This window comes from Bacteroidota bacterium (genome assembly GCA_016713765.1).
Classification (GTDB): domain Bacteria; phylum Bacteroidota; class Bacteroidia; order AKYH767-A; family 2013-40CM-41-45; genus Pollutiaquabacter; species Pollutiaquabacter aromativorans.
This window is the reverse complement of sequence record JADJON010000001.1, coordinates 922,742-1,038,084: the sequence shown is the minus strand read 5'-3', so window position 1 is coordinate 1,038,084 and position 115,343 is coordinate 922,742. Positions and strand designations below refer to the sequence as shown.

Genomic DNA, 115,343 nt, shown 5'->3' with positions numbered 1-115,343 from the left:
CAACTGGTTGCCATGGAAAAGAAACGGGAACAGCAGGAAGCCATTGGCGAGATTGAAACCGAACACCCCGGTTACCTTGGAGCCCAGGACACGTATTATGTGGGCAATATCAAGGGTGTAGGCCGGATTTACCAGCAAACCTTCATCGACACCTACAGCAAAGTAGCCTTTGCCAAATTGTATGACCGTAAGAACGCCTTGACGGCAGCCGATATGCTCAACGACAAGGTGCTACCATTCTTTGAGGAGCATGGCTTGCCGCTGCTTCGGGTACTCACAGACCGGGGTACAGAGTACAACGGCAAGCGGGAGAGTCATGAGTACAGTCTTTATCTGACACTGGAGGATATCGATCATAGCCGTACCAAGGCCCGGCATCCTCAAACCAACGGCATCTGCGAACGCTTCCATCGGACAATCCAGAACGAGTTTTATGCGGTTGCCTTCCGAAAAAAGGTCTTTGGATCGCTGGAGGAATTACAGAAGGATCTGGATCAGTGGATAGAAGAGTACAACTGTGAAAGGACACACACCGGAAAATACTGCTTTGGTAAAACACCAATGGAGACATTCCTGGACAGCATACCCTTGGCGCAAAGTAAAATGCTCGATAAATTAGCAACCGGTTAAAAGTTATTCCGGGCGACGGATCCTTAAAAATCCGTCAGACCGGAAATAACTTTTAACCAACCCTGTCTGTCAGGTGAAGTTCTAACTATTACAAATTAACAACCAGTAACCTCTCCCAAACGATCCCGGTCCATGAAAAAAGGTTCGACCAGCACCATTCACTGTTCACTATTCACTATTCACTGCTCACTCTAGCCTACACCTTCCCGACATTTCCCGAACCGGTAATCCTGGTTTGCAGGTGTGCGGGCTCGGATACATAGTAAACGTTTCCGGAGCCGGTGATGTCCACCTTTAAGTTGTTGGCGACATCGACCTCAGTATTGCCACTGCCGGTGATGGAGATCGCGCTGGTGAACATTTTCAACTCGCGGGCATTGATGTTGCCCGAGCCGCTGATGCGGATATCGGATTCCGCGACGCTTCCGGAAAGTGACATCGTGCCGGAGCCGGCCAGGGCGGCCTTGAGCGACTTCGCTTCGAACCGGCCTTTGATATCACCCGAGCCCGACAGGCGCAGGTTCAGGAAATCACAACTGAAAGTGCCGGTAGCGGTGATGTTGCCGGAGCCTGTTAGTTCAACCAGGCAGAGCGCGGGCATTGTGATGTAGATGTTCACGCCACTCTTGGAACGAAAATCTCGGGTGAAATCAATCACCAGCTCGTCGTTCTTCACTTCTGTGGTGATCTTGGACAGCAGGTTGTCATCGGCTTCGATGCGGACATCCTGTTTGTCACCCTGCGCAACGATCACGTTAGCGCCGCAGCGCAGGTCGATACCGTTGAAGGCGGGCAAGTTTCGTTGTTCGGATTTCGGATGGCCCGAACCTTCCAGGTTACAGGCGGAGGCATTCAGGCTGATGAAGAATGCCAGGAGGGCGAGGATGGGTTTCATGGGGTGAGGAGTTATGGGGTTGGAGTGAGGGGTGGGTGGGTGGGTAGGTCGTAATTAGAAACTAGTAACTGGTAATTAGTAATTGGTGATTGGTGATTGGTGGTTGGTGGTTGGTGATTGGTCGTTGGTCGTTGATGAAATGACCTGAGGCGTTTCTACTATCCAAGAACTAATTACCAGTTACCAGTTACCAATCACCAACTTCGAATCACCATCCCGCGATCGTGATTCCGACATTCACCGGATAGAGCTCAGGACCTTTGTTGTCTTTGAAGAGCGAAGAGAAGTAGTAATCCGCGAAGAGGTTGAAGTTACCATAGCCCATCGCGAAGCGGGCGCCGTAGCGGAACGGGTTCAGGTAGAAGTTGTCGTAGGTCTTGGGTTTTTCGGTCTTGCCGTCGAGCTCATACTTCTGTTTGGTATGGGAACCGATACGGAGCCCAAGCATGGCGCCGGCAGTGAAGTGAAACGCCTTCTTCTTGTCCTTGCTGGTGAAGTACTCGAACAGTACGGGCACGGTCAGGTAACTGGCTGTGAGTTTCGACTTCTGGTATTTGATCTCACTGGTAGTGTCAACGACGGCAGAAACGCGTCCGTCTTTGTTGCTCAGGGAAACGTTGTTGGAGAAGCGGTAGTTATTCCAGGTAACGCCCAGTCCGGTGAGGAACCAGAAGTTACTCTTGCCGAGTTGCACGTCCTTCTGCAGCAGGTTGAGTCCGACCGAGATGGACTTCTCTTCGCGCAGCTCGAAACCGTTCCAGCCGGCAGGCAGACTGAAGGAGTTGTCGCGGGTCATGTAAGTATTCATGCCCAAATCAAGGCCCGCCCAGATCGGCTTCACGTCATGCTTCTTGCGCGCCTTGAGGCTGTCCTTTGCGGAGATGATGAGCACTTCCGAATCCCCAAAGGTCAGGTGTGTCGTATCGCGTTTGATGTTGAGCGACTCGTTGGTGACTACCCGCCCCAGGCCGGTGACGTTCTGCGAAATGTTCTTGGGAGCGTTCTTGTAGGCGACCGTACCGCTGCCGCTGATGTTCGTGTTCAGGTTATCGGTAACATCGATGCTGCACTTACCCAGGCCGGAAATGCTGGCATTGCAGTTGGTGGCTTTCAGATCGAGCGCTTCCACTTTACCGGAGCCGGAGATCTTGAGGTTGGCGTTGGTTACAGCGCCGCTGAGTATGATGGAACCCAGTCCGGAAATGTTCGCGCTCAGCGATTCGTATTGCACGTCGAGTGTGATCTTACCGTCGCCGCCGATATCGATCAGGAGGGCCTTTCCCGTAAAAGTCGATTGACCCATGATGCTGGCGCGACCGGAAACCTCAATACGCTCGAGGGAGGGCAGTGCGATGTAGATCGTCGAACCGGCGCCGTCGATGTTCAGGGTACCACCATCGACGCGGGTCTCAGTAGCTTCGCTACGGTCACCGCTGACGATCTTGACTTCCTGGGTTGCATCCTGACGGATGAAGACCTTGGCCACGGAGCGGATATCGATTCCGGTGAAGGGAGGCAACTCCCGGGTTTCCGTGGTCTGTGCGCTGGCACCCGTCATCCCGAGGATAGCCAGTGCGAAAGAGAGCATGAAGCGTTTCATATGTGTAGGATTTAGTTTGTTTTTCGCTTGTTTATGAATAGGACGGTTGAGTGGGGCGGTTGTTACAGGATGAGAAAAAAAAGTGCGAGACCGGGAGGGAGGGACGTGGGACGAGGGAGGTGGGACGAGGGACGAGGGACGTGGGACGAGGGACGAGGGGGTGGAAACTGGGAATTAGTAATTAGTAATTTGTAATTAGTAATTGGTTATTGGAGATTAGGGATCTTTATGAAGCCTGGTCACGGCTTGGTCAATCGATAAAAAGGGTTGCGACGGAAGATTCGTTGTCACAATCACTGAAAACACGAAACCCGCCTGCCTGCCTGCCTGCCTGCGCTAAAGCTTCGGCAGGCTAGCACGAAACTCAAAACACGGAACACGCCTGCCTGCCGAAGCTTTAGCGTAGGCAGGGAACTCGGAACATTTTCACCTCAGTCCCGTTGCTCGGACCTACTTACCGGCCGGAACGACGGATGGAGAACTTGCCGATAGCGAGTGCGTAGGTGTTGGATTGGGTGACGGGATCCGACTGATGGTCGACGGCTACGTCGGAGCCGGTCGCTTCTCCCAACTTCCGGGCGCCTTTTTCGACGATCTTCCAGAGTTGTCCGTCTTTGGTAGTCTGTTCACGCAGACCGAGCTCGGCGAGTTCCTGCTCGGAGAAAATATCGGCCAGGGATTCACTGCCGTTGACGACACCGGCCGGACGTAAGGGTTCGGATTTGGCGGGAGTTGGTTGCTGCGCGAACACCGGCTCCGGTAGTGGCGATTGCTCAGGCTGAATGCTCTGCTTTTGTTCCGGCGACTGCTCCCGGATCTGCTGCTTCGGTTGTTCGAAGATCGGACGCGGAGCCGGCGCTTTTTGCGCGTAAGACGAGCCCGGATCCGCTGCCACCGACTTCTGCTTCTCTTTGAGCTGACGAACAGGTGCCGATTCTTTGGAAGTGTCCACCGGCAAACCGGCGTACTGCGTCGAAGGTGGTACTTGCTTTTCCAGCGGCATGATCCGCTTTTCCGGATTGGAAGTATCGGAAGAATCTGCAGGAACGACGTGACGATCGGCCGTCATCGGTTGTTCTTCGGAACGGAAGTAGACATACGCCAGGAGTAAGATCACAATGGCAGCAGCGATGGAAAGCGACTGATATACCCGGGTCCGGAAGGCAATGACGCGTCCTCCCTTCTTTAGGCTATTGTGGTCAGGGAACACCACCGAATGATCGGGCTCGATGCGAAGGCGGGCGATCAACCCGGACTCCTTGCGAAGGGCCGGCTCCTGCTCGAAACGCTTTTGAAGTTGCTGCGCTTCAAGAAGGGACAAATCACCTTCGTGCAGCGCGATCAACTGCTCGGTATCGTGCTGGTCGACCGATGGTTTTTTCAGCAACAAAGATTTCTCCGAAAAAACGACCGGCTCCGGCTCCAACGTAATAGCAGCAAACTGCTCAAACTCTTCCCGCAGGTCCGGATTCTGATCCAGAAAAGCCAACACCTCCGCCTTCAGCGCATCGCTGAGGTTCCCCTCGTGGTAGTCGAGGAAGAAGGATTCGTAGTTGGATCGGGTTAACATGAGGGACGAGGGGCGAGGGGCGAGGGACGAGGGTTGGAGGTTTAGGGCTTCCTGCCTACGCTAAAGCTACGGCAGGCAAGCGGGTTCCGGGTTTCGAGTTTCGAGTTTCGAGTTTCGGGTTTCGAGTTGAAAAAGGACTATTTACTATTTACTGTTCACTATTCACTGTTCACTATTCACTGTTCACTGTTCACTCCTCAAACAACCACCTCCAACGACCCGATGTACTGCTTGAGGAACAATCGGGCGCGGTAGATGTAGACTTTGACTTGTGATTCGTTGAGGCCGGTGATCTGGCCGATTTCGGCGTAGCTGTAACCTTCGAAGTCGCGCAGCGTCAGCACGGCTTTTTGGATCTCCGGGAGTTTGTTGACCGCCTGGTGGAGGATCTGTTTGAGATCGGAATACTGTTGGGAATGCTGCAGACTTTCTTCGTGCGCTTCGGTGAGTTCGCTGGTGCGCGACTTTTTCCGGATGCGGTCGATCATGGTATGATAACCCGTGGTGAACAGGTAACTCTTGGCCTTGTTTCCGTCAATGTTATCCACGTTGCGCCACATTTTTTCGAAGGTATCCTGCACCACGTCACGTGCCTCGTCTTCATCCCGCATGTTCTTCAGGATGAAACGGTACAGACCGTCTGCGTGCCGCTCGACACAATCGTTGTATTCTTTTGTGGTCATGGTTCCCGGTGGGGGTCGGAAATCAGTGATCTAATTATGGGACGGGCTCCCGGGTCATTTGTTACAGGCCAGGGATTCAATTTATATTATTGATTATCATATACTTATCAATAATTTCAGGAATATGCCCGATGCCGTGACGAGGGCCCCGGGAAATGCACGGGAATTCGATAAATTCAACATCGCTGCCGACCGGCATTACACCGAAGCTATGAAAAAGAACTGCTACCTGATCCTGTTCCTCTTGTTTTTAACGCATCACAGCTTACGCGCTCAGCTCATCGTCAACAGCGGCGTGCTGAACCCGCAGCAACTGGTACAGACCCTGGTGGGTCCGGGCGTGACGATCAGCAATGTTTCGTTCACCGGCGTGCTCACGGCCACGGGCTCGTTCACCGACACTACCGGAAACCTGGGCATGAGCAACGGCATCGTACTCACGAGTGGTAGTCCGCTTCGCATCCCGGGACCGAACAACCTCGACAGCGCGCAGGTCGACAATCTGCAGCCGGGCGACCCCCAACTCGACACGGTGTACAACACGTTCACCTTCGACGCGACCATTTTGGAATTCGATTTCGTTCCGGCATCCGACACCTTCGCTTTCAACTACCGATTCGGTTCCGAAGAGTACAACGAATTCGTCAACCTCGGGGTGAGCGACATCTTCGCGTTCTTCGTCAGCGGTCCGGGTATCAACGGAGCGGAGAACGTAGCCCTGATCCCCGGCACCACCACGCCGGTGACGATTGACAGCGTCAACAACGGTTTCACGCCCGTCGGAACACTCTCAACCGGCCCGTGTGTGAATTGTCAATACTACATTGACAACCTAAACGGCACCTTTCTGCAGTACGATGGTTATACGACCATCCTCACGGCCGGCCGGAAAGTCTCGCCCTGTCTCACCTACCACCTGAAGATGGTCATCGCCGACGTAGGCGACGGCATCTATGATTCGGGCATTTTCCTGGAAGCCGGCAGTTTCAAGTCCACCGCCGATTTCCGCATCCAGTTCAACGGACAAAACGCTCCTTCTACCGTGCGTGTTTGTCCGGGTGATTGCGCCGTACTCACCGCCCCTACCCTGCCCAATTACTTGTGGAGCAACGGAGAAACGACCCAGTCGATCACCGTGTGCAGCGACGGGCAGTACAACGTGAGTACTTCCACCGGCACTTGTTCGGCACAAAGCAACAACGTCTTCGTACAAATCACCGCGGGCCCCGACACGCCGGTCGTAAGCATCGTGAACGATACGGCTTATGCCAGCGTGAGCGGTTCCTTCCTTTCCTACCAGTGGTACAGCGGCGGTGTTCCCGTGAGTGGAGCTACCGGCAGCAGCCTTGCGCTGCCGTTCCCCGGCTGCTTCCGCTGCGAAGTGACCGACCTCCTGGGCTGCACCGCCATCAGCGATTCGGTTTGCGATTTCGTGCTTGGACTCGGCGGCGCTCCTCAGCAGATCGCGTTGGGTATCCGGACCGGCCCCGACGGCTCGTACACCCTGCTCCGCGAACAGACCGGCAGCGCGCAAGTAACAGTACGCGACCTGATGGGACGCACCGTATCGGTCACCACCTGGGAAGCGGGTAGCCGCGAGCTGCGGTTGTCGATACCGGGCGAGCAGGCTGTTTACCTGGTCTCCTACTTCGACGGCGAGCACAGTGCAAGCCGAAGGATCCTGCGCTGATTGTTGGTTAAACAGTAAACCCCTTACCATCCATTGCATTCCCGGTGCTTACTTTTGAGCATCCGATCCAGCTATGACCGAACAGGAGCAGATTTCCGTTTTCGATATGTTCAAGGTGGGCATTGGTCCGAGCAGTTCGCATACGCTCGGTCCCTGGCGTGCCGCTCAGCGATTTCTCGAGTACCTCGAACGCGCTGGTGGTTGGCAGTCCGTGAGCAGGGTTCGGATCCAGCTCTACGGTTCACTGGCAAAGACCGGTAAAGGTCACGGAACCGACATCGCCCTGCAGCTCGGCTTGCTGGGCGCCGATCCGGTGACCTTCGACGTGAATGCCGTACAACCGACGATCGATCGTATCCGTGAAAAGCAGGAACTCCACCTCGGCGGCAAGCACCTGATCCGTTTCGTTCCCGAAACCGATCTCGTCTTCCGCATGAGCGAGTCGCTTCCCTTCCACCCCAACGCGCTGGTCGCCGAGGCTACGATGGCCGATGGCCGTGAAGTGTCGGCTACGTATTACTCGGTTGGCGGTGGCTTCGTGGTGACCGAAGGCGAGACCGAGCATGGCAACAGCGGCAAAGCCGCCTTCCGGTATCCGGTCAACAGCGCGAAGGAAGTACTGGCGTTCTGTGAAACCACCGGGCTGCCGGTATCGGAGATCGTGCTGGAGAATGAACGCTGCTGGCAGGACGAAAAAACGATCCGGGAAGGCGTACTCAACATCTGGCAGACGATGCTCACCTGTGTACACCGGGGATGTCATTCGACCGGAGAGTTGCCGGGCGGACTGAAAGTGACCCGCCGCGCCGCCGCGCTGAACGCCAAGTTGCTGAAAGGCGCAAACCCGGGAACGAGCGCCGCCTGGCTGCAGGCCATCCGCGAGGGCGGCAGCGGCTTTCAGTACACACTCGACTGGGTGAGCTGTTTTGCGTTGGCGGTGAACGAAGAGAACGCCTCGTTCGGACGCGTGGTCACGGCTCCTACCAACGGCGCAGCCGGTGTGATCCCGGCGGTGCTGCTTTATTACGTATTGTTCTGCGACGGAGCAGAAGACGACCGCATCGTACGGTTCCTGCTCACCGCATCGGAGATCGGCAGCATCTTTAAGAAAGGCGCGACGATATCGGCCGCGATGGGCGGTTGCCAGGCAGAGATCGGCGTATCATCCGCGATGGCGGCCGGCGCCCTGACCGAACGGCTGGGCGGCAATCCGCAGCAAGTGATGATGGCCGCCGAGATCGCGATGGAACACCACCTCGGACTCACCTGCGACCCGATCAAAGGCCTGGTGCAGATCCCCTGCATCGAACGCAACACCATGGGCGCGGTGAAAGCCATCACAGCCGCGCAGCTCGCGCTGCACAGCGATCCGAGCAAGGCGAAAGTCAGCCTCGACGACGTGGTCAAGACCATGTGGCATACCGCGCTCGACATGAACCACAAGTTCAAAGAAACCGCAGAAGGCGGATTGGCGGTGGCGGTTCCGTTGGGGTTGAGTGAGTGCTGAAGGGAGGAGCGAGATGCGAGGGGCGAGGGACGAGGGACGAGGGACGAGGGACGAGGGGCGAGGGACGAGGGGAGGGACGAGGGACGAGGGGCGAGGGACGGGGGACGGGGGACGAGGGACGAGTCGGGAGGTACATGTTGGGGGTTTTGATTTCACAGGCTCGCGTCACTGTACCTGAATTATTACCATTCTTCATTCAGGCGGCTTACGGAGCGACATTTCAACCGGGCTTTATGAACTTCAACGTTGCGCTCCTTCCATCCTGTGCTTCCAATTGCAGCAGGTATAGGCCCGGAACACACGCCTGCATTGGCAGAACACATTGACCCTGTCTTATTTCCCGGCGCATGATTCTCTTACCCTGCGCATCCCAAACGATGATGAACCCTTCGAGCAGTTGCGAACATTGAACGACTGCATTTCCGTTTACATATTCCACCTCACAACCCGGCTTAAGGTCATTTAGCTGCTCGTTTTTCAGAAGCAAATCGTAGCCAACATAACGAGCAACTATCGGCAGGGTGTCCCCGTTGATCACATTGAAGGCCCCGCCAATAAATAGATCCCCGCCAGCGAAGCAGAAATCCGAAATGCCCAAATCTGTCGTCATACCCGGGATTACTTCTGACCACTGGGTCCCATTCCATTTTGCGAACTGGTTTACAGGTATGCCACCCGCATTGGAAAACGCACCCAGCGCGTACAAATGATTCTTGTATACTTTTAGTTGAAAAGCCTGAGCATTCAAACCGCCTCCAACATCCCGTAGCGTCTGACCATCCCACCGCATGATGAAATCATCCGGCAACCCGTTACCAGCATGAAAAACGCCGCTGATAAAAAGTTCGTTCTGAAATACGGCCATTGATGCCACATAATCAATACCAGGCGACAACAAAGCAGATCCGAACGATTCGAACGCGCTACCGTTCCAACGCTCTAAATCGTGGATACCGGTCAAGGTATCATAGAAATTTCCCCCAGCGTACCAATGATTCTGATAATACGCAAGTGCCGTGACCAAGCCCCAATCCGTAGGTAGATCCAAACATTCCCACTGGGAGCCGTCCCATAGGGCGACACGCGAACAATGCTGATTCGAAATTGAATCAAACCCTCCGGATAGGCCCAGCACACCATTACTTAAGCTTGCGGCATTCACAGCCCCATTGAATGAACCCAATGTAGTATCCCAATTCGCTCCATTCCATGCATATAACCAGCGGTCTTTGCCATCCGGATACTTGCGCATAATTGCGCTGGAAAAAATTGCACCCTGGTATTGAAACAAATTATAAATCGGAGTCCCATACGGCGCACCACTATCCATCGGAGCCCAAGACGAAAAGTCCCAATTGATGATTTTATTAGCACTTATACCATTCATCTGACTGAACCACCCACCGACAATCAGGGATGTACTCAGGGAGTCATAATGTAAGACTCTACAATCCCCATTATATTGGAAAATCAACCTTTGCCATTGCGCGGTAGAAAGATGGTTTAGCAGACCAAAAAGCATCCAAACAAGGAATATCCTGCTCTTCATTTCACCACTTTCAGTTTAAATAATTCTCCATTTCGGCCTGCTACGCTTAATACATAGACGCCCGCTACCCATGCAGTTGTGCTAATCTCCACTGAGCTTGAATTTGAGACAGTAGTCCAAATTTCCTTACCTAACGTATTGCTTACACTCAATCTCCAATCTTGCTCCGTTTTATTTTATGCAAATATTTCTACCAGTAGATTCTCATTAAAAGGAACAGGGAAAGCAAGCAATGAACCTCTAGGAGTATCGACTTCAGTAATTCCAACAAATGGGCTTAACTTAAACATTGTAAGGTATGTATCCATATTACCCAGCAATTGTCCACTTTGCCAATAGTATCCTGAAACCATCTGCTGAGGAATTGACATGGGCAAACTAGACCTTGAATCACCATAAAGAACCAACTTTCTTCCAACCACCTCACATCCAAATCCCTGATCATTATCGCTACCTCCAAAATATGTAGACCACGAAAGGTTGTAAAAAGGATCCATCTCGAATACATAAGCATCAGTCATTCCCTGATGGAGTAAATTATAAGAAGTGGGTGTAGAACAATACGGAAACTCCCCCAAATTTGGGTTGCCACATGATCCAGCTGGGTTGGTAGAAGTTGTATTCCCTGTGATATACAAGAAATCGAATTCATCGAATGCTACGCCAATGGCTACGTCGCCCCCACCCCCTCCGATATATGATGAAAATTCTGGTGCCCTATTCTTAAATACTGAAATAAATCCATCACCTGTACCACCATAATCTTGGAAATAATTACTTCCATTATTAATAATTGGGAAGCTTGGGGGAGCTATTTGTGTGCTATTTGTGTAGCCAACTAAGGCAAACTTTCCACTAGTCACTTTTGAAAGAGACAACGGTTGCCAAGCTGAAGACCAATCATTACTTGCTCCTCCAAAATATGTTGACCAAACAAGATTATTCTGATTGTTAAACTCTCCAATAATGCAATCGTAATCACTTGACGATCCGCTATTAAATGAATTATCAAAGTAAGCACCACCTCCAGGATTACAATCTGGGAACTCTCCTTGACTATTTGCCATGCATGGCAAACCAACCGTTCCGGGATTGTGTGGCAACGTCGATCGAGTAGTTCCTGCAATGATTATATCACCCGAATTAGAGATTTTAACCCCATTTATTTGATCATCGCCATCACCACCGTAATAGCTTGACCAGACACAATTATTATTCTTGTCAAACTCCATAATGTATCCGTCGGACTTACCCAACGAACCCGCAAAGGCAGATTGATTGTAGGCGCCTGAATATACTGAAGGTACAATTGGGAAAAATGGCGGAGTGATTTGATCGGAATAAGTATACCCGGAAAGAAATACATTCTCACTATTATTATCAACCTCAATCCCTAATCCTCCGTCACAATTTGCTCCCCCAATATATGATGCATATAGCAAATTCGAGCCATCTTCTGAGAATCTGGCAATAAAAGCGTCAAATTTCTGAATACATAAATTGGTTGATTGCAAGGTGCTATAGAAGAAATTGCTCCCGGCACTTACAGTTGGCAATGGTAATAAGCCATTACCTGGACTATCAGTAGATCCTGTTACATAAATGTTTCCATTTACTTGGTTTACACTAACGCCTCGAGATATTTCAAGGCCGGATCCGCCGTAAAATGTAGTAAAATAACGATTACCATAAGGCCCAGCAATTGGTTGGCCGCTCCATGAAGTTACAACCAAGTCCGTCCCCCCACGAAAAATCATCTGATAAGCTCCTGATGTAATGATTGTGTTTGAGCTTCCATTTAGATGAGAGGTTGTGTAAAAATGTTCACCCGCGCCCTTACAGATTACGCCAGCCGACTCCCCAGAAAAGTCGCCAAAATATGAACTCCAATATAACGACCCAATTTGACTACTTGGCCATGTGGTACTTTTTGACAATTCGATAATCAAAGATTTATCAAGGTCATATGCCCCCCAATTACTAAATGACCCAACATCTGCAGTTGGGAGGCTCCAATTCAATTGCCACGGTAAATTAAAAATTGCATTCAAACTATCCAGCTGATAAACATGAGGCCGATCAAAAGAATATGCGCCAATTGGGCAAGCTACCTCTAAATCCCACCCTCCATTTATCATTAAACTTGTCTGTCCCGAAAACGCCAATCCAATATTACTAGGATCACTTCCCGGCTCACAAACAAAGAGGATCTTTACACCTGCATTGTTGCTGCTAAACAATACATCTATTCCAGACCACACTTTTTTAAAAAGCAAACTACCAATACCGTAGACATTAGTAATACCGTTAGGGCAATGGCCTAAAAAGTAATTGAGATACCCCGCCTCCTTCAATTCATCTATAGGCATTGCCTTAGAGTAATTGCCACTACCAAAGAAGGTGACATCTATCCTATGCAACGTGTCTGGTAATACTCCAGTAGGATCAAAAGCACTCCATACCATGTGCATTTTTCCCTTACCGAAATATAGTTTCGGACAACCGTTTGCAGTATAATAATCTACAGATTCATTCGGTTGCCAACTAGTGTCTGTTATTTGCCCATGGTTTGGATAATAAAGTCCCGCAACAGAAGGCGAATCCGCCTGCGGCATTTTGGTATAAAAATCCGATCGGTACTTAAGCGTTACGGTCTGTAAATTTCCGTTTATTGTTGCCTGGCCACTCACAAAGACGCTTCCGAAAGCATCTGCAGCAATGGAAGCGGCTTTATCCAACTCATGCGAATTTCCATCATAGAACTCACGCCACAATTCGTCTCCAATATCAGAAAATCCAATTGTTAGCATATCAAATTGCAAATCACGCACAGCATACCCTGTCACTACAATGTGCCCCCAGGCATCCAGGCATAACGAGACAGCTGCGTCATCCTTCTGCTCCAAATCAATTACTTTTTTCCATTGCTGAACCCCTCCAGATGAGTATTTTATCAGCACGAAATCAAAGCCGGTCGTAGCATCATTCGCCTGTCCGCACACATATACATTGCCGTTTGCGTCGACCGTCAGATCATTTCCAACATCATCATAGATCCCACCATAAGTTTTTACCCACAAAACTGCCCCGCTGGGTGCAATTTTTACAGTTTTAATCTCCTGCCCGACACCATTTTCGTAACTGCCTCCGGTAATATAAACATTGCCTAATGCATCAGTTTTTACGGCTTGCGCATGGTCAAATCCCGAAGAGGTACCGGTCACCCGGTTCACCCCCAACTGGATTCCCGCATCATTATAGAACACCGTTGCATAATCCCAATTAGTGAGCGAAGATTGACTTCCCCCCGTCACCACCAGCGTACTGCCTTCCCTGCCAAGATCAAAGGGAACATCGTTGAGTCCGGCATAGTCATATGTCTGCTGCCATACAATGGCACCATCCGAAGCAGAAAAAGAAAAAGTGTGGTAATTCAAGACTGTCGTAGAATCCGAAGAGGCTCCTGTTGCGAAAACTCCACCATTATCGGCCAGTATAGCTGTTGCGACATCAAACGTACCCGCAGGACCATCCCACGAATTCACCCAATCGATGATCCCATCGTCAGACACCCGCATGAACAACATGTCAAAGCTGTTATTCCCCAATGTTTGCGTAATGCCGGAAACATAAAGAAAGCCATTAAAGTAGGCCAAGTCGCTCACCTGATCACGTCCATTTCCGACGCTGCTCCAACTAGCTTCCCACTTTACACCTCCATCCGTGCCGTACTTTACAATCAATACGTCAGCACCTGTTATCGGATCAACCCGAAATGTCCCAACATACAAGTTACTGTCCTCATCGAGAATCACCGGGGTTTTAAATATGGAATCAGTTTCTCCCGCATAGGCCGCCCAATCACGGACAATGGCTGGAAGCTGCTGGGCATAAGTAAGAGTGTGAACTAAAAGCAGGAGACATAAGAAAATTCCTGAAACACAAACTGGAGATTCTTGGCTTTTGTTTTTCATGTTAATGTATATTAAAATTTTAGTATCAATGTGACAGCAGATTAATTAAAAGGGCCAAACAATGCTATCTGAGTATAAACGTAACGAATTTTTCAGAAACATGAAAATACTTATTATGAACAGTCTTCACTGGTTATTATCCCGGATCACAATGCTACAACACGAGTTGCCTAGCCCCGATTGAGTCTCGTCCTGGTTAGTCGGTGAGTAAAGGGAATATGCCGCGTGACGAGACGAAAGCGGGTACGCCGGTGAGTCGAAGTCGGAATGCTCCGCTCCTAATTTTTAAAATTTTGAGGATCAATTTGGGACTGACAATTTTACCGGGTACGAAAAAGGCATGATGCTTGACGTGAATGCTTCAAAATCCTGTCAAACGAGGGCTTTCCAGTAACGGGAATGTTATTTTCCGTGAACGCACTTGAGTCGTTTTGGAATATTCTCTTTGTTTGTCATCAGGAACGGACGGTTTCACACTTGAGAAAACTTCTTCTTTACGGCGTCGGGATTCTTTTCGCGCTTGCTTCCATCCCGACATCTGCACAATTCCAACGCAGCGGAACGGCTACCGCCGTTTCCTGCGACTGCTACCGGCTTACCCAGTCGACCGGCGCGCAGAACGGCTCGATCTGGAACCAGCAGCGCATCGACCTCGGCAATTCGTTCGACTACAACTTCACCGTCATGTTCGGCTGCAGCGACGCGGGCGCCGACGGGGTGGTGTTCGCGTTGCAAACGAACCCGCTCGCCTCCGGCGTGTCGGGTGGCGGCATCGGCTATCAGACGATCAGTCCGTCTTTGGCGGTGGAGTTCGATACCTACCAGAACGGATGGGATCCCACTTACGACCACATCGCGGTGATCTCGAACGGCGATGTGGACCATACCACCGCGAACAACCTGGCAGGACCCGTGGCCGCGCTTGCTTCCTCGGGTAACATCGAAGACTGCCTCTACCATGACGTGCGCATCCAGTGGACGAGCGCCACGAACACGCTCAACATCTGGCTCGACGGATCGCTTCGCCTGAGTTATACGGGCAATATCGTCGCGAACCTGTTCGGCGGCAACGCGCAGGTGTACTGGGGTTTTACCTCGAGTACCGGCGGCTCGGTGAATGAACATGTCGTCTGCATGAGCCGCTCTGCGGATTTCAGCGCCAGCGCGACCGACCTCTGCCTCGGGGAAGACCTGCAACTGATGGACCTGTCGGTGAGTTCACTGAACCGCATCACCTCGCGGAGTTGGGACTTCGGCGACGGCACCACTTCGATCGCCCTCAACCCGACGCACACTTATTCGACGGCCGGTAACTATACGGTAACGCTGACGATCTCCGATCCGAGCGGTTGCACCGCCACGGCGACACGGAACGTACAGGTACATGCCTTGCCTGTACTGAGCGTACCGGTCGACAGCACGATTTGCAGCGGGAGTACGCTGCGACTGAACGTGAGCGGCGCGCAGCAATACGATTGGACCCCTGCTGCAGGTCTGAGCGCCACCAGCGGCGCGAACGTGGACGCCACGCCTTCCGTCGCTACCACCTACACGATCACCGGAACGGATGCCAACGGTTGCAGCAGCAGCGGGACCGTGAACGTCGGGCTTGCGCCTGTACCCAACCTGCAGACCAGCGGCGATGCGGCCTATTGCGACGGCGGCAGCGCGCAACTGAGCGCCAGCGGCGCCAGCGTGTATGACTGGTCGCCGGTCACCGGGCTCGACGATCCGACGATCGCCACGCCACTGGCCAGTCCGCTTACGACGACCGTCTATACCGTCAACGCGAGCATCGGCTACTGCACCGCCACCGCCACCTTGACCGTCACGGTCGACCCGGTGCCGGTCGTGAGCGTGTCGGGCAACGCTATCCTCTGTCTCGGAGCTTCCTCCTCGCTGAACGCGAGCGGCGCGACCAGCTACAATTGGTCACCGGCCAATGGCCTGAGCGCGAGCAGCGGCGCAAGCGTGAACGCGACGCCCGTCAGCAGCATCGTCTATACGATCACCGGCTCTACCGCCGCGGGTTGCACGGACGACACCACCTTCAGCATCACCGTCCATCCGGTACCGGCGATCAGCGTACGGCCCGACACGACCGTTTGCGAAGGCGTCAGTCTGGAGCTGTGGGTAACCGGCACCGACACCTACCGCTGGACGCCGGGCACGGGTCTTTCTTCGGTAACCGATTCCGTAACCAATCTCAGCGCGACGGCCAGCACCGTTTATACCGTGAGCGGAACGAACACTTTTGGTTGCAGCACCACCGCTACTACCTCGATCTCGGTGAATCCGTTGCCCGTCCTGCAGACGATGGCGAACGTGACGATCTGCGAAGGTGATGTGACCGCTCTGAACACCGGCGGAGCGGCCACCTATTCCTGGTCGCCGCTGACAGGACTGAGTGCCGGCAGCGGCAGCAGTGTAAACGCCAGTCCTGCCTTGTCCACCCAATACACCGTTACCGGCAGCACGCTCGGCTGTACCGCTTCCACCACCGTGCAGGTGAACGTGAATCCCCTGCCGGTCCTGACCGTGACACCTCCGGTGATCATCTGCATCACCCAGAGCGCGACGCTGAACGCAAGCGGAGCCGCAAGTTACAGTTGGTCGCCCGTCGGCAGCCTGAACAGCGGTGTCGGCGCGAGCGTAGTCGCGACGCCGGCTTCCACAACCACCTATACGGTTACCGGCACCACGAACGGCTGCAGCAGCAGCGCGACCATTCCGGTCACGGTCGCTCCCGCGCTGAACGTGCAGATCACGCCGGCCAATCCGGTCATCTGCGCAGGCGAGTCGATCACGCTGAGCGCGCAGGGCGCCGCCAACTATACCTGGACGCCGGCGCCCGGCCTTGGTTCGGTGAGCGGCCCGGTGGTGACGGCACAACCCGCGGGTACCACCACCTATTCGGTCACCGGCAGCTCGGGCGTTTGTACCGACGATGCCGTCGTCACCGTACAGGTAACGCCCTTGCCGGTCGTGACGATTGATCCCGTGCTGCCCATTTGCACCGGACAAAGTGCGATGCTGCAAGCGCAGGGGGCCACGAGCTATCAATGGCTGCCCGATCCCGCGCTGGCCTCGACGAGCGGCGCGTCGGTGAACGCATCGCCGGCGACTACGCAGGTATTCACGGTGGTCGGAACCCAAAGCGGTTGCAACGACACTGCGCAAGCCACGATTGTGGTGCATGCGTTGCCGGTGGTGAGCGTTGCCGGCGAGGATTCCATCTGCAGTGGATTCTCCACGACCCTGCTTGCCAGTGGCGGCATCGCGTATCAATGGTCGCCTGTTGCCGGACTGGATACCGCACAGGGGATACAGGTCCAGGCAGGACCTTCGACCCTCACCGTGTACACCGTAACCGGCACCGACGCGAACGGCTGCAGCAATACGAGTACGCATACCGTGGACGTGTTGCCCTTGCCGGTCCTCAGCGTATCGCCCGGCACCACGATCTGCGCGGGCGACACCACGGTCTTGCAGGTAAGCGGAGCCTCGACGTATAGCTGGAGTCCGACCAACGGACTGAGCAGCTCGAACGGCAGTACGATCAATGCATCGCCGGCTGCGAGTACCGTATACACCGTCAGCGGCTACCTCACCGGTTGTCGTACCGACGCGACCGTCAGCGTGAACGTGACGCCCTTACCCGTGTTGGTGTTGCAAGCGGATACCACGATCTGCTATGGCGACGCGGCTACGCTGGTCGTGAGCGGCGCCACGAGTTATCAGTGGTCGCCGGCCATTGCCCTGAACACCACCAGCGGCGGCACGGTTGTAGCGAATCCTGTCGCCGATCAGGTGTACACCGTGACCGGCAGCGCGCAGGGTTGCAGCAGCACGGCCAGTACACAGGTACACGTCACACCGCTTCCGGTCATCACCGTGCAGCCCGTCACGGCCGTTTGCTCGGGCACCACCGTTACCTTGCAAGCGCAGGGCGCGACGACCTACACCTGGTCGCCGACCGCCGGGCTCCTGAACACCAGCGGTGCGAGCGTGCAGGCGCGGCCGGATGTTACCACCTACTACACCGTCACCGGCACCTCGCTGGGTTGCAGCAGTTCGGCCAGCATATTCCTGGAAGTATTTCCGACACCCGTCGTCAACTTCCTGCCGAATCCGGTCTCCGGTTGTGCCCCCTTGCAGGTCCGCTTTTTCGATCTGTCGACCGCGGAAGCCGGCTCGCACTATCAATGGACGTACAACGGCATCACCGATACCAGTCGTCATCCGGAGCTGTACTTCCCGGACGCGGGCACCTATTCCGTTCGGTTGGAGGTGACTACGCCGCACGGATGCAGTTCCTACTTTGAAGCGGAAGCGGTGACCGTTGATCCGCTGCCGGTAGCGGACTTCAACGTCAGCACCGAGGAGACCACGATCCTGACACCGGTGATCCGGCTCACGGACGCCAGCAGCGACGCGAGCGCCTGGGCCTGGGACTTCGGTGATGCGGCGGGAATTTCGTCAGACCAGGATCCCGTTTACACCTATGCCGACACCGGCACCTACGTGATCCGGTTGATCGCCTTGAGTCCGCACGGTTGCCGCGACACCGCCTACGCGCGCGTGCGCGTGAACGAAGACTACGCGTTGTACGTACCGAACACCTTCACGCCGAACGGCGACGGCAAGAACGAGCTGTTCTACGCGTATGGCATCGGCGTCCATGCCTTCGAGTTGCTGGTCTTTGATCGCTGGGGCAAGGTGATCTTCCGTTCCGATTCGCTGCAACAAGGCTGGAACGGCAACTACCAAGGCGGCGAAAGCCTGTGCCCGGAGGGTGTTTACGTGTACAAGATCCGCGCACAGGACCCGAAGGGCGAGTGGCGGGAAGCGAGCGGCAACGTGAACCTGATCCGCTGAGGCCGGCGATTGCGTACCTTTCGGTATGGATCGGATCCTTCACTTTTTCGAAACCCTGCAAGCCCATCCGCTGCAGCGCATGGGCATCCTGATCGGCGGGCTGCTGTTTTTCTGGATACTGGAAGGGGCGATCCCGTTGTTACCGCTTCGTTTCCGGAAAACGCGCGTCCGGCATGCCGGCGTCAATCTGTTCTTCACCTTCCTGCACCTGATCATACACGGGTTGCTCGCGTTCGTGATCATCCTCATCAGCGACTGGTGCAGGCAACATCAATTCGGACTCGTGTATTGGCTGGATGCGGGCATCGGCCTCACCGTGCTGGTGAGTTTCCTGACGCTCGACTTTTTCGTCGGCTGGCTGGTGCACATCACGCAACACAAGGTTCCCTTCCTCTGGCGGTTCCACATCATCCACCATGCCGATACGAACGTGGACGCCACCACCGGGCTCCGGCACCATCCGGCGGAGAGCCTGTTTCGGGGCTTGTTCTTCTTCGCCGGCGTATGGATCAGCGGCGCGCCGATCGTTGCCGTCATGTTCTATCAGACCGTCCTGGTTTTCGCCACCGCCTTTACGCATGCGAACATCCGCTTGCCCGACTGGCTGGATAACGCCATTGGCTATGTGCTGGTATCGCCCAACATGCACAAAGTGCATCACCACTGGAAGCAGCCCTACACCGACAGCAATTACGGTGCGGTTTTGTCGGTCTGGGACCGGCTGCTGGGCACCCTGACGGCACTCCAGCCTTCCGAGATCCGGTACGGGTTGGATCGTAACTTCCCGGGTGAACGGGACGAAGACCTGGGCACCTTATTGAAGGCGCCTTTCCGGAAGCTGCCAACCGACTGAAGACATTTCATTTGCTACTGCTCATTCATTCGTGCTGTTGGAGTGGGTGGATGGTGTAGGAAGCGAGTTCGTTGATTGATGTGGTGATTGGTAATTGGTGATTGGTGATTTGGAAGGGTTTTCTTCGGAAAGGAGTGTCTTCTATTTTACTATGTAATCACTAATAACAAATATCCAATCACACTTTTCCCATCACCCGATTCACGTTCGTTGAACCAACAGTCTTTCTTCACAACCCCGATGCTATCTAATTCCAACGTGGCGTCCATCAATAATTGGATTCCTGCATTATTCCGTTGTAGTGATCAATGACCTTGTACACATTTCGCGTTAACCGGTCCGTGTTTACGCTGAACATTGAGTGGCACGCTTACCTTTGCAGCAATCCCATATTTATGCAACGTCTGCTCCACCTTCTCTGCCTGCTGTATCCCTGTTTGCTGAATGCCCAACCCCTGATCGAACGTGAATTCGGCGGACCCGGGTATCAACGCGGGGAGGAATCCATCCTGTTATCCGACGGCGGGTACGCCGTAGCCGCTTCCGGCAACGACAGCACCACCGGCTTTCTTGACGCGATGATCATCCGCCTTGATTCGAACGCGAACGAACTATGGTCGAAGCAATACGGCGGCTTCTCTTCGGATTTCACCAGTTCCATTGCACCAACGGCGGATGGCGGATTCGTTGTCGCCGCCACCACCTATTCATTCAGCAGTGATCCCGGCACGACCAGCGACTGGTGGTTGTTGCGGCTGAATGACCAGGGTGACACCCTCTGGACACGCACCTTTCCCAAGCCGGGCAACGACCGGATGTACGACATCCACGTGAACCGCGACGGCAGCCTGTTGCTCACCGGCTGGATCTCGATCAGCGGTTACGCCCGCGGTACGATCATGAAAGTATCCGAACAGGGTGATTCGTTGTGGAGCTTCTCGTTGGGCTCCAGCGGAAATTCCTTCGCCCAGTTCAGCTCCGAGTTGAGCGACGGACGATACGTGATGGCGGGTGCTCGCTTGTTCGGGAACTGGCAGGCCTGGATCGGTTTGTTCGATACGTCGGGCACCCTGCTCAACTCCTATTCCTACGAAACGCCCGTCACCAACAGCTACGCACAACGAATCTTCGAACATCCGAATGGCGGATACCTGCTGGGCGGCAGAAGCGGCACTTCCCTGAACATGGCACCGTTCATCGCGCGGCTGAACGATCAGTTCGACACCTTGTGGACCCGGAACTACCGGAACACGGTCGATATCAATACCCAGGAAGATGACTTTCCGATCACCATGACCGCGGAAGGCGGCGCCGCGTTTGGCGGCGGCCGGCTGGTGGCCGGACTGCCGGTCGGTTCGATCTATAAGACCGATACTTCCGGCAACGTAGTGTGGGTGCGTGACTTTCCGGATCCGTACGACAAGAAATTCATTGACGCGTTCACCGCGCCCAACGGCGACTTCGTATTCACCGGTTACGCCAGGGGTTTCAGCAATGTAAGCTGCGAAGCGTACCTGATACGCTGCGACACCAGCGGTTCGACCGGTTCGACCACAGCGGTGACTGAGCTGGAAACGCCGCGCGTACTGGTCTATCCGAATCCGGTGCGTGACGAAGTAGTGTATCTCCAAGCGCCTTCTCCGGCTCCGCGTACGGTTCAACTGCTGGATGCAGCCGGGCGGATCGTCCTGACACGCGTATGGACGACCGAATCGCTCGCGCTCCCCTTGTCCAGTCTTTCAGCGGGCTGGTACATTGTGGAGATCCGGGAGGGAGATCACATGCAGCGCGAACGCATCCTCCGCTAAAAAGAACAGGTCGCAAGCCGGTGGGCCTGCGACCTGCAGCAAATCCTTTTTCGGTTTACCAGTTTTTCATGAATCGTCCGGTGCGGATCTCACCCTGAATATCGAGGACGACCTGGTACGCGCCGGCCGGGAGGTTGTCTGCTTCGCAACTGATCGTATTCTCCCCCGCAGCCAGGTTCACTTCGCGCGAACTCATGCAATAGCCGGAGGAGGAGAAGATGCGCAGTACCGCTTTGCCGTCGTTATCGACCGTGACCGGCACGTTGATCGTACGACCGGCGGGATTCGCGGAGGCCCGCAGCACGGACAATTGCTTTTTACCCTGAGCAGGCGAACCGACAATGGCTCGGAACGATTCCGAGCGGACATCGTACTCGCTCTGACGCATCTGATGGTAACGCCGACTGGCTACCGGTGTGGGATTATCCAATCCGGCCGTGAGGGTTGCGATGGAAGGATCCGACTCCTGCAGACTACCGGCGACCTCTTTTTTGATCACCGGAATGGCGGACCGATCGGATGCCGTTGCATCGCCGTTGCCGGCCAGGTTGAAGCCGAAGAAGGCCCAACTGGCCAATACGACCGAAGCGAAGGTGAAAACGAGCGCTGTATGAAAACGCAGCGCGACGCGGGGACGAAGTTGAAGACGTTGACGCATGGGAAGTGTTTAAAAGGCGGGGAGCGCCGCCGTAACGCTCAAATTAACCCTGTGCAGGCCGAAGGCGCGGCACTTCACCGCCAAACCTTACACTGAAAGAAAAGACCCGAATTATCGAATCAGCGAAAAGCGCGATTTGGTCAGCAAGCCTTCGGATTCCAGCATCAACACATAATTGCCGGCCGGGAGGTCGGCAGTCGTGCCATTCACGGTATTGGATCCGCGCTGTAAGTTGAGCAGCCGTTGTTGCACGCAGGCTCCCGTTGCATTGTAGATACGCAGTGTTGCCTGACAATCGGACTCAACCGTTACCGGCAACATGAACCGGTCGCGCACCGGATTCGGGTAGATGGCAATATCCCGGCTGCCCGACCTTGTCGCTTCGACCATGACCGAAGGGAAAGTCTCCGATCGCCCGTCGTAATCGGTCTGCCGTAAACGATAGTAACAAATCCCCGCAGGCGGCTGTGGATCAGTCCACCTGTACATACTAGTCTCGCTGGTCGTGCCCCGGCCCGCTACACGATTCAGGGCCTGGAACACCGAACCGTCGGTCGAGCGCTCGATGGTGAAAAAATCGTTGTTCACTTCAGAAGCCGTTACCCAGCTCGTAAGAACCTGCTGCCCGTTCCGTTTCGCTTCGAACGATACGAGCGACACCGGCAGCGGACTGAAGGTGATGTTGATGAATTGCGTATACAGGGAGACGCGGCCGCAGGCGTCGGTGACACGCAGCGTAACAACATCGGTCGTGTTCCCGCCAACCGTCGGCGCCGTGTAAGCGGTGGTGGCGGCGGAGCTGTTGGCAAACGTGCCTCCGAGCTGACTGGTCCATTGATATGAATACGGCGGCGTACCGGACGAAACGGTAGCCGAGGCGGTTCCTGAGGCACCGGAAGGAAGTGTAGCGGTAACCGTGGCGTTGATGTTGATCTTCTTCGCCGTCCCGGCGAGGAGGATGAAATTGAAATACGCGCGCTGCGCGGCAACACGATCCGTAGCACTGGATCCACCGGTGGAGAGATCGTGGCCTGCCTCGTACATCACCCAGCCGTTATTGCTGTCGCCATAAGCCGGACCGTACACCAGCAGCACCCCTTCCCGTGGACTCGCACCATTGGAAGTAACGACACCCCGTCGGGTAGCCGTGTTCCATTGACCGGTGGAAAGCGGCACATACCACTTTTCCGAACCGGCGCTGGAGGCACCGTGCATATTACCCATGAATTGCATCACGGGGTCTGTCGGATAATAATAAGTATAAGGCGAAGTGGAATTACCCGCATGCACTTCCGGGTTCGTACCGCATTTGCCGTTGTTGTAACACTGGAGTCCTCCGCTGGAAAGAAAATTAAGTTGACGGATCGGTGCCACGGAGCTTTTGCAATACTCCATCATACTCACGCTATGGCATTGCGCCCAGATCCAGGATTTTTGTATCGTCACAAAATCGTAGAGGTAATTATGCGTGTTCCAGGTCGGATCGCCGTGCGGGTTGGTCCACACATCAATGCATCCGGTCAGCTGTGCAGGCGAACCCACCGTATAGGCGGACGCAGGAATTCCCGCATTCGCGTAGTAGGCAGCGAGGATGGATTGATTTCCCGACAACGAATCGATCATCACGGTCGGCAGCGCTGTAAGTGTATGCGCCACCGGTACGCTGATCGCGCTCACCGTGTAGGCGCCCACGACTCCCTGCGTCTGCCAGTAGGCGATGCGGGCGGCAACCGTCGGCGTGATGAATTCCTTCTGGATGATGAACGGCCCGCCTTTGTAATTGACCGCGTTATGCGAAAAGTCGTTTGCATCCTTTGTCTTGGCCGGGTCGATGATCCACTTCACCGGCACACTGTAATTCCGGATGAGGTCGTAGATCATCCCGTACGGCTTCAAGCCGTTTCCGGTCGTTTGCGGCGTCACACCCATGTTGATGATGAACGAACCCGTCGTCATGGTTTCGTTGGCCGCGACTCCTGCCCGCGACTCTTCGGAATCACCGAACTGAAACACCAGCATGAGCGCCGAGGCGATCAGCACAAGCACGAAGGTCGTCGCGGCGAGCAGCCGGAACCGCAATCGGGTGCGGTTTTGTGGTTGAATCCTGTTACGCATGGGCAAAGACTGGAAAGTCCGGTACATTCCGGACATACCGTATATGCAGAAACCATCATGGAGTTTGCGGGAAATTGCACTCCGTCTTACAGTTTTGTCGCGTGCGCAGCACACGGGAGACGGCTTACCGTCCGACTGGAAAATTCTTTGGAGCACCACAACGGATTTCAGCTCACCTTTGGTCCCGTGTTCTCTCGTCAGATCAGCGGGGTGGTCTTGTTGAACTGCATTAGCCTGACGAGATCACCCGGGGCTAGCCTGCAACGCCGTTGACACAGTTCACCGTACGATCGAATGCCCGTCAACTGTGTGCGATGTAGTCCGCAGTTGTTACGCTCCTCCGGAGCTGAAAAGTGAGATTGATCGTTCGGGTCTATGATGTTCGGACCCTCCGGGGCCGGGAGGTTTTTGAACAAAAAAAATTTGTCAAATAGTACTTGAACGCACATCGGCGTTCAGATGCAGGAGTTTGGTTCCTATTTTCCTATTACTCTCTTTACACCAACTCCCAGTAGACGTTCGATCGAACGCCTTCTAGGAGTTGGTGTAAAGAGAGGGCGAGATGACACATACGCTCGATCGAACGCCTACCGGGAGTTGATGTCAGGTGAAGGTGATCGAACGCTTCTTGGAAATTGCTAAGCGGCGAGTGCGAGATTACACCTATGCTCGAACTAACGCCTGCCGGATGCAGGCGAGCGATCGAACAATGAAAGTAGTACAAGGGTTCAACCGAACGCCATCCGGGAAATGGTGCGCATGGCGGATACGAACATCCATTCGAACGGATCTTCGGATGAATCGACCCTTGCGGGACAAGGGTGACTCGAATGGAAAATAGACAAATGAGAACAGCGCGGAGTCTTTCGACTGTCCGCCGAAGGCTGTCGCTTAATCCAGCTTCAGCACCGCGAGGAATGCCTGTTGCGGGATCTCGACGTTACCGACCTGGCGCATGCGCTTCTTACCTTCCTTCTGCTTCTCGAGGAGCTTGCGTTTACGGGAGATGTCACCGCCGTAACACTTCGCGGTCACGTCCTTGCGCAGGGCTTTGACCGTTTCGCGCGCGATGATCTTGGCTCCGATGGAAGCCTGGATGATGATCTCGAACTGCTGGCGGGTGATGAGTTCCTTCAGTTTCTCGCACATCTTCTTGCCGAAGTCGTACGAATGGCTGCGGTGCACCAGCGCGGAAAGCGCGTCGACGGGTTCGCTGTTGAGGCGGATGTCGAGCTTGACGAGATCGGACTCGCGGTAGCCGATCGGATGATAATCAAACGACGCGTATCCTTTGGAGATCGACTTGAGCTTGTCGTAGAAATCGAAGACGATCTCCGCCAGCGGCATGTCGAACTGCAGTTCGACGCGGTCGGTGGTGAGGTAGTGCTGGTTGACGATCTGTCCGCGCTTACCGATACAGAGCGTCATGATCGAACCGATGAACTCCGACTTGGTGATGATCTGGGCCTTGATGTACGGCTCCTCGATTCGCGCGAGGTGGTTGGGGTCCGGCATCTCGCTCGGGTTGTGAATGTCGAGCACTTCACCGCTGGTGAGGTAGGCGGTATAGGATACGTTGGGAACCGTCGTGATGACGGTCATGTTGAATTCGCGTTCGAGGCGCTCCTGGATGATCTCCATGTGGAGCATGCCCAGAAAGCCGCAACGGAAGCCGAAGCCGAGGGCCGCGGAGCTTTCCGGCTGGAAGACAAGCGAAGCGTCGTTGAGCTGGAGCTTCTCCATAGAGTTACGCAGCTCCTCATACTCGTCGGTATCGACCGGGTAGATGCCGGCGAAGACCATGGGCTTCACGTCTTCGAAACCTTTCACCGCCTCACTGCAAGGTTGGTCGCGGTGGGTGATGGTATCCCCCACTTTCACTTCCGCGGCTTCTTTGATGCCGGAAATGATATAACCCACGTCGCCGGTCTTCACGACATCACGCGGGACCTTGTCGAGTTTCAGGATGCCGATCTCGTCGGCGATGTATTCTTTGCCGGTGGCGACGAACTTGACTTTATCGCCTTTACGGATCTCGCCGTCCATTACACGGAAGTAAGCAATGATTCCGCGGAACGAGTTGAAGACCGAATCGAAGATCAAGGCCTTCAGCGGAGCAGCCGGTTCGCCTTTGGGAGCGGGAATACGCTCCACGATCGCGGCGAGAATGTCTTCGATGCCCAGTCCGGTCTTGGCGGAAGCGGGAATGATATCTTCACGATTGCAACCGACCAGGTCGACGATCTGGTCCTTCACCACTTCCGGGTTGGCGGAAGGCAGATCGATCTTGTTGAGAACCGGAATGATCTCGAGTTCGTGCTCGAGCGCGAGGTAGAGATTCGAAATGGTTTGTGCCTGGATTCCCTGCGCAGCGTCTACGATGAGCAGAGCGCCCTCGCAAGCTGCGATGGCGCGTGATACTTCGTAGGAGAAGTCGACGTGTCCGGGCGTATCGATCAGGTTAAGCACATACTTCTCGCCCTTGAAGGCGAACTGCATCTGGATCGCGTGACTCTTGATCGTGATACCGCGCTCACGTTCCAGGTCCATGTCGTCGAGAACCTGCGCCTGCAAATCCTTTTTGGAGATGGTCTGGGTGAACTCCAAGAGTCGATCCGCCAGAGTGCTCTTACCGTGGTCGATATGGGCGATGATGCAAAAATTGCGGATGTTCTTCACGCGCGGTCAGATTCCGGACCCGAGGTCCATTTTGTTCATTATCAGCAATTTCGAACAATTTCGAAATTTCAGCCTCCCGAATCCCGGGCGGGTTGCAAAAGTAGGCAAATTAGGGGAGGCAGGGATGGGGGTTGGTGTTTTGGAATGGGTGATTGGTGATTGGTGATTCGTAATTAGTAATTAGTAATTGGTAATTAGTAATTGGTAATTAGTAATTGGTAATTGGTAATTGAAAACAGGCGGTTAAAATATTGATTGCTTTCTTTGAAGGATTTGAGTGCGCGTATTGATCGAGCTTTGGGGTGTATTAGCCCTATTTTTTGCTAAAATAAAGGCTTTTCATCCTTCGAATCTCAATACAGGATTGCGTAACACCTTCCAGAATTAGCGTAACACCGCCGGAAGTACTCAACTATCTGTAAATAAGCAACTTACGCAATATTGAGTGACTGCCATTTCTTATTTAATTTATTAATTTTCAATTATTTAAACGTCAGATCCTTTCGATCTGCATTCAACTATCAATTCGCACATTCCTGGGACAAATCACCAATATCGAATCTCAAATCACTAATCTCACTTCTCCAATAACCTGGTAACCGCCGCCTGCTGGTTCTCGTAAAGGATTAGCTTAAGCGTCAGGCCCTGAAAACCATCTTTTTAACGATTTTTTGGCTTCTTATCAGCCTACCCGCGTTTCGCGCTACCGCTACACACGTGGCTGGTGGCGAAATTGGGTACCGTTGCCTGGGGGCTAACCGGGTGGAGATTACCATCGGACTCTTCTCGGATTGCGGAGCAACCAGTCAGCAGGTTTACACGAGTGTGGATGTCAATTTCAGTTCGAATTCCTGCGGTTGGCTGGGCGTCCAAACCTTACCATTGATCAACGGCGGTGGTGTGGAAGTATCGACCGGGCCATACCCGGTTTGCGGCGTAAGCAGTTGCCAGGGTGGTACCGCCTATGGCATTCGGAAGTATGTGTACCAGGGCGTGCTGCAATTGCAGGGTGCCTGCACCGATTGGCTGGTGAGTTGCGAATTGCTCAACCGGAACACCGTGGTGACCTCGCTGGTGAGTCCGCAAGACTATTCGCTGCACCTGGAAGCCGGTTTTGACAACCAGAATTTTCCGAACGATTCGTCCACGGTGTTTGCCAACCCTGCCGTACTGCTTAGCTGTGTGAACGACGGGCTTTTCTACGATCCACTTTATACCGACGCAGCAGCCGATAGTGTTCGAGCCCTGTTGATCCCGTCGCAGGGTATACCGGGGCCGGGGCAACCGCTAACGAATGTTCCGTACGCGATCGGCTACTCCCCTTCTCTTCCGTTTCAGACAACTGCCGGATTCCAATTTGATCCGGTCAGCGGCATCTTCTCCGGTCAGCCGGCGATCCAGGAAGGCGCGACGGTCGCGTGCAGATTCGAACGCTACCGCAACGGCAGCCTCGCCGGCTTTGTGGTCAGGGAAGTACAGGTACTGATCGCATTGACGTGCAATCGACCGCCGGCCTTGTCGACCGCCACAATCGACGCGATGAATTGCGGAGACACCAGCCTGGTCCTGCACTTCGCGATGCCGCTCCGCTGCAACTCGGTCGCCACCGACGGCTCCGACTTCCGACTGCTGGGACCGGACGGGCAACCGCTGCCGATCACCGGTGCGACTGCGATGAATTGTTCCAACGGACTTTTCACCGATCTGGAATTGCAACTCTTCCAGCCCTTGATCACCAACGGAAATCTCCGGCTGTGGTGCAAGACCGGCAGCGACGCGAACACCCTGTTAAACAGTTGCGGCGATGCGCAGGGCGAAGGCGACACCTTATTCATCACACTTTCGGACTGTTTCACTGGCGTCCCCCGACTGCTGAATGTGAGCGTTACCGATCCGGAGGATGGTTGGCAGGCGGTTTGGGAAAAACCTGCCGGTCTCGACCATCAGCAGTTCAGTGCCTACACTGTTTACCGCAACGACGGCCCGGGAACGGATTATCAACCCATCGCTACGATCACGCAGCCCGACGATACGGTTTATCTCGATCCCGATCCGCGCGTTGCGGATCATCCGATACGGTACGCGGTGGACCTACGAACGAACACCGGATTCCAGTCGGCACGAACCGACAGCCTGCAAACGATCTTCCTCAACTGCACGGAACTGGCAGACTCGCTGCACATCGATCTCGAGTGGACAGCCTATCACGGTTGGCCGGCGACCTATGAAGTGGTACAAATCGACAGCAGCGGGGTGCCGTTCGTCATCGCCGGCAGTTCCACGACGGACACGGTCTATCGCTACGAAAAACCGGACCGTAACGGTACTTACCAGCTCAGGATCCGGACAGCCAACAGCGGTCAGCCGGTACTGGTAAGTTGGTCGAACAGTTGCCGATTTGAGGTCCGCAATACGGCGGTAGTGGTCAGCACCGTCATGACTCCGAACAACGACGGCAGGAATGACAACTTCTTCGTTCGCAACCTGGAGCAGTATCCCGGCAGCCGATTGCGGATATTCGATCGCTGGGGGAAAACCGTGTATGAAAGCGGGGACTATCGGAATGATTGGGATGGCGGTAAGCTGCAGGGAGATACGTACTTTTACATCCTTCAGGTCGCCGATAACCGGTCGACCGAAAAACGCGGCACCCTGACCCTGCTGCGTTGACTGAACGATTTATGAAAGTTACCGAACACATTGCCCGCGCCAACGGGAAAACCCTGTTTTCCGTCGAGATCCTGCCTCCGCTAAAAGGCAAGAGTATCCAGAGCATCTACAACATCCTGGATCCGATCATGGAGTTCAAGCCCGCCTTCATCGATGTGACCTATCACCGTGAAGAGTATGTCTATAAGAAGCGCGAGAATGGCTTGCTGGAAAAGTTCTCGATGCGCAAGCGTCCGGGAACGGTTGCCATCTGCTCGGCCATCATCAACCATTATAACGTCGACACGGTCCCGCACATCATCTGCGGAGGTTTTTCCAGGGAAGAAACCGAGAACGCGCTCATCGACCTGCACTTCTTGAATATCGACAACGTCTTGCTGCTACGCGGCGACGCGATCAAGTCGGAGCCGGTATTTGAAGCGCATCCGCTCGGGCATCGGTACGCCATCGACCTCGTCAAACAGGTTGCCAACATGAACACCGGCAAGTATCTCGACGAAGAATTGCAAGACGTTACGCCAACGAACTTCTGCATCGGCGTGGCAGCCTATCCGGAAAAACACTTCGAAGCGCCGAACCTCACGACCGACATGCGCTGGCTGAAGTCGAAAATCGAAGCGGGCGCCGAATACCTCGTGACCCAAATGTTCTTCGACAATTCGAAGTACTTCGCCTTTGTTGAAAAATGCAAAGAGATGGGAATTAACGTCCCGATCATCCCGGGGCTGAAGCCGATCACAACGCGTAAGCAACTCACTTCTTTACCGAAAGCCTTTCACGTCGACATTCCCCAGGAACTCATCGACCGGATCGAGGCCTGTAAGACCGACGCGGATGTTAAATCCGAAGGTATCCAGTGGTGCGTCGAACAGTCAAAAGAGTTGATGAAAGCAGGGGCTCCCTGTTTGCACTACTATACGATGAGTAACGCGGAGATCACCTGCCGAATCGCGGAGAAGGTGTTTTGAGGGTGTAAACAGTGAATAGTGAACAGTGAATAGTGAACAGTAAACAGTAAACAGTGAACAGTGAATTTTACCTGCCGAAGCTTTAGCGTAGACAGAAGAATTGGAACATTCACAATAGATAGATGCGCATTTTGCGAAAATGACCTGTCCGCCGTGGCTGCGCTACGGAGGGCATTTGAATCAAACTCTTCTGGATTATTTTCTTTCCGACAGAAGTCGCTCCACATACTTCCCAATGATATCGAACTCTAGGTTGACAGTCGAGCCCGGTTTAAGTCGGTGGAAGTTGGTGTGTTCCCAGGTATAGGGAATGATGGTGACGGAAAAACGACCGGATCCTGATTCGACCACGGTCAGGCTGACGCCGTTCACACAAACAGAACCTTTCGGTACCGTGGGATGCCCGTTTGACGGATCATACGTAAAGTAAACATTCCAACTGCCGTCGCGGGAATCGATGCGCTCCACCTTACCGCACGTATCCACATGCCCTTGCACGATGTGACCGTCGAGACGGTCGCCGAGGCGCATGCAGCGTTCCAGGTTGACCAGGTCGGCTTGCTGTAGCTCGCCCAGATTGGTACGCGCCAATGTTTCCTCCACCGCCGTCACTTCGTATTCCTTCCCTTCCACCTTCGTGACCGTCAGGCAGACCCCATTGTGCGCCACACTTTGATCCACCTTGAGCTCGCGAGCAATCGGCGTGCGAAAACGCAGATGCAGGTTAGAGCCTTCAGTGCGCGTTGCGACCAGTGGGGCGGTGGATTCGATGATGCCGGTGAACATACGCAGGTTCTGGGTTTCAGATTCCGGGTTTCCTGCCTTCGCTAAAGCTACGGCAGGCAGGCGGGTTCCGAGTTGAAAGATGAAAGTTGGAAGTTAGCTTAGTCTCAATTGCATTTCGGATTCGCCGACCTAAACAATTCAATGTTCTGGAAGCACTTCGGACAAACCGTCTACTGCCTGCTGCCATCCGCGAACTGATTAAAGTCTATTGCCCTCGGATCAAGTGCACATATCCTTTCAGCTCCACCGATTCTTCGCCGGAGATGCGGAAGAAGTTGACTTTGCAGGTGTAGTAGTAAACGCCATCCGGGCAATCGCTGCCGTTGTCCTTGTGGGTGCCGTCCCAGTTGATGTCCTTGTCGGTCGTCTCGAATACGAGCTGGCCCCAGCGGTTGAATAGCTTCAGGTCAATGTCCTTGACATTCCGGTACGGCGGACAATTCCTGAGCTGGAGATCAAGCGTCGTTGTCGAATCGCAGGGGTGGAAGAGGTCGTTCTTACCGTCCTTGTTCGGTGTGAATACCGAAGGCAGCACATACTGACGGCACGTATCGACACAAACTGTTTCAGGGTCGGTCGTTTCGTTTCCATTATCATCTACCGCAGTGACCCGATAACATCCTGAGAGCGCGGGCAGGTCGATGTGCAGGTAGGTCGTGTCGTTTGCGCCGATCACCGAATCGATCCGTTCGAAACCACCGTCTTCCGTAAGCGAATAGTAGATGTAGTATTTCTCGACATCATCCGCACAGGTATTGTTCGGGTTGGTCCAGATGAGTTCGTTCCGGTTTTCGTTGCAGGATGAGAAGACTTCCAGATCCGGAGCACAGGGTGGGACGTTATCGAAGGGTGTACCACAAACCCGTTGAGACCGGTTAACAATCGGATCCACCAAAGAAGGCAAGCCATAAGTACCAATGCTGCGAACAAAGTAGCAATACTCGGTACCGTTGGTCAATGCCGTATCGGTGAAGGTGGAAGCCGTTGTACTGGCGATCGAATCGAAAAGCAAGGTGGCGGGATTCTGCCGGAAGATGTCGTAGCGATAATTCTGCCAGGGCACTTCCTCCTGCCAGCTCAACACGTTTGCTTCGTCGGTGGGACCCACGCTGAGGAACACGGTTGAAGCGATGGTCGTGCTCCCCTTGAATGTCAGGGCACCGGCATTGGTGTAATAGAAGTCGACGCGGTAACTCCAGGCGGAACCCACTGTGTTGATTCCGTTATCGAGGAAGGTGGTATCGGCCGGGGCCACCAGGGTCGCGATCTGGGTGAACGAAGGGCCGACGAAGCCGGGAGAGCGAAACAAGCGGTACTCATACGGACCCGGATATTGGACAGTATCGAGTTCGATCGGTTTGCCCCAGGCCACGAAGACCTGACCGGCCGCAGCATCGGTGGTGACCACATCCGCATTCGTGATGACCGGCAATTCCCGGCGCAGGGAGGCACAAGCCTCCGGCGAAGCACAACTTTCCGAACGATCAGCGAAGACCGCGGTGACGAGGTAACAATACTGAATACCGATCACAAGTCCTGCGCCACTGTTGTTATCGACAAACGACAGGGTATTGGCGTTGCCCACCGAGTCGAGGTAGGTATATCCGGTATGGGAAGGAACTCCATTGTCGCACGGGCATGGGATCGGTTGTCCGTATGCACCCGCACGGCGGTAGATCCTGTAGCCGACGAGGTTGGAACAGGTCGAGGGCGCAGTCCAGTCGATGCGGATGGTGTTGCCAACCGCAACCGCGGTCAGGCTTGGTGGCGGTGGGCCGATGACGCGAATGAACAGGCCTCGCAGCGAGACCAGGCTGATCGAATCCACCGGCACGATATCATTCGCACGGAATTGTACATAGTAGGGTTGAGCGCGCACCAGGTCGCAATCCGGCTGCCAACTGAACCGGCTGATCGCGGTATCGTTGTTCTGCTGTATCGGGGCGAACGTAGCGGCAGGCGTAACCTGAAACGGGCCACCGGAGGCGCTTAGCTGCACGATGTTCTGGTCCGGGTCGATCGCCGTCACCAGGAAATTCAGGGAGTCCCCTGCCAGTACACAGGTATCCGCCACGGCTTCGATGACCGGTGGGCGGTTGTTGCAGTTGCCGATGAGGATCTGCATATCACGCGTGACATACCCCATGTTCACGCCGTTTCTCCACTGGATGATGCGAAAGGCTACGTTGTATTCACCCGGGGCGATGGGTGTATTCCAGGTGAGGTCGCCGGTGATCGGATCGAGCGAAAACGAACTGGAGGCGACCGGGAATGAGTAGCCCGGAATGGGATCCGCGTTAAGGCCACGGCAGACGGTCAATTCATACGACAAGCTGTCGCCATCGGGATCAAACGCGTTCGGATTGTGTATGAACGTACGGCCGACACAACCGCGGTCGATCGGGGGGTAAGTCAATACCGGTGAATTGTTCGGACAGCGGTACGGGTCGACAATCAGGAGGCTTTCAACGGAGAACGGGACATCGACCGAGGAGGGGATGTTCACCACGCCTTCGTTGCGGTTCGGATCGACGAAGTAAATCTTGAAGCTGCCGTTGCCGGCATAGGTATGCGTATTGATGTAGATGTTCTTACTGATATCGTTTCCCAGGTCGATCTTCTGCTGACGCACGAAAGACGACTGCGTTCCGTCGCCCCAATACACCGAGTCGAGCGAAGGCCGGTCGGCCTGGATGCTGCTGGTACGGGTGTACGTGGTGATCGTTACCCGATAGGTGTAAGCGGCGTTCGGTGTAGTGTCGGTCGGGCAGGTGCCGATGAATTCCCAGGTGATCTCCCCGGCCCGGTTGTGCGTCGCCTGCGCGAATGCCAGCGCAAAGAGCACCAGCGCGGCAGAAAGGAAAATTCGAAGCAGTGCGGGACGCATGCGGAGCATCAATAGGTAATGAGTTGCTGTTCGATGGTTTCGGGTAATTGGCGGTCTTCGAACTGTTGGTTACGAAGTTGCGGCTCGAATCCAGCCTCACGAATAGCCTGTTGAATGCCGTTTGACGTGAAGCGATGCGGTGCGCCGGCGGCGGAAACCACGTTCTCTTCGATCATGATGGAGCCGAAATCATTGGCGCCGCCATGGAGGCAGATCTGCGCGATCTCCTTGCCGACCGTCAGCCAGCTCGCCTGGATGTTCGGAATATTCGGCAGCAGGATGCGACTGATGGCGATGGTGCGGATATACTCTTCGCCGGTCACTTCATTGCGTACGCCTTTGATGCGACGGAGGATGGTATCGTGGTCCTGGAAGGGCCAGGGAATGAACGAGACAAAACCCTTCGCGTCCGCTGGCTTCTCCGATTGGACTTCACGCAGCCAGATGATGTGCTGGAAGCGTTCTTCCAGCGTCTCCACATGGCCGAACATCATGGTGGCGGAAGTCGTGAGATGCAGTTGGTGCGCGGCGCGCATGACATCGAGCCATTCGCGACCGGAGCATTTCCCTTTGCTGATCAGCCGGCGAACACGATCGCTGAGGATCTCGGCACCGGCGCCGGGAAGTGAATCAAGTCCGGCCTCCATCAGGTCACGAAGCACCTCGGTATGCGACGTCCCTTCGAGCTTGGTGATATGCGCGATCTCGGGAGGCCCGAGGGCATGCAACTTCAGATTCGGATAAAGTCGTTTGAGTTCCCGGAAAGTGTCGATATAAAATTGCAAACCAAGTCCGGGGTGATGTCCACCCTGCAACAAGAGTTGCTCCCCGCCATAGCGGAAGGTTTCTTCGATCTTTTCTTTGTACTGATCGATGGTGGTGATGTAAGCATCGGCATGTCCGGGGATCCGGTAGAAGTTGCAAAACTTGCAATTCGCAATGCAGACATTCGTGGTATTGACATTCCGGTCGATGATCCAGGTAACCTTGTTATCGGGATGCAACTTTTTCCGGATCTGGTGGGCAACATCCATCAACTCCGCCGTGGGAGCATGGAGGAACAGGTACTGCCCTTCTTCCGCGGAGAGGAATTCGAGGCGGAGGGCGCGGTTTAGGAGAACGTCGGCATTCATGGTAAAGCGGTGAACGGGAACACGTTCGGTTAGAGAACAACTGAAACGTCTCCTGGTTCCACGGGAAAGAGCGGAAAAATGAGTAATTTCCGCCCTTCAAAAATAGGATTTAAAATGCACACTTCCATCCGCCTGACAGGCACCTACCGGGCCACGGATTCGCTCATTTTACTGCTTGATGACAAAAGCGGATTGCCTACCGGACTGCTGTCTGCCGACGAGCAAGCCTATGTTCAGCACGAGCTGAAGGCGGATCGCAACAATGTGGTGATCAACCAGTACCGTCGTCTGATCGCGGTCCACCGGCTCGACAAGAAAAAAACCGGAGCAGCCTTATTGGAGGCGTGCCGGCGTGCCGGAGACGCGTTATTGGGCCCGTTTAACCGTCAGAAAAAAGAACGGGTTGTACTCGTAGATGTGGCCGGACATGGGGATACAGCCCTTGCCTTGGCCGAGGGCATGGCCTTGGGTAATTACCAGTTTTTGAAATACCGTTCAAAAGGAAAGGAAAAGGAAGCCCATACCGTTTCGGAAATCCTGATCCAAAGCACCGAAGTAAGCCGTAAAGCGGTCGAGAAGCTGAACCATGTGATCGATGCCGTTTATCGGGCACGCACCCTGGTCAATGAACCGCAGTCGTATCTCAATGCGACCATATTTTCTTCAGAGTTGGCCAAACTAGGCCGTTCCGCGGGAATCCGGGTGGAAGTACTGAAAAAGGCAAGGATAAAATCGCTCAAAATGGGCGGTCTGCTGGCGGTCAACCAGGGCAGTCCTCAGCCGCCGACTTTTACGATCATGGAGTACAAACCGCGCGGAGCCAAAAACCGCAAGCCGTATGTATTGGTCGGCAAAGGTGTTGTGTACGATACCGGCGGATTGAGTCTGAAGCCTACGCCGAACTCCATGGATTACATGAAGTGCGACATGGCCGGAGGTGCAACGGTTGCGTGTGCATTGTATGCGATCGCGAAAGCGAAACTTCCGGTACACGTTGTTGCGCTGATCCCGGCAACGGACAACCGCCCGGGCGGGGATGCCTATACACCGGGCGATGTCGTGACGATGATGAGCGGGCAGACGGTTGAAGTCCTGAACACCGATGCCGAAGGACGTATGCTGCTTGCGGACGCGCTGCATTATGCCAAGAAATACAAACCCGAACTCGTCATGGACTTCGCCACGCTTACCGGCGCTGCAGCCGCGGCGATCGGCCCTTATGGCATTGTTTGCATGGGAACGGCTTCCGAAGAGGTGAAAGCCCGGGTAAAAGAATCGGGCGAGCAGGTGTATGAAAGGATGGCCGAGTTTCCCTTCTGGGACGAGTACGACGACCTGCTGAAATCCGACATTGCTGATATGAAAAACATCGGCGGACCGACCGCTGGTGCGATCACCGCAGGCAAATTCCTGCAACGCTTTGTCGACTACCCTTACATGCATTTCGACATCGCCGGACCGGCCTGGCTACAGACCAACTGGAGCTACCGCGGAAAGAACGGGACGGGTATGGGTGTTCGGATGCTGGTGGAGTTTTTTAGTGGGGTATGAGGAGTGAATAGTGAACAGTGAATAGTGAATAGTGAATAGTGAATGAATTTTTTAGCGAAAAAAAATACCCGTCTCTAATTACCAATTACTAATTACTAATTACTAATTACCAATTACAATTTCCCAGCAACCCTAATTCCCCTCTTCGCCTTAACCCAACAGCCTCATGTCACAACCCGAACTCGAAGGCCAGATTAAAGTCGGTATTACCTGCGGCGACGTGAATGGCGTCGGGTTGGAGGTGGTGATGAAGACGTTTCTGGACAACCGGATGCACCAGATCTGCACGCCGGTAATTTATGCAGGCAATAAACTGGTTTCACTGCAACGGAAGCTACTTAACCTGAATGAATTTCAATACCAGACGGTACGCAGCAGCAGTGAAGTGATTTTGCGGAAGACCAATGTCGTCAACTGCTGGGAGGAAGAAGTGCCGGTGGAATTCGGCAAGGCGACGGAGATCAGTGGACAATATGCCTTTCGTTCCCTGGAAGCGGCCGTGAACGACCTCCTGGACGGTCGTATCGACGTGCTGGTCACCGCGCCGATCAACAAGCACAACATCCAAAGCAAGGATTTCAATTTTGCCGGTCACACCGAATATCTCGGCGAGAAGTTCGGCGTCAAGGACCCGTTGATGTTTCTGGTCAGCGAACGCTTACGCGTAGCGGTCGTGGCCGGTCATGTACCGATCAAGGAAGTCGCAGGCCAACTGAGTGTGGAAAAGATTATCCGCAAGATCAAGCTGATGCACCAATCGCTCCGCCGCGACTTCGGATTCCGCAAGCCGCGCATTGCCGTCATGGGGCTCAATCCGCATGCTGGCGACAACGGACTCATCGGGCAAGAGGAGCAGCAGGTGATCATCCCGGCCATCAAGCAGTGTTTCGATGAAGGCATGTTCGTATATGGCCCTTACTCTGCCGACGGATTCTTCGGTTCCGGCGCTTTTCAAAAGTTCGACGCCGTCTTGGCCATGTACCATGACCAGGGATTGGTTCCTTTCAAGACGCTGAGTTTCGGTACCGGGGTCAATTACACGGCCGGACTCCCGTTCGTTCGCACCTCACCGGATCATGGCACCGCTTACGACATTGCCGGAAAAGGTGAAGCCAACGAAGAGTCACTTCGCGATGCTATCTATACGGCCATCGACGTACTGCGCAAACGGGCCGAGTACGACGAGATCAATGCCAACCCGCTTGCGTTCGGAAAGCAGACGAAAGAAGGAAGAGGAGATTGAGGTTTCCTGCCTACGCTAAAGCTTCGAAAGGCAGGCAGGCGGGTTTCAGGTTCCGTGTTCCGAGTTCCAAGTTTCGAGTTGGGCGGGCCGGTTATTTGCCCAGCAGTATCAGCACTTTCTGACCTATTTCCTGCTCTTTCTCGTTCATCAGCCGAATGAAATACATCCCGGCCGGCAGACCGGACAGGTCCACGGCCCGATCGCGGAATTCGCGGGAGTTAATGACAACACGTCCTTGCGGATCGACCAAACGAAAGGAAGCGGCTTCTGCCGGAAGGTTCTGCCATTGGAAACGGCCTGCTGCCGGATTCGGAAAGATGCTCCAGTCCGCTTTTTGCAGATCCTGAACACCGGTAGTCGGAAACGTATTCGCGAGCGGTTCCGGGTCGGCAGGCGTGCAGCCGAGTTGGCGATAGAGGAAATTGCTGACGAAGCGAATGGTTGTGTCCATGTATGCGGCATCGATCGCATAGGGTACGTGATCGGCACCAAAGAACGTGTACATGGTATTGTCGAGTCCGACGAGGTTCCCTTGTTCGGCAACCGGATAGCTTCCATCCACGATCATGATCGGGAAGATCCCGGCCAGGTAGATCATGTCGGTTCCATAGGGGACTGTATTGTCCACCGTTCCGTGCATGCTGCAGAGCGGTTCATCGCCGGGATGAATCCACGTCTTATTACCCAACGCGCCACAAAGATTCACGACGGCTTTGATCTCCGATGAATACCCGGGATTACCGCTGTTACCTTCCATACCGCCGAGCGCGACGGTGTCGATCTGAGACGGCAGTTCCGCGGGATCATCGAGGTAAGCGAGGTGCAACGCGGTGAAAGCGCCGGCGGAGCTCCCCCCGCCGAAGATGATATCGGGATCGATCCGATAGGTATTCGTTGTGGCGGCATCCTGCCGAAAGAAGCGCACAGCCGCCTTCATATCCTGTACCGCCCGATACACGGCGCGTACCGCGTTCGCTTCCGCGATCGGAAACGGAATACCGATTCGGTAGTCGATGGAAGCACAGACATACCCTCGTTTAGCGAAACGGGTACAGATCTCCACAACGTCGTTGTCGAGTTTCGACCCGGCAATGAAACTACCGCCATGGACCATGACGATGGCCGGCCGGTAGGCCGCAGTATCACCGTCCGGTTGGTAGATGTCCATCTTCAACTGAAGCGTCTGACCATTGGCGTCAACGTTGGAACCGTAAATCACATCGGATTGAACCGTCACGTCCGGGAACAGCTCGGAATCGTAACGGCCGGAGCCGCAATCGATGATCGTTTGGGCGCTGGCGTTCCAGGCCAGGGAAATACCGAATGCGAATAACAGTAGTGATCGAAGCATGCATGAAGGTAATGAATTACCAATACAAAAAAAGAAGGCCACCCGTTCGGGGTGGCCTTCCAATCATCTCGCTTCAAGTAGTAATTATTGCAGCACCACTTTGCGCACGACTTCGCCGTTGGAGAAGCCGACGCGTACGGTGTAGACACCTTTTGAAAGTCCGGCGGCATCGACCGGGTTGAGACCGCTGAGATCCGGACGAAGATCGCGGACGATTTGTCCGGTCAGATCAGCCACGCGGATGTACGAAACAGCGTCGGCAACCTGACGAAGGTCGACGGTGAAAGCGCCGGCCGAAGGATTCGGGTAAACCGAAACCTGCTGATTCAATTGACCCAGATCGGTAATGCCAACGTTTAGGCCGAGACACTGGATCATACGCGGGTTGACGTAACCCTGAATGGTGTCGATGTAGGCCATTCCTTTGGCTTTCGACATATCCGGGTTGGTCAGTTTGGCGTTCTGATAGATCTGCGTTCCGGCAGCTTGTCCGAGACCGAGGGCGATGGCAACCTGAACAGTAGTGGTTGAATCGAACCACTCCCAGGGACCAGCCTGCGGCGTGGCGAAGAGGAAGGGGAACAGTCCATCCTGACCGTTGTTGTTAAGGTCGGCAGCCGCCGTGAAAGGATCAGTGAACGTAGCGGAAAGGAAGCAATCGTTGTTACCCAAGGCATTGGCACGTGTAACGATGGTCTGGCTACCGCTTACGTCGACAACCGGGTCGCCGGTGGTCGGAACGATAACCGTACCGTCTCCATAAGGAGCGAACGGATCGGTTACCGGATGGAAACAAACCATCGGTACGTCACCGGCGCGCAGCCAGGAGCTGTCGCCGAGCGCGCCGCCGCAATTGAAGACGAATGCAACATCGGTCGAACGACCGGGTGTATTGTTCGGGTTATTGAGGCCGGGTGTTCCGCCGTAGCCTTCGATATCACCCCAGAGGCCGGTGTTCACATAGCTGGAACCCGCGACGAAGCCATAGGACGCATTCGTAGTGCTGCTGATGAACTTCGGCAGGTTGAAGTCGGCCGTATCCTGAATGGTAGCATAGGCAAGCGCGATATAACCGCCGGAGCCCATACCGCCGAGGATGATCTTGGTGGTATCGATACCGTATGTGTTGGCGGTCGCCACATCATTCTTGATGTAACGGACACAAGCCTTGATATCGAGGATACTCCGGTAAACAGCCTGGAGCAGGCTACCGGTACGGATATCCTGTCCGGCAGAACCGACGGCCTGCGGGTTCCAGCCGGTACGGTAGTCGGCGGAGATGGCCACATAGCCGCGGCGTGCGAAGCGGCTGCACATTTCCACGATGGCGCTGTCGCGCATCGAACCGGTAGGCGTCTGGTTGATGATCGCCGGCAGGAAGCTGCCGGTGTGGAGCATGACCACGACCGGACGGCTGGTTTCGACGTCTCCAACGGGAGTATACACGTCCATTTTCAGCTGAACGCTGGTAGGTGTGCCGGTGAGAACACTGAAGTTGTCACCATAAACGATGTTCTGCTGTACAGAAACATCGGAAAAGATTTCCGTTGAGTAGCGTTGCGCAGACGCGAACTGCCAGAGGGAAACCGCACACAAGATCAGAAGTAGTTGTTTTTTCATCCGAGTCAGGTTAAGATAGGAAATGCAATTTACGGAAATTCCGATTCCGGAACGGAATGGCCAAGGTCAATTTTTCTGAAGCTCCACTAAAATGGAAGCATAGGCCAGGCGACCCGTTTCCGGTCCGCCGTAAACCGTAAACCTACGCTGATTCAGCACATTGGACGCGCCCACCTTGAAGGTCGCGTGAATTTTCGGCACCCGCTTGGAGATCTGGGCATCGACAAAATCATATTGCGGCACATAGCCGGTGAACTGGGGAGAGCCCTCAAAGCGGAATCCTTCCACCCACTTATAGTTAATGCTGAAGCCGTAATTCCGGAGTCGAAGTCCAAGCACCTCAGCCTCGATATCACGACCCGAGATCCCGATATTGTACTTGTTTTCCGGCGTATTGTATGCCGGGATCAACGGATCGGATGAACTCTTTTCCAAACGATTGAAGGAATAGTTGCCGTTGATCGTCAGGAACTTTCCCAGAAAATAGCTCAGGCCAATGGAGGTACCATAGGTCGATACCGATTCCGATGCGTTGGCGGCGATCCGGTAAATGTTGTTGATGTAAATGAGCGAAGCGCTCGGGATCACCGTTACATCGGCACCGACCTGGTAGCCGATAAAGTCGGTGTAGCTGCTGTAATAACCGACCAGGTCGACGAAGAGGTTCTTCCCGATCGTTCCCCGGTAGCCGAGTTCTACAGTACGCACTTTCTCGGGCTTGACCGGATCGAGATTGAAATACTCCAAGGGGGTTTGGTTGATGAAGTAATCGAGCAGGGACGGGACCGTCACCAGAGAATCGTACCCTTTCGTATTGCCCAACAGGACCGCACGACCGACATTGTAATAGAGGAATTGGTCAGCGAGTGTGGGATTCCGGATAGCGGAGGAAAACGATACGCGAAGGATCTGGTTAGGCTTCATGGTATAAACCGCCGAAAGAGCCGGTGAAAAGAGCGCGTCGAAATTCTCGTTCTTGTCGAAACGCGCTGTCAGGTTGAGTTTCAGCTTTTCTCCGATTCCCTTTTCGAAACCGGTATAAACCCCAAACTCCTGATTGGTGATCCGACGTCCGGCAGTATCGGAAAAAATGGTTCCATCCGATGACGGACGATACAAGCGGAAGTTTCCACCCAGGGTAATGTCCATGAACGCCGGTATGAACTTGTACTCGCCCTGAGCATGGTAGAGCGCCGACTTGTCGTAAAACCGTGAACCACCTTCCGAATAGGACTTTCGCGAGGTAATGCCGGCGAACGCAGTATCGAACGCCATCGTTCCGGGCGCCAGAAACGGATCATTCAGATTCGAGGAGCCAACACCATCGGCGTATGCACGCGAGATGTTATGATAGGTCACGAGTGAATCGTAATAATTCTCCAGGAGGAAGGGGTTGATCGCCGCTACGTAATCTTCATACCGCGGGTACTGGGAAGGTTGCGGATAACCGGGATACGTGATGATCCGACTGCGGAAGGATCGGTACTTGGTATAATAGTCGTTGGCCCAGTCGGGATCACTCTTGGCCGTACGTTGCAACAGCAGCGCAGTGAAGTACGCGTCGTACGATTTACCCGCATCCTCGTTGGTAGCATATAGCCGCAGGAAATACTTATCCGGCTTCCTTAACTCGATCCTATTCTGAAAAAACAGGATGTCCTTCAAGCTGTAACGGTTATCCCCCTGATAAACGGTGGTGCCGGTACCGAAGCTCGAAGCCAGGATGACTTCCACCGAGTCCTTGATCTTGTAATGAAAAGCGACATTCGTCTTGAGGTTTCGGGAGTTGTAGTCGACCAGGTCGCGCTCCCAATAGCCGCTGCGGTAAAAGCGGCCGCCGCCGGGATACAAGGTAATGGCACCGGTCAGGTCCATGGCGGAATTGTACTCATCGCCGTAACGATTCACCGCATCGTAGCCGCCCGGATTTGTGATACCGTCGCGGGACTGCTCGGTTGGATCGGCATTTTCCGCTTCCCAATCGTTCGCTTTCATGGCAAACAAGTTCAGCTTGTAACCGAATTTCTCTTTGCCCTCCTTATTCCTGAACACCTGCGCCCAGCGAACTGAAGCTTCCAGCAGATTTCGTTCACCGGCTTTCACGGAAACCTCCAATCCAGGCTTGATAAACGGACTGCGGCTGGTGATGCTGATGACACCGTTGAATGCATTGGGGCCATAAAAGGCAGTGCTTGCGCCGGCGATGAGGTCGACTTTCAAGACATCGAGTTCGGGAGCTCCAAGAAAATTGCCCAGCGAGAAATTGAGGCCAGGCGATTGGTTATCGACCCCATCGATCAATTGCAACGAACGAACCGGAGATGTGCTGTTGAATCCGCGGGTGTTGATGACCGTAAAACCCAGCGAAGCAGTGGTCATGTCAACTCCTTTGAGCGTACCGAGTGCCTGATAAAAGGAAGGTTGCGGACAATCCTTGATCGCGATGATGTCCATCGACTCGACCGTCAGCGGCGCCTGTTTCTGCTTTTCGGAGATGCGGCTGCCGGTCACCTCAACACCTTTCAGTTCGACCTCTTTCGCGCGCAACTTCAGCGTGATCGGCTTATCCAGACTGGTGACCTGCGTTTCCAGGTTTTCATACCCGACATAGGTGATGAGGAGTGTGAAAGGCAAGGCCGGTGCCGGGCTGATCTCGAACCGACCATCGAGGTCGGTGGCAGCCCCACCCTTTCCGTCTTTGATCTGCACGATCGCGCCGATTACCGGCTCGTTGGTTTTTCCGTCACGGATGGTGCCGGAAACGGACTGTGCATTTGCCCGAAAAGTCAGCAGGATAAAAAGCCCCAGGAGGGCGCAGGATACTCCCTTCAGCATAGCGTTGGATCGGTCTTCCAACCAAACCTACGCTTTGGGCGCCAATAAAGCAATGTATTAAATCAGGCTTTTTGCACAGCAAGCGTCCATTATCGCTGGATAACCAGCGTACCCGCCTGCGAACGCTGCCCGTTCAGGAATCGAAACTGATACAGTCCCGGCGCCAGTTGTGGGGATTCCCACCGGAAGCGGTGTACGCCGGCAGCCAAACGGTCCCGGGCCACCACGGATACCAGTTGCCCTGTCATGTCGAAGATCTCCAGCCTGACATCCTGTGTAACAGCCAGCGAAAAGAGGAAGGTGGTCGCGTCGGAGAATGGATTCGGATACACATAGAGCCCCGACTGAAACGCCACTTCTTCGAGGCCCACGGGACCGTCGAGGACTTCGACGCTGTCGCAACGACTGCATCCACCCGAATCCGTTACACAGACCACATACCAGCCGGCAACCAACGCGCTGATCGAATCAGCCGTACCGGTGACCGGGCTCCAGTCGTATGCATACGGAGGTAATCCACCGCTCACATCAACCGATGCGGTACCGTCGGCACAACCCTGACAGGAAGGATTGGTATGAGCAACGGTCAATTGCAGTGTATCCGGTTGCTGCAGGCTGATGGTTTGTGATATGCCACAACCATTGCCATCGGTGATGAGGACCTGGCAGTCGCCTCCGCACAGATTATTCACCTGCCGGGTCGTATCTCCGTTGCACCAGGTGACGAAATACGGTTCAACGCCACCGGCAATGGTCACTTCACCATGTCCGTCACAATTCGTTGCGCAAAGCGCGTCAACTCCGGTGACGGTGGCCTGAATGGCCGCGGGTTCCGTGATTGCCGCACTTCCCTGGGTCGTACATCCGTTGGAGTCCGTAACGAAGACCTGATACGTTCCACCCGTCAACCCGACCGCGGTATCGTTCACTTGTCCACCTGGTGTCCAGTTGTACGAATACGGCGGCACTCCGCCTCCAACTTCCGCGAAGATGCGACCACTTGCAGCGCCCGCACACAACACATTTTCGGTCGTAAGCAGTATGGCCAGCGGCGAAGGTTCCTGCACTTGAGCCAAAATGGAATCCCGGCAACCGTTCGCGTCGATGACCAGCAATTGGTAGATACCCGCACCGATGTTCGTCAGGCTGGATCCGGTGCCGGCAGTGCCCGTCCATTGATAGTTGAATGGAGCCGCGCCGCCGGATACGGAACAGAAAACCGCGCCATTTGTGTCACCATTGCAGGTAACGGAACGGCTCGAGTCGACTTGCACGTGCGGGACCGGCAACGCATTCACGGTTACATTCCCGGATCGGGTACATCCGTTTCCATCGGTTACCACGACTACATAAGTTCCCGGTGAAAGGCTGTCTGCTGTTGCGGTTGTATCGTTCGACGGGAACCAACTGAATGTGAAAGCTCCCGAACCACCGGAAGGAATCACGGTTGCAGTGCCGTTCGTCGCGTTGCAGCTTACCGGTGTCGATTGCATATTAAGGTTGATCACCGGCGGTTGGGTGATCGAGGCTGCTGAGGTCGTCGTACAAGCATTCGCATCCGTAATCGTAACCGTGTAGTTACCGGCCGGCCGGTTGCTGATACCGGTAGTTGTCGCATTTCCCGGGTTCCACAGATAAGTGTAAGGCGACGTTCCACCTGTCACTGTCACGGTAGCAGCGCCGGTTGAGGCTCCAAAGCAACTGACTGCCGTGGTGCTCGTCGCTGCCTGCAATACATCGGGTTGGGTAATCGAAACCGGAAGCGTTACGGTACATCCGCTGACATCGGTCACTTGCACGGAATAGTTACCCGCACTCAACCCATTCAGGGTATTCGTCGTTCCGCCTCCCGGTGACCAGGCATACTGATACGGCGGCGTTCCTGATGTTGCGGTCACGGATGCGGATCCGTCGTTACCACCGAAGCACTTGACCATCGAGGCGGAAGCGAGTGTCAATTGCAAACCACCGGTGCTGCCTACGGTTACCGTATCTGCCATAATACAACCATTGGCATCCGTTACAGTAATGATATAATCTCCTGAAGCGAGTCCGCTTGCCGAAGCGGCATTGCCTCCGGAAGGAAACCATGAATACGAATAAGTGCCGGTGCCGCCGGTGGCAGTCACCTGAGCCGTACCGTTGCTATTCTGACAATCGGACGGAGTAGCGGCTGATGACAGAACCAGTTTGGAAGGTTCCGTTACCTGCGCGCTACCTCCTTGGGTGCAACCGTTGGCATCCGTAACCGTGCAGGAATAAATGCCGGCAGAAAGTGCAAGCCGTATGAATCCGGTATCGGACGATCCTGCCCAACTGTACTGCAAGGTGCCGGTTCCACCGGATGCCGTCAGGATGATTTGGCCGTCACTGCCTCCGTTACAACTGGCCGGGGTCGCGTTGAAGGATAGTCCGATCGGTGGTGGAGAACCGACGATTGTCGTTGCGCTTCGGGTACAACCGTTCGCATCGGTGATAGTGACCGAGTACGAACCGGCTGACGCATTGTAAAGGGTGTCGTTGGTCGAGCCACCGGGTGACCAGGCAAATGAATATCCTCCGGCGCCACCGTTCACCTGGACACTTGCCTGTCCTGTCGTGCTCCCGGCACAGCGCACATCGCTTGAACTGACGGTCGTTTGAAGCGCAGACGGTTCCGTGATGTCGATGGAGACATAAGCCTCGCAATTGTTGGCGTCCGTCACACGCACGGTGTAGGTACCCGCAGCGAGATTGCCGGCCGAAGCGGTCGTGCTGACGTTCGGTGTCCAGGCATACGCGTAAGGGGCGTTGCCACCTGTCACGCTGATGGCGGCGGAACCATTCGAGCCGCCGGCACAACTGACCATGGAACTGGATGCCAAACTGACCGTCGGCGCAACGGGATTGATGATGGTCGCGGATGTGGTTTTCGTGCATCCGTTCGCATCCGTAACCGTGACTGTATACGTACCTGCACACAAGCCGGTAGCCGTTGCAGCGGTTTGTCCGTTGCTCCAGGCATAGGAGTACGGTGCCGTTCCGGCGGATGGCGAAGCGGTGGCGGTACCGTTACAGCCGGCCCCGCTGCAATTGGAATTCGCCGTACTGATTCCCACTGACAGTGGTGCTGGCTCCGTGATGGTGACCGTGGTCGTACGGGAACAACCGATGGCATCCTCCATCGTTACCGTGTAATCACCGGGACAAAGATTGAAAATCGTATCCTGCGTCAGGCCATTGTCCCAACTATAGGTCTTCGCATACGGGCTTGTTCCATTTCCCAATGCATAGCCGTCGCAGGCATCGGGGCAACTGACATTGTGTTGAACAACCTGTACCGTGCAATTGCACCGGCCGGGCAGGTTACTGTCGAGCCAGGAAAGCCTTCTCGTCACCCAGTTCTTGAGGTTCTGCACTTCTCCGGCATAGGTCGTGGGATACGGAGAAGGGTTCGGCCAGACGTATTGACCAAGGATCGGCCAGACGGTGAAATTCCAGTCCTTCGATTCGTCGATAACCGCGGTGATGGAATCGATGATGGCGAAAATGTGCTGCTGACTCAGCACGTTCTGCCGGTAATCCTGCCAGCGGCACTTGAGTTGATTCGTGTAATTCGTATCCTGCAGCAATCGCTGCCACCAAAACGGGACCTGGTAGCCGTCGCCGGTGCAAGAGAACAGATAGGCCCAACCGGTCGTATCATCACCGCCGCAATAGTTCGCGTTCCCCCAAGCGATGTCATAATCCCAAACGGGTCCGGCTTTCAGGGTCTTGTTCTTGTCTTTATACAGATAAGAACTGATACGGTAGCCATCGACATTCTTGCTCAACTCGTTGCAGAAGAAGTAATCGATCCAGGAACCGTTTCCGATGTATTTCTGATAACCGTTAATCGGGTCCATGAACGCGGACGATGATAGGGCGTCCTCAAAGCTGTCGACATAGGCTTGTATATACGCCTTCTGCTGCAGGGAAATACTGTCCGGATCCGGATAATCATATTGCAGATAGGTAGTCTGACCGTTCGGGTGATTGATCGGGGGATAAGGGGAGGTCCAACCTTCGCCGCCACTTCCGGTGGTCTTATCGACTTTAAGAATATATCCACCGGTAATGTCCGGAGCGGTATTCTCCCACGGATGTAGTCTGTCGATGTCGACCCGGTCTCCATCCCGCTTGATCGACTCCATCAGCACGTAGATGCCGATGTACTCACCGTTCAGGACCACATCGACGTACCGGGTACGGGCGGCGTAATGCCCCATCTCCGTGGAAAGTTGGTACAAGAGTACGTTGCGGCAAAACGATTTGTCGGTGTAGTTGGCACTGAGGATCCAATCATGTTCCGACGGCATGCCCAGCAGGGCGACGTTGGTATCGGTAACACCGTTCGGCATCCGTGTTTCAAAGCCATACGACTTCTTGGGGAACGACTGCGAGGACGATCCCCGGATCTCGATCGCGATCTTTCCGTTGTATTCGTTGAACGGATCGTTCAAATGATTGCGTTGCCCGATACCGTTATTCACGATACCCATGTCGCAGATGATCTTCGGGTCGTCGGGAATCGACTGCCCGTTGGTGTTGATGACAACGATGGGAAGATTGGAACCGGAAAACAGGAACGGTCGTGCGGGGTTACCGCCAAAATTGATACTCCAATTGATCAATGAGCCGGTAATGCCGTTGTTGCTGTCGTCGATCACGCGTAACTGCCAGGTGCCGTTACCGTTTTGCCCGTTGTTGACGTTATACAGGGTTCCTTCCGGACGGTACGTGCCTGTGAAAGGCGCGGAGCCGCTGGTGATCGACGTAGCGGCGTCGTTGCGGAAGATCGTGTTGGTGAAATTGGAACCACTCGTTCCGCCATTGTCGGTGGTCAACATGATGAGTGTACCATCCGGCGCGGCCAGGAAACAATCGATATCGCGGGCACGGCTGTGATTGATATTGATCGTCACCGATTCGAGCCCGAAGGTGTAATCCACACTGGCGGGAGAGAGTCCCGAAACGCTGATGTTGAAGCGGGAAGTATCGGACAGGGTGATGATACTGCCACCGGTACCCGAAAACGTTTGCGCGGATGCGAAACGCGTAAAGGCGATCAGCAACAGCACAAGGAATAGCCGAAGTTTCATGCGAGAGGGACAGAAAAGTTACTCAAACCGGAACGAATGGTAGATCCGGAGACTACAAGGCAAAAACCCTGTTTCTTTAAAATTTTACGAAAAAATGCAGGAAAGTTGTCTGAAAAAGGGCGAAAATGTCCCGTTTTTGCAGTTTAGTGAAGCGAAACCATGACCTGGTTTTTCTCCACTTTATCGCCCTTATTGACACTGATTTTCCGGATAGCCCCGTCAGCCGGAGCTTTGATGACATTCTCCATCTTCATGGCTTCCAGTACCAGAATCGGGTCGCCCTTTTTAATTGACTGTCCTTCGGCAACAGCGACATTGAGCACCAGACCCGGCATCGGCGCCTTGATGTCATTCACCTTTTTACCTGCGGTGATGTCGATTCCCATCTCGCGCAGCAGATCGTCATACTTGTCGCGCACATTCAGCTGGTAAACGGTATTGTTCACCTTGATCGAGAATGATTTCTCCTCGAAATTCGCTTCGATCAGTTCGGCTTCATAGGAACGGCCCTTGTGCAGGAGATGAAACTTCCCTTTTCGGTATTCGAGCATGTCGGGATGCATCTCTTCACCGTTCACGCTTTGGTGGCGGGCATCGTACGCGACCTGGTATTCTCGACCGTTGACGGTTACCTTGTACATGGGACGGCAAAGTTAACCTAAAATTCAAGTCCGGGCCAGCCCTTATCTTTGATGCAATGTCTGTTCCTGCGCCATTTATCCGGCTTTCCCTGCTGTCCGTCGCCCTATTGCTCGTTGCCTGCTCGGGAAGCCGGCAACTTCCGGCATCGCCTCCTGCGGCCGTCTCCTCGAAAACAGAGCCGAGAAAGCAGCAGGAAGCCTATGCAGCGAAGCCAAACCGGATCTGGGACCTCGTACATACACGACTCGAGCTCCAGCCCCGATGGGACAAACGGGAGATCGACGGTAAGGCAACACTTTTTCTACATCCGCACTTTTACCCGACCGACAGCCTTGTGCTGGACGCGAAGATGATGCTGGTTAAACAGGTAGGACGTATCCGTGCGCAAGGTGATACGCTGCTGCTACCGTTCCGGAACGACAGCAGCACGATCCGGCTGAAACTCGATACCGTTTTCCATCGCGACAACCAATTGGTGCTATGGATCGACTATACCGGCCGGCCGGATCTTCGCACGGGCGATGGCTCACGGGCCATTCGGGGAGAGAAAGGTCTTTACTTCATCAACCCCGACGGAAAGGATCCCAACAAACCGACACAATTGTGGAGCCAGGGAGAGACGGCCCATAATTCCGTCTGGTTCCCCACCCTGGATGCCCCCAATCAAAAAACGACCCAGGAGATCTACCTCACGGTGGACACTTCTTTCGTTACCCTTTCCAACGGTTTATTGCTCTCACAGCAACTGAACGGAAACGGAACACGCACCGATTACTGGAAGCAGAGCCTCCCGGCGCCCCCCTACCTCACGATGATCGGCGTCGGGCGTTGGTCGGTTACACGGGAACGGTGGAACAACATCGAACTGAGTTACTATACCGATCCCGCCTACGCGCCTTATGCCCGCCGTATCTTCGGAAAGACTGCGAAAATGCTCGACTTCTTTTCGAACAAACTCGGATACCCCTTCGTCTGGGAAAAGTACGCGCAGGTTTGCGTACACGAGTACATCAGCGGTGCCATGGAAAACGCCACCGCGGTCGTGCACGGCACCGGCATCCAGCAGGACCCACGACAACAACTCGACTACGACTACGAAGATGTGATCGCGCATGAATTGATTCACCACTGGTTCGGCGATCTGGTGACCTGCGCATCCTGGAGCAATGTCGTACTCAACGAAGGCTTTGCCAATTATGGCGAATACCTCTGGCGGGAACACGCGTACGGCAGCGACGATGCCGACCGGCTCAACATCGAGGACCTCTCTTCTTACCTGGCGGCCACGAGCAAATCGGATCCACCCGCCGTTCGCTATCGGTACGAAGACGCGGAGGACCTGTTCGACGCCGTATCCTATAACAAGGGTGGGCGCATCCTGCACTTGCTGCGGAGGCAAATCGGCGACGATGCATTTTTCGCATCCCTGAAACTTTATTTACAACGTCATGCGTTCGGTAACGTGGAGGTGGATGACTTCCGGCAGGCGGTGGAAGAAGTCACCGGCGAAGACCTTCATTGGTTTTTCGATCAATGGTACTTCCGTCCCGGTCGGCCGATCCTGAATGTCGACTACGCCTGGGACGAATCAGCCCGGTCGATGAGTGTAACGCTCGAACAGCAACAATCGATGGAGGAACATGCCCCCTATCGACTGCCCATGTTGATCGATGTCTATACGGTGAACGGCAGGAAGAGCATTCCAGTCGACTTCAACAGCGCGAAGCAAACCATCCGCATTCCGCTGGAACAGGCACCTGAGTTGGTCAATGTCGATGCCGATAAACGCATCCTCTGCACTCGGCGAGACAATAAACCGAAAGAATGGTTGCCCTATCAGTATGCGCATGGTCCCCGGTATTATGACCGCTGGGAAGCGGTAAGTAAACTCAGCGAAAACTATGAGGTTGCGTCAGCCGGCGGGAAAACCATCTTTTCCGCCTTGCAAGACCCCTATTGGCGCATCCGGAAAAAAGCGGTCGAGTCGATCGGCACCTGGATGCAATCGCGTGCCGACACGGCACTACCCGTAGTGAAACGACTTGCCACCGGCGATCCGGAGTCTGCCGTGCGATCGGAGGCCTGGCGCAGTTTGCGCCGCTTCGCCGAGTACGACGACTATGCGGAACTCGTTCCGTCAGGTCTGCGCGACAGCAGTTATGAAGTCTGCGCGAAAGTGTTCGAACTGCTGAAAGAAAAAGATCCCGCCTTGGCTGCGCAGCAGGTACCACAACTGGAAAAAGACAGCGGCAATGCCATACTGGAAGTGATGGCTGCCTATTTCGCTACCGACGAACAGCACGACCGGATCGGCTGGTTTACGCGGGCGTTGCGTCAGGCGAAGGGTTACACGCGCTATGGTATTGTCAACAATTTCAGCAAGTATCTATCCGCGCAGCATGATCTCGAGCGTCAGCGACAGGGTGCGGATCAATTGGAGGAACTCGCGCAAAACGCGACCGGGCGTTATTTCCGCTCGGCAGCCGTTTCAGCTTTACGCTCCTTGAAAGCGACGGTCGAAAGCAGAACGAATACGCTGGACAAGGAACTCAACCAACTACCGGTCACCAATACGCCTCAGATCGAGCGATCCCGAAAAGAACGCGACCGCAACGAACACCGTGAATTACTGGACCGGCTGGAACGTACGCTGGCCACATTGGATGCCACCCGCCCTTAAAATGCGTCTGAGCCCGCTGATCTTTCTGCTTTTGATTTCCGCTACTGCGGCCGGATCATCCTTGGTCGACAGTACCGATGGCCGGTACGGCTTCGAAGCACGGCTCACGTATGGGTTCCTCGTCGCACACCGTCCGAACCTGCGGCCACTGCAGGAACGACATCTTCGTTCGATCGAATTCTCGCTCCTGGTGCCGACCGATGGGCAGAGGGGTTGGCAACAGGACTTCGCCTTTCCGGAAAAAGGTCTTCAGCTAGCGTTTTTCGATCTCGGCAATGCCGAACGACTCGGCCTGGGTGTAGCGCTCTATCCCTTCCTCGATTTTCCGCTGGCCGGTCAAGGCCAATGGAAATGGAGGCTCCGGTATGGAATGGGACTTGGATACGTGCAACGGAATTTCGACCCGGAAGTGAACTATAAAAACACGGCCATAGGCTCGAAGCTCAACGGCGTGATCCACTTCGACTTGCGGGTACGTAAGCGTTTCGGAAGAGGGGCCTTGGAAGGCGGCCTGGGCATCACCCACTATTCCAACGGCGCCACGGCCATGCCCAACCTGGGCATCAACCTGGCAGCTGCTCACTTCGGGTATCTGCAGTACTTCGGAACGAAATCGCCGAAACACCATATCCAGTTGTTGCGGGTACGCTCAGGATTTTGGGCCACCGCTTTTGCGTCGGCTTCCTGGAAAGAGATCTATCCGCCGCTTGGCAGAAAGTACCTGGCCGCTTCCGTTTCCGGTGACCTCTTCTATGTGCTCAGCAATAAGGTCGATGCGGTATTGGGCGCCGATCTGTTCTACGACCAAAGCCTGCGGGTACGGATGGAAGCAACGGAAAAATCACCGCAACCCGGCTCGACTAACCTGCGGCCGGGTGTTCATACGGGCTTACAGGTGCTGGTAGGCAAGTTAGGCTTGTTGTTCAACCTTGGCTACTATCCTTACACCCGTTTCCAGGAAGACGGCCGCTATTTTCACCGGATCGGTTTCCGTTATTACTTTCCCAGGCTCATCGCGGTGATGAACCTAAAAACCCATTACGCCCGCGCGGATTTCGTCGAATGGGGTATCGGCTGGCGTTTCCGCTCAACATCCAAAACACCCTGAGGGCATGCTGCGTTCATTCCTGTTCCTGCTCCTGCTCAGTCTCGTGGTTTCCTGTGGAAAGGATCACGAGTTCGATTGCTTCAAAAGCACCGGGCGTACCGCGAGCGAACACAGGCCCTTGGCTTCCTTTACGCGCATACAACTGGACGACAACATCGACCTGGTGTTACGACTGGACACCACCTGCTTTGCGGTAGTGCAAGCCGGTGAAAACCTGATCGACGGCATCATCACCGAAGTGGAAAACGGCACCCTCTATCTGCGCAACGAAAATCGCTGCAATTGGGTGCGCAACTTCCGTAAGCCCGTCACCGTGACCATCGGCATGGGGCAACCCGAACTCATCACCTACTACGGATACGGCGATATCCATTGCAACGATACGATCCGACAGCACGATTTTATGTTCAACTGCTACAACGGGTCGGGCAGCATCTGGCTGACGTTGAACACCGATCGCTCCTACCTGCACCTCAACATCGGCCGCGCCGACCTGCATGTCTCCGGGCGAAGCAATGTTTCGTTTGTGTCGCTGAATGATGTATGCGTGGTCGACAACCGTGCGCTTTCCACCGACCTTTGCTACCTCCTGACCAAATCCACAGGCGACTGTCGTGTGCGGGTTGAACGGGAACTGGAGGCAACGGTCGAGTACACCGGTAACGTGTACTACTCCGGAAATCCAGGACGGGTGGCCGTTTCAGGAAATGGAACCGGACAGGTAAAAGCGGAATGATCCAAATTTGATTATCGGCACGCTTACTTCCGACGGGGAATAAACATCTCGCAGCTCTTAGCCAGGCAGCCTATTCTCCTTTCGACTCCTCATAGCCATGATCAACTTTCAGGTCGGATGCCAAAGCCGCAGCCACCGCCAGTTCATCGCAGCGGTTGTTGAGCGGATTGCTGGCATGGCCTTTCACCCAAACAAAGCGCACCTTGTGCCGGCGATAAATGATGAGAAATCGTCTCCAGAGGTCGGGGTTGGCCTTCTTGTCAAAACCTTTTTTCTCCCAACCGAACAGCCAGCCCTTCTCCACGGCATCGACCACATACTTTGAGTCGGAGTAAACGGTAACCTGGCTACCGGGATTCTTCAGCGCTTCCAGCCCCTTGATCACACTCAACAACTCCATGCGATTGTTTGTCGTCAGCCGGAAGCCTTCCGACAACTCCTTCCGGTGATGTCCCGCCATCAGGATCACCCCATATCCGCCCGGACCCGGATTACCGCGCGAAGCGCCGTCGGTGTAGATGGTGATCATGCGAGGGACGAGGGACGAGGGACGATGTGTAGGGTGTTCAGGTTTCCTGCCTTCGCTAAAATTCCGGCAGGCAGGATTCACTGTTTACTGTTTACTGTTCACTATTTACTGTTCACTGTTCACTCCCTTCAACACCCCCAACTCCTTCCCCACCTTCGTAAACGCTTCAATGGCACGATCGAGGTGGTGGCGTTCGTGGCCTGCGGAGAGTTGTACGCGGATACGGGCGTTGCCCTTGGCGACAACCGGATAAAAGAAACCGATTACGTAAATACCTTCTTCCAGTAATCGCGCTGCGAACTGCTGGGCGAGCGGGGCTTCGTACAGCATGATCGGCACGATGGGGTGCTCGCCCGGCTTGATGTCGAATCCGGCAGCGGTCATGCGTTCCCGGAAATACCTGGTGTTCTCCCATAGTTTATCACGCAGGGCAGTGGTCTCCGTCAGCATGTCGAGCACGGCGATGGATGCCCCTACGATGCTTGGTGCGAGTGAATTTGAAAAAAGATACGGGCGTGAACGTTGCCGCAGCATGTCGACGATCTCTTTGCGTGCGCTCACGAAACCGCCCATGGCGCCGCCAAGGGCTTTGCCAAGAGTTCCGGTCACAATGTCGATGCGCCCCATCACACCATGGTGTTCATGCGTACCGCGGCCTGTTTTACCCATGAAACCGGAAGCGTGACATTCATCGATCATGACCAGGGCCTTGTAACGGTCGGCCAGGTCGCAGATCTTGTCGAGTTGGGCAATGGTTCCATCCATGCTGAACACACCGTCCGTCACGATGATACGATGGCGCAAATGCTGCGTGGCCTGCAGGTGCTGTTCCAACTCGGCCATGTTGTTGTGCTTGTAGCGGAAACGCTGCGCTTTACAGAGCCGCACACCGTCGATGATCGACGCATGATTCAGCTCGTCCGAAATGATCGCGTCCTGTTCGTTGAATAGCGGCTCGAATACCCCACCGTTCGCGTCGAAGGCCGCCGCATAGAGGATGGTATCCTCTGTGCCGAGGAAAGCGGAAATTTTCTGTTCGAGTGTTTTATGAATATCCTGCGTACCACAGATAAAGCGGACGGACGACATCCCGTAACCGTGCGAATCAATGGCGGTTTTCGCAGCGGCGATCACCTTCGGATGCGAAGACAACCCGAGGTAATTGTTCGCACAGAAGTTGAGTACGTCTTTTCCGTTCGCCCGGATCTCAGCGCCCTGGGGTGTGGAAATGATGCGCTCCTGTTTGTAGAGGCCGGCGGCCGTGATTTCTTCGAGTTCTTTCCGGAGGACCGGTTGCAGCGTTTCGTACATGATGCAGTTATTCGATGACGTAAAAGTCTTAAAAATTAACGCGCGCAGACAAGCTCATCACCACGGCTTTTCCACGAATCAACTCCGCAACTCCACCCGATTTCCGGGCCGCAGGCGGACGATGCCGCGGAATTCCATCTGCAAGAGCAGCACCGACAGGCGGTTGACCGGCATCCGCACCCGAAAGGCCAGCGCGTCCAGGTCTTCGGAGGAATCCCGAAGCGTTTCCACTACCGTACGTTCCTCATCGTTCAGCTCCTCGAATAGCGGTAACTGCCGGGACTGCCCGGATAGTTTCGAGCCTTCCGCAGTTTCATTCCAGCCCATGTATTCCAGGAACTGCTCCGGTTGTTCGACCAGGCGGGCCAGGTGCTCGCGGATCAGCCAATGACAGCCGCGCGAATAGGGATCGTTGATCCGCCCCGGGATCGCGAATACCTCGCGGTTGTATTCGTTGGCGAATTGCGCCGTAATGAGCGCGCCTCCGCGTTCCGCCGACTCGATCACCAGCGTGGCATCACACAAGCCGGCGACGATGCGGTTGCGGGCAGGAAAGTTGTCGCGATCAGGCCGGGTACGGGTCGCGTACTCCGTCAGCACCCCACCCTTCGCTTCCATCTTCCGTGCGACCCCCAGGTGCACATCCGGGTAGAGCCGGTCCAGTCCGTGAGCCGTCACGCCCAGCGTAGGAAGTCCGCACCGCAGGGCTTCCTGGTGGGCGACGATATCGACACCGTACGCGAGTCCGCTCACGATCGTCACCCCGGCTTCCCGCATCCCTTCGCAAAACTGCGCGATCAGATCACGTCCATAGTCGGTGACCTTGCGCGTTCCCACTACTGCTACCATCCGAGGAGCGTTTAGCTGGAGCATTCCTCTTCCGAACAAGAGAATCGGTGCGGTATCGCATTGCTTTAGTCGAAAAGGATACTCCGCGTCGAGGTAGCAATAGGTCCGAATAGCGTGCTTGCGGATGTAGCGTACCTCTTCCTCCGCTCTTCGCAGGACATTCGCTGTGAGGATAGCCGCTGCACGCTCCGGACCGATGCCGGGGATGCGCTCCAACTGGCTTTTGCGTTTTTGAAAAATCCCGTCAATGCCCCCGCAATAGCTAACCAGTTGCCGGGCCAGCACAGGACCGATCCCAGGCAACAAATGCAGGGCGATCCTTCGCGCCAGTTCTTCGTCCGAAGGGCCGCCCACTACCGCCGGCAGTTTGTCGCTTGCAGGGTTTTCCGTTATACTTGTCAACTCACTGATGAATCCGACGCGAAAGTACCCCGGAGCCGCTGCTCCTGCCGTCCATTATATGCGGGGAATTGCATTTCTGCTCGCATTTCTCTTTCACCTTACGATCCATGCCCAGCCTGCGGGCAAAGCCCGGTTGACCGGACGGATCACCGACGCGGCTTCCGGCGAAGCCCTGACCGGTGCCACGGTGCAAAGTGGCGGACAATACGGAACCACGACCGATCTCCAGGGGCGCTACATCCTTGATCTTCCTCCCGGCGAGCACACGATCAGCATCCGGTTGATCTCCTTTGCCGAGAAGCAGGTGCAACTGAAGCTCGAAGACGGGGAAAATCGCACACTGGATTTAGCGCTCAGCACTTCGGCACAGGAACTCAAGCTGGTTGTCGTGAGTGCCGGTCGCTTCGAACAGCGTATCGAAGACGTGACTGTCTCCATGGAGGTGATCAAGCCTGCGATCATCGAGAACAACAACAGCACCTCGATGGAGGATGCCATGCAGTTCATTCCCGGCGTGAACATCGTCGACGGTCAGGCCAACATCCGCGGCGGCAGTGGCTGGAGCTACGGCGCCGGGAGTCGTGTGCAGGTGCTCTGTGACGACCTGCCCCAACTGGCTGCCGATGCCAACGACGCCAAGTGGAGCTTTCTTCCGGTCGAGAACCTCGAACAAGTGGAAGTGATCAAAGGCGCCTCTTCCGTACTCTTCGGCTCCAGCGCACTGAATGGCGTGATCAACATCCGCACCGCGTATCCGAAGGACACGCCGATTACCAAAATCAATTACTTCGCGGCCGCGTACGACAAAGCAAAACTGAGTCTCGACGGCATCACCTATCGCCTCGACTGGTGGGGGTCTGCGCCGCGTACGTATTCGGGAATGAACTTTTTCCACAGCCGTAAACAAGGCCGTTTCGATCTGGTCGTCGGTGGAAACATGTTCTACGACGAAGGATACCGCCAGGGCGAAGACGAACAGCGCGCACGCATCAACCTCAACACCCGCTATCGCTTCGCGAAGATCGAAGGCCTTTCAGCCGGGGTGAACTTCAACGCCATGAAGACCGAAGGCACCCTGTTCTTCCTCTGGATGAACGACAGTACAGGCGCCTACAGGCCGGCACCGGGGACGCTCAGCGACTACACGACCTATCGTACCAACGTCGATCCGTTCATCACTTATGTCGACACCAAAGGGAACTCGCACAAACTGCGCACGCGCTGGTTCAACACCACCAACGAAAACAACACGAATCAGAACTCCACGGCCGACCTCTACTACGCCGAGTACCAGTACCAGAAGCGCTTCAGTGACCAGGTAACCCTCACCGGCGGACTCTTGAACAGCTCGTCGAAGGTGAATTCCGAGTTGTATGGCAATCACACGGCCCGGCAACAGGCGGGCTATCTCCAGGCCGACCTGAAATGGAAGTTCATTACCCTTTCGCTGGGCGGACGTGTGGAGCAGAACCGTATCAACGACGAAACCGACGACTGGGTGCCTGTATATCGCAGCGGCATCAACCTGCACGTTCTCAAAGAGACCTACCTCCGCGCATCGTACGGGCAAGGCTATCGTTATCCTTCGATCGCGGAACGTTTTGTACGCACGAATGTCGGCGCCTTGATCGTTTATCCGAATGAAGATCTGACCGCCGAACGCGGGTATAGCAGCGAGATCGGCATGAAGCAGGGACTGAAGGCCGGGGCGTGGGCCGGCTACCTTGACCTGGCAGTTTTTCAAAACAACTACGACAACATGATGGAGTTCTGTTTCGCCCAGTGGGGGACCTTTACGGATCCCCTGGCCGGAAACGGATTCCGTTCCTTCAACGTCGGCGATACGCGCATTCGCGGCGCGGAGATCACACTCGTTGGAGCCGGAGCACTTTACCGTGACCTTCGGCTCAACGTGCTGGCAGGTTACACCTACATGGATCCGCAACAATTGACCTACGACAGCCTCTATATCACCAAAGTCGGCCTGGAAAACTACCGTGGATCCGACTCCAGCGATTTTCTCAAATACCGTTTCAAGCACCTCATCCGCTTCGATGCAGAACTGGTCTGGAAAGCGTATTCGCTCGGAGCGAACGTGCGTTACAATAGTTACATGGAAAATATCGACCGCATCTTCGTTACCGGACTCTTCGATTTCGCTTTCCCGCCCGGCCTGGGTATTGGCCATTACCGCAAGTTCCGGGACAAGGGCGATACCGTCGTCGACCTGCGCGCCGGCTGGCAGGCGAACAAACACTTCCGCGCATCCGTCGTTGTCAAGAATGTTTTCAACTACATCTACATGGCACGCCCGGCCGATATGCAACCTCCGAGGGTGTGGGTACTACAAGTCGGCTTCCAATTCTAACCGCCAAGCTCTCCCCATTCCACCACCGAAAAAGCATTGACGAACAAGCCTCGCTATTCACTATTCACTGTTTACTGTTTACTGTTTACTGTTCACTAGTCACCAACCCCTATCTTTACCCCATGAATCGCCATCTCGCCACCCTGTTGCTGCTGCTTGTGCTTTCCTTGGGCGCAAAGGCTCAATACTTCCGATTAGAGAACCATTACATCACCGCCGGTTACGGATTCGGTTCGTTCATCCAGGCGATCCAGAGTGAAGTGGACGATGTGACAAGCACCTACTCGACCTCCGCGACCGGACCCGTTTACCTCAAGTACGAACACGCGCTCACCGGAAAATTCGGTATCGGCGTCGCGGTTGCTTATGCCAACTTCGGCTTCGACTACACCGAGAAGGACGCATCAGGCACCACGACTTATAGCCATGAAACCGACTATACGACCTTTTCCATTCTGGCTCGCATGAACTGGCACTTCGCCGAGAAGGAAGGATTTGATCCGTATATCGGGGTGGGACTGGGTTACCGCGACGGTAACTGGACGTACAAGACGAACGATCCCGACGGGAGCGACGAAATCAACTATTCCGTTAGTTTCCCGTTCGGCTTCGAAACCACCATTGGCGCCCGCATCCGTCTGTCCGGTGGTCTCGCCGCCTACACCGAGATCGGCCTGGCCAAATCCGTGGTGCAGCTTGGTTTGACCCAGCGGATTGGACGATAGTCATTGGTTTCGGGTTTCGGGTTTCCAGTTTCCGGTTATGAGACAGATGTGAAAATAAAGGCTGTAGTCATAGGCCTCACCGAATAAAAACCGGAAACTCGAAACCCGAAACCCGGAACCCCAAACCTACTTCCGCTTATATTTGTACCGGACGGACGAATCACCCATGAACATTATCGGCATCATTCCGGCCCGGTATAAGTCGACGCGCTTTCCGGGCAAACCCCTGGTCAATATCAACGGTAAATCGATGATTCAGCGGGTTTACGAACAGGCCTTGCAGAGCACCCGGTTGGGCAAGGTGGTGATCGCCACCGACGACGATCGCATTTTAAAGCACGTTCAGGAATTCAACGGAGAAGTCGTGATGACCGCTCCGCATCACCTGAGCGGAACCGACCGCTGCGCGGAAGTGATCCGGCAGGACAAAGACAAGCGTTGGGACGTTGCCATCAACATCCAGGGTGACGAACCCTACATTCAACCGGAACAGATCGACCTGTTGTGCTCCTGTTTCAAAAAAGAAGAGACCAGCATTGCCACACTGGTCAAGAAGATCGTATCACCCGACGAACTGTTCAACCACAACAATGTAAAAGTGGTGATGAACAAGCACGGCCACGCACTGTACTTCAGCCGCTTTCCGATTCCTTACAACCGCAATTTCCCCGAGCAGGAGTGGCTAAAGCATTCAACGTATTATAAGCACATCGGAATTTACGGCTATCGCACCGATACCTTACTGGAGATCGCCGGCCTGACCAAGACCAATCTCGAGATCACCGAATCGCTGGAGCAATTGCGCTGGATCGAACACGGTTACACCATTCACGCGGCCGTCACCACACTCGAAAGTGTCTCCATCGATACGCCGGAGGATCTGGCGAAGGTGAACCGGTGATTTTGTGGGATCGCTGTAACGTTGTAACGTTATAACGTTTTAACGTTGAAAGTTGAAGGTTGAAGGTTGAAGGTTGAAAGTAAAGACCGCCTTATTCAGTTGCTCCTGGTCTACAATTACTAATTACTAGTTACTAATTACTAGTTACTAATTACTAGTTACTAATTACTAGTTACTAATTACTAGTTACTAATTACTAGTTACTAATTACTAGTTACTAATTACTAGTTACCAGGCCCCCCAACTTCCCCGTCACGCTAAAAGCACCAAAGCACGGCCGCCTTTTCGATCCTAAAGATCCGGCGCGATGATGAATTCGATCTGCATCGTGTACAAACCCGGACGGTAATTCATGCCGGGAACGACTTTCAGATCTACACGGAACTGGTAGCATTGCGGGTCGGTCAGGTAACTTCCCGGCGTATTCGTTCCTATCGGTGAAGCATCACCGCAATTCACGGAAGGGTCGGGAGCGGAAAGGTGATTACCGATGATATCGAGTGTCGACACTGCAATGTCCTGCAAGGGCACGTAGCCGCTGATCTGGGGCGTACCTGAAAGGTTGTGCACGCGGGCCTGCAACAAGCCAACCGGAGGTGCGCCGTTTCCGCTAGTCGCGTAGTACTGCGCGTTGTCCCAGGTACCGGCCACAGCCGTGACCGCGCCCATGTATAAATCCCAGTTGGTGCCGATCGCTTCCACGTTCACCGTGAAGGCATTCGGGATTACGATGCCGGTGGTCAGCTTTTGGATCGTATTGAACGTAAAATCAACATTCGAACTTCCACCGATCGAGATGTCCACCGTCTGCGCGGAAACCCGCAGCGGGCCGAGTAGCAACAGCAGCAGGAAAATTCGGTATCGGCTTCGGGCGGTCATAAGAAATGCTCCTGGTATGTACTGCTTCGACCGGAGAAGGTTGCAGGGGTAAAAAAGAAAAAGAGGAGCGGGGGGCCGTCTCCTCTTTTTCCAGGATGTAAATCGGGGGTGTCGGGAATGGCTTAGAGGTCTTCCGTCAACGTGTACACCACTTCGAGATCGTAGTAACCCGGCTGGGCATACGGTGCGGTAGCGGTGAAGGTGGCGGCAGCAACCGTCGGATACTGCGTCGTCAGGTTCGGGAAGTTGGCAGGAACACCCGGCTTGATGCGGTAGTGAACCAGGAACTTGTTCGTGAGCGGCGAAGCCGTCGAGGTGGCGGGAGCATAGCTGTTGGCTACACCCTGACCGAACTGACCAGCGAGGAACTGCGTGTCAACGGTCGGCGTCAGCGAAGCGGTGTTCGCGCCGGCATTCGACGATAGTCCGATGAAGCTGTTGAAGGTAAGCGCAGCGGCAACCGCGTTCGGCTGTATGGCCTGCATTTCGAGAATTTCAGAAGGCAGCGTGCCCTGGCCGTTGGTACCGGCACCGTAGGCGATCTGCTGTGTCCAGAATTCCGTGCTCGGCTGGGCGTAGAGATCCCACGGAACCGTGGCTTCTACTTCCAAACGCGTCGCGTTGTACTTGGTGATACCGACCTGGTACTTCTGAATAGTATTGAAGACAAAGTCGACTTGTGGCTCAGTCGTCATGGTGAGTTGCAGGATACCCTGCAGGTCCATGGTGACGGCTACATACTCCTGGTCCGACAACTGGGCCGAGGACTCTTGCACGCTCAACACACCCACCAGGGCGAGGAGGAGCGCGGCTTTTTTAATGATCTGCTTTTTCATAGGTCTGAGAGAAATAAGGGGGTGAGTTGATGAAACAAAAGTGGCACCGTTTGAAGGTGGGTATTGCGAGCAATCCATGTGTTTCTTACAAATGCATCCTTTGTTTTTGATTAATGGTCAAAATGATTTTGGAGCGAATATGAATTTCATTTTTACTCCAAATTCATGGATTCTTGAATTTCTAAGGATTTGGAGGTCGTTGGCGTGTGTTTCCTGTTTTCATGATTTTCCTGATGATTTATCGTCAGGGGGCGGATTCCTTTCAGTTTCCACCTGACCTGCCGGGTGATTATTCGATCGTGATCTCCATTTCTGCAGCCTGAACGTTATCCCGGTTTCCATAATCCACTACCCCCATTAAGGAATACCGTCCTTTGGGCTGGTTGCGCGGGATGTTAAAACGCACTTCGCGTTCCGAACCCGGAAGCACGGTGTAAGCCAAAGGCTTCAGGCGCAGTTCTTCGCCGGTACTCAGGTTGGTCAGTTCTATATAAGAGGCGCAATCCAGGATCGCTTCTCCAGTATTCTTTACACGCATGGAATAGACCCGGCTCGTATCCTGAGCGGTCGTTGATTCGCGGAAATCGATGATGTCGGCACTCTTCGTCGTTACCGTCGGCGGCGTCTGGAAGATGTGCACTACGAACTGGAACGTTTCAGTGACGCCCATGCCGATCGCATTCTTGTCGGCGATGTCGTTCGACTTACGTTCCTTGGTGAGTTTGACGCGCATGGCGGCCCACTTCACTTTGTTCGCTTCGGGCGAGGTCGGTACTTGCAGCAGCACCTGTACCTTTTGCGATTGACCCGGATCGAGTTCGAAGAACGAAGGCGTAGCGGTCAACCATTCCGAACAGGAATGTTCGCTCTCACCGGCTTGCATAAACTTGCTCTTGCCCTGATAACCGGCCGGCTCGAAGTCACCGAACGAAACGTTGAAGGCCTGTCGGACTGAAGAATTGTTCGTGACGGTAACGGTTTGCGTCTTGTACGCTCCGACATCCACCTTATAATAGAGGCGGCTCGGCGACATGCTTACACTTTGCGCGCCTGCCAATAAAGGCATCAGGCAGGAACCCAGGAGCATGAGAATAAGACTGCGGAGCTTCATGATGAATATTCGTTTGGTTGGTTGGATTTTCTGAAGGTGTTACGCCGGGTTACGGGTCGGGTTGCTGCATTTATCGCTTTTCACTGCCACCAAACCGCTTAATTTCGACCTTTCTCTTACGTTCTACGACATTGAACGTCACGCTGTAGTTCTCCACATAGCGGGTCAGGTCCAGCTCGATCTTGTTGCGGAGGAACAGGAACCCGTCTCCGAGCGCGGCTTCGTTCGCCGTCAGCGTATATTTTCCCATCGGCAATTGCAAATTGAATGTTCCGTCGCGTTCCGAAAGGCAGGTGTACGTATGACCCAGCGAATCGATCGCGGTGATGCGAATGCGGGACAGGTCCATTGTACCTTCTCCTCCACCCGAGTACTTATCGCGATCCACGAGGATGCTACCGTTCAGACGCAAGCCCCGGTTCAGCGGCAGATAAACCGGTTCGCCTTTCCGCACCACAACCTCTTGTTCCTCGCCGGTGAACCAGTCGCCTTGTCCGACGAGTGCGCTCATCCGCATGTAATAGATTCCGGGTGTGATGTTATCGTACCACACTTCGCCTTTCTTATCCGTGATGAAATCCTCCCCGTGTACGATGCTGTAACTTAAGGTATCACCACCCTCCACGCGCTTGGGCCGGATGGTCACCAGGATGTTTTCCACACCATCTTCCTGTCCGTCCTGGCGGCGGTTGCCGTTCATGTCGCGGAATACGATCACTTTCGTGGAAATATATTTCGGACCCGGCAAGGGAACGCCAAGCTGCTTCTTCACGCCGAAGCCGATGTTGAAGTCCGCATTGGCAACGGGTTCGAAGGTTTCCTCTCCGGTGATCTCGTTCAAGACCGGGTTGGAACCTTGGGCGTTTCGCACCCAGGAGACATACATGGAAAAACGAAATCCGGTGTTCGTGAAATAGAACAACTCAGGACGAATGCGCGTGTTCAATCGCTTATAGAATGTTTCGTAAAACAGATTACCCGTGGTCGTCAGCACGAACTTTCCGTTGCCGAACCAATAGTCGTTCGATCCGGTCAGGAATACCGATTGCGGATTGATCCGATAGCTGATGAACCGGATCTGTTCCTGCAACTGGTTGGGACCATAGAAATAACGCAGGCTGAGGAAGGTGGTGTTCCAACGTGCATACACGCCGGCACGCGCCAGGAAGAAGGGATCAAGTCCGACCGTAGGTGCAAACCCATACCCCATGAAGAGGTTGGTCGAAACACGCATGGCTTCGTTGTTCCGCACATTGTAGTCGAAGCCCATACCGGTTGTCCGCACACGAATGCGCGGGTTCTCGTCGAACTGGTAGAGTGGCCGGAAGGCGATCATCGCCTTCGGCATGAAGATGCCGTAACGCAATTCATACCGCTGGTTCCGCAGGAACGGCCCATCGATGATCCGGCCGTTGACGAAATACTCGGGACGCTGGGTGAAATGCTGGGTGTTCAGGGAAAGATTCCGGTCTTGTGAGATCGCCCAGGAAAGCCGCGTATTGAACATGCGGACGCCGCGATACAAGGCGTATTGGGAAGAACCGTAATTATAGTTGGCGAAGAAGCCATACGGACCGTATGTACCCGAGTAGTTCGCGTCGAAACCGTAGCCGGCACCGAAGCTTCCCTCCGCAGTATCCGGACGGAACCGCTCGGACGACATGCCCATACCAAAACCCAGCTGGTGACCAGGTGCGGCCTTGTAACTCGCGTAGGTGTTGGCGGCATTGGTGGTGAGTTTCAACTGCCGGTTCTCGTTCCGCGTAAAATAATTGCTCCAGGTCAACGGGCCTTTAGCATGCTGATGATAGAGACCATATCCGCTGTTCGGGTTGTTGCGGAATAAACCCGGTCCGCGGACATAGATAGCCCCAATGGTTTCATTCCGCACCTTCACCGATGCCTTCAATCCCCGGCCCGTCAGCAAACTCCTTCCCCATCCGTTTACTTCTCCTGCTTCCACCGTGTACCGGTTGGAGAAGTAACCGATGTAATGGTTCTGTCCGAGGAACGCCTGCTCGTTGAGGTAGTTCGTGATAAAGACGCTTTGGAGGCGATACGTCAGGAAGGCGTTGTTGCGCAGGTTCGTACTGCCGTATAGATCGAGCGACATCGTGGTTCCGTCCGTCAATACGTCGAACAGGTTGACTTCCATGGTCAACGGCAACGCGTTTCCCGAATAAAGATGCTGCGCGACCCGGTTACCGACCCGGGCGAAGGTGATGTTGCCGCTCCAGCTTCGGTTGCCGGTTCCTCCGGCTGATCGGGCGAGCACTTGTACGGGATAGCTCTCCCGGTTCGGATCCGCGGCAGCGGTCAGGTCTTTTTTCCCCGCCGAGCGGCGCTGCTCCGTCACCTTTCGTACCGCGTACCGCACAACGGTATCGTGCCCTACGGGAAGATCGCAGGTGATCGTCAGCGCGGCGGGTTGTTTCGTTACAGGATCGAGTAACTGAATCCGGCGATCCGGCAGGAATACCAATCGGATGCTCTCGTCCGAGTTTCCCTGGTTGCTGATCTGAACGCTGAAGTTGGCCGAGTCGGAACCATTGGTGAAATAGATCTGTCGCTGCGGAACATTTACCCGCCAGTCGGAATGCGACTTGATGGTTACGTACCAGTTGTCGGCCGCGAACTGTTGATCCTGCTCGGAACGCAAGATGGCGGACAACACATAGCTGGTGCCGCCCTTCGCCTGTCGGTCGGGTATCGCACGAACCGGAATAAAGACGGAGTCACCGGCCGGTAAGTCGATCATGCGATCGCGATTACCCAGCGTGATCCAACCCGCCGGTAATCCAACCGAGACACCGAATCGGACCTTCTTGTTGGTGTAGTTGACAATCCGCAGGACATTCGCTGCTACCTCGCTGGCATCCTGGATCGTATTGTTCTTTACAAAGGCGGCCTGGACACCGACATTCGCTGCGGTACAGACGGATCGATCCCCTGCTACCAGGATGAGTAGCCAAAGGATCAATATCCTTGAAATTTGCCTTAAAATTGGCGTAACCGGGTCCATTATTCCTTATAGATGGTAACGGGAGCACCGGCTGTCGGTTAGCGTAAAAATGAAAGGTTTATTACAAAATTGTCTTGCGCACTTTCTCAAATGAAAAAGAATGCGGGATTCGCAAAACGAAATCAGGCCGAAACGTTGAGATGATTCCTCAATTGCTCTTCGATGCCGGACAAAGGCGACGCGATCGCGTTCACATATTGGAAATTCCCTTCTCGTGCGTTGCCGATCGACAACTGGATGGGACTGGCTTCGCTTTGGATCGCGTTGACAACGAAGCGGCCCTGTTCATTCCTCCGGATGTACGGCGCACCGGATGAACCGAAACGGAAATATCCTTTGATCAGGTAACGCATGCCCTCTAACGTATAATGCCCCCCGATACGGTCGGGGAACATGCCGAAGTGTTCGAGATAGCCTTCTACGACGGCACGGTTCAGGAGTCGGCCCACTTCACTGTTCGGGGAACTTTGAAGACAATACAAATCGGACGGAAAGGCATCGAGCAAGCCGAAGTCCGGTTCCACAAACGGGATCTTGTCAAGCATCGCTTGCGGCAAATCAAGGATCCGGTAAAGCGCGATGTCTTCGCGAAAAAATGCTTCGACTAGTTCGAGGTCGACCAGAAACGTATGTCGGTTGATCGCCGGCTCGTGAAATCTGCGCGTGGGGCTGAAGCCGGCTGCAAGTTTCGCATCGCCGAAGTATTCCGGATGCTTAAACTGCAGAATGAGCTGCGGCCGGCAAACTTGCTGGCGCATCAGCGTGATCCAGCGGGTATCGATATTATTCTGTCTCAGGAACTCCCCGATGTTTCGCGCATCGTTCGCCGCGGTCAGGCGCGGATAACGCCGGCCGTTGCTTTGATCGAGCGGATACAGTTGTTCAAACACCTGCCGTTGCAAGTCCGGCAGACGTGGACGTATCTCCGCCTGGTAAACGGCATCCGGCAGCGACTTGATCAAAGGCGCTTCCGATCGCAGGTTGTGGGCGACGGTCAGGATATAACCCTTCCCGATATGAAACGCCACGATGTTGTTCTCGAACTGGCGACGCGCGGGTTCATCGGCATCGTGCGTCCACAGAATTCGGAAAAGCGGCGAGGTCAATTCGCCGATGAGATCAAGTTCACGGGTAATCATTCCTTCTTATTACGTACGACACCGACAGGGTTACATACGCAGCAGAATTAACAACCAAATGCAGCAGGATTTCTTACAAAAAAGAACGCTCCCGGACCACAAGACCGGGAGCGTTCCGTCCACCACAGGATGATTATTCTACGACCAAGCGGCGAAGCTGCTGTCCGTCTTCGCCTTGCAGGCGGACGAGGTAGATACCTTCTGCCAGTCCGGAGACCGGAACAAAGAGCTGATGGTCGCCAGGAAGCACGGAGGTTTCATCAAACGCGTAGACGATCCGGCCCTGCGCATCCAGCACACTGAGTTGTACGGCCTGCTGCTTAGCCAGACTGAAGTTGACCATAGCAAGCGAGCGGGCCGGGTTCGGCGACAGGGAGAAATCGAGAGCGCGGTTAACTATATTCAGGCCGGTGGTCAGGCTCATGTTGATGTTGTCGAGATACAGGTTGTTTCCCTGATTACTGAACGCTTCAAACTTGACCAGTAAAGCCGGTCGCGTCAGGTAGTTGTTCAGGTTAATGGACTCGGCGCGCCATTGGTTCGCATTGGTCGGTGTGAAAATGGAGGTTTGCGAACCCACGGTGGCAAGCGCTGCCCCGGTCTTGTTGTACAAGGTGGTCCACGTCAGGCCGCAGTTGTAGGAGACTTTCACTTTGAGGTTGTCGTTCGAAGTGCCATAACGGGCAGCCGCGATATCGAAGGTGAGAACGGCATTGTCGTAGCCCGTCATGTCCATGGTCGGCATCACGATCGCGTCGAAATCGCCTGCCGGGGAGTACACGAAATTCATCTTGGCGGATCCGGCGCCATTCAGACCGGCAGTACTGTATTCCCATCCAGCCACGTCACCGCCATTCAACTCCGACCAGCCGGAGGGCGGGAAGCTTGCACTGGCAAATGTCTCACTGACAGCAGGTCCGCCAACGGAGTTGAAGATCGTGAATTGCACGCTGCGCTCATCATTGGTCGTGTTGCCATCGGATTGTCCGTTCGGATCCGACACGACGACCGAAATGGTGTTGGCGCCCATGACGCCGTTAACACCGTTGAATGCCAGGGGGATGGATTCGTAGGTCGCGAGGTTACCCGTCCAGTTGTACGTATCGATCGTAGTTGCACCGTCACGCAGGGTAATGGTAGCGGACGTAAGTGCATCCGTTCCGTAGTTGCACAAGCGGTAATTGATGTTCAGGTTACCGCAGCCGGCCGGTGTACCGTTCAGGTACATCATGCTGTTGGTGATACCGGCGTCGTTGACCTGTGTCGCGATCGAACATTCGGCACGTACGGCTTCCAGATCGACCGTGCTCAACTGGCCCACTTCACGCACGATGCGGTCGGGGCAGATCATGAAGATCGTCGGGAAGTATCGGATCTGGTAATCGGATGCGATGCCGCTGTTGTCGATGATCGGCATCGGTGTACCGGTGATCCAGTTGCCTACGGTGTTACCACCGGTGCCTTGCAAGTCGGCCATGGTCGTGCTACCATCACCTTCGATCATGAACGCCATGATTTCGTTGGTGCCATCCGGACCGTACTGATTGTAAAAATCATCCAGCGCGCCCGAGTTGTGATACGACCAACACGGGCCGCACCAGGTAGCGAACACATCGAGAAAAACCGTCTTACCCTGATCGAGCAGGTCGTAGAGGTTCCAGTTATTGCCATTGATATCGGTCGCCACGATATTCGGAGCGATGGCGCCGGGGGCGATCTGGGCCTGAAGCGGCCTGGTCATGCCTGCAGCCAGAAGGATGAGGAGAAGGAGGGTTTTTTTCATCGAATTACTGGATGTGGTGAATGGGATGGACAAGATAATGAATTCATTTAAAGGAAAACGAAGTCGGAGGATCAACGCGACTTAGAAGCCACTCTTGGATTCTCTCGTATATACCGTGCGATATTCTCATAGGCAACCGGATCAGTGATGATCTTAACGAAAAACCGCTTCTGCCAACGAAATAAAGGCGAAAAAGGGCGGACATGTTTAGAAACGGCTGCTTTGTATTGACGAATGATCAAAGACAAAGACCCCTTTAAAGGAGAGATCATCGACATATAGCTGGTCTGTAAATCTATATTCAATTCCTCCTCAGAACGTGCGGAAAAGTGATCCATGAAAGGCGGCGTGTTCAGCCTAGTCTCCTGATCAAAATAAAATCTGCCGAGATTTAATCTCCCTTGCACCAGAGGATATGGAACGAAGAAGGGGTTTTCAACTACGGGAGTATCTGGAGAATACCGATAGGTGCGATCGACAATTGAATGAAATGATGCTTCAACCCCCTTTTCGAGTTTATATCGCATAGCCATCCATTCATCGAATTGCTGAGGTAGTAATTGTTCAGCAGGAGCTCGATCAATTTCCATATTCGTCAATTGTGAGTCTGTCGTTTTATCCTGGCATTCCATTAACCCTCCCAGTGGACGTTCGATCGAACGTCCACTGGGAGGGTTAATGGAATACTCATTTAGGGGGCCTTCGATCAAACGACCACCGGGCGGGTTAATGATTGGCCCGCTATCCAGTATACTAAAACGACCTACTGAATGATCTTCTTTAATCTTCCATAACTCCTCAGGAATAGTCGGTAACATATTGGCTCTTCGACTGACAACTCCTTCACGATCCCCATTGAAAAAATCATTCGAACCAAGTATGATAATTCCATGCAAATGGTCGGGCATTACAACGAATGGCCCAAGTGCCACATTCGGAAAATGCACGGGTATCTCCCTCCAAAATCGTTCAGCAATCTCTCCGACAGGAGTGAATCGAATAGAACCACCTTCATTTTTTCCGAACCATTCAATTCGTCTGTTCGAATTGATCGTAATGAAGTACGCGGCCGAAGCTCGGTAGTCCCAATACTTCCAATGACTTCCCACAAGCGAAATGTATCAGATCGCCAGAAGATTCTCGTTTAATAAATGCAAAAACCTACCCCTCCAACCCCACCTTATAAAACTCCAGGCATCGCTGACGCGCCGTTTTGTAATCGACTATGGGACGCGGATAGGTCAGCTCCTGGAACTCGGGGACCCAGCGGCGGATGTAGGAAAAGTCGGGATCGAACTTGCGGGTCTGTTCGTCCATGTTGAAGATGCGGAAGTAGGGCGCGGCATCGACACCGGTGCCTGCGCTCCACTGCCAGCCGCCGTTGTTGCTGGCCAATTCGAAGTCGAGGAGTTTGGCAGCGAAGTAAGCTTCGCCCCATCGCCAGTCGATTAGCAGGAACTTCGTCAGGAAACTCGCCGTGATCATGCGCACCCGGTTGTGCATGAAGCCGGTCGCGTTGAGCTCGCGCATGCCCGCGTCGACGATCGGATAACCGGTCCGACCCTCACACCAGGCCCTGAACAGTTCCTCGTCGTTCTTCCATTCGAGCAGGTCATACTGCGCTTTGAATGAACGCTCCGTGACATGCGGAAAATGCCAGAGGATCATCTGGTAGAACTCGCGCCAGATGAGTTCATTCACCCATTTCTCGCTCACCGACCATGCTTCTCGAACGAGGTCGCGAATACTGATCGTACCGAAGCGCAGGTGCACACTGAGGCGCGAGGTACCACGAATGCCGGGGATGTCGCGCTTGTCCGTATAGTCACGCAGGAGATCGGTTGATACGGTGGATTCCGGAAACGCGCACTCCACTTCATGAAAACCCATCTCTTTCAGCGAAGGCAGTTGCAAAGGATCGCGTTGCAGGAAATTGGCAGTGTAGCGTTCAGTCGGATAGGATTTCAAGAAGAAGGGACGAATGAGCGAACGCCATTTCTTCATGTACGGAGTAAAGACCGTGTACGGCGATCCGTCGTCTTTCATCACTTCCGATTTTTCAAAGATCACCTGGTCCTTGAAGGTGTGAAAGCTGATCCCGCGTTCGTCGAAGAACTGCCTGAGCTCGCTGTCGCGCCGGGTGGCGTAGGGCTCGTAATCGTGATTCGTAAAAACACTGCGGATCGAATACTCTTCCGACCAGCGCTTCCAGCAATCCGCCGGACGACCATAGCCAACGAGCAGGGTCGCGCCCAATTGCTTCAGTTCTTTCTGCAGCCGTTCCAGTTGCTGATGGATGAAAACAACCCGACGGTCCGAACGGTCCTCGAGCGCATCCAGGATGTTGCGGTCGAAGATGAACACCGGCTGTACCGGAAGACCGGAACGTAAGGCGTGGTAAAGACCGGCGTTATCGTGCAGGCGGAGGTCGCGGCGAAACCAGAAAAACGTCAGATGCTCTTTCATAGGAGTTGATGGCGCAGCGAAGCTTCGAGCGCAGGAAAGTGAAAGTGATAGCCGGCCCTTTGAATCTTATCGGCCGAAACACGCTGGCCACCGGTGACAAGCACGGCTTTCTCGCCGAGTACCAGTTGCAGGAGAAATCCCGGAACCGGAATCGGCCAGACCGGACGGTGCAGTACCTTCCCGATCGTGGATACCAGTTGTCGGTTGGTGACCGGCGCAGGCGCAACAGCATTATAGGTACCCCGAAGCTGGTGATGGTCCATCGCGAAGCGGAACATGCCGACCAGATCGTCGAGGTCGATCCAGGAGATGTATTGCTTTCCTGAACCAAGGGGAGCGCCCAGCAACCAATCGACCGGTTTGCGCATCACCGGAAGGGCTCCTCCCTGCCGACTGAGTACGAAACCGACGCGTAGGATCACGATCCGGATTCCCAGTTCCGAAAAGCGGGAAAGCGCCCGCTCCCAGGCGACGCAGGAGTCGGAGAGAAATCCTCGGCCGGGTGCCGCCGCTTCGTCGACGAGCTGCTCGCCGCGATCACCGAAATATCCTACTGCCGAAGCCGCGACGATCGTTTTGACCTGGTGAGGATGCGTACGAAGTAATTCGAACAAGGTGTTCGCAGCCTGAACGCGACTGTTGATGATCAACGCTTTTCTGGCAGGCGACCAACGCTCGTCCGCTATGCCGGCTCCGGCCAGGTGGATGATCGTCTCGACGCCGGTGAGCGCGGCAGCATCTGCACTACCGTTGGCAGGATTCCATGCAAACACCTGCACGCCGGAGGACGGCTGAAGCTTTTGCCGGCTATACCAGCGCACCGGAATCCGGTCGTGGGTCAAGGCTTCGGTGATCGCGGATCCGATGAGACCGGATCCGCCGGTAATGAGAACAGGTGCCGGGTGTTGCACGGTAAGAAGACAAACAAAGGTGCCGAAAGGTTTCCGTCCCTGCTGAATGCCTGAATAATTGTGGAATAATCATACGATGATCAGAATGAGACGAAGCAGGCGGAACTGTTCGTACTCCTCCGAATCTCTGCTTAGCTTTGTCGATCGTCAGCCCATGGAAAAAGCCTGGATACCTTACTTATTGTTGGCCTTTCTGGCCGCGGTGATCGTGTTGCGAATTGCCAAAGCGAAGCGAAGCGGACTTCCGGCCCTGAAAGTCGAACTGTTCAGCCTGATCGTCTATGCTTTTTTCCTCGGCACATTTTTCCTGTTCCTCTTGATGCAATTGGGCGACAGTTGGATCCCGCTGTTGCTCATTGGAACACTTTCGGCTGGCTTCTTCTTCCGGGCTTATCCGGTGTTCCGGATGTTGGACGCGTATGATCCGGAAAAACGAGACCGTTCGTCATGAAACGTACCCTTTGTTTCCTCCTGGTCGCCTTGCTGTATATTCTTCAGGTATCAGCACAGGATACGCTCGTTTACCGGAATGGTAAGCGGGAGGTGGCCAGGGTACTGGAAGTCGGGGAATTCACCATTCGCTATAATCTCCTGGGGACATCGAACGAGCCGGACCGGGCAGTCAGCCGTCTAGACCTACAATCCATTCATTTTCAAAACGGTAAAATAGAGCAGTTTGAACGACCCAGCCGTTCGGACGACCCGTTGTTAGTTCGCCGTTTGCGTATAGAAGAGGAGTTGGGTGACTCAAAATGGGCATTTTTTGGTGAAATCGGCGGTTCGGGCATCCTTTCGGTCAATGGCGATTACCGGATTTATAAAGATGCCTTGGCCCCACTGGCGGTCCATATTCGGATCGGGGCCGGGATTTATCCGGATAAAGACCCGGAATTCACGATCCCGATCACAGCTTCGGTGGTTACCGGCCGCTTGTACAAATTCGAAATGGGATGGGGCATCACCCCCGCGTTTCCGCAGGAAGGGAAGGCGGAACTGATCTATTCCGCCTTGCTCGGATTGCGATATCAGCGTAAAAATGGCCTTTTTGGCCGGATAGCTTTCACCCCATTGGCTGTTAAAAGCCTTCGGGAATACGAGATCAACCCGTTTGTCGGATTGGCCCTGGGTATGGCCTTTTAAGGGTGCTACAAGTGCACGCCCGCTCATTCACATTTTCCTCCTGATACCTTTTTTAATCACAGTTTGGAGGTACGGAAAAATCTCGTACTTTTGCAACCCCTTCGGGGAAACCCGATCGATTTAGAAAACCCTTAAAAATCAACGGAAAGTGAACGCTGTGAGTTATAAAACGGTTTCGGCCAATGCGAAGACCGTGAAGAAAGAATGGGTCCTGATCGACGCGACGGATATGGTCGTCGGTCGTCTTTCCACCCAGGTAGCGATGATCCTTCGCGGTAAGACCAAGCCGTCCTACACCCCGCACGTAGATTGCGGCGACAACGTCGTGATCATCAATGCTGATAAAGTCCGCTTCACGGGCAACAAACTGGTTGACAAGACCTACGTACGTTACACCGGTTATCCGGGCGGACAGCGTTTCGCTACGCCGAAGGACGTATTGAACCGTTTTCCGGAGCGCGTACTCGAGCACGCCATTCGCGGCATGCTTCCGAAGAACCGTCTGGGTCGCGAGCTTTTCCGTAACCTGCACGTTTACGCCGGCACCGCGCATCCTCATGCCGGTCAACAGCCCAAGCAAATCAAAATCGCCTGATCCATTTCCCTGAATAATCCGTTCCAATGATTCACGCAATCGGTAGAAGAAAGACCTCTGTAGCCCGTGTTTACCTGACTCCGGGCAACGGCGACATCAAGATCAACAACCGCGACTTCAAGGAGTACTTCCCGGTAGGTCCGCTGCAATACATCGTGACCCACGCCCAGTCGGTCGTGAACGCGAAAGAAAATTTCGATGTCACGGTCAACGTGATGGGCGGAGGAATCCGTGGCCAGGCCGAAGCCATCCGCCTGGGCATTGCCCGCGCGCTGGTGAAGGTGAGTGAAGAGAACAAATCCCCGCTGCGGAAAGAGGGCCTCATGACCCGCGACCCGCGCATGGTAGAACGGAAGAAGCCGGGTCAGCGCAAGGCACGTAAGCGCTTCCAGTTCAGCAAGCGTTAATCCAGATCAACACCGGGAAGGACGTACTACCGTCCTTCCCATTCAACTTATCAAACAGACAACACAACACATGTCCCGCGTTACTTACCAAGACCTGCTGGAGGCCGGCGCACATTTCGGCCATCTGAAGAGCAAGTGGAACCCCAAAATGGCTCCGTACATCTTCATGGAAGCCCGTGGTATCCACATCATCGACCTCAACAAGACCGTTGCCAAAGTCGATGAAGCCGCTGCAGCCCTGAAGCAGATCGCCAAGTCGGGCAAGAAGATCCTCTTCGTCGCCACCAAAAAGCAGGCGAAAGAGATCGTAGCCAACGCCGCCGGCAAGGTGAACATGCCGTTCATCGTAGAACGCTGGCCTGGCGGCATGCTGACCAACTTCGCTACCGTACGGAAGTCGGTGAAGAAGATGGGCCAGTATGAGAAAATGGAGACCGATGGCACCTTCGCCAACATCTCCAAGAAGGAGCGCCTGATGATCACCCGCGCCAAGTCGAAAATGGAGAAATTCCTCGGCAGCATCTCCGACCTCGGTCGTCTGCCCGCCGCCCTCTTCATCATCGACATCAACAAGGAGCACATCGCGGTTGCCGAAGCACAGAAGCTGAACATCCCGACCTTCGCCATCACGGATACCAACACGGATCCTTCGCAGGTTGATTTCGCCATCCCGGCCAACGACGATGCTACCAAGTCGATCTCCCTTATCGTGGAGACCATGGTGAAAGCCATCGAAGAAGGCCTCTCCGAGCGCAAGATGGACAAGGAGATGGATAAGGAGAAGGAAGAAGAGACGGGAGAAGGCGCAACGGCCGCTTCCGCTGAGACTTCCGAAGAGAAGTGATCATTCATTAACCCCTAAGAGAAAGAACCCCACAATGTCTACCGTCGCAATATCCGCTTCCGACGTGAACAAGCTGCGCCAGATGACCGGCGCAGGCATGATGGATTGCAAGAAAGCCCTGACCGAAGCCAATGGCGATTTCGAAGCAGCAATCGACCTGCTCCGTAAGAAGGGTCAGAAGATCGCAGCCAATCGCCAGGACCGTGAAGCGAAAGAAGGTTATGTTTTCGGCAAACTCGCCGCTGATGGCACTTACGGTGCTGTGGTAGCTGTTTGCTGCGAAACCGACTTCGTGGCCAACAACGCCGACTTCATCAAGTTCGGTGAATCGATCCTCGATCTCGCTATGAGCAACAAGCCGGCAACGGCTGACGATCTCAAGTCGCTGAAACTCGGCAACGTAACCGTAGCCGAAGCCTGCGTCGAACAGATGGGCAAGATCGGCGAGAAGATCGACGTCGTCGACTACCAGTCTGTCAGTGCTCCGAAAGTCGTGGTGTACAACCACCCCGGCAATAAACTGACCTCCATGCTCGGCTTCAACCAGACCGTTTCCGAAGAGACCGGCAAGGACGTGGCCATGCAGACCGCTGCCATGGCGCCGGTTGCCATCGACAAGGACGACGTGGACAACAAGATGCTGGAGCGTGAAATGGAGATCGCCCGTGACCAGGCACGTCAGGAAGGCAAGCCGGAAAACATGATCGAAAAGATCGCCCAGGGCAAGGTGAACAAGTTCTACACCGAGTACACCCTGCTGAACCAATCCTTCATCAAGGACGAAAAGAAATCCGTCCGCCAGTACCTCGAGTCGATCGACAAGAACCTCAAGGTCACGGCTATGAAGCGTGTCAAGATCGGTTAATCCGAACCAAACCATACGAAAGCGGCTGCCCGAAAGAGCAGCCGCTTTTTTTTGCCCCGTACCGCAGGCTACGGTCAGGTGCTCACCCCACCCGAAATTTCCTAACTTCGCCCTCGATGAAGTACAAACGCGTTCTCCTGAAGCTCAGCGGCGAATCGCTGATGGGCGAGAAAGAATTCGGGATCGACCACACCCGCCTCCGCCAATACGCGGAAGAGATCAAACGGATTGTCGATAAAGGCGTAGAGACCGCCATCGTGATCGGCGGCGGGAACATCTTCCGCGGCGTCGGGAACGATGCCGGCGGGGTGATCGACCGCGCCCAGGGCGACTACATGGGCATGCTGGCTACGGTCATCAACTCCATGGCGCTGCAAAGCGCGCTGGAAGGACTTGGCGTGAAGACCCGCCTGCAGTCGGCGATCAAGATGGAGCAGATCTGCGAGCCCTATATCCGACGTCGCGCCATCCGCCACCTGGAAAAAGGACGTGTCGTCATCTTCGGCGCCGGTACCGGCAACCCTTATTTTACGACCGACACGGCCGCCTCCCTGCGGGCGGTCGAAATCAACGCCGATGTGATCCTGAAAGGCACACGCGTGGATGGCATCTATACAGCCGATCCGGAGAAAGACAAAAATGCCGTGAAGTACGAGACCGTCACCTTCGACGAGGTTTACGAAAAGGGCCTCAAGATCATGGACCTGACAGCCTTCACCCTGTGCAACGAAAACAAAGTACCGATCATCGTGTTCGACATGAACAAACCCGGCAACCTTCTCCGTGTGATGGAGGGACAGCAGGTCGGCACCCTGGTCGAATTCTGATATTGAACTAAACAGCGGATTACCTCGCTGACCGAAAACGAACCGCTCAACACCGTCGCTTTTATGTTAGACGCCAACAAGACCTTGAACGACACCCGTTCGCATATGCAAAAGGCGATCGACCACCTGGAAGTCGAACTCGCCAAGATCCGCGCCGGCCGCGCCAACCCGACCATGCTCGACAGCGTGCACGTTGACTACTACGGTACCGCGACTCCCCTGAACCAGGTCGCGAACGTGAGCGCACCGGAAGCCCGTACACTGGTGATTCAGCCCTGGGAAAAGAGCATGCTGGGCCCGATCGAAAAGGCGATCCTGGGCGCCAACCTCGGCTTCACTCCTTCGAATGACGGAACGGTGGTCCGGATCAACATCCCGCCGCTGACGGAAGAACGCCGGAAGGAACTGGTGAAGAAAACAAAAGCGGAAGGCGAACACGCCAAAGTGGGCATCCGCACGGTTCGCCGCGAATCCAACGAACACATCAAGAAAGAAGCGAAAGGCGTACCGGAAGATGTGGTGAAAGGACTCGAAGATCAGATCCAAAAGATCACCGACGGCTTCATCGCCCAAGTCGACAAGCATGTCGAGGCGAAGGAGAAGGAAATCATGACAATCTGAGTTCTGAGTTCTGAGTTCTGAGTTCCGGGTTCCGGGTTCCGGGTTTCGAGTTTCGAGTTTCGGGTTTTGTGACTGGGACTGGCGACGAAGGGCAGGTTGCGAGGTGTGAGGTACGAGATACGAGGTGCGAGGATTTTTTTTAACTCGAAACGCGAAACCCGGAACTCGGAACAACAAACCTTCATCGGCAAGCTGTGTCAGAAGCCTCTCGACCCTACCGACGGTACCTATGAAAAACAAGAAACCCCATGACTTCCGTCCGGGGTTTCCTGATCAACAACTCAAGTACTTACTTAAAACTTAACATGAAACACACAGCAATTTGAACGGGCTGACCGGCTGTTTGTTTCAGTTTTCTTGATTTTTTGGTAAAAACCCGCATTTTGAACGGAATTCGCAAAAAATACCGTCAAAATGAGACATTCAAAGGGTTTTTTTCGGAACTTTGCGCCTCCAAAAACGCTAATAAAGCGTCTTTTAACCAGCCAATTTAGCTCAGCTGGTAGAGCAGCTCATTCGTAATGAGCAGGTCGTCGGTTCGAGTCCGACAATTGGCTCCCCAAAACCGTTCACCTACCGTGAACGGTTTTTCTTTTTTAAGCTTCGAAGTAGAAGCGGATATTCTTGTTGAAGCGCAACAGCGCATAGCAGGTAGCGGCAATCACCAGGAGCCCGATCTGGCCGGGATAATAGTACGCGTCGGAAGCAATGATGAAAGCAATGGCTGTCACCGCGACGATGATGCAGACCAGCAAAGTCAGTTGACGTGCCCAGAATTTTCTCCGGAAGAGTCCGATTGCAAACAACAGCCCCAGAGCTGGTCCCAGAATAACCAATCGTTTGTTTCCACCGGCAATACCAAACAAACGGAAACGCGTCTCCGGCGGTAGTATCACATCCTGAAATTGCGGTAACACCGCGGTCATGATGATGAATAACACGACAACCAGAGCAAGTTCTCGTTTACCACGTTGGACAGCAACTACACGCATGGGAAGGGGTTCCGGGTTTCCTGCCTACGCTAAAGCTACGGCAGGCAGGTGGGTTGTGGGTTTCGGGTTTCTAGTTTCTAGTTTCGAGTTTCCTACTGCCGCCCAAGCTTAGGAGGGCAATCACTATGTACTATTCGCTGTTCGCTATTGGCTATTCGCTCCATACTATTCACTCCTGCCTACGCTAAAGCTACGGCAGGCAGGCGGGTTTCGAGTTTCCTACTGCCGCCCAAGCTTAGGAGGGCAATCACTATGTACTATTCGCTGTTCGCTATTGGCTATTCACTTTTTACTATTCACTCCTGCCTACGCTAAAGCTTCGGCAGGCAGGGTTCACTATTCATTAAAACTATTCGCTGTTCGCTATTGGCTATTCGCTCCATACTATTTACTATTCACTGTTCACTATTCACTATTCCCTATCAACCGCTCACACCACCTCCCACACCAGCACCGCCTTATCATCGCCGGTGGAGATCAGGTAGTTGTCGTATCGGCTCCAGAGCACCTTGTTGACGGAATTGCGGTGTCCGTTGTATGTATCTCGATCAATCCTCAGTCGAAAACCGATCGTTTCAGCATCCCATATCTTGATGGTCTTGTCGCGGCTGGCGGTTGCAAAGTTGTGTTGGTCCGGCGAAAATGCGATGGAATAGATCGCGTAGTTATGCGCCGGAATCCTTTCCAACGAGGCCCCGGTTGCAGGATCCCAGGCACACAGATGGGCGTCCCGCCCTCCGCTGAGCAGATAATCCCCCGCGGGATGATAGCGTACGCAATTAGCGGAAAGCGCGTGCGCCGGAAAGACCAGACGCTCTTCAAACCGCTCCAGCGAATAGATCCGGATGTTCCCGTCACCACAGGCAAAAGCGACTTCCGGATGAAGGGGGTGAAAGTCGATAGCCCGAATCTTATGCCCTGGAGCAAGCGACCTGCGTTCGGTCCTGTCCAATCGGTCAAGCTGCAGGACGGCGATACTGCCGTCTCCCGAAGCGGAGAAGATGTTTCCGGTTGCCGGGTGAAAACGCAAGTCGAATATACCGGCTTTGTGCAACTCCAGGTTGTGTAGTTCCTTTCGTCCTTCCAGGTCGATCACATGCATGCGACCTTCGGAAGTTCCCACCAACAACCAGTTGCGTTCCGGGATGTGACAAAGCGCATACACCACCGCTTCAACCTTGACCACTCCCCTTGCGGGTTCGTTCCCGCTGAGGTCCCATTCGGATACGATCCGGTCGCCACCAGCGGTAAAGACCCGGTCTTTCCTTCCCGAACCTTCGAGTGCATAGATGGATCCTTCGTGCCCGGTAAATGCCTTGATCAGCTTCGCAATCACTTTTACAGTATCAATTATTCAAATTCGATGATTGATTAACAATACCTCCCGCCTTCTACACCCATTCTTATTCTGTAAAGACCGATAGACCCTCCGAGCAGTTCCGGCAAATATCGATCTCGCTACGACCTTTGATCAACTGATTCCGGAATGTTGCGTACTCGGGGCCGTTCCAGATCTCGCGGAAGGAACGCTTCTCCAAATGGCCCATGACGTGTTGGGCATCCTTGTCAAAGCAGCAGGGGACTACTCGTCCGTCCCAGGTAACCACTGCGGAATGCCAAAGTTTCCAGCAACGATTGTCCAGGGGATTTCGGATCTCCCAGCGTCCGTCCTTCGACTGCCGGTAGCGGGCGTATCGCGGATTCTCGGGTATGAGCGGGTTGCCATGCTCGAAATCATACACCTGCGCGGTCTTCAGGACGACCCGGTCCACGCCCAGTTCACGCGCGAGATTTCGGACATCCTGTACCTGGTGTTCATTCGGTCGAACGACCAGGAACTGGAACACCGTATAGGGTGTTGCAGCTCCTGCTTTCCGTTTCGCCTCGATGATGTTGCGCGTTCCCTCCAGCACTTTCTCCAGCGATCCGCCAACACGGTACTGACTATACGTGTCCTGCGTCGTTCCGTCGATCGAGATGATCAATCGGTCGAGGCCAGAGGCAATCGTCTCCCGGGCCTTTTCCGGTGAGAGGTAATGCGCGTTGGTGGAGGTCGCCGTATAGATGCGTTTACTTTTCGCATAGCGGACCAAATCGGTGAACTGCGGATGCAGGAAGGGTTCACCCTGGAAATAAAATACGAGGTAAGCGACATCCCGATGCACCTGATCAATGACCGAACGAAAGAAATCCGGATCCAGCATACCGGTCGGGCGGGTGAACGAGCGCAAACCGCTCGGGCATTCCGGACAGCGCAGGTTGCAGGAAGTCGTGGGTTCGATCGCGAGGCTGATCGGAAAGGGCGGTGCGACAACCTTACCGGTCAGACGCGATGCCTGATAGTTCGCCAGGACCCTGGCCGCGTTGAAGGCGCGGCGAGGCGTAAAGGCGGAGGCAAGCCGCAGCAGGTCACGGGGATGGTTGTTCATCGCGGTACCTGCAAAGATGCGGGTTTCCGGACGGAACACATAGGTTCAGTACATCCTGCTATTTCAACCCCAACCGACCGGGAGGTCTGCCAACTCACTTTTTCCGCTTGGGATCATCCATTGGCTTCATCACCTTTCGGTTTCCATTCCCGTATGGCAGAAAGGTAGGTTGGTGAGGAGCCCGATCGATCGACTTGCCATATACCTGCGGGACCAGGTAGGTACCCTTTTCACCAGCCGGCTTATCGACCACCGGCTGGATACGGTATTGATTGGCCAGCGGGTCTTTTCTGATTCCCATCACCAACCAACTCACGCGGACATTCGGTTTATCGGTTCTGATCGAGAATCGATTCCCGCTCACCTCTTCTTGCACGATTGCCTGTGCGAATTGTCCAATGACCGTGAGCTGATAACGGATATCCTTGTTGAGCGCTTCGAAATAGTCAGGTAACTGAACCGTTGCCAAACCCTGACCGTCGGTTGTTACGTTTCCTGAATATTGATTCAACATCTCATCGCTTTCAACAGATGAGTGGAACAAGTATTTGTTTTCCGGGTCAAGGGGATGATCGATCTTGAAAGCCTTGATTCCGGAGCTGGCCGTTGTGGCATATAGTTGCCCCAGGAAATAACCGGCATAATCGGAACCTGTCGTTCCGGCCGCGTAGCCAAAGACTCCGATCTGGTTACTGCCGCTGAGCGCGTCGCCTTCGACACCGTGGCCACTATTGCCGGATCCGTCCGCCACACCGAGCACTCCCGCAGCGGAGACCGCGTCCTTTGATAAACCATACACTCCCCAGTTACGCGGACTGGTACCGGTCGCATTGGCCGCGTAGCCGAATACACCTGCGTTATTATTGCTGCTACTACCATACGATTCGCCGACTACCCCATAACTGATTCCATTGGTATTGTTATTCAGGCTCGCATATCCGTAAAGACCGGCCGTTTCGTCGTAGGATGGTCCGTATATCCAGGTGAGGCCATTACCATTTCCGCTGGCATCACCGTACACGCCGACCTGATCGCTTTCTCCATAGACACCGTAGTTGTAACCGGAGCCACCGTAAACGGAACCATTGACCCCGTAGTAAGTACCTGTTCCGCTCGGCGATACACTACCGTATACCCCCTTCCATCCTCCATAAAAAGTACCGCCCAAACCGAAATAATCGTCCACATCACTGATGCCGTAGAAAGCGGAGACATCGAGATTTGAACCCGTCGGATGTGTTGCCTGGGCATGAACAACACCCGTCAAGCTGGATGAATTATCGCTCTCGACATGTAACTTATAGAGGGGCGTACTGGTTCCAATACCAACTTTTCCAAGCGGTTCGTTGTAAAGGTTAGGGCCGTTTTGCACCCAGTGATTGTCCAGGGAAATAAGCGACTGTTTCGAAACGAAACTGTATGGAACACTGATCAATTGTGCGGCACCCATGTCGATCCATGATGAACCGCCTGTGGGATCCACTTCAACCTGCAGAAAAAAATCCGCAGAAACCCAGTCGATCAGCGGGAAAATACCGCTGACAACGGTGCCAGTACCGATCTGGACGGAAAAGAGTCCGAACTGATTTGTCGTGACCGATTGTGTCTCCTGGTATTCAATCGGACCCGATGCGGAAACGCTGTGAATGGTAAAGCGCAAGCTGATAACCGTTGAAAGCAGCGCGTTGCCGGAGGCATCCCGGGCGACTGCCTGGTAATTCAACATTTGCGGTGGTGCGGAAACGCCCGCAATGGATTGAGCTAATGCTTGTTTGCCAATGAGGCATAGCATACACGTCAGGAAGGTGGCGATGAATTGAAATGCGCGCGAGTTCATGGGTAAGTGGGTTAAGTGAAGTAGGTTTTGGGTAAAAAATTATCGAACGACTTGCAAGCGGTGCGTCATCCGATACACAGTTGTGCCGGTGGAATAACTCATCCACACTTCAGCAAAATAAACACCTTGCCGGAGACCGGAAAGATCCACAGGCAATCGTTGAGCACCCTCTATGCCCGAAGTCTGAAATATGCCAACCGTCTGGCCGATCACATCCGTCACCCGAATATCGATCGTTACCGGCGCGGAGGCTGCAACGTTGAAGTAAAAACTGCCGGTGCCGGGGTTTGGAGAGACCGTTAAATCATAACCCGCCTGCTGTACGATCGGGACACGAACATTATTATCGGATGGCTGCTGAAATCCCTGGGTCAGGATGGATCCGCCTGCACTGTACGTTTCGACCATCGTCATCTCTCCGACGGTTTCCGATAGCGTATAACCACCGGCCGAAGCGAATCTGCCGGCCGGGGAAATGACTGTTGGCGTAAGGGATTGAGCCAGTACACAGCTCAAAGAAACCAGCAGCAAGAACGCGGTTAGCATGGAAGCCCGTTTCATCATCGTAAGGTGGTTAAGGTGTGTACCCCAAAGATAAACATGTATGAATACCCTCGCCTTTTTCGGCATCATTTTTTACTCTGGAAAACCAGTACGAACATCAATTGCTGCCCACTCGGGAAAGGGAAATATCCAATTTCAATGTTAATAAAAGAGATATAACTACAGGGTACCCTCCCCCGTTACAGGGTACTTTCGGAGATTCCCCAAATACTACTCCGTCTAAAAGCCGAATGCGTCTACTTTACACGTCCCTGCTCCTGCTCTGCCTCCATTTTACCGCCGCCGCGCAAGATGACTGCTCGAACGCCAACCCCTTGTGCAACGGATTCCTGTCGACCGGATCCACGATCGGTACGACTGCGGACCCCGGAGATCCCGCGCTGAGTTGCGGCGACAATACCGTCAACAACAGCGCTTGGTTTGTCATAACCGGTATAAGCAACGGCCTGGCAACACTGACGGTCTCCGGAATCGACAACAACCCGGGCCTGGAGATGGAAGTATTCACCGGCCTTTGCGGCTCGCTCACACCGGTAGCCGGTACCTGCCGATCGGCAAACGGGCCAGCCGGTAGCATGACTTCTAATTTTGCGGTGACAAACGGAACGACCTACTACATCCTCGTTGACGGCAGTTCCGGCAACCAGGAAGACTTCAGCATCGTTTGTTCCGCCACCAATAACTCGATCGTCGGTACGCCGCAAGCTTCCTTCACGACCAACGTCTTCCGTGGTTGCACACCCCTCACGGTGCAGGCCTTCAATCAGACCGTCCTTTACGGCGGCACGAATATCTCGTACAGTTGGAAACTCGATACGGCCGCGGACATTCCGTCGTCCGGCGCCGACACCACTTTTCAAATTACCAGTGTAGGGCCGCATACGTTACTCCTGACTGTTTGCAACGACGAATGCGGGTGCACCCAGTTCTCCCGCACCATCTACGTGCAGGAACTGTATCCTACCTATGCCTTTTCTCCAACCAACGCCTGCATAGGTACTCCGGTCGATTTCTCCGCCAGCGCCACCATCCAACCGGCTTTCCCACCCACTAACCCGAACGTAACCCTTTGGCAATGGAACTTCGGCGATCCGAATTCGGGAGTCGACAATACCGCTACCGGTCAGACCGTGACGCACGTCTTCGTCGGACCCGGCACCAGCTTTACCGTAACGCTCACCGCATTCGGCACCTGCGGGCCTGAAACCACCACGCAAACCATCAACATACTTCCCGCTCCGGTGGTCGATGCCGGTTCACCGCAGACCATCTGTGAAGGAACCACCTTGCTGCTCAACGGCACCACGACCAATGCCACCAGCCCGATCACCTGGAACTGGGTGGGACCGGGCACCTTGTCGTGCAACGATTGTCCGAACCCTTCTGTCACCAATGTGCCGGCCGGTGGCCCTTACTCCTACTCCGTCGATATTGTCGATAACAACGGTTGTGTGGATGACACGACCGTGGAAGTCACCGTGAATGAAAAGCCCGTGGCATTCGTCGGCGGCACGCTCGATGTCTGCCGGTATGATACGGTCGCCATCGACGTGATCCCGATCGCCGGCGTAGCGCCGCTGACCGTTCAATGGACGCCATCGAACGTCGAGAATGATACGCTCTTCAGCACCTTCGCCTACATGGGAACCAGCGGACAGAGCTTTTGCGCGGTGTTGACAGACGCGATCGGTTGTCAATCGGATCCCGAGTGCCAGCAGATCAACATCAATCCGCAGCCGTCGATCAACGCGGCCTCCGCGAACCTCTGCGCCACGAGTCCGGTGTTGCAGAACACCTTCACCGTCACGGGCCCTTCGCTTGGCTCCACCTTTTCCTGGTCGCTTTCGCCCAACTACTCGCTGATCACCGGCGCGGCGGCCGACTCCTCGTCGATCACCGTGACCTTCCCGCAAGGTGTAGTAGCTTCTTACAGTTTTACCGTCGTTACCGAAGACAACATCACCGGTTGCCGGGACACGGTCAGCACCACCTTCTCGATCGCTCCCGGATTGAACATGAGCCTGTCGGTTCCCGGTTCGATCTGTGAAGGAAGCTCAGCCAACCTCAGTGCCGGCGGAGCCAGCTCGTATGCCTGGACTTCAAGCCCCGCTTACACGTTCCTGGATTCGACTTCCGCCAATATTTCCGCATCACCGGCCGTCACAACGGTATTCACCGTTACCGGAACGACCGGCACCTGTAGCCAGGTTCTATCGGATACCCTGGTCATTCTTCCGCGGCCGATCGCCGCTGCCGCGCCCATCCCCGATTTCTGCGGCTGTAGCACCATCAACCTGAACGGCACCGGCAGCACCGCCGGTATGACCTATTCGTGGGTCAGTATCGCCGGACTTGGCATTACCAATGCCAACTTCCTGAATGCAACGGCTTACCGATGCACCAGCGATGTCTTTACCTTCCGCGTAACCGATCCCACAACCGGTTGCTTCCGTGATACGGCCGTAAGCGCCACGCATCGACCACTGCCTGTAGCCAGTGCATCGGTTGTTCCAGACCTGATCTGCAACGGCGTCAGTACGTCGATCGCGTTGAATGGAAACGGTAGCAACACCGATCCCGGAACGACCTATCACTGGAGCAGCAACAATCCGGGCGTGGTGATCAGCGATACGACCTTACTCAACACTTCGGCAACGGTTTCTACTTCGACCATCTTCTATCTCACCGTCACCGATACCCTGGGGTGCGATACGCTGGCCACTGATACCGTGAACATTTATCCGCTTCCGGTCATCACAGCGAACGACCCGTTCATCTGCACATCCGACCCGTCCCTCCTTTCAACGATTTCAGTGAGCGGAGCAGGAGCCGGATCGAACTACAACTGGACCAGCGTTCCTTCCTGTACGAATCCCTCTTCGGCGACCGGAAGTTCCCAGACATTTGATTTCGCCGCCTGCGGGCCCGGAACCTATACCTTCAACATCACGGTAACAGACGCGGTATCCAATTGCATAACACCGCTGAGCCAGCAGGTGGTGGTCGTCAGCGGGGTCGTCCTTACAACATCCTCCGATACCAGCATCTGCGAAGGCAACATCGTGACACTGGCGGCAGCCGGCGCAAATGCTTACAGTTGGAGCAACGGGAACACCACGGACACGATCACCGTAAGCGGCCTGACCGCAGCCGGTTCACCCTATGATTTTCTCGTAACGGGAACGATCGGAAGTTGCAGCGCCACCGATACGGTACAGGTTACCGTGAACCCGATCCCGGCCACTTCACCGATCTCGGGACCCACCTTCATTTGTGAAAGCGACACCGCGCAGATTTACAGTGTCACACCATCCGGCGGCAATTATACCTGGACCATCACCGGCGGAACCATCACCAATCTGGCCGGCAACACGATCACCGTGAATTGGGATTCCGCCGGAACCGGCAGCCTCGCGGTGGTTGACACGAACATTTTCGGATGCCCGGGAACAGTTCAAACGATCTCCGTCACGATCAACGCGCTTCCCGACACCATTCCGGTAACGGGAGCTGTCGTCACGTGTGAAAACAGCCTGGAGACGTATTTCGTCACCGGTACTGCCGGCTCCACGTACCAGTGGACCGTGAGTAACGGAACCATTGTCGGACCGACCAGCGGGACCTCTGTCAACGTCCAATGGGGAACAGCCGGTTTTGGCAGCTTGTTCGTAGTCGAAACCAATGCGGCGAACTGCGCGGGTCCGGTGAATCCCGTGAATGTGATCATCAATCCACGGCCGCTTCCTGCCATCATCGACGGGGCAACCGACATCTGCATGGGCTCCACCGAAGTCTTTACAACGCCTGCCAATCCCGGATCGACCTATACCTGGCTACTGACCAATGGGCAATTGATCTCCGTCAATGCTACAACGGACACCCTGACATCAGCCTGGGCCTTCCAGGGCCTGGGCGCCGTGGGCCTGGTGGAAACCAATTCATTCGGTTGCAGCAGCGATACCGCTCTGTTCAATGTGTCGGTTTATCCGCAACCCGACGCGGACATCGCCGACGATTCGGTTAGCCTGTGTCAGTCGGACGCTTACATCGCCCTGGCAGGTGGAACGGTCGGAAGCATTCAGTGGCTGACCAGTGGATCCGGTTCTTTTGATAACGATACGCTACAATCACCGACCTATACACCGGGACCGAGTGATACGGGCTATGTGACACTGACCATGGTAGTCGCATCTTTTCCTTGTCAGAACGATACCGATCAGGTAGTACTCTATCTCTCGCCTGCTCCGGTCGTGACCCTGACCGGTACGAACAACACGATTTGCTGGGGTAGCAACGATACGCTCACCGCAACCGGTGGCGGCACTTACTTCTGGCAGCCGGGCAGTTTCACAGATTCCGTAATCGTAGTATCCCCGACAGCAACCACCGACTATGTGGTAGCCGTGCGCAATAACTTCGGGTGCGTGACGAACGACACGATCACGGTCACGGTCATTCCTCCCGGAATCCCGAATGGCGGCCCGGATCTGGTGAGTTGCATTGGCGACAGCGTCATCCTGAGCGGAACGCAACAGAACGCGGGCGGATTGATCTGGTCGGCAGCGGGTGACGGAACCTTCCAGCCTTCCACGACTGATCCGAACGTTTACTACCAGCCGGGTACTGCGGACACGACCAACGGTGTCGTCCAGATCTTCCTCACAACGACCGGCGCGTGCCTGAATCTTCAGGATACGATTCTCGTGCAACTACTCGATCTCCCTACGGTATCGGTCGGCACCGATACGGTCTTGACCTCCGGTCCGGGCAGCGGAGCTACCGTCACCCTGAGCGGGCAAGCACTGAACGCGCCTACCCTGCAGTGGACCTCGACCGGAAGCGGCACCTTCGTTCCCAGCGATACAGCGCTGAACGCGGTGTATGAACCTTCCGATGCAGACTTCGAACTCGACTCGGTGATCGTCGTTCTGACCGCGACCGGCGGCTGCCTGCTGGTAAGTGATTCCCTGCGTATCGACTTTACTCCCTTTGTGATCCCGAACGTTTTCACGCCTTATCCCGCATCACCGGGGTATAACGATTATTTCGAGATCAAGAATCTCCCCCGGAACTCCCTTTTGAAGATCTGGGATCGTTGGGGGTTGTTGGTCTTTACATCCGACGATTATCGGAACAACTGGGACGCCGCCAACCTGAACTCGGATATTTATTATTACATACTCGAGACGGCGACCGGCAAGTACAAGGGCTGGATCAAGGTGTTGCGCGACTAGTCCGCCACTACAACCAGCGGAAAAGTCTTCTTTCCTCCGGGTGGGAAGACTTTTCTTTTTTACTTTGAGGCGTCCGCATGAAAGACCAGCTACTACGGTTTGTTGATGAAGGTCGCATCGCCCGCTGGGCGGTCGTGATCACGCTGGCAATCACGGTCCTTTTGACCGCGGTACAGTTTCATAAGAAGCGATCGGACCAGTATACACCGGTCAACAACTACATCATTTTCAAATCATCCTTTCATTTCCTGCTGACGGGCGAAGACTTGTACGCCTTGCATCCGGAAACACATTTCGATTATTACAAGTACAGTCCGAGTTTCCCCTTGTTCATGGCGCCGTTCTACGCACTGCCGGACCTGCCGGGGGTATTGCTGTGGAATATCCTGAACAGTCTGTTGCTGGTAACCGGTCTGCTCCGGCTGCGGTTTACCGACAAACGGAAGGAAGCCCTGGCGCTGCTTTTTGTCCTGCTTGAGACCGCGACCTCGCTCCAGAACAGTCAGAGCAACGGACTGATTGCCGGACTTGCCGTGTGGTCCCTGGTCTTTCAACGGGATGGGAAGATCCTGCCCGGCACCTTGTTGGCCGCGTTATCGGTTAGCATCAAGGTTTACGGCGGACTCACGATCCTGCTATTTCTCTTCGACCGTCGCTGGCTGAAGTCGCTGCTCGCATTCGGCGCCTGGTGTATGCTCATCGCTGCACTACCCCTGCTGGTGGTCAGTCCGGCTCAGTTGCAATTTCTCTACGAATCCTGGGGGCGTTTGCTTTCAGCGGATCACGATGCCTCAACGGGCATCTCGCTCATGGGTTTGCTTGCTCCCTGGCTGAAGTTCTCGTCCTTAAAGGCAGTGGTCACCTTGCTCGGCCTGGCCGCGCTGGCGGACTATCTGTGGAGAAGCCTGTTTGCCAAACAGGTCGATCGGAATCTCCGTAGCCTGCTGATACTGGGGCATGTATTGATCTGGCTCGTCATTCTCAATCACAAGGCCGAGTCGCCCACCTTCGTTATCGCGGTAACAGGCGCGATGTTGCTCTATGCCGGTGGACCGAAGGATCCCAACTGGCGGTGGATGCTGCCTTTGCTGCTGATCCTGACCTGCCTCTCGCCCACCGATCTGTTTCCGAAGTTCATTCGTGACACCTGGGTGGTGCCGTACAGTCTGAAGGCACTTCCTTGTGTTGTGATCTATTGTTATTCGTTCGTTCAGTTGCATAGGCTGAAGAAGGCCGCCGCATGAAAAAGACCTGGATCGCTTACCTGATGTTCTGCCTGGTCGGCTTTAGCGGCATGATCGTGGATTTCAGCATAACGTACCTGCTGAAAGAATTCCTGCTCGTCAATAAATTCGTCGCGAACTCGATCGGCTTCACCTGCGCTGCGATCTCCAATTACTATCTGAACAGCCGGTGGACCTTCCGCGAATCGGCGAAAAGGAATGCCTCCTCGCTCTTCACCTTCCTTTTCATCTCTACGGTGGGACTGGCGCTGAACAATACGCTGATCTACCTGATGAGCCCGTACTTCGACTTTTACCTGTGTAAACTGATCTCGACCTTGTTGGTGAGCCTTTTCAATTTCAGCGCGAACGCGCGGATCACCTTCCGTCAACGCGGAGCCTGAACTCAACTTTCGCGCACCATCAGGTGTTCCGCCAACTCACGCAGCGGCTTCCTGGCTTCCTCCGGAAGCGGAATACAATCCAGTTCCGCCAAGGCACATTCAAAGTGACGGCTCAATTCGGCTTCCGCCTTTTCCCGGACATTCAGTTTTTCAAAGATGGTCTTTACCGCCTGCACCTTCTCTGCCGGGTTGAACTCCTTTCGTTTGATCCAGAATTCCAGTTCTTCGAGCGTGTGAAGGTCCGCGGAGTCGAGGGCGGTCAGGAGCAGATAGGTTTTCTTGTTTGACAGGATGTCGCCGCCGACCTGCTTGCCGAATTTCTCCGGGTCACCGTAGGCGTCGAGGATATCATCATGCAATTGAAAAGCCACACCAAGCGATCGCCCGAATTCGTACAGATGCTGCGCGTCTTCTTCCGAAGCGCCACCCAGTCGCGCGCCCATGCGCAACGCGGCGCCGATCAGGACCGCGGTCTTGAGGCTGATCATCTCGAGGTAATCCTCTATTCGCACCAGCGACTGGTGTTCGAAATTCATGTCGAGCTGCTGACCCTCACACACCAGCAAGGCAGTCTGGTGGAAATCCTCCAGTGTCGCCCTTAAATACCGGTCGGGGCATTTAGCCATGAGCTGGCATGAACGGACGAACATCGCGTCGCCCGAGAGGATCGCGATATCGGTATTCCATTTGGCGTGCACCGTCTCCCGCGACCGGCGCAAGGGCGCCTTGTCCATGATGTCGTCGTGCAGCAAGGTGAAATTGTGAAACACCTCGATGCCGAGAGCGGGCCCCAGCGCATCTTCTTCCCGGCCTCCGAAGGCTTCATTGGCCATCAGCAACAAAGCAGGTCGCAGGCGTTTCCCACCCAGCGAGAGCATGTACCGTATCGGCTCGTACAGTTCGGCGGGATGTTCGCCCAGTTGCAGACTGCTGATTGCGCGTTCTACTTTTTCCTGAAAATAACGGGGCGAATGCATGAAACAGTTAACAGCCGTGATCGGTATTTGTTCGGAATAAAATCAAAAACCCGGCGAATGAAAACGCAGGGTGACGTCGACCCCAGATCAGGAGGTCACGTAGTGCGAGTTCGCGAGGATAGCGCGCAATCCGTCTTCCAGCGGGGTAAACGGACGATTCAACAGTTCGCGCATCTTGGTGCTGTCGGGACGACGACGGGTCATGTCGCCCTCCTTCAGTGAAGGCAGGTGGACGATCTGACTACGCGAGCCGGTCACGCGGATGATTGTTTGCGCAAGCTCCAGAATCGTGAACTCGATGTCGGTACCGATGTTCGCGACATCATTCACGAGGAGGTTATTATAAAAGCAATTGGTCGTGGCATCGAGATGGTCTTCGATATAGCAGAACGTTCTCGTCTGTTTGCCGTCACCATAGATGGTAATGTCCCGGTCCTTGAGGGCAGCGCTGATGAATTTCGAAATAACGAAATCGGTGCTTTGCTTCGGGCCGTACGTATTGAACAGGCGGAAGATCGTGAAGTCGAGATCGTATTCCCGTTTAAAAGAGCGCAGATACGCCTCTCCGACATTCTTCACGATGGCATACGGCAGTCGTGAATTGAGGGGCGTGGTATGTTCGTTCTGGGGGTACTCCACCGGTTCGCCGTACACTTCGGATGAGGACGTGTAGAAGACCCGTTTTACACCAGTGTTCTTCGCAAGGCTGAGGATGTTGTTGATCCCCTTGATGTCGTTGAGCACCATGACCGGATTCGCCAGGGTACGCTTTACGCCAACAACAGCCGCGTAATGGAAAACGTAATCGAAACGGTAAGCCAGGAAAATGGCGGAGATTTCTTTTTGGTCATTGACGTCTGCCTTGATGAACTGGACATTCTGGTGAATCGATTTCGGCACCTTCGAATGTGATCCGGTCAACAGATTATCGACAATCACGATATAATTAGCCGGATCTTGCGCCAGGCGCTCAGCCATGCTGCTTCCAATGAAGCCGGCACCACCGGTAATCAGGATTTTACGTGTCATGAGGTCGCAGGTAGCGGGAAATCGAGTCAGGATGCTAAAAATGGCTTAAATTCCCGAACCCGAAGATAAGATTTCCACCAATTAACCGCAAATCGGGGTGAATAACGGGTTTCCAGCGACTAAATTGCCTGTTAAAGCAGGGATAATAAATATTTGCCGTATCCGCTCTTGACCAGCGGTGCTGCAATTTTCCGTAGTTGTTCGGCGTCGATGTAGCCCATGCTGTACGCGACCTCTTCGATGCAACCGATCTTGAGACCCTGGCGTTCTTCAATTACCTGTACAAATTGCGCCGCCTGCATGAGCGAGGGGAACGTACCGGTATCCAACCAGGCTGTGCCTTTGTCGAGAATACCCACCTTGAGGTGTCCGCGTTCGAGGTACACTTTGTTCACATCGGTGATCTCGTACTCGCCCCGTGCACTGGGTTGAAGTCCCTTCGCGATCTTCAGGACTTCGTTATCATAGAAGTAAAGTCCGGGCACCGCGTAATTCGATTTGGGCTTCTCCGGCTTTTCCTCGATGGAAATGGCTTTGTTCTGCTTGTCGAATTCCACTACCCCGTAACGTTCGGGATCGCTCACATGATACGCGAAAACAACCCCACCCTCCGGGTCGATGTTGCTGTGCATCAACTGCTGTAATCCGGTACCGTAAAAGATGTTATCGCCCAGGATCAGCGCGACCTTGTCCTTTCCAATGAACGACTCTCCGATCACGAAGGCCTGTGCGAGTCCGTTCGGTACGGCTTGCTCTGCATAGGAGAACTTGCATCCGAGTTCGGAACCGTCACCCAACAAGCGCTGAAAGCCCGGCAGATCGTGCGGCGTACTGATGATCAGGATCTCGTTGATGCCCGCCATCATCAACACCGACAACGGATAATAGATCATCGGTTTGTCGTAGACCGGCATCAGCTGTTTGCTCATAGCCAGGGTGATGGGATGCAAGCGGGTGCCGGATCCGCCGGCGAGGATGATGCCTTTCATGGTCGGGAAGGAATGGGGTACGAAAATAAGGGAATCGTCGAAAAGACCGGAACGATACGCGGAATCGTTTCCGGGTTTTGAACAGATCGGAAGCGACTACGGCTCTACTGCTTCGGTTTTACGAACTTCGAGGGCATCCAACTCGACATCCTCCTCCTCGTCGAACACCTGGATAAGCGGCTCCTTGAGGAATGCGCGGGTGATCAGCAACTTCTGCAGCGACAACAACAAGGTCGGCAGGAAGATCAGGTTGCTGCACATGGCGATCAACAGGGTGACGGAAATGAGAATGCCCAAGGCGGAGGTTCCTCCAAAGCTGGAAACGGAGAAAATGAAGAACCCACTAAAGAGGATGACCGCGGTATAGATCATGCTCAGCCCGGTCTCGTGTATGGCCAGGGAGACCGTACGCGAAATACTGCCGCCATGTTTCCGTAATTCCTGCCGGTATTTGGTGAGGAAGTACATGGTCCCGTCACTGGCGATCCCAAAGGCGATGCTGAAGATCAGGATCGTGCTCGGCTTCAAGGGAACGTGGAAGAATCCCATGAAAGCGGCGGTCAATAGCAAGGGTGTCATGGATGGAATGAGGGCGATGACCACCATCCGCAGCGACAAAAACAAGAGGAACATCACCGTCGCGATCAGCACAATGGCGATCAGGACGCTTTCTTTGAGGTTGATAAGCAGGTAATCGTTGTTTTTCAGGAAGATGATGGAATTTCCGGTGAGCTTTACCGTATAATCGGCAGGATCGAGGATGCTGTCGATCCGGGGGCGCAGTTCATCGAGCAGGGATTTCATTTTGATAGAACCGATGTCGGCCACTTGAAAACTCACCCGGGTCACCTGTTGGGTACTGTCGATGATGGACCGGAACATGCGTTGATTTCCCTTGGCGGTACCGGCATAGCTGGAAAGGCGCGCGAGTTCCTCAACATTCGGAATGATATAGTACTTCGGGTCTCCGTCGTTGAGACCCTGGTAGGAAAATTTGATGCCCTCCGCTACCGAGACCGGTTCGGAAAATTGCGGGTATTGCGCTAGCAGTTTCTGAAGCCGGTTGATCTTGTAAAGCGTCTTCAGTTTGAGCGCGCCACCCGGCTCCCGTGTGTCGACGCTGATCTCGAACGGCAGCACACCCCGGAAATTGCTCTCGAAGAATTTCAAGTCGGTGTAGATGACGTCTTTCTTTGGAAGATCGTCGACCACATAACCGACGGTGGTGATCTTGTTGGCGCCGTAGAGGCTGATCCCGATTACCACCAATACCGTCGCGTACACGCGCCAGCGATAATGGTGTACCCAGTGATCGACACGATGCAGGATGCGGTTGATGGCGCGTCGGTCGAGGTGCTTGATCTGCTTTGCCGAAGGCGGTGGCAGGAAACTGAAAACGATCGGGATGAGGAAGAGCGAGATCAGGTACGTCAGCATCACATTGATGGCGGTGATGATGCCGAACTCGATCAGGACTGCGCTGTGCGTGAAGGCGAAAACGAGAAAACCGACAGAGGTGGTGACATTGGCGAAAAAGGTGCTGGCTCCGATCCGGTGGATCGTGCGCACGAGGGCTTTGATCTTGTTGCCGTGCTTCTGGAATTCCTGTTGGTACATGTTGAGCAACAGGATGCAATTCGGAATGCCGATGACAATGATCAGCGGAGCCAGCAGGCTGGTCAGGATGGTGATCTTGTACCCGAAGAGGACGAGTGTACCGAACGACCAGATGACCCCGAATATCACCACGATCATCGGGAAGAGTACGGCCTGCATGCTGCGGAAGAACAGCATGAGGATCAGCGCCGTGATCAGCAGCGCGAGCGCGACGAAGATCTTCATCTCCCCGGCGATCTTTTCGGTCACCGCGGTACGGATATAAGGAAGTCCGGAATAATGCAGGGTCAGTCCATTGTCAGCCGCGAACTTATCGGCCATTTCCTTGATCTGCCGGACGATCCCGATTCGGTCTTTCGTGTTGAGCTGCTTCTGATCGAACGTGATCGCCATCAGGGTCGCGTTCGTTTCCGGATTGAAGAGCAAACCTTCGTAAAACGGCAGTCGCCCGAGCAGTTCATGGAGACTGTCGACCTCCGCCTGGGTCCGGGGTCTTTCGGTAATGACCGGTTTGAAATCCAGCTTCTGCAGGCTGTCGTTTCGAATGACCTGAAAGGCACGGGCAATCGAGAGCACTTCCTGAATGCCATCCACCTTTTTGACCGCTTCCGTCAGATCGTACCAATCACCGAAGGTCTTGGCTTGCCACATCTTCTGATCCTGGAAGCCGATGACCATGACGGTCCCGTCTTCGCCGAACTTCTGTTTGAACTTCAGATACTCGGCGTAGGTGGAGTCGCTGGCCGGCAGGATCTTGGCGCCTTCATAGCTCAGTTGGACCTTGGTGGCCGTATAACCCATGAACACCGTGATACCCAGCAGGATGACCAGTGAAGCCACCCGGTAGCGCAGTATGATTCGGGCAAGGGTTTCGAGCATAGACGGGTAAATGTATGAAAACTACCCTAAGCTCAGGAATGGGCCTGCGGCAGGAACTGTGGACGTTTGCGGATCATACCGCCACGCGAATCGTTGATGCTGTGCGTGACCAGGAACGCCTTCGGATCAAGCCGTTCCACCAAGCCTTTGAGCCGGTGAATTTCCAGTCGTGTAACGACGGTGAAAATGACATCGATCTCATGGTTCCGGTCGCCACGGTTACCATATCCGCTTTTACCCTTGAAGATGGTAACGCCATGTCCGACCTGATAAATGAGCGCCTTGCGGATCTCTTCACTTCGGTCCGAGATGATGGTCACACCAGTATATTCTTCGAGACCATGAACAAGGAAGTCGACCGTACGGGAGGCGATCAGGTACGTCAGGGTACTGTACATGGCTGATTCAAGATTGATCAGCCACGCGGCCGTCAGGAAGATCAGGATGTTGATGACCAGGATGAAGTCGCCGATGGTTAGGCCGGTCTTGCGGCTGATGTAGAGTGCCAGTACTTCCGTACCGTCGATGACGCCGCCACCGCGGATACTCAGCCCGATACCGGCGCCAAGGAAGAAGCCACCGAACACGGCAATCAACAGGCGATCACTGGTGAAGGTCGGCAGCGTGAGCAGAGACAACAGGATCGACAATAAGATGATTCCTCCGCTGGCGCGAAGCGCGAATCCCAGGCCTACTTGTCGCCAACCCATGAAGATGAACGGAATGTTGATCATCAGGATCAGCAGCGGCAGCGGCAGCGGCGTACCGTAGGCCGTCAGGATCGAGATCCCGGTTGCTCCGCCATCGATCAGATGATTGGGCAGTAAAAATCCTTTCAGGCCGACGAAGGCCGACAAGGCCCCCAGGGAGATCAGGACGAAGCTGCGCAGGCTTTGGCGAATTACTTTTCTACGCTGGACGCGTGAGCGTGGCATATGTAAGGGGCGCATCCGGTGCAGCGACTGCTGGATGAGAACATAGATGGACATGGCTAGTCGGATTAATAGTCAAAGATAAAGCGGCCCGCGGCAGGTCAGGACAACCATCACCACATGAATGCGACCTGCGCACGGAACCGCTTAATACCAGGCAACCGACTCTCCAGAGCGGTGCCATCTCTTCAATGTCAAAGCAACATTTTCAGTAATACCAGGGCCAGAATGACTCCGACGCTGAATAAGGTCGGGAAGAGCCATCCGAGGCCACGTTTAGTGGATTCGGACATCGTAGGAAATAATAAGTTAGAACTGTTCTTTCGGTCGGGAACCGGAATTACCGGTCAGCAAAAAGCCGATTCAACAGCGAAAAACCTGTAACACCGTACAGCGATGCGAAGCACGAACAATAGCATGGGGAGGCAGGGAAAGCACATTTCCCGAAAAATGACCAAAGGAGGGTAAAAACACCGCTACCCACCCTGCCGGCAGTTGCTTGACCGGCAACAGCATGACCGGGGCGGATAGTACCAGGCGACCAACGCGCAGACCTTTTCCTGTTGGAATCTGGTCCTGTGTAGTGAGCGCCTGAGCTTCCGATACGGTCGCCTTGACCAACACGGATCTGCCATATGCCTTGCTCCCTGTCGGCAAGAATGCCATCAGAAACGCCAGCAAGGCGACGAATCGAAGTGTATGGAGAACCGGGCGCAACATGGCTGAAGACCTGTTTTGCAAAGATACTCAATTTGACGGAAGAATCGTAGTAGATATCCTACAACACTTGCCTTCAGAGCAGAAAATACGCACTTTCGTTCACCCGCATTCGACCCGGCGTGAACCGCTCTCTCCCGCGCTTTTTATACTACCTGCTTACTGCCACCTTGTTGCAGTCGATCGTGTTCGCGCAATCTCCGGTGGAACGCGCCATGCCGGACCCGTTGCGCTTACTGCAGGACACGGCTTCCATCACCGGAGGCTCGATGGCGACGGACGAATCGTTTCGGGAAGACAACGCGAAAGTCCTGCGCGATCGCCTCCAACAGGCCGAGCGGCGCGGTAATCTCCGCGTCTCCGGCATGCTCCACGTTCGGTACGCAGGCTTGTTTCTGCGCACCGGCGCCGTTGACTCGGCCGTGTTCCATTTTCAAACTGCAGTCAAGGCATTTTCCACCGCCGGCATGCCGCGTGGGGAAGCGTTGGCGCAGACAGGCATCGGTCTGACGCGCGAGCGTACCGGCGATGTTACGGGCGCGCGAGCTGCTTATACGGCCGCATTGGAGCGCGCGCGCGATCTCGGCGACCAACCCACCGTCGCGTTGCTGAACGCGCTGATCGTGCGCACCTATGAGAACGAAACCGGTTCACACGCGAAAGCACTGCCATTTGCGCGTGAAGCTTTCCTGTCGACACCGGCCAATGCCGCTTGCGCCCTTGCCACACGCGCAAGGCACTACGGCGAGCTCCTGCTTGCCCTCGAACGCGATGCGGAAGCGTTGCCGGTATTAAAGAAATCGCTTGAACACGTCAACACCTGCGGCGACCGTCTTCAGAAAGCGGAGATCCTGCGCGACCTGGGTATTTTGAGCTACCGCTCCGGCCGATACGAGGAGGCGCTGCGTTACTTCGAGAAAAGTCAGCAAGCCGATCCCAAACTCCCTGCCCTGCGCCTGATGCGCGACAGTTACCTCAAACTCTATGCGGGAAGCCGGATCGCGCAGGACAGCAGCCGCAGCCAATACTATTCTCGCCTTTATCGCCTGTTCAAAGACTCCGTTGAACAGCTCCTGAACAGTCGCATGCTCAGTCCGGACTCGTTCACCCGTGAACTGGCGGAGAAATCCCGGGTATTGGAATTGATCGAGCGTCCCACCGCGCTGGAAGGCCGCGCCCTCAGTACGGATCAACTGGCCTACAACCAGCAGCTCACCGAAGCCGAACTCGAGCGCCTGAAGACGGAAGAAGCCCTGGCCCGGATGAACCAGGAGAAGATGCAGGACAAGGTCGCCGACAACGAACGCGAAGAAAAGATCCGGGAACTGGAGCGACAACAGGCCTTGCAGGAACTGGAACTTTCCAAAAAAGCGTTACGGGAATCCCGCCAACGTCAACTCATCAACTTGTTGCTGGCCGGGGTGGTGTTGATCATCGCCTTTCTCGGGTTCCTCGCTTATCGCTTCCGGGTTAACAAGAAGGCTCACCTCAAGCTGGACCGCGCTTACAGCGAATTGAAGAAGACCCACCAACAACTCAAGGCGACGCAGGAACAACTGGTCCACAGCGAGAAGATGGCTTCCCTCGGACAGATGACCGCCGGCATCGCGCACGAGATCCAAAATCCGTTGAACTTCGTAAACAACTTCGCGGAATCTTCGGCGGAATTACTTGAGGAACTCCGTCAGGCCGGCAGCAAGGAAGAACAGGAAGAACTGCTCTCGGACCTTCAGATCAACCTCGGAAAGATCGTCCACCACGGAAAGCGCGCCGACGGCATTGTAAAGAGCATGCTGCAGCACAGCCGCGGCGGCGACCCGGTGAAGTCGATGGTGCAGCTCAACAAGCTGGCCGAAGAGTACCTGCACCTCGCCTATCACGGTATGCGGGCCAAGGATCCCGGTTTCAACTGTCGGCTGGAGAAACAACTCGACCCCGCGCTTCCGGAAGTTCCGGCCGTGCCGCAGGAGATCGGGCGGGTATTGCTGAACCTGTTGAGCAACGCGTTCTACGCGGTCGGAGAACGTACGGAGCGTCTACGGTCCTCCGACGAAGTCTATCATCCGGAAGTCCGCGTTTCTACGGTATCGCTTTCCAGATATGTCGCCCTCTCGGTAGGCGACAACGGCACCGGTATTCCCGCCACGGTTCACGAACGCATCTTTGAACCGTTCTTTACCACCAAAGCCACGGGACAAGGAACAGGACTTGGACTCTCCATCAGTTACGACATTGTGAAAGCGCATGGCGGGGAGATGAAAGTGGAAACGGAAGAAGGGCGCGGCACCATCTTCACGCTCCTGCTGCCGATCGCATAAAAAAAAGAAGCCGCTCCTTCCGGAACGGCTTCTGAAAAGGAAGCTTGTCGGCTTACTTCAGGTGCTTGGAGACGAGTTTGGTCATCTCGAACATCGAAACGGTCTTCTTACCGCCGAATACTTTCTTCAGGGCCTCGTCAGCGTTGATGTTACGCTTCTGCTTGGCATCCTGGAGTTTGTTCTTCTTGATGTAAGCCCAAAGTTTCTTAACGACTTCCGTGCGGGGAAGCGGCTTGCTGCCTACGACCGGCTGGAGCGCTTCGCCGATGGCGAGCGGACGCATGAAAGCGGCGTTCGGTTTACGCTTGGTCTTAGCTTTTGCTTTTGCCTTCGGCTTAGCCTTAGCTACGGCTTTCTTTGCCTTCTTGGCGGGAGCTTTTTTCTTGGCTTTTTTGGTTGCCATGGTTTTGGATTTGATGATGTTTTATGAATACAAATCAACACGCATTCCACGTACGCGAAACGGCACGAGCGAAGAAGTTATTCACAATCCCTGTCAATTCTTCATAGGGGAAATCTCCGGAGAGTCGCGCCCGGCGCAGGGTTCCGGACCTTCGCCGCCCGTCCTCCGAATGACGCCGCTCATCCGCAGCATCCGCCATTCGTACAAGGGCCGTGGCGCGGGACGTCTTAACAGATTATTCTTGCGATGAAATGTCAAAATCCGCTCTGGGAGCGGCTTTCCAAAGTCTTGGAAGATTGCATCACGTAAACTAATATTGTAATAGGACAACGCAGCCGTTGTCACTCCCCGCTACCGACATGAAGCATTTTTCCCTCCTGTTTTTCATTCTGGCTTCACTGTTCCTGCCGACCCATAGCCGTGCGCAGCAAGACAGCCTGTTGAATACTTCGCGTGTCGGCTGCCTCTCGGGTGACTGCGAAAAAGGCATCGGCACCTACCGGAACTCGGCCGGAAGCGTTTATACCGGACCGTTCTCGGAGGGAAAGTTCGAGGGGAAAGGAAAAATGATCTTCCGCGACGGTGATGTTTACGAAGGAGATTTCCAACGCGGCAAGATGACCGGCTCGGGCACCTACACCTTCAAGAGCGGGACCAGCTATACGGGCCAGTTCACCGACGGCAAGATGGATGGTTACGGGATCATGACCTATCCGAGCGGAAACCGCTATGAAGGCAGGTTCATGAACAATTCGAAGTTCGGCTCGGGCACCTTCTGGTTCGCCGACTCCAGTCGTTATGAAGGCGGCTTTGTCAATGACCGGATGGATGGTATCGGGACCTGGTACTATGCCAATGGCGACCGCTATGCCGGTTCCTTTTCAAAGGGTAAACAACAAGGCAGCGGCAGTTACTTCTACGCAGATGGCAACCAATACACCGGCGATTTCGTGAACGGGCAATTCCAGGGAAAAGGCACCCTGATCCTGAAAGACGGCAGCCTGTACGAAGGGGAATTCCGCAACGACCAACCGGATGGAGAGGGCATGTTCATTTATGTGAACGGCGACTTATACGTTGGGACTTTTCGTCAGGGAGCCTACAACGGTTGTGGAACCTACTACTATGCAAACGGCGACCGCTATAACGGTGACTACAAGAACAACCAGTTTCACGGCGTGGGCACCTATTATGAAGCCGACGGCAGCGCTTCCACTTACCATTATCTCGACGGGACCATCGTAGGGGAAGGTGTACAATCCGCTGTAGCCGATGCGACGAACACCGGGAAGCCGATCACCCGACCCGTAGCCGAACCGAAACCGACCGTACAACCCGAACACCAGGGTCACGATCACGCGCAACCCGAAACGAAACCGGCTGCTGTGACGACAGAGCCTTCGCCCGTTCACGCGTCCACCGAACCCATGAACTGCCCGGTTTGCCATGGAAAGGGAAAAGTATACCAGTCGGAGGTCCGCAAGAACAAGATGGTCACCCGGGATATCAGCAACGGACTGGGACCTCGCAACTTCGTAACCTATACTGTGAACGAAGTCGTACGACCGGCGGGCAATGTGAGTTGCGGCCGGTGCGGCGGCAGTGGTAAGATCACACAATGACATTAACAGCCCTGGCTGTCTATGAAAAAACTCCTCTTCACCTTTCTACTTCTTGCAGGCGTTTTCGCCCTGTCAGCTCAGCCGGCAGTGAGCCCCCAACTACGGTTCGGCCGCATCGGCCTTGAGCGAGGATTGTCACAATCGACCGTATTCGTCACCTACCAGGACAGCCAGGGTTATCTGTGGTTCGGCACGGAGGACGGCCTCAACAAGTACAACGGTTACAACTTCGACGTTTACAAGTTCGATCCGACCGATACCGCATCCATCTCCAACAACATCGTACGCTGTATCCACGAAGACAAGGACGGGGATCTTTGGATCGGCACCGACAACGGCTTGAACCGGTATAACCGGCAAAATGGCTCGTTCACCCGCTTCCTCAACGACCCCGCCAACGCCCGATCACTCAGCAACAATCTTGTCTCCGGAATCGTCCAGGACAAAGCGGGCATCCTCTGGATCGGCACCGCCAACGGACTGAACGCCTTGGATCCCGCTACCGGAAACTTCACCACCTACCGCAGCACTGCCGGTAACCCCGTAACACTTTCGGGCAATACGATTTCAACCCTGATGGCTGATCGTTCCGGTACGATCTGGGTTGGCACCAGCGGTAGCGGACTCAACGCCTGGGATCCGGTTTCGAAGAAGGCGATTCGTTACCTGGCAGCTCCCGGACAGTTGAGCGAAAACGATGTTGTCGCACTGGCACAGGACCGGCAAGGTGTCGTCTGGATCGGAACGGTGAACGGGGGCTTGAACAGTCTTTCGGCGAATGGACAATTCAGGTCCTACACGGCGGATCACAATGAACTTCCCAACAACAGCGTCTTTTCCATTCACGAAGACCGGCAGGGTGTCCTGTGGGTCGGCACACTCGGTGGCGGACTTGTGGCGATGAACGCCGCGCGAACCAGCCAACGCGTCTACCGGCACGACGTACAGAACGCGGAATCCGTTTCCGGAAACAAGGTCTGGAGCATCTTCGAAGACGCCGCCGGAACGCTTTGGTTTGGCACGTCGAACGGCATCAGCTATTATAACCGCACCATCGCCAAGTTCGTTACGCACCGCCCTTCGCAGACGGACGATTCGAACAACAATAGCGTATTCTCGGTGTTCGAAGATCCCCGCGGCATTTGCTGGACGGGCGTACTCGGCGGAGGCGTTCATGCCTTTGATCGTAAGGAGAACCGGTTCGTCGACGAACGCTTTCCCTTTCTTGCCGATCCGCGTTTGCGTTTTTCTAACCCGTTTTCGTTGCTCGTCGATAACCAAGGGACGCTTTGGGTCGGGACAAACGACGGCTTGCTTTCCGTAGATCCGCGCTCCGGTTCGATCGTCCAATACCGCAATGCGCCATCGGATCCCGGGTCGTTACCCAACAACTATGTACGCACCTTGTATCAGGACCGGGCCGGCACCCTGTGGATCGGCACCCACGGCGGCGGATTGGCGCGCTTGCGCCAGGGAAAATTCGACACGTTCCGGAACGATCCCAAAAACAAAAGTTCCATCCCGGGGAATGTGGTGATGCACCTGCTCGAAACGCGCGACGGAAAATTCTGGGTCGCCACGTACGGCGGGGGCTTGGCACAGTTCGACCGGAACACCGGCACGTTCACCGCTTTCCGTTTCGATATCCGCAATGCCGGCAGCATCAGCAGCGACTTCGTCAACGACCTGCACGAAGATGCGAAAGGGCGCCTTTGGGTAGCCACCTATGGTGGCGGTCTGAACCGGATGGAGAGCAACAGTAGTTTTACGCACTTTACCGAGCGGGACGGGTTGCCCAACAATGTCATCAATGGAATCCTGGAAGACCGTAAAGGATTCCTCTGGGTAAGCTCCAACAACGGCGTATTCAAATTCCAAACGGAAGGGCGTTCGCTGAGTACGCACACCTACAATGTACAGGACGGTCTCCAGTTCAAGTTCAACGAAGGCGCCTGTTTTGCCGGAGCAGGAGGCTGGATGTACTTCGGCGGCAGCAGCGGCCTGAACGCTTTTCATCCCGACAGTATCAACGACAACTCCTTCATACCGCCGGTGGTGATCACCCGGTTTTACCTCTTCGAGAAACCGGCGCGGATGGATACGCTCATCACGTCGAACCGCACCCTTGACCTGAGTTACAAGCAGAACTTCTTCACTTTCGAATTCGCGGCGCTGAACTTCCTCTTTCCGGAGAAAAACCGGTACATGTACAAGATGGAGAACCTGAACGAGGACTGGATCTACGCAGGAGACCGCCGCTACGCCACGTATACGAACATCGACCCGGGCACGTACACCTTCCGGGTGAAGGCATGCAACAACGACGGTGTTTGGAACGACGAAGGCATTTCCATTCTCATCACCATCCGGCCGCCGTTTTATAGCACCTGGTGGTTCCGGGCGCTGGCAGCCATCGCGATCACGCTGATCATCTTCCTCTACATCCGCTTACGGACAAACGCGCTGATGAAGCAAAACGTCATGCTCGAAGACAAGGTGACGCAGCGCACGCAGGAACTGCAGGAGAAGAACGTCGAGTTGACCAAGACCATGGACGACCTCCGCGCGACCCAGGACCAATTGGTTCAATCGGAAAAAATGGCCTCGCTCGGTCAACTGACCGCCGGCATCGCACACGAGATCCAGAATCCGCTGAACTTCGTCAACAACTTTTCCGAATTGTCGATGGAATTGCTGGACGAGTTAGGCGGGGTCCAGGACAGGAGCGAACAAGGTGAGATCATCGGTGACCTTAAACAGAATCTCGAAAAGATCGTCTTTCATGGTAAGCGTGCCGACGGAATCGTGAAAGGCATGTTACAACATTCCCGCGCCGCGACTGCCGAGAAGCAATCCACCGACATCAACCGGCTGGTCGAGGAGTACTGCAGCCTGGCGTATCACGGCATACGTGCAAAGGACCCTGCATTCAACTGCACCATTGAACGGAATTTCGCTTCGGATCTGCCGCACGCCCGGATCATTCCGCAGGACATCAGCCGGGTCATCCTCAACATCGTCAACAACGCCTTTTACGCAGTCGATGAACGAAAGCGATCCGGCGACAAGCAGTTCAAGCCGACGGTATCGATCGCGACGCGACGGGAAGGCGAACGGCTGCTGATCAGTATACGCGACAACGGAACCGGTATCCCGGGTGAGATCCGTGATAAGATCTTCAACCCCTTCTTCACCACCAAGCCGACCGGGCAAGGAACCGGTTTGGGATTGTCGATCAGCTACGATATCATTGTCAAGGGACACCGGGGCGATCTCCAGGTGGAATCGCAACCGGGTTCTTTCACGGAGTTCAGGATCTATCTACCTGTCTCCTAAATAAACGCGCCAATCACATGAATTCCATGATCAAGATGCTGGTCGTCGATGACGAACCGGATGTGGAAGCCCTCTTCACCCAACGTTTCCGGAAAGAAGTCCGCGACCAACAGGTCCGGATCCATTTCGCCTTCAGCGGGGAACAAGCCTTGCAATATCTCCGTACGCTCGATCCGTTCGACCTGGTGCTGGTACTGAGCGACATCAACATGCCGGGCATGACCGGCCTGGAATTGCTGGGGATCATCCGGAAAGAATTTCCGACCCTGAAGGTCATGATGGTCACAGCCTATGGCGATCAAAGCAATTATGACAAGGCCCGGGAGCTCGGCGCGAACGATTTCGTGACAAAACCCGTCGATTTTGCCGACTTAAAAGCGCGAATCCTGGCCATGGCCTGAGGCAAGCCGGATGTTTTTCTTAAATTTAGCCTGAACCATGGAGCCCACACCCTCCCGCATTCTCGTTGTTGACGATGAACCGGACCTGGAGCTGCTGATCCGTCAGCGCTTCCGGCACAAGATCCGGAACGGGGAGTTCCTGTTCGAATTCGCCGGGAATGGGCAGGAGGCGCTCGACAAGATCGGCAGCGACAGTCGCTACGAAATGATCCTCACCGACATCAACATGCCGGTCATGGACGGCCTTACGTTCCTCAATCATCTGAAAGAGCGCAGCCGGTCGTGCAAGGCCGTGGTGGTCAGCGCTTATGGCGATCTGGAAAACATCCGTACCGCGATGAACCGCGGATCGTTCGACTTCATCACCAAGCCGATCGACTTCACGGATCTTGAGACCACGATCCTGAAAACCCTCGATGAGGTGACCCGCCTGCGGGAAGGCGAAAGAGCCCGTTCGCAACTTACCCAAACCATTCAGGAAAAAGAACGCGCGGAACAAAGCGAAAAATTCAAGCAGCAGTTCCTGGCGAATATGAGTCACGAGATCCGGACCCCGATGAATTCCATCATCGGTCTGACCAGCCTGCTCCTGAAAACCGAGCTGATCGACCAGCAACGCCGTTACCTGCAAGTCATCCGGAAATCATCGGAGAATCTCTTGGTCATCATCAACGACATCCTCGACCTTTCCAAGATCGAAGCCGGAAAGATGACCTTCGAGTCCATCGATTTCTCCCTCGCAGACTGCCTCGACACGGTTTACCATACGCTCCTGTTCAAGTCGGAAGAGAAGGGTTTGGAATTCACCATGGATATCGAGCCCGAAGTACCGGCCGTCCTGAAGGGAGACCCGGTCCGCCTCAACCAGATCCTGATCAACCTGGCCGGCAACGCGATCAAGTTCACGGAAAAAGGCTCCGTCCGCATACAAGTCAAGCAACTCAGCCGGCAGGCCGACGAGTCGATCCTGGAGTTTTCGGTTTCCGATTCCGGCATCGGCATTTCGGAAGAACAAATCAACAAGATCTTCGAAAGCTTCTCACAAGCCGGTCACGATACCGCCCGCAAATTCGGTGGCACCGGCCTGGGGCTTACCATTTCCAAGCAACTCATCGAGCTACAGGGCGGCAGCATTTACGTCAGGAGCGAATTGGGGAAAGGGACCACTTTCAGCTTCAAGATTCCCTATCGGATCGGTGATGCTGCCCGGCTGGTGGCAACAGAAGCCACCGGCACCGATGAGGCGGTACAAGCCCTGAAAGGAGTTCGCATCCTGCTGGTGGAGGACAACCAATTCAACCAGATGGTGGCGGTCGATACCCTGCAGGACATGCTCCTGGAACCCACCATCGACCTGGCCGAAAACGGACAGGAAGCGGTCGAAAAGGTGCGCGAAAACGACTATGATCTGGTGCTGATGGACGTTCAAATGCCCGTAATGAACGGTTTTGAAGCAACCCGGCAGATTCGTAACCTATCGGGCCCCCGTAGTCGTACGAAGATCATGGCCATGACGGCCAATGTAACCGAGGAGGAGATCAACAATTGTTTTGCATGCGGTATGGATGAGTACCTTGCAAAGCCCTTTGACCAGACCAAGCTGCTCCAAAAGCTGGTACGATTATATCTGAAGCGAGCTGAAACAACCAATCAAGCGACATGACCAATCTGACTGACATGACCTTCCTGGACGGATTCACGGGAGGTAATGCCGACAAAAAGAAAAAGTATATCAGCATGTTCCTCCAGTTATGCCCTTCCGCGCTGGATAGCATGAAAGCCAGTCTCGACCAGCAGGATTACGATGCGTTGCGTGCAACCGCGCACAGCCTTAAACCCCAGATCACCTACATGGGCATCAAGGCGGGAGAACCTATGGTGAAAGACATTGAGCACCGGGCCGGACAGCGTGTGGAGGTGGAGAAACTTCCCGCTTTGTTCTCCGAATTCGACCAATTATGCCGTCAGGCGATGGAAGAATTGCGTCAACGGATCGCCTGAGGGGTAAACACCCTCCATTTTTCCAAAATAAACTACATTTGCCCCCTTCAAGCTCCCGCTCATGAATACGGTAAAGAACATTTTTGTTGTAGATGACGACCAGACGCAGGCGATGATGCTGCAGGATTACCTGAGCAAATACAGCACCTTCACCATCCATACCTTTAATTCGGGTGAGGAATGCATCAAGAACCTGTCATTAAAGCCCGATATCATCTTCCTCGACTACAACTTCGATAAAGTCGGGAAGGATGCCATGAACGGTATCGAGATCCTGCGCGAGATCAAGAGTGCCAATCCGAGTACGGAGGTTGTGATGTTCAGCGGTCAGGACCGCATCGAAGTAGCCGTCAATTCCATGAAGTATGGCGCGTTCGATTACATCGTCAAGAATGAAAGCGCGTTCCACCGTTCCGAGAACGTCATCTTCAACATCATCAAGCGTCTAAAGCTCCAGTACCAGGCCAGCCTTTATAAGAAACTGACGATCTTCCTTGGCATCACCTTGCTTCTGGTGATCATCCTGGTTGTCGTGCTTTATCAGTCCGGCGTCATTTCGAAGAACCCAGGATGGATGTAAAATAATCCGAATCAGGTATCCGAAGCCGGCCGGTTGAAACTGGCCGGCTTCGTCGTTTTCAGGCGTGGATGGTCTTCTGTATCTTTTCGCCACAATCGGACGACATGCCCACCTTTCCAGGCTCCCTACAGTCAAAACTCCCGAATGTCGGGACGACCATCTTCACGGTGATGTCGGCGTTGGCGCAGGAGCATCAGGCCATCAACCTCTCGCAAGGGTTTCCGAACTATCCGGTTTCCCCGGAGATCATTGAAAGCATCCACCGGTATCTGCGGGATGGGTTCAACCAATATGCGCCAATGCCGGGCGTGCAGATCCTGCGTGAACGCATCGCGGAAAAGATGGAATCCCTGTATGGCGCACGCTATCATCCCGATTCCGAAATCACCATCACCAGCGGTGGCACACAGGCGATCTACACGGCTATCACGGCGGTCGTTCGCCCCGGTGACGAAGTGATCGTGATCGAACCCGCTTATGATTGCTACGTACCGGCGATCGAACTCGCCGGTGGTCTGCCGGTGTATGTGCAACTGGAGCTGCCATCGGGAAAAGTCGATTGGGAGCAGGTTCGAAAGGCCATCCGTCCGCGCACGCGAATGATCATCGTCAACACTCCGCACAACCCTACCGGTTCCTGTTTCGATGCATCCGATCTCGAAACGCTGAAACAGTTGACGGACGGAACCGAGATCCTGATCCTGAGTGACGAGGTCTATGAACACATCCTGTTCGACGGCCGTATTCATCAGAGTGTTGCCCGACATCCGGAACTGGCCGACCGTTCGATGGTGGTCTTCTCCTTTGGGAAGACCTATCATGCTACCGGCTGGAAGATGGGCTATTGCCTGGCGCCTGCCAATCTCATGAAAGAATTTCGTCGTGTACACCAATTCGTGGTATTCTGCGCGAATACGCCTTTCCAATACGCACTGGCCGACGCGATGCAAACCCGCGATTACCTTGGAATTCCGGAGTTCCTCCAAGCCAAACGGGATCGCTTCCTCGAATTGCTGAAAGGATCGCGTTTCCGTTTTTCGCCGGCCGGCGGCTCGTATTTTCAGTTGCTCGATTACAGTGCGATCACTGACGAGCCCGATACCGACTTCGCGATCCGTCTTACAAAAGAAGCCGGCGTCGCTTCCATTCCTGTTTCCGTATTCAGTCATCATTACGGTGACCAGCGCTTATTGCGGTTCTGCTTCGCGAAAAACGACGAGACCCTGGAACAAGCCGCTGAACGCCTTCGCAACGTTTGAGCGATCCCATGTCACTTCGCATCGCCCTGCTTCAAGCCGACCTTCGCTGGGAGGATCCTACAGCCAACCGGGAATTGTTATCCGGGATGATCGACAAGATCCGGGAGCGCCCGGATCTGATCCTGCTACCCGAGATGTTCGCTACGGGTTTCAGCATGCTGGCCGACACCCTTGCGCAAGGCATGGACGGGCCGGATGTCCGCTGGATGCAAAGCGTCGCAGAGCGCAGCGGGGCTACGGTTACAGGGAGTCTCATCATCGAAGAGAACGGACGATATTATAATCGCCTGCTGTGGATGAGTCCGAACGGCTTGTCGGGCATGTATGATAAGCGGCACTTGTTCCGGTTGGCGCATGAACAAGACACCTATACGGCTGGTACTACCCGCCCTGTTTTCCGCCTCAACGACTTTCGCATCGCGCCGCTGATCTGCTACGACCTGCGGTTCCCGGTCTGGAGTCGAAGAAGTCCGGCTTATGATTATGACTTGTTGCTTTATGCAGCCAACTGGCCGGAGAAGCGCGGACATGCATGGCGCTCCCTCTTGCCCGCCCGGGCCATCGAGAACCAGTCGTACGTTGCGGCTGTTAACCGGGTCGGAGCAGACGGCCACGGCATGGACCATCGCGGTGATTCGGTTGTACTCGATTACCGCGGAGAAGTAATATCCGACTCCGAACCGGGAAGTCCTTCGGTCTTGGAGGCCACATTGGAACTTGATCCGCTTGTACGATTCCGGGAGCAATTCGCCTTCTGGCAGGATGCCGACCGGTTCCGGATCGAATAAGCTTACCTTGCAACATCCGGTTGTCACGGCGAATGAGAACGATCGTACTCCTGTTCACCTTATTAGTGTTGCACACCGCGTCTGCTGGTCAGGACCACCGCATCAGCAGGGCCGAACGCGACGCATTCCCCGCGTATCGTGATTCCGTCCGTCGGGCATTTCGTCTCAACGGGATTGATCAACCACCTTCCTATTCGGTTCGTACAGCAGCCGAATGGGAAGAGATCGACGCGTTGGTGATCGCCTGGACGGGATTCCCCGACATCCTGCGGGAAATCGTACGCGGAGCGCAGACCGAATGCCGCGTGCTGATCGTTTGTACCGATTCAACGATCGTGAAGAACAACCTGCAGTCGAATGGCGTACCGCTTACGAATATCGAGTACGTCGTAGCACCGTTCAATACCATTTGGTGCCGCGACTATGGTCCCTGGAATGTGTACGACGAGCGCAATGACTCGCTCTACCTGATCGACTGGATCTACAATCGACCCAGGCCGAAAGACGATACGGTCAACACCTCGCTGGAGCGCTACACATCCTTACCCATGTACCGCACCATCACCACACCCTGGGACCTGGTGCATACCGGTGGCAATTTCATGGTCGATGGAATGGGAACAGCCTTTTCGTCGAAGCTGATCCTCGACGAGAACCCCACCCATACCGAAGCGGAAATCGACACCATCCTGAAACGTTTCATGGGGATCAACCGCTATGTGTTAATGGACAAACTACCCTACGACCAGATCCATCACATCGACATGCACCTGAAACTGCTGGATGAAGAGACCTTGCTGGTCGGTGAATATCCTCCGGGCATCGCCGACGGTCCGCAGATCGAACAAAACCTGGCGTACGTATTGTCGAACTACGCGTCGCCCTGGGGCGACCCCTATCGTGTCGTCCGCATCCCCATGCCGCCGGACGCGATGGGGGTCTATCCGAATACCGGTGGTGACTACCGGACCTATACGAATGCCGTGTTTGTCAACCGAACGGTGCTCCTCCCCTTCTACGACACGCAATACGACACGACGGCACTACGCATCTGGCAGGAAGCGATGCCGGGCTACCGGATTGTCGGCATTGACTGCAACGACATCATTCCATCCCTAGGCGCGATACATTGCATCACGAAAGAGATCGCTTCCCGCGACCCTTTATACATCGCGCACCAACGAATACGCGATCAGCCGGCGGGCGGTAGCGGTTATGCGGTCGATGCCATCATCCGGCATCGCAGTGGCATTGCTTCGGCTACCGTATGGTACAGGACCGATACCCTACAACCCTGGTTGGCAGTTACGATGAACCTCACCAACCCGTCGAATAACACCTGGTCGTGTACGATTCCGGCGCAAGCAAACGGCAGCCTGGTTCGGTACTATATCGAAGCCACGAGCAATTCAGGTAAACAATCCACCCGTCCCCTACCGGCACCGGATGCCTATTGGAGTTTTAATGTCGGGGTAGTCACGAATCTGTTAGCTGCACAGAGCAGTCCCGGCTTCACACTATTCCCGAATCCCGCGTCCGGCATTTGTCTATTCGGAACGGAACTGGCTGTTACCGAAACCGTCTTGATTCGCACGATCGACCTGACAGGACGCGTGGTTGACGAGCAGACGGTACTAATTCCGCCGGGTCCTGCCTATTGGCAGCTCCCGATTGACGGATTGCCTTCCGGGATTTACACCGTGTTGGCGGAATGGTCTTCCGGATCCCAGGCACGTAAACTGATGATCAATCGCTGATCAGCTCCTGCTGACATGCGACGCAAGCGTCTGCAGCTCGCTTTCGGATAGGTGTTCCTGAGCCCATTGGAATAATTCCCGTTCTTCTGCGCGAATGTGCCGTTCCAGGAGTTGACCGGTAGCATCCAGCCGGGATTCCAACTCCGGATCGCCGGCTGCCAGGCGCGTGGCCGCTTCCAGTTCACGATGCTCCTGTACAAGGCGATTCAACAAATCGTCGACGCCGGCGTCGCGTCCTTTCAGCATCGGGAACAGGTACTGTTCTTCCGAAATGAAATGGGGCTTGAGCGCGGTTACGAACCTGGCTTTAAAGTAGTCCAGACGGTCCGCCGGCCGATCCGGCATTCCGCGATAAGCCGGCACATCGCTCTTCAGTACCTGCGCGATCACCAAGCCGTCGTGATGTTCACGCGAAAGCGTTATCAAAGCCGGATGTCGTTTCATGGAGGCTACTTGAATCAAAACTGTCCTGCAACCTGCCGGATGATCGACAGGTATTCGTCTTTGCCTCGGCTGGTACCGAGACGGACAACGATCAACTTCTTTTTGGGCAACACATAGATATATTGGCCGAGGTGACCGATGGCTGCATAATCACCTTCCGACTTGCTGCCGATCCACCATTGACGGTTGTAGTAGGTAGCAGCGCCTTTTTCATCAACCGGCACCACGGAGCTGGTCGCCCACGCTTCGGGCACCAATTGTTTCCCGTTCCAGTTTCCGCCATTCAAATACAGGCGACCGAACTTGGCGAAGTCGCGGGCTTTGGCATTGATGCAACAGAACGCTTTTTCCATTCCGTCCTTTTTATCAATGCTCCAGCTCGCGTCGTATTCCATACCGATGGGCTGCCAGATCTTTTCGTTGAGATAATCGGTCACCGTACGCCCCGTCGCCCGTTCCAGGATATCGGCCAGCAATTGCGTGTTCACGCTCTTATAGTCAAAGCCGCTCATCGGCTCCTTGTCGGTATGCAGGTGCCGTACCGATTCGCGCAGGCGGCGTCCATAGTAATACGTCGCGGCACCGGAGAATGGCGAGTAATACCCTTCGCTGAACTTCACGCCGGACGACATTTGTAAAAGATGGTGCAGGGTCACCCGGTCCCAATTATCTCTGCCTTTGAGTTCCGGCAGATAACGGGTCACGGTATCATGTTCGCTGGAAATTTTTCCTTCTCCGATGGCGATACCAACGAGCGCGGAGACATACGACTTGGCCATGGAAAAAGAAGCGACGGTCGATGACTCGGAATAGCCGTCAAAATAATTCTCATAAAGTAAACTGTCATTCCGGATGACCAGGAAGGCGACAGTAGGAGATTGAGCGAGGAACTCATCGAGCGCCCTGGTCTCGCCGGAATGGTCCTTCACCTTGACCGTACGGCCGAACACATCGTTCTGTTGGGCATCGACAAACCGAAAGGGTTGGGTGGAAGCGGGCAGGTCCCGTTTCGGAAAGATCTTGTGATCCGTAATGTTGGAAAAATTGTACCAGAAGAATCGTCCGACTTTACAGGAAGGCAGGCAAAGCAGACAGGCAACGACTAAGGAAAACGAAAGATACCGGCGCTGAATCATGCGGTAAATTTACAGCCAAATCCCGAGCATGGGAGGTAGCCGACGGGAATTACTTACCCTCCTCCCAGCGCAGGTCGGCATCCCAGTTGGATCGGAGCGGAATGGCTTCCGGCGCAAACCGGACCAACTCCGGCTGAACCCTGCGCAGCAGGTCTCCGGTGTCCCAGCGACCGTTTTCATTCTTATCATCTATCAGCTTTACGCGATAAATGCCGGCATCGAGAAAGCCCCAACTGACGATGGTATCCTGTCGAAGGGCAGCTTCCCGGACGATGTCACCGTGATCACTCACCAACTGCAGCAGGCGGGGACTTCCCGGCTGCTGCTGCCGCAGATCGAAGCGCAACGATGCATACTCCCGTTCTCCACGCACTTTGAACTCCACAAGGGATGAATCGTTCGCCTTTCCAAACAGATCGGTAAACGCTCCCGGGAGGAACAGTACCCGATACATTCTGTCATCCGCCCATTCCGAGAAGAACGACAGCTTCCGGTGGATCGCATCGTCCCAATGAAAGGGAACTT

At 54.6% G+C, this 115,343-nt stretch carries 82 protein-coding genes and 1 tRNA gene (2 of these 83 running past the window's edge); 38 read left to right on the top strand and 45 right to left on the bottom strand.

Features of this window, described 5'->3' with window-relative positions:
* On the top strand, positions 1 to 630 hold the 3' portion of the coding sequence (locus IPJ96_03975) for an IS481 family transposase (GenBank protein MBK7909507.1). The gene continues 417 nt to the left of window position 1, outside the view; the window shows 630 of its 1,047 coding nt (coding positions 418-1,047); its start codon lies off the left edge, out of view; it ends in the stop codon at positions 628 to 630.
* 196 nt (positions 631 to 826) lie between these two features.
* Here IPJ96_03975 and IPJ96_03970 read toward each other — a convergent pair whose 3' ends face one another.
* From IPJ96_03970 to IPJ96_03955, 4 genes are all read right to left on the bottom strand, one after another.
* On the bottom strand, positions 827 to 1,525 hold the full coding sequence (locus IPJ96_03970; protein ID MBK7909506.1) for a DUF2807 domain-containing protein: 699 nt from the start codon (positions 1,523 to 1,525) through the stop codon (positions 827 to 829).
* 208 nt (positions 1,526 to 1,733) lie between these two features.
* Positions 1,734 to 3,125, bottom strand: coding sequence for a DUF2807 domain-containing protein (locus tag IPJ96_03965; protein MBK7909505.1), 1,392 nt, complete (start codon positions 3,123 to 3,125; stop codon positions 1,734 to 1,736).
* Between the two features lie 454 nt (positions 3,126 to 3,579).
* Positions 3,580 to 4,695 (bottom strand): hypothetical protein, encoded by a 1,116-nt coding sequence (locus IPJ96_03960; protein MBK7909504.1) that lies wholly within the window; start codon positions 4,693 to 4,695, stop codon positions 3,580 to 3,582.
* A 197-nt stretch (positions 4,696 to 4,892) separates the two neighbouring features.
* Complete coding sequence (locus tag IPJ96_03955; GenBank protein MBK7909503.1) at positions 4,893 to 5,378, bottom strand: RNA polymerase sigma factor; 486 nt, start codon at positions 5,376 to 5,378, stop codon at positions 4,893 to 4,895.
* A gap of 136 nt (positions 5,379 to 5,514) precedes the next feature.
* Between IPJ96_03955 and IPJ96_03950 the strand changes: the two genes are divergently transcribed.
* A complete protein-coding gene (locus tag IPJ96_03950; GenBank protein MBK7909502.1) occupies positions 5,515 to 7,068 on the top strand; it encodes a choice-of-anchor L domain-containing protein in 1,554 nt (517 codons plus the stop codon).
* A 73-nt stretch (positions 7,069 to 7,141) separates the two neighbouring features.
* Positions 7,142 to 8,575: an L-serine ammonia-lyase gene (locus IPJ96_03945; GenBank protein ID MBK7909501.1), complete on the top strand. Its 1,434-nt coding sequence runs from the start codon at positions 7,142 to 7,144 to the stop codon at positions 8,573 to 8,575.
* A gap of 220 nt (positions 8,576 to 8,795) precedes the next feature.
* Here IPJ96_03945 and IPJ96_03940 read toward each other — a convergent pair whose 3' ends face one another.
* Genes IPJ96_03940 through IPJ96_03930 form a run of 3 tightly spaced genes read right to left on the bottom strand, consistent with a single transcriptional unit; the run spans position 8,796 to position 14,098 of the window.
* Positions 8,796 to 10,124: a hypothetical protein gene (locus tag IPJ96_03940; GenBank protein ID MBK7909500.1), complete on the bottom strand. Its 1,329-nt coding sequence runs from the start codon at positions 10,122 to 10,124 to the stop codon at positions 8,796 to 8,798.
* The gene (locus tag IPJ96_03935) at positions 10,121 to 10,276 is read right to left on the bottom strand and encodes a T9SS type A sorting domain-containing protein (protein MBK7909499.1); all 156 of its coding nucleotides are present in this window, start codon (positions 10,274 to 10,276) and stop codon (positions 10,121 to 10,123) included. The genes IPJ96_03940 and IPJ96_03935 overlap by 4 nt, the downstream gene beginning before the upstream one ends.
* A gap of 24 nt (positions 10,277 to 10,300) precedes the next feature.
* On the bottom strand, positions 10,301 to 14,098 hold the full coding sequence (locus IPJ96_03930; protein ID MBK7909498.1) for an SBBP repeat-containing protein: 3,798 nt from the start codon (positions 14,096 to 14,098) through the stop codon (positions 10,301 to 10,303).
* Positions 14,099 to 14,575: 477 nt separating this feature from the next.
* Between IPJ96_03930 and IPJ96_03925 the strand changes: the two genes are divergently transcribed.
* From IPJ96_03925 to IPJ96_03915, 3 genes are all read left to right on the top strand, one after another.
* Positions 14,576 to 18,976, top strand: a complete 4,401-nt coding sequence (locus IPJ96_03925) for a gliding motility-associated C-terminal domain-containing protein (protein ID MBK7909497.1) — start codon at positions 14,576 to 14,578, stop codon at positions 18,974 to 18,976.
* A 25-nt stretch (positions 18,977 to 19,001) separates the two neighbouring features.
* A complete protein-coding gene (locus IPJ96_03920; GenBank protein MBK7909496.1) occupies positions 19,002 to 19,829 on the top strand; it encodes a sterol desaturase family protein in 828 nt (275 codons plus the stop codon).
* A 395-nt stretch (positions 19,830 to 20,224) separates the two neighbouring features.
* A complete protein-coding gene (locus IPJ96_03915; GenBank protein ID MBK7909495.1) occupies positions 20,225 to 21,637 on the top strand; it encodes a T9SS type A sorting domain-containing protein in 1,413 nt (470 codons plus the stop codon).
* 55 nt (positions 21,638 to 21,692) lie between these two features.
* On the opposite strand, the gene IPJ96_03910 is transcribed toward IPJ96_03915, so the two are convergent.
* The 3 genes from IPJ96_03910 to lepA all read right to left on the bottom strand — a co-directional run bounded on the left by IPJ96_03910 (position 21,693) and on the right by lepA (position 27,089).
* On the bottom strand, positions 21,693 to 22,295 hold the full coding sequence (locus IPJ96_03910; GenBank protein MBK7909494.1) for a T9SS type A sorting domain-containing protein: 603 nt from the start codon (positions 22,293 to 22,295) through the stop codon (positions 21,693 to 21,695).
* 111 nt (positions 22,296 to 22,406) lie between these two features.
* The gene (locus tag IPJ96_03905; GenBank protein ID MBK7909493.1) at positions 22,407 to 24,410 is read right to left on the bottom strand and encodes a T9SS type A sorting domain-containing protein; all 2,004 of its coding nucleotides are present in this window, start codon (positions 24,408 to 24,410) and stop codon (positions 22,407 to 22,409) included.
* Positions 24,411 to 25,301: 891 nt separating this feature from the next.
* A complete protein-coding gene (lepA, locus tag IPJ96_03900) occupies positions 25,302 to 27,089 on the bottom strand; it encodes an elongation factor 4 (GenBank protein MBK7909492.1) in 1,788 nt (595 codons plus the stop codon).
* Between the two features lie 762 nt (positions 27,090 to 27,851).
* Between lepA and IPJ96_03895 the strand changes: the two genes are divergently transcribed.
* Together IPJ96_03895 and metF are read left to right on the top strand one after the other, a co-directional pair.
* A complete protein-coding gene (locus tag IPJ96_03895) occupies positions 27,852 to 29,759 on the top strand; it encodes a gliding motility-associated C-terminal domain-containing protein (protein MBK7909491.1) in 1,908 nt (635 codons plus the stop codon).
* Positions 29,760 to 29,770: 11 nt separating this feature from the next.
* A complete protein-coding gene (gene metF, locus IPJ96_03890) occupies positions 29,771 to 30,727 on the top strand; it encodes a methylenetetrahydrofolate reductase [NAD(P)H] (GenBank protein MBK7909490.1) in 957 nt (318 codons plus the stop codon).
* Positions 30,728 to 30,922: 195 nt separating this feature from the next.
* Here metF and IPJ96_03885 read toward each other — a convergent pair whose 3' ends face one another.
* The 3 genes from IPJ96_03885 to mqnC all read right to left on the bottom strand — a co-directional run bounded on the left by IPJ96_03885 (position 30,923) and on the right by mqnC (position 35,533).
* Positions 30,923 to 31,513 (bottom strand): riboflavin synthase, encoded by a 591-nt coding sequence (locus IPJ96_03885; GenBank protein ID MBK7909489.1) that lies wholly within the window; start codon positions 31,511 to 31,513, stop codon positions 30,923 to 30,925.
* 205 nt (positions 31,514 to 31,718) lie between these two features.
* Positions 31,719 to 34,400: a gliding motility-associated C-terminal domain-containing protein gene (locus IPJ96_03880; protein MBK7909488.1), complete on the bottom strand. Its 2,682-nt coding sequence runs from the start codon at positions 34,398 to 34,400 to the stop codon at positions 31,719 to 31,721.
* An 8-nt stretch (positions 34,401 to 34,408) separates the two neighbouring features.
* Complete coding sequence (gene mqnC / locus IPJ96_03875; protein MBK7909487.1) at positions 34,409 to 35,533, bottom strand: dehypoxanthine futalosine cyclase; 1,125 nt, start codon at positions 35,531 to 35,533, stop codon at positions 34,409 to 34,411.
* A 114-nt stretch (positions 35,534 to 35,647) separates the two neighbouring features.
* Between mqnC and IPJ96_03870 the strand changes: the two genes are divergently transcribed.
* Together IPJ96_03870 and pdxA are read left to right on the top strand one after the other, a co-directional pair.
* On the top strand, positions 35,648 to 37,084 hold the full coding sequence (locus IPJ96_03870) for a leucyl aminopeptidase (GenBank protein MBK7909486.1): 1,437 nt from the start codon (positions 35,648 to 35,650) through the stop codon (positions 37,082 to 37,084).
* A 166-nt stretch (positions 37,085 to 37,250) separates the two neighbouring features.
* Positions 37,251 to 38,327 carry a 4-hydroxythreonine-4-phosphate dehydrogenase PdxA gene (gene pdxA / locus IPJ96_03865; GenBank protein ID MBK7909485.1) on the top strand — a complete coding sequence of 359 codons (1,077 nt, stop codon included), beginning with the start codon at positions 37,251 to 37,253 and terminating at the stop codon, positions 38,325 to 38,327.
* A gap of 91 nt (positions 38,328 to 38,418) precedes the next feature.
* On the opposite strand, the gene IPJ96_03860 is transcribed toward pdxA, so the two are convergent.
* The 5 genes from IPJ96_03860 to IPJ96_03840 all read right to left on the bottom strand — a co-directional run bounded on the left by IPJ96_03860 (position 38,419) and on the right by IPJ96_03840 (position 49,894).
* On the bottom strand, positions 38,419 to 39,678 hold the full coding sequence (locus IPJ96_03860; protein ID MBK7909484.1) for a T9SS type A sorting domain-containing protein: 1,260 nt from the start codon (positions 39,676 to 39,678) through the stop codon (positions 38,419 to 38,421).
* A gap of 84 nt (positions 39,679 to 39,762) precedes the next feature.
* Entirely contained in the window at positions 39,763 to 41,298 is a 1,536-nt protein-coding gene (locus IPJ96_03855) for a T9SS type A sorting domain-containing protein (GenBank protein MBK7909483.1), read from the bottom strand.
* Between the two features lie 66 nt (positions 41,299 to 41,364).
* Positions 41,365 to 44,133 (bottom strand): TonB-dependent receptor, encoded by a 2,769-nt coding sequence (locus IPJ96_03850; GenBank protein MBK7909482.1) that lies wholly within the window; start codon positions 44,131 to 44,133, stop codon positions 41,365 to 41,367.
* A gap of 89 nt (positions 44,134 to 44,222) precedes the next feature.
* Positions 44,223 to 49,253 carry a CotH kinase family protein gene (locus tag IPJ96_03845; GenBank protein ID MBK7909481.1) on the bottom strand — a complete coding sequence of 1,677 codons (5,031 nt, stop codon included), beginning with the start codon at positions 49,251 to 49,253 and terminating at the stop codon, positions 44,223 to 44,225.
* Positions 49,254 to 49,396: 143 nt separating this feature from the next.
* A complete protein-coding gene (locus IPJ96_03840; protein MBK7909480.1) occupies positions 49,397 to 49,894 on the bottom strand; it encodes a biotin/lipoyl-binding protein in 498 nt (165 codons plus the stop codon).
* Between the two features lie 56 nt (positions 49,895 to 49,950).
* Between IPJ96_03840 and IPJ96_03835 the strand changes: the two genes are divergently transcribed.
* Genes IPJ96_03835 through IPJ96_03825 form a run of 3 tightly spaced genes read left to right on the top strand, consistent with a single transcriptional unit; the run spans position 49,951 to position 54,419 of the window.
* Positions 49,951 to 52,575, top strand: coding sequence for a M1 family metallopeptidase (locus IPJ96_03835; protein MBK7909479.1), 2,625 nt, complete (start codon positions 49,951 to 49,953; stop codon positions 52,573 to 52,575).
* Position 52,576: 1 nt separating this feature from the next.
* Complete coding sequence (locus IPJ96_03830) at positions 52,577 to 53,683, top strand: acyloxyacyl hydrolase (GenBank protein MBK7909478.1); 1,107 nt, start codon at positions 52,577 to 52,579, stop codon at positions 53,681 to 53,683.
* A 4-nt stretch (positions 53,684 to 53,687) separates the two neighbouring features.
* The gene (locus IPJ96_03825) at positions 53,688 to 54,419 is read left to right on the top strand and encodes a DUF2807 domain-containing protein (GenBank protein ID MBK7909477.1); all 732 of its coding nucleotides are present in this window, start codon (positions 53,688 to 53,690) and stop codon (positions 54,417 to 54,419) included.
* 70 nt (positions 54,420 to 54,489) lie between these two features.
* Here the strand turns inward: IPJ96_03825 and rnhA are convergent, their stop codons facing one another.
* The 3 genes from rnhA to dprA form a co-directional block, all read right to left on the bottom strand.
* Positions 54,490 to 54,948 (bottom strand): ribonuclease HI, encoded by a 459-nt coding sequence (gene rnhA, locus IPJ96_03820; GenBank protein ID MBK7909476.1) that lies wholly within the window; start codon positions 54,946 to 54,948, stop codon positions 54,490 to 54,492.
* Between the two features lie 105 nt (positions 54,949 to 55,053).
* A complete protein-coding gene (gene kbl / locus IPJ96_03815; GenBank protein ID MBK7909475.1) occupies positions 55,054 to 56,259 on the bottom strand; it encodes a glycine C-acetyltransferase in 1,206 nt (401 codons plus the stop codon).
* A gap of 78 nt (positions 56,260 to 56,337) precedes the next feature.
* Positions 56,338 to 57,510: a DNA-protecting protein DprA gene (dprA, locus tag IPJ96_03810; protein ID MBK7909474.1), complete on the bottom strand. Its 1,173-nt coding sequence runs from the start codon at positions 57,508 to 57,510 to the stop codon at positions 56,338 to 56,340.
* Between the two features lie 7 nt (positions 57,511 to 57,517).
* Between dprA and IPJ96_03805 the strand changes: the two genes are divergently transcribed.
* The 3 genes from IPJ96_03805 (at position 57,518) to kdsB (ending at position 61,504) form a co-directional block, all read left to right on the top strand.
* Entirely contained in the window at positions 57,518 to 59,878 is a 2,361-nt protein-coding gene (locus IPJ96_03805; protein ID MBK7909473.1) for a TonB-dependent receptor, read from the top strand.
* A 122-nt stretch (positions 59,879 to 60,000) separates the two neighbouring features.
* Positions 60,001 to 60,603 (top strand): outer membrane beta-barrel protein, encoded by a 603-nt coding sequence (locus IPJ96_03800; protein MBK7909472.1) that lies wholly within the window; start codon positions 60,001 to 60,003, stop codon positions 60,601 to 60,603.
* Positions 60,604 to 60,769: 166 nt separating this feature from the next.
* On the top strand, positions 60,770 to 61,504 hold the full coding sequence (kdsB, locus tag IPJ96_03795; GenBank protein ID MBK7909471.1) for a 3-deoxy-manno-octulosonate cytidylyltransferase: 735 nt from the start codon (positions 60,770 to 60,772) through the stop codon (positions 61,502 to 61,504).
* A gap of 291 nt (positions 61,505 to 61,795) precedes the next feature.
* Here kdsB and IPJ96_03790 read toward each other — a convergent pair whose 3' ends face one another.
* The 9 genes from IPJ96_03790 to IPJ96_03750 form a co-directional block, all read right to left on the bottom strand.
* Positions 61,796 to 62,383, bottom strand: a complete 588-nt coding sequence (locus IPJ96_03790) for a hypothetical protein (GenBank protein MBK7909470.1) — start codon at positions 62,381 to 62,383, stop codon at positions 61,796 to 61,798.
* 122 nt (positions 62,384 to 62,505) lie between these two features.
* A complete protein-coding gene (locus IPJ96_03785) occupies positions 62,506 to 63,219 on the bottom strand; it encodes a hypothetical protein (GenBank protein ID MBK7909469.1) in 714 nt (237 codons plus the stop codon).
* Positions 63,220 to 63,508: 289 nt separating this feature from the next.
* Complete coding sequence (locus IPJ96_03780; GenBank protein ID MBK7909468.1) at positions 63,509 to 64,330, bottom strand: molecular chaperone; 822 nt, start codon at positions 64,328 to 64,330, stop codon at positions 63,509 to 63,511.
* Positions 64,331 to 64,400: 70 nt separating this feature from the next.
* Entirely contained in the window at positions 64,401 to 67,310 is a 2,910-nt protein-coding gene (locus tag IPJ96_03775; GenBank protein ID MBK7909467.1) for a hypothetical protein, read from the bottom strand.
* 164 nt (positions 67,311 to 67,474) lie between these two features.
* The gene (locus IPJ96_03770) at positions 67,475 to 68,491 is read right to left on the bottom strand and encodes a hypothetical protein (protein ID MBK7909466.1); all 1,017 of its coding nucleotides are present in this window, start codon (positions 68,489 to 68,491) and stop codon (positions 67,475 to 67,477) included.
* 133 nt (positions 68,492 to 68,624) lie between these two features.
* A complete protein-coding gene (locus tag IPJ96_03765) occupies positions 68,625 to 70,274 on the bottom strand; it encodes a T9SS type A sorting domain-containing protein (protein ID MBK7909465.1) in 1,650 nt (549 codons plus the stop codon).
* Between the two features lie 71 nt (positions 70,275 to 70,345).
* Complete coding sequence (locus IPJ96_03760) at positions 70,346 to 71,383, bottom strand: hypothetical protein (protein ID MBK7909464.1); 1,038 nt, start codon at positions 71,381 to 71,383, stop codon at positions 70,346 to 70,348.
* A 52-nt stretch (positions 71,384 to 71,435) separates the two neighbouring features.
* Positions 71,436 to 72,740, bottom strand: coding sequence for a deoxyribodipyrimidine photo-lyase (locus IPJ96_03755; protein ID MBK7909463.1), 1,305 nt, complete (start codon positions 72,738 to 72,740; stop codon positions 71,436 to 71,438).
* On the bottom strand, positions 72,737 to 73,651 hold the full coding sequence (locus IPJ96_03750; GenBank protein MBK7909462.1) for a TIGR01777 family protein: 915 nt from the start codon (positions 73,649 to 73,651) through the stop codon (positions 72,737 to 72,739). The genes IPJ96_03755 and IPJ96_03750 overlap by 4 nt, the downstream gene beginning before the upstream one ends.
* 85 nt (positions 73,652 to 73,736) lie before the next feature.
* Between IPJ96_03750 and IPJ96_03745 the strand changes: the two genes are divergently transcribed.
* From IPJ96_03745 to IPJ96_03705, 9 genes are all read left to right on the top strand, one after another.
* Positions 73,737 to 74,102: a hypothetical protein gene (locus tag IPJ96_03745; protein ID MBK7909461.1), complete on the top strand. Its 366-nt coding sequence runs from the start codon at positions 73,737 to 73,739 to the stop codon at positions 74,100 to 74,102.
* Positions 74,099 to 74,791 (top strand): hypothetical protein, encoded by a 693-nt coding sequence (locus IPJ96_03740; protein MBK7909460.1) that lies wholly within the window; start codon positions 74,099 to 74,101, stop codon positions 74,789 to 74,791. The genes IPJ96_03745 and IPJ96_03740 overlap by 4 nt, the downstream gene beginning before the upstream one ends.
* A 148-nt stretch (positions 74,792 to 74,939) precedes the next feature.
* Entirely contained in the window at positions 74,940 to 75,386 is a 447-nt protein-coding gene (gene rplM / locus IPJ96_03735; GenBank protein MBK7909459.1) for a 50S ribosomal protein L13, read from the top strand.
* Between the two features lie 26 nt (positions 75,387 to 75,412).
* Positions 75,413 to 75,793 (top strand): 30S ribosomal protein S9, encoded by a 381-nt coding sequence (gene rpsI / locus IPJ96_03730; GenBank protein ID MBK7909458.1) that lies wholly within the window; start codon positions 75,413 to 75,415, stop codon positions 75,791 to 75,793.
* Between the two features lie 70 nt (positions 75,794 to 75,863).
* On the top strand, positions 75,864 to 76,637 hold the full coding sequence (gene rpsB, locus IPJ96_03725; protein MBK7909457.1) for a 30S ribosomal protein S2: 774 nt from the start codon (positions 75,864 to 75,866) through the stop codon (positions 76,635 to 76,637).
* 34 nt (positions 76,638 to 76,671) lie between these two features.
* The gene (locus IPJ96_03720) at positions 76,672 to 77,502 is read left to right on the top strand and encodes an elongation factor Ts (GenBank protein MBK7909456.1); all 831 of its coding nucleotides are present in this window, start codon (positions 76,672 to 76,674) and stop codon (positions 77,500 to 77,502) included.
* Positions 77,503 to 77,618: 116 nt separating this feature from the next.
* Positions 77,619 to 78,329, top strand: coding sequence for a UMP kinase (locus IPJ96_03715; protein MBK7909455.1), 711 nt, complete (start codon positions 77,619 to 77,621; stop codon positions 78,327 to 78,329).
* Between the two features lie 63 nt (positions 78,330 to 78,392).
* Positions 78,393 to 78,950: a ribosome recycling factor gene (gene frr, locus IPJ96_03710; protein ID MBK7909454.1), complete on the top strand. Its 558-nt coding sequence runs from the start codon at positions 78,393 to 78,395 to the stop codon at positions 78,948 to 78,950.
* 484 nt (positions 78,951 to 79,434) lie between these two features.
* A tRNA-Thr gene (locus tag IPJ96_03705) sits at positions 79,435 to 79,507 on the top strand.
* 39 nt (positions 79,508 to 79,546) lie between these two features.
* Here the strand turns inward: IPJ96_03705 and IPJ96_03700 are convergent.
* The 5 genes from IPJ96_03700 to IPJ96_03680 form a co-directional block, all read right to left on the bottom strand.
* Complete coding sequence (locus tag IPJ96_03700) at positions 79,547 to 79,942, bottom strand: hypothetical protein (GenBank protein MBK7909453.1); 396 nt, start codon at positions 79,940 to 79,942, stop codon at positions 79,547 to 79,549.
* Positions 79,943 to 80,372: 430 nt separating this feature from the next.
* Entirely contained in the window at positions 80,373 to 81,278 is a 906-nt protein-coding gene (locus IPJ96_03695; GenBank protein MBK7909452.1) for a WD40 repeat domain-containing protein, read from the bottom strand.
* 67 nt (positions 81,279 to 81,345) lie between these two features.
* Positions 81,346 to 82,371, bottom strand: coding sequence for an SPASM domain-containing protein (locus IPJ96_03690; GenBank protein ID MBK7909451.1), 1,026 nt, complete (start codon positions 82,369 to 82,371; stop codon positions 81,346 to 81,348).
* 94 nt (positions 82,372 to 82,465) lie between these two features.
* Positions 82,466 to 84,208: a hypothetical protein gene (locus IPJ96_03685; GenBank protein ID MBK7909450.1), complete on the bottom strand. Its 1,743-nt coding sequence runs from the start codon at positions 84,206 to 84,208 to the stop codon at positions 82,466 to 82,468.
* A gap of 39 nt (positions 84,209 to 84,247) precedes the next feature.
* Positions 84,248 to 84,772, bottom strand: coding sequence for a T9SS type A sorting domain-containing protein (locus tag IPJ96_03680; GenBank protein ID MBK7909449.1), 525 nt, complete (start codon positions 84,770 to 84,772; stop codon positions 84,248 to 84,250).
* A gap of 230 nt (positions 84,773 to 85,002) precedes the next feature.
* Between IPJ96_03680 and IPJ96_03675 the strand changes: the two genes are divergently transcribed.
* From IPJ96_03675 to IPJ96_03665, 3 genes are all read left to right on the top strand, one after another.
* Positions 85,003 to 90,006 (top strand): gliding motility-associated C-terminal domain-containing protein, encoded by a 5,004-nt coding sequence (locus tag IPJ96_03675; GenBank protein MBK7909448.1) that lies wholly within the window; start codon positions 85,003 to 85,005, stop codon positions 90,004 to 90,006.
* 77 nt (positions 90,007 to 90,083) lie between these two features.
* Positions 90,084 to 91,250: a DUF2029 domain-containing protein gene (locus IPJ96_03670; protein ID MBK7909447.1), complete on the top strand. Its 1,167-nt coding sequence runs from the start codon at positions 90,084 to 90,086 to the stop codon at positions 91,248 to 91,250.
* Between the two features lie 32 nt (positions 91,251 to 91,282).
* A complete protein-coding gene (locus tag IPJ96_03665) occupies positions 91,283 to 91,633 on the top strand; it encodes a GtrA family protein (GenBank protein MBK7909446.1) in 351 nt (116 codons plus the stop codon).
* 2 nt (positions 91,634 to 91,635) lie between these two features.
* Here IPJ96_03665 and IPJ96_03660 read toward each other — a convergent pair whose 3' ends face one another.
* The 6 genes from IPJ96_03660 to IPJ96_03635 form a co-directional block, all read right to left on the bottom strand.
* On the bottom strand, positions 91,636 to 92,610 hold the full coding sequence (locus tag IPJ96_03660; protein MBK7909445.1) for a polyprenyl synthetase family protein: 975 nt from the start codon (positions 92,608 to 92,610) through the stop codon (positions 91,636 to 91,638).
* An 87-nt stretch (positions 92,611 to 92,697) separates the two neighbouring features.
* The gene (locus IPJ96_03655) at positions 92,698 to 93,639 is read right to left on the bottom strand and encodes an NAD-dependent epimerase/dehydratase family protein (protein ID MBK7909444.1); all 942 of its coding nucleotides are present in this window, start codon (positions 93,637 to 93,639) and stop codon (positions 92,698 to 92,700) included.
* A 131-nt stretch (positions 93,640 to 93,770) separates the two neighbouring features.
* On the bottom strand, positions 93,771 to 94,628 hold the full coding sequence (rfbA, locus tag IPJ96_03650; GenBank protein ID MBK7909443.1) for a glucose-1-phosphate thymidylyltransferase RfbA: 858 nt from the start codon (positions 94,626 to 94,628) through the stop codon (positions 93,771 to 93,773).
* Positions 94,629 to 94,724: 96 nt separating this feature from the next.
* Complete coding sequence (locus IPJ96_03645; protein MBK7909442.1) at positions 94,725 to 97,124, bottom strand: MMPL family transporter; 2,400 nt, start codon at positions 97,122 to 97,124, stop codon at positions 94,725 to 94,727.
* A gap of 32 nt (positions 97,125 to 97,156) precedes the next feature.
* Entirely contained in the window at positions 97,157 to 98,059 is a 903-nt protein-coding gene (locus tag IPJ96_03640) for a YitT family protein (GenBank protein ID MBK7909441.1), read from the bottom strand.
* A 360-nt stretch (positions 98,060 to 98,419) separates the two neighbouring features.
* Positions 98,420 to 98,776 (bottom strand): hypothetical protein, encoded by a 357-nt coding sequence (locus IPJ96_03635; protein ID MBK7909440.1) that lies wholly within the window; start codon positions 98,774 to 98,776, stop codon positions 98,420 to 98,422.
* A 119-nt stretch (positions 98,777 to 98,895) separates the two neighbouring features.
* Between IPJ96_03635 and IPJ96_03630 the strand changes: the two genes are divergently transcribed.
* Positions 98,896 to 101,091 (top strand): tetratricopeptide repeat protein, encoded by a 2,196-nt coding sequence (locus IPJ96_03630; protein MBK7909439.1) that lies wholly within the window; start codon positions 98,896 to 98,898, stop codon positions 101,089 to 101,091.
* Positions 101,092 to 101,143: 52 nt separating this feature from the next.
* On the opposite strand, the gene IPJ96_03625 is transcribed toward IPJ96_03630, so the two are convergent.
* Positions 101,144 to 101,494: a hypothetical protein gene (locus IPJ96_03625; GenBank protein ID MBK7909438.1), complete on the bottom strand. Its 351-nt coding sequence runs from the start codon at positions 101,492 to 101,494 to the stop codon at positions 101,144 to 101,146.
* A gap of 359 nt (positions 101,495 to 101,853) precedes the next feature.
* On the opposite strand from IPJ96_03625, the gene IPJ96_03620 reads away from it, so the two are divergent.
* The 9 genes from IPJ96_03620 to IPJ96_03580 all read left to right on the top strand — a co-directional run bounded on the left by IPJ96_03620 (position 101,854) and on the right by IPJ96_03580 (position 113,238).
* Complete coding sequence (locus IPJ96_03620; protein ID MBK7909437.1) at positions 101,854 to 103,116, top strand: hypothetical protein; 1,263 nt, start codon at positions 101,854 to 101,856, stop codon at positions 103,114 to 103,116.
* Positions 103,117 to 103,137: 21 nt separating this feature from the next.
* A complete protein-coding gene (locus tag IPJ96_03615) occupies positions 103,138 to 106,452 on the top strand; it encodes a GHKL domain-containing protein (protein ID MBK7909436.1) in 3,315 nt (1,104 codons plus the stop codon).
* 26 nt (positions 106,453 to 106,478) lie between these two features.
* The gene (locus IPJ96_03610; GenBank protein MBK7909435.1) at positions 106,479 to 106,853 is read left to right on the top strand and encodes a response regulator; all 375 of its coding nucleotides are present in this window, start codon (positions 106,479 to 106,481) and stop codon (positions 106,851 to 106,853) included.
* Positions 106,854 to 106,890: 37 nt separating this feature from the next.
* Positions 106,891 to 108,516, top strand: coding sequence for a response regulator (locus tag IPJ96_03605; protein MBK7909434.1), 1,626 nt, complete (start codon positions 106,891 to 106,893; stop codon positions 108,514 to 108,516).
* Positions 108,513 to 108,854, top strand: coding sequence for an Hpt domain-containing protein (locus tag IPJ96_03600; GenBank protein ID MBK7909433.1), 342 nt, complete (start codon positions 108,513 to 108,515; stop codon positions 108,852 to 108,854). The genes IPJ96_03605 and IPJ96_03600 overlap by 4 nt, the downstream gene beginning before the upstream one ends.
* A gap of 61 nt (positions 108,855 to 108,915) precedes the next feature.
* Positions 108,916 to 109,434: a response regulator gene (locus tag IPJ96_03595; protein MBK7909432.1), complete on the top strand. Its 519-nt coding sequence runs from the start codon at positions 108,916 to 108,918 to the stop codon at positions 109,432 to 109,434.
* Between the two features lie 104 nt (positions 109,435 to 109,538).
* Positions 109,539 to 110,693, top strand: coding sequence for a methionine aminotransferase (locus IPJ96_03590; protein MBK7909431.1), 1,155 nt, complete (start codon positions 109,539 to 109,541; stop codon positions 110,691 to 110,693).
* A gap of 8 nt (positions 110,694 to 110,701) precedes the next feature.
* Positions 110,702 to 111,481, top strand: coding sequence for an amidohydrolase (locus tag IPJ96_03585; protein MBK7909430.1), 780 nt, complete (start codon positions 110,702 to 110,704; stop codon positions 111,479 to 111,481).
* A gap of 32 nt (positions 111,482 to 111,513) precedes the next feature.
* Positions 111,514 to 113,238 carry an agmatine deiminase family protein gene (locus IPJ96_03580; GenBank protein MBK7909429.1) on the top strand — a complete coding sequence of 575 codons (1,725 nt, stop codon included), beginning with the start codon at positions 111,514 to 111,516 and terminating at the stop codon, positions 113,236 to 113,238.
* On the opposite strand, the gene IPJ96_03575 is transcribed toward IPJ96_03580, so the two are convergent.
* The 3 genes in view from IPJ96_03575 to IPJ96_03565 are tightly spaced (at most 49 nt apart) and all read right to left on the bottom strand, a layout consistent with a single transcriptional unit that may run on beyond the window.
* On the bottom strand, positions 113,239 to 113,682 hold the full coding sequence (locus IPJ96_03575) for a hemerythrin domain-containing protein (GenBank protein ID MBK7909428.1): 444 nt from the start codon (positions 113,680 to 113,682) through the stop codon (positions 113,239 to 113,241).
* A 14-nt stretch (positions 113,683 to 113,696) separates the two neighbouring features.
* Positions 113,697 to 114,818, bottom strand: a complete 1,122-nt coding sequence (locus IPJ96_03570; GenBank protein ID MBK7909427.1) for a serine hydrolase — start codon at positions 114,816 to 114,818, stop codon at positions 113,697 to 113,699.
* Between the two features lie 49 nt (positions 114,819 to 114,867).
* Positions 114,868 to 115,343: the 3' end of an Ig-like domain-containing protein gene (locus tag IPJ96_03565; protein MBK7909426.1), read on the bottom strand. 1,135 nt of this gene lie beyond the right edge of the window; the window shows 476 of its 1,611 coding nt (coding positions 1,136-1,611); its start codon lies beyond the right edge, outside the window; the stop codon is at positions 114,868 to 114,870.

What these genes read in the sequence shown, in the direction of transcription:
- mqnC (MBK7909487.1), bottom strand. Translation starts at nt 35,533, where the DNA reads ATGAATGCCGACGTTCTCCTAAACCGCGCCCTCCGCCTCGAATTCCTC.
- IPJ96_03570 (MBK7909427.1), bottom strand. Translation starts at nt 114,818, where the DNA reads ATGATTCAGCGCCGGTATCTTTCGTTTTCCTTAGTCGTTGCCTGTCTG.
- IPJ96_03620 (MBK7909437.1), top strand. Translation starts at nt 101,854, where the DNA reads ATGAAGCATTTTTCCCTCCTGTTTTTCATTCTGGCTTCACTGTTCCTG.
- IPJ96_03755 (MBK7909463.1), bottom strand. Translation starts at nt 72,740, where the DNA reads ATGAAAGAGCATCTGACGTTTTTCTGGTTTCGCCGCGACCTCCGCCTG.
- IPJ96_03590 (MBK7909431.1), top strand. Translation starts at nt 109,539, where the DNA reads ATGCCCACCTTTCCAGGCTCCCTACAGTCAAAACTCCCGAATGTCGGG.
- IPJ96_03720 (MBK7909456.1), top strand. Translation starts at nt 76,672, where the DNA reads ATGTCTACCGTCGCAATATCCGCTTCCGACGTGAACAAGCTGCGCCAG.
- IPJ96_03955 (MBK7909503.1), bottom strand. Translation starts at nt 5,378, where the DNA reads ATGACCACAAAAGAATACAACGATTGTGTCGAGCGGCACGCAGACGGT.
- metF (MBK7909490.1), top strand. Translation starts at nt 29,771, where the DNA reads ATGAAAGTTACCGAACACATTGCCCGCGCCAACGGGAAAACCCTGTTT.
- IPJ96_03910 (MBK7909494.1), bottom strand. Translation starts at nt 22,295, where the DNA reads ATGCGTCAACGTCTTCAACTTCGTCCCCGCGTCGCGCTGCGTTTTCAT.
- IPJ96_03855 (MBK7909483.1), bottom strand. Translation starts at nt 41,298, where the DNA reads ATGAAAAAACAACTACTTCTGATCTTGTGTGCGGTTTCCCTCTGGCAG.
- IPJ96_03615 (MBK7909436.1), top strand. Translation starts at nt 103,138, where the DNA reads ATGAAAAAACTCCTCTTCACCTTTCTACTTCTTGCAGGCGTTTTCGCC.
- IPJ96_03915 (MBK7909495.1), top strand. Translation starts at nt 20,225, where the DNA reads ATGCAACGTCTGCTCCACCTTCTCTGCCTGCTGTATCCCTGTTTGCTG.
- IPJ96_03610 (MBK7909435.1), top strand. Translation starts at nt 106,479, where the DNA reads ATGATCAAGATGCTGGTCGTCGATGACGAACCGGATGTGGAAGCCCTC.
- IPJ96_03700 (MBK7909453.1), bottom strand. Translation starts at nt 79,942, where the DNA reads ATGCGTGTAGTTGCTGTCCAACGTGGTAAACGAGAACTTGCTCTGGTT.
- IPJ96_03845 (MBK7909481.1), bottom strand. Translation starts at nt 49,253, where the DNA reads ATGAAACTTCGGCTATTCCTTGTGCTGTTGCTGATCGCCTTTACGCGT.
- IPJ96_03625 (MBK7909438.1), bottom strand. Translation starts at nt 101,494, where the DNA reads ATGGCAACCAAAAAAGCCAAGAAAAAAGCTCCCGCCAAGAAGGCAAAG.
- IPJ96_03580 (MBK7909429.1), top strand. Translation starts at nt 111,514, where the DNA reads ATGAGAACGATCGTACTCCTGTTCACCTTATTAGTGTTGCACACCGCG.
- IPJ96_03840 (MBK7909480.1), bottom strand. Translation starts at nt 49,894, where the DNA reads ATGTACAAGGTAACCGTCAACGGTCGAGAATACCAGGTCGCGTACGAT.
- IPJ96_03965 (MBK7909505.1), bottom strand. Translation starts at nt 3,125, where the DNA reads ATGAAACGCTTCATGCTCTCTTTCGCACTGGCTATCCTCGGGATGACG.
- IPJ96_03800 (MBK7909472.1), top strand. Translation starts at nt 60,001, where the DNA reads ATGAATCGCCATCTCGCCACCCTGTTGCTGCTGCTTGTGCTTTCCTTG.
- frr (MBK7909454.1), top strand. Translation starts at nt 78,393, where the DNA reads ATGTTAGACGCCAACAAGACCTTGAACGACACCCGTTCGCATATGCAA.
- IPJ96_03660 (MBK7909445.1), bottom strand. Translation starts at nt 92,610, where the DNA reads ATGCATTCGCCCCGTTATTTTCAGGAAAAAGTAGAACGCGCAATCAGC.
- IPJ96_03960 (MBK7909504.1), bottom strand. Translation starts at nt 4,695, where the DNA reads ATGTTAACCCGATCCAACTACGAATCCTTCTTCCTCGACTACCACGAG.
- IPJ96_03870 (MBK7909486.1), top strand. Translation starts at nt 35,648, where the DNA reads ATGCACACTTCCATCCGCCTGACAGGCACCTACCGGGCCACGGATTCG.
- IPJ96_03880 (MBK7909488.1), bottom strand. Translation starts at nt 34,400, where the DNA reads ATGCGTCCCGCACTGCTTCGAATTTTCCTTTCTGCCGCGCTGGTGCTC.
- IPJ96_03785 (MBK7909469.1), bottom strand. Translation starts at nt 63,219, where the DNA reads ATGAAAAAGCAGATCATTAAAAAAGCCGCGCTCCTCCTCGCCCTGGTG.
- IPJ96_03635 (MBK7909440.1), bottom strand. Translation starts at nt 98,776, where the DNA reads ATGTTGCGCCCGGTTCTCCATACACTTCGATTCGTCGCCTTGCTGGCG.
- IPJ96_03670 (MBK7909447.1), top strand. Translation starts at nt 90,084, where the DNA reads ATGAAAGACCAGCTACTACGGTTTGTTGATGAAGGTCGCATCGCCCGC.
- IPJ96_03765 (MBK7909465.1), bottom strand. Translation starts at nt 70,274, where the DNA reads ATGAAAAAAACCCTCCTTCTCCTCATCCTTCTGGCTGCAGGCATGACC.
- IPJ96_03790 (MBK7909470.1), bottom strand. Translation starts at nt 62,383, where the DNA reads ATGACCGCCCGAAGCCGATACCGAATTTTCCTGCTGCTGTTGCTACTC.
- IPJ96_03860 (MBK7909484.1), bottom strand. Translation starts at nt 39,678, where the DNA reads ATGCTTCGATCACTACTGTTATTCGCATTCGGTATTTCCCTGGCCTGG.
- rnhA (MBK7909476.1), bottom strand. Translation starts at nt 54,948, where the DNA reads ATGATCACCATCTACACCGACGGCGCTTCGCGCGGTAATCCGGGTCCG.
- IPJ96_03830 (MBK7909478.1), top strand. Translation starts at nt 52,577, where the DNA reads ATGCGTCTGAGCCCGCTGATCTTTCTGCTTTTGATTTCCGCTACTGCG.
- IPJ96_03970 (MBK7909506.1), bottom strand. Translation starts at nt 1,525, where the DNA reads ATGAAACCCATCCTCGCCCTCCTGGCATTCTTCATCAGCCTGAATGCC.
- kdsB (MBK7909471.1), top strand. Translation starts at nt 60,770, where the DNA reads ATGAACATTATCGGCATCATTCCGGCCCGGTATAAGTCGACGCGCTTT.
- IPJ96_03745 (MBK7909461.1), top strand. Translation starts at nt 73,737, where the DNA reads ATGAGACGAAGCAGGCGGAACTGTTCGTACTCCTCCGAATCTCTGCTT.
- kbl (MBK7909475.1), bottom strand. Translation starts at nt 56,259, where the DNA reads ATGTACGAAACGCTGCAACCGGTCCTCCGGAAAGAACTCGAAGAAATC.
- IPJ96_03655 (MBK7909444.1), bottom strand. Translation starts at nt 93,639, where the DNA reads ATGACACGTAAAATCCTGATTACCGGTGGTGCCGGCTTCATTGGAAGC.
- IPJ96_03575 (MBK7909428.1), bottom strand. Translation starts at nt 113,682, where the DNA reads ATGAAACGACATCCGGCTTTGATAACGCTTTCGCGTGAACATCACGAC.
- IPJ96_03940 (MBK7909500.1), bottom strand. Translation starts at nt 10,124, where the DNA reads ATGAAGAGCAGGATATTCCTTGTTTGGATGCTTTTTGGTCTGCTAAAC.
- IPJ96_03835 (MBK7909479.1), top strand. Translation starts at nt 49,951, where the DNA reads ATGTCTGTTCCTGCGCCATTTATCCGGCTTTCCCTGCTGTCCGTCGCC.
- IPJ96_03685 (MBK7909450.1), bottom strand. Translation starts at nt 84,208, where the DNA reads ATGAACTCGCGCGCATTTCAATTCATCGCCACCTTCCTGACGTGTATG.
- IPJ96_03645 (MBK7909442.1), bottom strand. Translation starts at nt 97,124, where the DNA reads ATGCTCGAAACCCTTGCCCGAATCATACTGCGCTACCGGGTGGCTTCA.
- IPJ96_03675 (MBK7909448.1), top strand. Translation starts at nt 85,003, where the DNA reads ATGCGTCTACTTTACACGTCCCTGCTCCTGCTCTGCCTCCATTTTACC.
- IPJ96_03595 (MBK7909432.1), top strand. Translation starts at nt 108,916, where the DNA reads ATGAATACGGTAAAGAACATTTTTGTTGTAGATGACGACCAGACGCAG.
- IPJ96_03825 (MBK7909477.1), top strand. Translation starts at nt 53,688, where the DNA reads ATGCTGCGTTCATTCCTGTTCCTGCTCCTGCTCAGTCTCGTGGTTTCC.
- IPJ96_03920 (MBK7909496.1), top strand. Translation starts at nt 19,002, where the DNA reads ATGGATCGGATCCTTCACTTTTTCGAAACCCTGCAAGCCCATCCGCTG.
- IPJ96_03805 (MBK7909473.1), top strand. Translation starts at nt 57,518, where the DNA reads ATGAATCCGACGCGAAAGTACCCCGGAGCCGCTGCTCCTGCCGTCCAT.
- IPJ96_03605 (MBK7909434.1), top strand. Translation starts at nt 106,891, where the DNA reads ATGGAGCCCACACCCTCCCGCATTCTCGTTGTTGACGATGAACCGGAC.
- IPJ96_03680 (MBK7909449.1), bottom strand. Translation starts at nt 84,772, where the DNA reads ATGATGAAACGGGCTTCCATGCTAACCGCGTTCTTGCTGCTGGTTTCT.
- IPJ96_03600 (MBK7909433.1), top strand. Translation starts at nt 108,513, where the DNA reads ATGACCAATCTGACTGACATGACCTTCCTGGACGGATTCACGGGAGGT.
- IPJ96_03850 (MBK7909482.1), bottom strand. Translation starts at nt 44,133, where the DNA reads ATGCTGAAGGGAGTATCCTGCGCCCTCCTGGGGCTTTTTATCCTGCTG.
- rpsI (MBK7909458.1), top strand. Translation starts at nt 75,413, where the DNA reads ATGATTCACGCAATCGGTAGAAGAAAGACCTCTGTAGCCCGTGTTTAC.
- IPJ96_03585 (MBK7909430.1), top strand. Translation starts at nt 110,702, where the DNA reads ATGTCACTTCGCATCGCCCTGCTTCAAGCCGACCTTCGCTGGGAGGAT.
- IPJ96_03905 (MBK7909493.1), bottom strand. Translation starts at nt 24,410, where the DNA reads ATGCGTAACAGGATTCAACCACAAAACCGCACCCGATTGCGGTTCCGG.
- rpsB (MBK7909457.1), top strand. Translation starts at nt 75,864, where the DNA reads ATGTCCCGCGTTACTTACCAAGACCTGCTGGAGGCCGGCGCACATTTC.
- pdxA (MBK7909485.1), top strand. Translation starts at nt 37,251, where the DNA reads ATGTCACAACCCGAACTCGAAGGCCAGATTAAAGTCGGTATTACCTGC.
- IPJ96_03715 (MBK7909455.1), top strand. Translation starts at nt 77,619, where the DNA reads ATGAAGTACAAACGCGTTCTCCTGAAGCTCAGCGGCGAATCGCTGATG.
- IPJ96_03740 (MBK7909460.1), top strand. Translation starts at nt 74,099, where the DNA reads ATGAAACGTACCCTTTGTTTCCTCCTGGTCGCCTTGCTGTATATTCTT.
- IPJ96_03690 (MBK7909451.1), bottom strand. Translation starts at nt 82,371, where the DNA reads ATGAACAACCATCCCCGTGACCTGCTGCGGCTTGCCTCCGCCTTTACG.
- IPJ96_03780 (MBK7909468.1), bottom strand. Translation starts at nt 64,330, where the DNA reads ATGAAGCTCCGCAGTCTTATTCTCATGCTCCTGGGTTCCTGCCTGATG.
- rfbA (MBK7909443.1), bottom strand. Translation starts at nt 94,628, where the DNA reads ATGAAAGGCATCATCCTCGCCGGCGGATCCGGCACCCGCTTGCATCCC.
- IPJ96_03640 (MBK7909441.1), bottom strand. Translation starts at nt 98,059, where the DNA reads ATGCCACGCTCACGCGTCCAGCGTAGAAAAGTAATTCGCCAAAGCCTG.
- IPJ96_03885 (MBK7909489.1), bottom strand. Translation starts at nt 31,513, where the DNA reads ATGTTCACCGGCATCATCGAATCCACCGCCCCACTGGTCGCAACGCGC.
- IPJ96_03930 (MBK7909498.1), bottom strand. Translation starts at nt 14,098, where the DNA reads ATGAAAAACAAAAGCCAAGAATCTCCAGTTTGTGTTTCAGGAATTTTC.
- IPJ96_03945 (MBK7909501.1), top strand. Translation starts at nt 7,142, where the DNA reads ATGACCGAACAGGAGCAGATTTCCGTTTTCGATATGTTCAAGGTGGGC.
- IPJ96_03770 (MBK7909466.1), bottom strand. Translation starts at nt 68,491, where the DNA reads ATGATTACCCGTGAACTTGATCTCATCGGCGAATTGACCTCGCCGCTT.